Annotated in this window: 96 protein-coding genes (2 of these 96 cut by a window edge); 64 read left to right on the top strand and 32 right to left on the bottom strand. The window is 68.7% G+C overall.

The window, feature by feature from the left end:
• A protein-coding gene (locus ACLKOY_RS09290; RefSeq protein WP_436453371.1) for a hypothetical protein crosses the window boundary here: on the top strand, positions 1–1,044 show its 3' portion. Its footprint begins 180 nt before the window's first position; the window shows 1,044 of its 1,224 coding nt (coding positions 181–1,224); its start codon lies off the left edge, out of view; its stop codon occupies positions 1,042–1,044.
• A gap of 175 nt (positions 1,045–1,219) precedes the next feature.
• On the opposite strand, the gene purQ is transcribed toward ACLKOY_RS09290, so the two are convergent.
• The 3 genes from purQ to ACLKOY_RS09275 form a co-directional block, all read right to left on the bottom strand.
• On the bottom strand, positions 1,220–1,927 hold the full coding sequence (purQ, locus tag ACLKOY_RS09285; RefSeq protein WP_056375443.1) for a phosphoribosylformylglycinamidine synthase subunit PurQ: 708 nt from the start codon (positions 1,925–1,927) through the stop codon (positions 1,220–1,222).
• Positions 1,924–2,172 carry a phosphoribosylformylglycinamidine synthase subunit PurS gene (gene purS, locus ACLKOY_RS09280; protein ID WP_079112131.1) on the bottom strand — a complete coding sequence of 83 codons (249 nt, stop codon included), beginning with the start codon at positions 2,170–2,172 and terminating at the stop codon, positions 1,924–1,926. Before purS ends, purQ begins: the two co-directional genes overlap by 4 nt.
• Before the next feature lie 81 nt (positions 2,173–2,253).
• Complete coding sequence (locus ACLKOY_RS09275; protein ID WP_436453370.1) at positions 2,254–2,784, bottom strand: adenine phosphoribosyltransferase; 531 nt, start codon at positions 2,782–2,784, stop codon at positions 2,254–2,256.
• A gap of 157 nt (positions 2,785–2,941) precedes the next feature.
• Here ACLKOY_RS09275 and ACLKOY_RS09270 point away from each other — a divergent pair, with 157 nt between their 5' ends.
• The 5 genes from ACLKOY_RS09270 to ACLKOY_RS09250 all read left to right on the top strand — a co-directional run bounded on the left by ACLKOY_RS09270 (position 2,942) and on the right by ACLKOY_RS09250 (position 8,873).
• Positions 2,942–4,249, top strand: a complete 1,308-nt coding sequence (locus tag ACLKOY_RS09270; protein ID WP_436453369.1) for an ABC transporter substrate-binding protein — start codon at positions 2,942–2,944, stop codon at positions 4,247–4,249.
• Between the two features lie 160 nt (positions 4,250–4,409).
• Positions 4,410–5,498 carry a carbohydrate ABC transporter permease gene (locus ACLKOY_RS09265; RefSeq protein ID WP_436453368.1) on the top strand — a complete coding sequence of 363 codons (1,089 nt, stop codon included), beginning with the start codon at positions 4,410–4,412 and terminating at the stop codon, positions 5,496–5,498.
• Positions 5,495–6,385 (top strand): carbohydrate ABC transporter permease, encoded by an 891-nt coding sequence (locus ACLKOY_RS09260; RefSeq protein WP_140035942.1) that lies wholly within the window; start codon positions 5,495–5,497, stop codon positions 6,383–6,385. The genes ACLKOY_RS09265 and ACLKOY_RS09260 overlap by 4 nt, the downstream gene beginning before the upstream one ends.
• A 5-nt stretch (positions 6,386–6,390) precedes the next feature.
• Positions 6,391–7,821 carry a GH1 family beta-glucosidase gene (locus ACLKOY_RS09255; protein WP_436453367.1) on the top strand — a complete coding sequence of 477 codons (1,431 nt, stop codon included), beginning with the start codon at positions 6,391–6,393 and terminating at the stop codon, positions 7,819–7,821.
• A 56-nt stretch (positions 7,822–7,877) separates the two neighbouring features.
• Entirely contained in the window at positions 7,878–8,873 is a 996-nt protein-coding gene (locus ACLKOY_RS09250; RefSeq protein WP_436453366.1) for a LacI family DNA-binding transcriptional regulator, read from the top strand.
• Positions 8,874–8,961: 88 nt separating this feature from the next.
• On the opposite strand, the gene ACLKOY_RS09245 is transcribed toward ACLKOY_RS09250, so the two are convergent.
• The gene (locus ACLKOY_RS09245) at positions 8,962–9,777 is read right to left on the bottom strand and encodes a DUF1266 domain-containing protein (protein WP_436453365.1); all 816 of its coding nucleotides are present in this window, start codon (positions 9,775–9,777) and stop codon (positions 8,962–8,964) included.
• A gap of 117 nt (positions 9,778–9,894) precedes the next feature.
• Between ACLKOY_RS09245 and ACLKOY_RS09240 the strand changes: the two genes are divergently transcribed.
• The gene (locus ACLKOY_RS09240; protein ID WP_436453364.1) at positions 9,895–10,560 is read left to right on the top strand and encodes a TetR/AcrR family transcriptional regulator; all 666 of its coding nucleotides are present in this window, start codon (positions 9,895–9,897) and stop codon (positions 10,558–10,560) included.
• A gap of 34 nt (positions 10,561–10,594) precedes the next feature.
• Here ACLKOY_RS09240 and ACLKOY_RS09235 read toward each other — a convergent pair whose 3' ends face one another.
• On the bottom strand, positions 10,595–11,251 hold the full coding sequence (locus ACLKOY_RS09235) for a GntR family transcriptional regulator (RefSeq protein WP_436453363.1): 657 nt from the start codon (positions 11,249–11,251) through the stop codon (positions 10,595–10,597).
• Between the two features lie 174 nt (positions 11,252–11,425).
• On the opposite strand from ACLKOY_RS09235, the gene ACLKOY_RS09230 reads away from it, so the two are divergent.
• From ACLKOY_RS09230 to ACLKOY_RS09210, 5 genes are read left to right on the top strand one after another with little or no spacing between them, the layout of a single operon-like run.
• Positions 11,426–12,703, top strand: coding sequence for an NRAMP family divalent metal transporter (locus tag ACLKOY_RS09230; RefSeq protein WP_436453362.1), 1,278 nt, complete (start codon positions 11,426–11,428; stop codon positions 12,701–12,703).
• A gap of 4 nt (positions 12,704–12,707) precedes the next feature.
• Positions 12,708–13,472 (top strand): LamB/YcsF family protein, encoded by a 765-nt coding sequence (locus tag ACLKOY_RS09225; protein WP_436453361.1) that lies wholly within the window; start codon positions 12,708–12,710, stop codon positions 13,470–13,472.
• A gap of 1 nt (position 13,473) precedes the next feature.
• Positions 13,474–14,274: a putative hydro-lyase gene (locus ACLKOY_RS09220; RefSeq protein WP_436453360.1), complete on the top strand. Its 801-nt coding sequence runs from the start codon at positions 13,474–13,476 to the stop codon at positions 14,272–14,274.
• Positions 14,274–15,875 carry a carboxyltransferase domain-containing protein gene (locus ACLKOY_RS09215; protein WP_436453359.1) on the top strand — a complete coding sequence of 534 codons (1,602 nt, stop codon included), beginning with the start codon at positions 14,274–14,276 and terminating at the stop codon, positions 15,873–15,875. Before ACLKOY_RS09220 ends, ACLKOY_RS09215 begins: the two co-directional genes overlap by 1 nt.
• A complete protein-coding gene (locus tag ACLKOY_RS09210) occupies positions 15,872–17,584 on the top strand; it encodes an acetyl/propionyl/methylcrotonyl-CoA carboxylase subunit alpha (RefSeq protein WP_436453358.1) in 1,713 nt (570 codons plus the stop codon). Before ACLKOY_RS09215 ends, ACLKOY_RS09210 begins: the two co-directional genes overlap by 4 nt.
• Before the next feature lie 87 nt (positions 17,585–17,671).
• Here the strand turns inward: ACLKOY_RS09210 and ACLKOY_RS09205 are convergent, their stop codons facing one another.
• Both ACLKOY_RS09205 and ACLKOY_RS09200 read right to left on the bottom strand, forming a co-directional pair.
• A complete protein-coding gene (locus ACLKOY_RS09205) occupies positions 17,672–19,027 on the bottom strand; it encodes a solute carrier family 23 protein (RefSeq protein ID WP_363572541.1) in 1,356 nt (451 codons plus the stop codon).
• 181 nt (positions 19,028–19,208) lie between these two features.
• A complete protein-coding gene (locus ACLKOY_RS09200; protein WP_436453357.1) occupies positions 19,209–20,087 on the bottom strand; it encodes a phosphoribosylaminoimidazolesuccinocarboxamide synthase in 879 nt (292 codons plus the stop codon).
• Between the two features lie 58 nt (positions 20,088–20,145).
• Here ACLKOY_RS09200 and ACLKOY_RS09195 point away from each other — a divergent pair, with 58 nt between their 5' ends.
• The 6 genes from ACLKOY_RS09195 to ACLKOY_RS09170 all read left to right on the top strand — a co-directional run bounded on the left by ACLKOY_RS09195 (position 20,146) and on the right by ACLKOY_RS09170 (position 25,942).
• Complete coding sequence (locus ACLKOY_RS09195) at positions 20,146–20,694, top strand: GNAT family N-acetyltransferase (RefSeq protein WP_436453356.1); 549 nt, start codon at positions 20,146–20,148, stop codon at positions 20,692–20,694.
• Between the two features lie 79 nt (positions 20,695–20,773).
• Entirely contained in the window at positions 20,774–21,400 is a 627-nt protein-coding gene (locus ACLKOY_RS09190) for a PadR family transcriptional regulator (RefSeq protein WP_436453355.1), read from the top strand.
• Positions 21,397–22,977, top strand: a complete 1,581-nt coding sequence (locus ACLKOY_RS09185; protein ID WP_436453354.1) for a DHA2 family efflux MFS transporter permease subunit — start codon at positions 21,397–21,399, stop codon at positions 22,975–22,977. The genes ACLKOY_RS09190 and ACLKOY_RS09185 overlap by 4 nt, the downstream gene beginning before the upstream one ends.
• 110 nt (positions 22,978–23,087) lie before the next feature.
• Positions 23,088–23,618 (top strand): GNAT family N-acetyltransferase, encoded by a 531-nt coding sequence (locus ACLKOY_RS09180; protein ID WP_436453353.1) that lies wholly within the window; start codon positions 23,088–23,090, stop codon positions 23,616–23,618.
• A gap of 120 nt (positions 23,619–23,738) precedes the next feature.
• Positions 23,739–25,217 (top strand): amino acid ABC transporter substrate-binding protein/permease, encoded by a 1,479-nt coding sequence (locus tag ACLKOY_RS09175; protein ID WP_436453352.1) that lies wholly within the window; start codon positions 23,739–23,741, stop codon positions 25,215–25,217.
• Positions 25,214–25,942, top strand: coding sequence for an amino acid ABC transporter ATP-binding protein (locus ACLKOY_RS09170; RefSeq protein WP_363572527.1), 729 nt, complete (start codon positions 25,214–25,216; stop codon positions 25,940–25,942). Before ACLKOY_RS09175 ends, ACLKOY_RS09170 begins: the two co-directional genes overlap by 4 nt.
• A 64-nt stretch (positions 25,943–26,006) precedes the next feature.
• Here the strand turns inward: ACLKOY_RS09170 and purD are convergent, their stop codons facing one another.
• Positions 26,007–27,284, bottom strand: a complete 1,278-nt coding sequence (gene purD / locus ACLKOY_RS09165) for a phosphoribosylamine--glycine ligase (RefSeq protein WP_436453351.1) — start codon at positions 27,282–27,284, stop codon at positions 26,007–26,009.
• 47 nt (positions 27,285–27,331) lie between these two features.
• A complete protein-coding gene (locus ACLKOY_RS09160; protein ID WP_436453350.1) occupies positions 27,332–28,012 on the bottom strand; it encodes an NUDIX hydrolase in 681 nt (226 codons plus the stop codon).
• 113 nt (positions 28,013–28,125) lie between these two features.
• Here ACLKOY_RS09160 and ACLKOY_RS09155 point away from each other — a divergent pair, with 113 nt between their 5' ends.
• Both ACLKOY_RS09155 and ACLKOY_RS09150 read left to right on the top strand, forming a co-directional pair.
• The gene (locus ACLKOY_RS09155) at positions 28,126–28,497 is read left to right on the top strand and encodes a sterol carrier family protein (RefSeq protein ID WP_436453349.1); all 372 of its coding nucleotides are present in this window, start codon (positions 28,126–28,128) and stop codon (positions 28,495–28,497) included.
• 108 nt (positions 28,498–28,605) lie between these two features.
• Positions 28,606–28,920, top strand: a complete 315-nt coding sequence (locus ACLKOY_RS09150) for a potassium transporter Trk (protein ID WP_140035963.1) — start codon at positions 28,606–28,608, stop codon at positions 28,918–28,920.
• Positions 28,921–28,944: 24 nt separating this feature from the next.
• On the opposite strand, the gene ACLKOY_RS09145 is transcribed toward ACLKOY_RS09150, so the two are convergent.
• Positions 28,945–29,577: a zinc-binding alcohol dehydrogenase gene (locus ACLKOY_RS09145; RefSeq protein WP_436453348.1), complete on the bottom strand. Its 633-nt coding sequence runs from the start codon at positions 29,575–29,577 to the stop codon at positions 28,945–28,947.
• Positions 29,578–29,639: 62 nt separating this feature from the next.
• On the opposite strand from ACLKOY_RS09145, the gene purM reads away from it, so the two are divergent.
• Genes purM through ACLKOY_RS09130 form a run of 3 tightly spaced genes read left to right on the top strand, consistent with a single transcriptional unit; the run spans position 29,640 to position 33,538 of the window.
• Complete coding sequence (gene purM, locus ACLKOY_RS09140; protein WP_436453347.1) at positions 29,640–30,755, top strand: phosphoribosylformylglycinamidine cyclo-ligase; 1,116 nt, start codon at positions 29,640–29,642, stop codon at positions 30,753–30,755.
• A 6-nt stretch (positions 30,756–30,761) separates the two neighbouring features.
• The gene (gene purF, locus ACLKOY_RS09135; RefSeq protein WP_436453346.1) at positions 30,762–32,234 is read left to right on the top strand and encodes an amidophosphoribosyltransferase; all 1,473 of its coding nucleotides are present in this window, start codon (positions 30,762–30,764) and stop codon (positions 32,232–32,234) included.
• Positions 32,207–33,538 carry an MFS transporter gene (locus ACLKOY_RS09130; protein ID WP_436453344.1) on the top strand — a complete coding sequence of 444 codons (1,332 nt, stop codon included), beginning with the start codon at positions 32,207–32,209 and terminating at the stop codon, positions 33,536–33,538. Before purF ends, ACLKOY_RS09130 begins: the two co-directional genes overlap by 28 nt.
• A 49-nt stretch (positions 33,539–33,587) precedes the next feature.
• On the opposite strand, the gene ACLKOY_RS09125 is transcribed toward ACLKOY_RS09130, so the two are convergent.
• Complete coding sequence (locus tag ACLKOY_RS09125; protein WP_436453343.1) at positions 33,588–34,409, bottom strand: MOSC domain-containing protein; 822 nt, start codon at positions 34,407–34,409, stop codon at positions 33,588–33,590.
• 133 nt (positions 34,410–34,542) lie between these two features.
• Positions 34,543–34,731, bottom strand: a complete 189-nt coding sequence (locus ACLKOY_RS09120; protein WP_042537993.1) for a DUF3073 domain-containing protein — start codon at positions 34,729–34,731, stop codon at positions 34,543–34,545.
• A gap of 149 nt (positions 34,732–34,880) precedes the next feature.
• Here ACLKOY_RS09120 and ACLKOY_RS09115 point away from each other — a divergent pair, with 149 nt between their 5' ends.
• Positions 34,881–35,423 carry a universal stress protein gene (locus tag ACLKOY_RS09115; protein WP_436453342.1) on the top strand — a complete coding sequence of 181 codons (543 nt, stop codon included), beginning with the start codon at positions 34,881–34,883 and terminating at the stop codon, positions 35,421–35,423.
• Between the two features lie 161 nt (positions 35,424–35,584).
• Here the strand turns inward: ACLKOY_RS09115 and ACLKOY_RS09110 are convergent, their stop codons facing one another.
• The 3 genes from ACLKOY_RS09110 to ACLKOY_RS09100 all read right to left on the bottom strand — a co-directional run bounded on the left by ACLKOY_RS09110 (position 35,585) and on the right by ACLKOY_RS09100 (position 37,566).
• Positions 35,585–36,211: a PadR family transcriptional regulator gene (locus ACLKOY_RS09110; RefSeq protein ID WP_436453340.1), complete on the bottom strand. Its 627-nt coding sequence runs from the start codon at positions 36,209–36,211 to the stop codon at positions 35,585–35,587.
• Positions 36,208–37,050 carry a DUF4097 family beta strand repeat-containing protein gene (locus tag ACLKOY_RS09105; RefSeq protein ID WP_436453339.1) on the bottom strand — a complete coding sequence of 281 codons (843 nt, stop codon included), beginning with the start codon at positions 37,048–37,050 and terminating at the stop codon, positions 36,208–36,210. Before ACLKOY_RS09105 ends, ACLKOY_RS09110 begins: the two co-directional genes overlap by 4 nt.
• A gap of 192 nt (positions 37,051–37,242) precedes the next feature.
• The gene (locus ACLKOY_RS09100; RefSeq protein ID WP_436453338.1) at positions 37,243–37,566 is read right to left on the bottom strand and encodes a hypothetical protein; all 324 of its coding nucleotides are present in this window, start codon (positions 37,564–37,566) and stop codon (positions 37,243–37,245) included.
• Between the two features lie 96 nt (positions 37,567–37,662).
• Between ACLKOY_RS09100 and ACLKOY_RS09095 the strand changes: the two genes are divergently transcribed.
• The 3 genes from ACLKOY_RS09095 (at position 37,663) to ACLKOY_RS09085 (ending at position 39,910) form a co-directional block, all read left to right on the top strand.
• Complete coding sequence (locus ACLKOY_RS09095; RefSeq protein ID WP_436453337.1) at positions 37,663–38,451, top strand: MerR family transcriptional regulator; 789 nt, start codon at positions 37,663–37,665, stop codon at positions 38,449–38,451.
• A gap of 258 nt (positions 38,452–38,709) precedes the next feature.
• On the top strand, positions 38,710–39,084 hold the full coding sequence (locus ACLKOY_RS09090) for a hypothetical protein (protein WP_436453336.1): 375 nt from the start codon (positions 38,710–38,712) through the stop codon (positions 39,082–39,084).
• Between the two features lie 4 nt (positions 39,085–39,088).
• The gene (locus ACLKOY_RS09085) at positions 39,089–39,910 is read left to right on the top strand and encodes a nitroreductase family protein (protein ID WP_436453335.1); all 822 of its coding nucleotides are present in this window, start codon (positions 39,089–39,091) and stop codon (positions 39,908–39,910) included.
• 3 nt (positions 39,911–39,913) lie between these two features.
• On the opposite strand, the gene ACLKOY_RS09080 is transcribed toward ACLKOY_RS09085, so the two are convergent.
• Complete coding sequence (locus ACLKOY_RS09080; RefSeq protein ID WP_436453334.1) at positions 39,914–41,443, bottom strand: FAD-dependent oxidoreductase; 1,530 nt, start codon at positions 41,441–41,443, stop codon at positions 39,914–39,916.
• Positions 41,444–41,529: 86 nt separating this feature from the next.
• Here ACLKOY_RS09080 and ACLKOY_RS09075 point away from each other — a divergent pair, with 86 nt between their 5' ends.
• From ACLKOY_RS09075 to ACLKOY_RS09035, 9 genes are all read left to right on the top strand, one after another.
• Positions 41,530–41,919 (top strand): fluoride efflux transporter FluC, encoded by a 390-nt coding sequence (locus ACLKOY_RS09075; RefSeq protein ID WP_436453333.1) that lies wholly within the window; start codon positions 41,530–41,532, stop codon positions 41,917–41,919.
• Complete coding sequence (locus ACLKOY_RS09070; protein ID WP_436453332.1) at positions 41,916–42,275, top strand: fluoride efflux transporter FluC; 360 nt, start codon at positions 41,916–41,918, stop codon at positions 42,273–42,275. Before ACLKOY_RS09075 ends, ACLKOY_RS09070 begins: the two co-directional genes overlap by 4 nt.
• A gap of 158 nt (positions 42,276–42,433) precedes the next feature.
• The gene (locus ACLKOY_RS09065; protein ID WP_436453331.1) at positions 42,434–43,705 is read left to right on the top strand and encodes an ABC transporter substrate-binding protein; all 1,272 of its coding nucleotides are present in this window, start codon (positions 42,434–42,436) and stop codon (positions 43,703–43,705) included.
• A gap of 6 nt (positions 43,706–43,711) precedes the next feature.
• Positions 43,712–44,671 (top strand): sugar ABC transporter permease, encoded by a 960-nt coding sequence (locus ACLKOY_RS09060; protein ID WP_363572493.1) that lies wholly within the window; start codon positions 43,712–43,714, stop codon positions 44,669–44,671.
• A complete protein-coding gene (locus tag ACLKOY_RS09055) occupies positions 44,664–45,557 on the top strand; it encodes a carbohydrate ABC transporter permease (protein ID WP_436453330.1) in 894 nt (297 codons plus the stop codon). The genes ACLKOY_RS09060 and ACLKOY_RS09055 overlap by 8 nt, the downstream gene beginning before the upstream one ends.
• Before the next feature lie 4 nt (positions 45,558–45,561).
• Entirely contained in the window at positions 45,562–46,626 is a 1,065-nt protein-coding gene (locus ACLKOY_RS09050; RefSeq protein ID WP_436453329.1) for a LacI family DNA-binding transcriptional regulator, read from the top strand.
• Between the two features lie 43 nt (positions 46,627–46,669).
• Entirely contained in the window at positions 46,670–47,839 is a 1,170-nt protein-coding gene (locus ACLKOY_RS09045) for a Gfo/Idh/MocA family protein (protein WP_436453328.1), read from the top strand.
• A 117-nt stretch (positions 47,840–47,956) separates the two neighbouring features.
• Positions 47,957–48,538, top strand: a complete 582-nt coding sequence (locus ACLKOY_RS09040) for a TetR/AcrR family transcriptional regulator (protein ID WP_436453327.1) — start codon at positions 47,957–47,959, stop codon at positions 48,536–48,538.
• A 21-nt stretch (positions 48,539–48,559) separates the two neighbouring features.
• Positions 48,560–51,781, top strand: a complete 3,222-nt coding sequence (locus ACLKOY_RS09035; protein WP_436453326.1) for an efflux RND transporter permease subunit — start codon at positions 48,560–48,562, stop codon at positions 51,779–51,781.
• Positions 51,782–51,893: 112 nt separating this feature from the next.
• Here ACLKOY_RS09035 and ACLKOY_RS09030 read toward each other — a convergent pair whose 3' ends face one another.
• Entirely contained in the window at positions 51,894–52,790 is an 897-nt protein-coding gene (locus ACLKOY_RS09030) for an aldose 1-epimerase family protein (RefSeq protein ID WP_436453325.1), read from the bottom strand.
• Between the two features lie 293 nt (positions 52,791–53,083).
• Here ACLKOY_RS09030 and ACLKOY_RS09025 point away from each other — a divergent pair, with 293 nt between their 5' ends.
• Positions 53,084–55,369, top strand: a complete 2,286-nt coding sequence (locus ACLKOY_RS09025; protein WP_436453324.1) for a DEAD/DEAH box helicase — start codon at positions 53,084–53,086, stop codon at positions 55,367–55,369.
• Between the two features lie 219 nt (positions 55,370–55,588).
• On the opposite strand, the gene ACLKOY_RS09020 is transcribed toward ACLKOY_RS09025, so the two are convergent.
• Positions 55,589–56,128 carry a YaeQ family protein gene (locus tag ACLKOY_RS09020; protein ID WP_436453323.1) on the bottom strand — a complete coding sequence of 180 codons (540 nt, stop codon included), beginning with the start codon at positions 56,126–56,128 and terminating at the stop codon, positions 55,589–55,591.
• A 108-nt stretch (positions 56,129–56,236) separates the two neighbouring features.
• A complete protein-coding gene (locus ACLKOY_RS09015) occupies positions 56,237–58,330 on the bottom strand; it encodes an intein-containing Rv2578c family radical SAM protein (protein WP_436453322.1) in 2,094 nt (697 codons plus the stop codon).
• Between the two features lie 83 nt (positions 58,331–58,413).
• On the opposite strand from ACLKOY_RS09015, the gene ACLKOY_RS09010 reads away from it, so the two are divergent.
• From ACLKOY_RS09010 to ACLKOY_RS08995, 4 genes are all read left to right on the top strand, one after another.
• Positions 58,414–59,349, top strand: a complete 936-nt coding sequence (locus tag ACLKOY_RS09010; protein ID WP_140035988.1) for a M15 family metallopeptidase — start codon at positions 58,414–58,416, stop codon at positions 59,347–59,349.
• Positions 59,350–59,511: 162 nt separating this feature from the next.
• Positions 59,512–60,675: an acyl-CoA dehydrogenase family protein gene (locus ACLKOY_RS09005; RefSeq protein WP_436453321.1), complete on the top strand. Its 1,164-nt coding sequence runs from the start codon at positions 59,512–59,514 to the stop codon at positions 60,673–60,675.
• A gap of 248 nt (positions 60,676–60,923) precedes the next feature.
• On the top strand, positions 60,924–61,145 hold the full coding sequence (locus ACLKOY_RS09000; RefSeq protein ID WP_140035990.1) for a ribbon-helix-helix domain-containing protein: 222 nt from the start codon (positions 60,924–60,926) through the stop codon (positions 61,143–61,145).
• On the top strand, positions 61,142–61,513 hold the full coding sequence (locus tag ACLKOY_RS08995) for a type II toxin-antitoxin system PemK/MazF family toxin (protein ID WP_436453320.1): 372 nt from the start codon (positions 61,142–61,144) through the stop codon (positions 61,511–61,513). Before ACLKOY_RS09000 ends, ACLKOY_RS08995 begins: the two co-directional genes overlap by 4 nt.
• 160 nt (positions 61,514–61,673) lie before the next feature.
• On the opposite strand, the gene ACLKOY_RS08990 is transcribed toward ACLKOY_RS08995, so the two are convergent.
• From ACLKOY_RS08990 to ACLKOY_RS08970, 5 genes are all read right to left on the bottom strand, one after another.
• Positions 61,674–62,246, bottom strand: a complete 573-nt coding sequence (locus ACLKOY_RS08990) for an ECF transporter S component (RefSeq protein ID WP_436453319.1) — start codon at positions 62,244–62,246, stop codon at positions 61,674–61,676.
• A gap of 116 nt (positions 62,247–62,362) precedes the next feature.
• Complete coding sequence (locus tag ACLKOY_RS08985; protein ID WP_436453318.1) at positions 62,363–63,238, bottom strand: siderophore-interacting protein; 876 nt, start codon at positions 63,236–63,238, stop codon at positions 62,363–62,365.
• 11 nt (positions 63,239–63,249) lie between these two features.
• Positions 63,250–64,068, bottom strand: coding sequence for an energy-coupling factor transporter transmembrane component T (locus tag ACLKOY_RS08980; protein ID WP_436453317.1), 819 nt, complete (start codon positions 64,066–64,068; stop codon positions 63,250–63,252).
• Positions 64,065–65,825, bottom strand: a complete 1,761-nt coding sequence (locus ACLKOY_RS08975) for an ABC transporter ATP-binding protein (RefSeq protein WP_436453316.1) — start codon at positions 65,823–65,825, stop codon at positions 64,065–64,067. Before ACLKOY_RS08975 ends, ACLKOY_RS08980 begins: the two co-directional genes overlap by 4 nt.
• A gap of 82 nt (positions 65,826–65,907) precedes the next feature.
• Entirely contained in the window at positions 65,908–66,450 is a 543-nt protein-coding gene (locus ACLKOY_RS08970; protein WP_436453315.1) for an ECF transporter S component, read from the bottom strand.
• Between the two features lie 166 nt (positions 66,451–66,616).
• Between ACLKOY_RS08970 and ACLKOY_RS08965 the strand changes: the two genes are divergently transcribed.
• Positions 66,617–69,649: a S8 family peptidase gene (locus ACLKOY_RS08965; RefSeq protein WP_436453314.1), complete on the top strand. Its 3,033-nt coding sequence runs from the start codon at positions 66,617–66,619 to the stop codon at positions 69,647–69,649.
• 74 nt (positions 69,650–69,723) lie between these two features.
• Here the strand turns inward: ACLKOY_RS08965 and ACLKOY_RS08960 are convergent, their stop codons facing one another.
• Both ACLKOY_RS08960 and ACLKOY_RS08955 read right to left on the bottom strand, forming a co-directional pair.
• The gene (locus ACLKOY_RS08960; RefSeq protein ID WP_436453313.1) at positions 69,724–70,641 is read right to left on the bottom strand and encodes a pirin family protein; all 918 of its coding nucleotides are present in this window, start codon (positions 70,639–70,641) and stop codon (positions 69,724–69,726) included.
• Positions 70,641–70,958, bottom strand: a complete 318-nt coding sequence (locus tag ACLKOY_RS08955) for a GNAT family N-acetyltransferase (RefSeq protein WP_363572459.1) — start codon at positions 70,956–70,958, stop codon at positions 70,641–70,643. Before ACLKOY_RS08955 ends, ACLKOY_RS08960 begins: the two co-directional genes overlap by 1 nt.
• Positions 70,959–71,049: 91 nt before the next feature.
• Here ACLKOY_RS08955 and recQ point away from each other — a divergent pair, with 91 nt between their 5' ends.
• Positions 71,050–73,110 (top strand): DNA helicase RecQ, encoded by a 2,061-nt coding sequence (gene recQ / locus ACLKOY_RS08950; RefSeq protein ID WP_436453311.1) that lies wholly within the window; start codon positions 71,050–71,052, stop codon positions 73,108–73,110.
• 27 nt (positions 73,111–73,137) lie between these two features.
• Here recQ and ACLKOY_RS08945 read toward each other — a convergent pair whose 3' ends face one another.
• Entirely contained in the window at positions 73,138–74,415 is a 1,278-nt protein-coding gene (locus tag ACLKOY_RS08945; protein ID WP_436453310.1) for a TetR/AcrR family transcriptional regulator, read from the bottom strand.
• 134 nt (positions 74,416–74,549) lie between these two features.
• Between ACLKOY_RS08945 and ACLKOY_RS08940 the strand changes: the two genes are divergently transcribed.
• The 8 genes from ACLKOY_RS08940 (at position 74,550) to ACLKOY_RS08905 (ending at position 91,335) form a co-directional block, all read left to right on the top strand.
• Entirely contained in the window at positions 74,550–75,848 is a 1,299-nt protein-coding gene (locus tag ACLKOY_RS08940) for an MFS transporter (RefSeq protein ID WP_436453309.1), read from the top strand.
• Between the two features lie 2 nt (positions 75,849–75,850).
• The gene (locus tag ACLKOY_RS08935) at positions 75,851–77,611 is read left to right on the top strand and encodes a glycoside hydrolase family 3 protein (protein WP_436453308.1); all 1,761 of its coding nucleotides are present in this window, start codon (positions 75,851–75,853) and stop codon (positions 77,609–77,611) included.
• A 322-nt stretch (positions 77,612–77,933) separates the two neighbouring features.
• The gene (locus ACLKOY_RS08930) at positions 77,934–83,591 is read left to right on the top strand and encodes a choice-of-anchor G family protein (protein WP_436453307.1); all 5,658 of its coding nucleotides are present in this window, start codon (positions 77,934–77,936) and stop codon (positions 83,589–83,591) included.
• A gap of 74 nt (positions 83,592–83,665) precedes the next feature.
• Positions 83,666–84,481, top strand: coding sequence for a DUF5819 family protein (locus tag ACLKOY_RS08925; RefSeq protein WP_436453306.1), 816 nt, complete (start codon positions 83,666–83,668; stop codon positions 84,479–84,481).
• Complete coding sequence (locus tag ACLKOY_RS08920; protein WP_436453305.1) at positions 84,478–85,716, top strand: HTTM domain-containing protein; 1,239 nt, start codon at positions 84,478–84,480, stop codon at positions 85,714–85,716. Before ACLKOY_RS08925 ends, ACLKOY_RS08920 begins: the two co-directional genes overlap by 4 nt.
• A gap of 150 nt (positions 85,717–85,866) precedes the next feature.
• A complete protein-coding gene (locus tag ACLKOY_RS08915) occupies positions 85,867–87,936 on the top strand; it encodes an acyl-CoA dehydrogenase family protein (protein ID WP_363572443.1) in 2,070 nt (689 codons plus the stop codon).
• Between the two features lie 192 nt (positions 87,937–88,128).
• Positions 88,129–89,175: an NAD(P)-dependent alcohol dehydrogenase gene (locus ACLKOY_RS08910; protein WP_436453304.1), complete on the top strand. Its 1,047-nt coding sequence runs from the start codon at positions 88,129–88,131 to the stop codon at positions 89,173–89,175.
• Positions 89,176–89,649: 474 nt separating this feature from the next.
• Positions 89,650–91,335 (top strand): HNH endonuclease signature motif containing protein, encoded by a 1,686-nt coding sequence (locus tag ACLKOY_RS08905; protein WP_436453303.1) that lies wholly within the window; start codon positions 89,650–89,652, stop codon positions 91,333–91,335.
• Positions 91,336–91,434: 99 nt separating this feature from the next.
• Here ACLKOY_RS08905 and ACLKOY_RS08900 read toward each other — a convergent pair whose 3' ends face one another.
• Together ACLKOY_RS08900 and ACLKOY_RS08895 are read right to left on the bottom strand one after the other, a co-directional pair.
• Entirely contained in the window at positions 91,435–92,109 is a 675-nt protein-coding gene (locus ACLKOY_RS08900) for a GntR family transcriptional regulator (RefSeq protein WP_436453302.1), read from the bottom strand.
• Complete coding sequence (locus ACLKOY_RS08895; protein ID WP_436453301.1) at positions 92,109–92,861, bottom strand: GntR family transcriptional regulator; 753 nt, start codon at positions 92,859–92,861, stop codon at positions 92,109–92,111. The genes ACLKOY_RS08900 and ACLKOY_RS08895 overlap by 1 nt, the downstream gene beginning before the upstream one ends.
• Positions 92,862–92,997: 136 nt before the next feature.
• Here ACLKOY_RS08895 and ACLKOY_RS08890 point away from each other — a divergent pair, with 136 nt between their 5' ends.
• The 10 genes from ACLKOY_RS08890 to ACLKOY_RS08845 all read left to right on the top strand — a co-directional run bounded on the left by ACLKOY_RS08890 (position 92,998) and on the right by ACLKOY_RS08845 (position 109,845).
• The gene (locus ACLKOY_RS08890; RefSeq protein WP_436453300.1) at positions 92,998–93,654 is read left to right on the top strand and encodes a GntR family transcriptional regulator; all 657 of its coding nucleotides are present in this window, start codon (positions 92,998–93,000) and stop codon (positions 93,652–93,654) included.
• A 115-nt stretch (positions 93,655–93,769) separates the two neighbouring features.
• On the top strand, positions 93,770–94,336 hold the full coding sequence (locus tag ACLKOY_RS08885; protein WP_436453299.1) for a DNA-3-methyladenine glycosylase I: 567 nt from the start codon (positions 93,770–93,772) through the stop codon (positions 94,334–94,336).
• 133 nt (positions 94,337–94,469) lie between these two features.
• Complete coding sequence (locus ACLKOY_RS08880; protein ID WP_436453298.1) at positions 94,470–95,600, top strand: serine/threonine-protein kinase; 1,131 nt, start codon at positions 94,470–94,472, stop codon at positions 95,598–95,600.
• Positions 95,600–101,560, top strand: coding sequence for an Ig-like domain-containing protein (locus tag ACLKOY_RS08875; RefSeq protein WP_436453297.1), 5,961 nt, complete (start codon positions 95,600–95,602; stop codon positions 101,558–101,560). Before ACLKOY_RS08880 ends, ACLKOY_RS08875 begins: the two co-directional genes overlap by 1 nt.
• Positions 101,561–101,657: 97 nt before the next feature.
• Positions 101,658–102,623 (top strand): AAA family ATPase, encoded by a 966-nt coding sequence (locus ACLKOY_RS08870; RefSeq protein ID WP_042542259.1) that lies wholly within the window; start codon positions 101,658–101,660, stop codon positions 102,621–102,623.
• The gene (locus ACLKOY_RS08865) at positions 102,620–103,990 is read left to right on the top strand and encodes a DUF58 domain-containing protein (RefSeq protein ID WP_436453296.1); all 1,371 of its coding nucleotides are present in this window, start codon (positions 102,620–102,622) and stop codon (positions 103,988–103,990) included. Before ACLKOY_RS08870 ends, ACLKOY_RS08865 begins: the two co-directional genes overlap by 4 nt.
• The gene (locus ACLKOY_RS08860; RefSeq protein WP_436453295.1) at positions 103,987–106,539 is read left to right on the top strand and encodes a transglutaminase domain-containing protein; all 2,553 of its coding nucleotides are present in this window, start codon (positions 103,987–103,989) and stop codon (positions 106,537–106,539) included. The genes ACLKOY_RS08865 and ACLKOY_RS08860 overlap by 4 nt, the downstream gene beginning before the upstream one ends.
• Positions 106,536–108,290, top strand: a complete 1,755-nt coding sequence (locus ACLKOY_RS08855; protein WP_436453294.1) for a DUF5684 domain-containing protein — start codon at positions 106,536–106,538, stop codon at positions 108,288–108,290. Before ACLKOY_RS08860 ends, ACLKOY_RS08855 begins: the two co-directional genes overlap by 4 nt.
• Entirely contained in the window at positions 108,287–109,117 is an 831-nt protein-coding gene (locus tag ACLKOY_RS08850) for a PP2C family protein-serine/threonine phosphatase (protein ID WP_436453293.1), read from the top strand. Before ACLKOY_RS08855 ends, ACLKOY_RS08850 begins: the two co-directional genes overlap by 4 nt.
• Positions 109,114–109,845 carry a hypothetical protein gene (locus ACLKOY_RS08845; RefSeq protein ID WP_436453292.1) on the top strand — a complete coding sequence of 244 codons (732 nt, stop codon included), beginning with the start codon at positions 109,114–109,116 and terminating at the stop codon, positions 109,843–109,845. The genes ACLKOY_RS08850 and ACLKOY_RS08845 overlap by 4 nt, the downstream gene beginning before the upstream one ends.
• Positions 109,846–109,870: 25 nt before the next feature.
• On the opposite strand, the gene ACLKOY_RS08840 is transcribed toward ACLKOY_RS08845, so the two are convergent.
• From ACLKOY_RS08840 to eccD, 3 genes are read right to left on the bottom strand one after another with little or no spacing between them, the layout of a single operon-like run.
• Positions 109,871–111,253: a S8 family serine peptidase gene (locus tag ACLKOY_RS08840; RefSeq protein WP_436453291.1), complete on the bottom strand. Its 1,383-nt coding sequence runs from the start codon at positions 111,251–111,253 to the stop codon at positions 109,871–109,873.
• Complete coding sequence (locus ACLKOY_RS08835) at positions 111,253–112,605, bottom strand: type VII secretion protein EccB (protein WP_436453290.1); 1,353 nt, start codon at positions 112,603–112,605, stop codon at positions 111,253–111,255. Before ACLKOY_RS08835 ends, ACLKOY_RS08840 begins: the two co-directional genes overlap by 1 nt.
• A gap of 3 nt (positions 112,606–112,608) precedes the next feature.
• Complete coding sequence (gene eccD, locus ACLKOY_RS08830; RefSeq protein ID WP_363572407.1) at positions 112,609–113,943, bottom strand: type VII secretion integral membrane protein EccD; 1,335 nt, start codon at positions 113,941–113,943, stop codon at positions 112,609–112,611.
• Positions 113,944–114,286: 343 nt separating this feature from the next.
• On the opposite strand from eccD, the gene ACLKOY_RS08825 reads away from it, so the two are divergent.
• From ACLKOY_RS08825 to ACLKOY_RS08815, 3 genes are all read left to right on the top strand, one after another.
• Positions 114,287–114,601 (top strand): WXG100 family type VII secretion target, encoded by a 315-nt coding sequence (locus tag ACLKOY_RS08825; RefSeq protein ID WP_056309991.1) that lies wholly within the window; start codon positions 114,287–114,289, stop codon positions 114,599–114,601.
• Positions 114,602–114,642: 41 nt separating this feature from the next.
• Complete coding sequence (locus tag ACLKOY_RS08820) at positions 114,643–114,924, top strand: WXG100 family type VII secretion target (RefSeq protein WP_079113895.1); 282 nt, start codon at positions 114,643–114,645, stop codon at positions 114,922–114,924.
• A 126-nt stretch (positions 114,925–115,050) separates the two neighbouring features.
• Positions 115,051–115,343: the 5' portion of a hypothetical protein gene (locus ACLKOY_RS08815; RefSeq protein ID WP_436453289.1), read on the top strand. 145 nt of this gene lie beyond the right edge of the window; the window shows 293 of its 438 coding nt (coding positions 1–293); it begins with the start codon at positions 115,051–115,053; its stop codon lies beyond the right edge, outside the window.

The following is a 115,343-nucleotide window of genomic DNA, read 5'->3' as shown; positions in this document are numbered from 1 at the left end:
CCTCGCAGCTACCAGGGAGGGTTCTTCACCGACCTGCCGACATGGGACTTCACGCCCTCCTTCGTCTACGACGACGCACTCGTGGTGATCGCGTACACGGCCCGCGGGCTGCCGGACGACATCCGTCGCGCGCAGACCGTCGGCGACACCCTGCTCTTCGTGCAGGAGAACGACCCGATCGGCGACGGACGCGTCCGCACGTCGTACGAGCCGCACGGCATCCGGCAGGGACGCGTCGAGATCACCGGCCCCGGCACGTTCACGGGCAACCAGGCATGGACGGGAATGGCGCTGGCGCGTCTCTTCCACGCGACCGGGGAGCAGAAGTACCTCGATGGGGCGTTGCAGATCGCCGAATGGATCCAGACCAACACCGCCGACATGGTGCGGGCGCCCTTCGGCTACACCGGGGGCCAGCTCGAGAACGGCTCGTCGCTGGAATGGAAGTCCACCGAGCACAACAGCGACATCGCCGGCTTCTTCACGCAGCTCGCCCAGCTCACCGGTGACTCCGTGTGGGCCGATCGGGCTGCCGTCGCCGCGACCTTTGTGACGGCGATGCAGAGTGCCGACGGTCACGTCGACACGGGCACGCTGCTGGACGGCTCCACGGTCAACACCCGCCCGATACCGCTCGACGCGCAGACATGGAGCTCGATCGCCACCGGCGACCCGCGCTACGACGTCGCGCTGGACTGGACGCTCGCCAACCTGATCGCCACCGACGGGCAGTACCAGGGGGCATCGATCAGCGACGCCGACGTGTCGAAGGTGTGGTTCGAGGGGTCAGGCCACCTGGCGCTCGCGCTCACCCTGCGCGATGCCGTCGGCGACGCCGACCGGGTGGAGTCGCTGCTGAACAGCATCCGCCTTGCCCAGCGCGATGCGCCCAACGGCGATGGCAAGGGGATCGTCGCGACGTCGACCGATGGCCTCGACTCGGGCTTCGGCGACCTCTACTACGCCAGCCTGCACACCGGTGCGACGGCGTGGTACCTGCTCGCGGCCGCCGGCGACAACCCGTTCAGCCTCCCCGCCGACTGACCGGAGGCGCGGACTTCCGCCGGCTCGGTTGCGTGGTCGATTTCGCGCCCCTCGGCTCGATGCGGGGTCGATATCGCATCCGATTGGGGCGTTTCCGGTGCGGAAGTGACCCCGGCTGCGGGCAGGGGTGCGGAAGTGACCCCGGCTGCGTGCGGGGGTGCGCCGCGGGCGGTGCTTACGCGGCGACGCGGGCGACCGCGGCGACCGCGCTCGTGAAGAAGTCGAGTCCGTCGAGGCCCGAGCGCATGGCGGCCGAGGTGTCGGGGCCGAAGCCGGCCTCGGTGGCGTGCTCGGGGTGCGGCATGAGCCCCACGACGTTGCCCGCCTCGTTGGTGAGTCCGGCGATGTCGCGCAGCGAACCGTTGGGGTTGACGCCCGCATAGCGGAACGCCACGAGGCCCTCGCCCTCGAGACGGTCGAGCGTCTCTTCGTCGGCGATGTAGCCGCCGTCGGCGTTCTTCAGGGGGATCGTGATCTCCTGGCCGGTGCGGAACCGGTTGGTCCAGGCCGTGTCGGAGTTCTCGACGATGAGCTTCTGATCGCGACGCACGAAGTGCTGGTGGTCGTTGCGGATCAGTCCGCCGGGCAGCAGGTGCGCCTCGACGAGCATCTGGAACCCGTTGCAGATGCCGAGGATCGGCATGCCCTTGGCGGCCGCGTCCTTGACCTCGCTCATGATCGGCGACAGCGCGGCGATCGCTCCCGCGCGCAGGTAGTCGCCGTAGCTGAAGCCACCCGGCAGCACGAGGGCGTCGACGCCCTCGAGGTCATGCGACCCGTGCCAGAGGGCGACGGGCTCGGCACCGGCGATGCGGACGGCGCGCTGCGCGTCGCGGTCGTCGAGCGAGCCCGGGAAGGTGATGACGCCGATGCGCGTGGTCACTCGGCGACCTCGATGCCCACGACGTCTTCGATCACGGAGTTGGAGAGCACCTCGTCGGCGATGCGACGGGCCTCGGCGAGGATCTCGTCGGTGACCTCGCCCTCGACGGTGAGCTCGAAGCGCTTGCCGATGCGGACATCGGTGAAGCCCTCGACGCCCAGGCGGGAGAATGCGCCGGAGACTGCCTTCCCCTGCGGGTCGAGCAGTTCGGGCTTGGGCATGACGTCGACGACGATGGTGGGCATGAACGGCTCCGGAAGTCGCGGGCGGACGGGCGCGACCAGTCTACCGGCTCGAGACCCGCTCGATTCGCGTGGTGACGAGGCTCAGGCGTGGAAGACGGTGTGCAGGTCGCCGATGGCCTCGCGGCCGCCCAGGCCGTCGATCTCGAACAGCACCGAGATGCCGACGACGTGGCTGCCGAGGCGCTCCACGAGCTCGCGTCCGGCGGCGAGCGTGCCGCCCGTGGCGAGCACGTCGTCGATCAGCAGCACGCGTGACCCGGCGGGCAGGTCGTCGTGCATCTCGATAGTCGCGGTGCCGTATTCGAGGGCGTAGTCGACGGATGCCGCGGGGCGGGGCAGCTTGCCGGCCTTGCGGATCGGGATGAGTCCCACGCCTGCGGCGATCGCGGCGGCTCCGGCGAGGATGAAGCCTCGCGCCTCGATGCCCGCGACCACGTCGAACTGCCCCGCGAACGGCGCGATGATCGCGTCGGTCGTGGCCTGAAGCGCTTCGGCGTCGGCGAGCAGCGGCGTGATGTCGCGGAAGATGATCCCCGCCTCGGGGTAGTCCGGGATGCTGCGGATCAGTGATTCGGCGCGGACGAGGGAGGGGGAGAGTTCGGTGTCGGGCACCGGTCAAGGGTACGCCAACGCGAGGGCTTGACTTCGTGGGAGCGCTCCCATAGAGTCTCTTTTCAATGCGTGGGAGCGCTCCCACAGGGATCCCCGCGCATCGCCCCGAAGCACCACCAGCACCACCACCGCACGACCCACCACAAAGGAGTGAACTGTGAACACACGTGCCCGCAAGCGGATCCTGACGACAGCAGCCGTCGCATCCGTCTCCGCCCTGGCCCTCGCCGGCTGCGCCTCTTCCGACTCGGGAGACAGCGCCACCGGCGACGAGAAGGTCACGCTGACCGTCACCACGTTCGGCACCTTCGGATACGACGACCTCTACGACGAGTACGAGAAGGCGAACCCGAACGTCACGATCGAGGCGACCAACATCGACACCGGTGGCAACGCCCGCACCGACGCGTTCACGAAGATCGCCGCAGGCTCGGGTCTCAGCGACGTCGTCGCGATCGAAGAGGGCTGGCTCGGCGCCATCATGGACGTCTCAGACACCTTCGTCGACCTGCGTGACTACGGCATCGAAGACCGCAAGGCCGACTGGGTCGACTGGAAGTACGGACAGGCCACGGATGCCGAGGGCCGCGTGATCGGCTACGGCACCGACATCGGCCCGAGCGGCATCTGCTACAACGGCGCAGCCTTCGAGGCGGCCGGACTCCCGAGCGACCGCGAGTCGGTGGCCGAGCTGCTGAACGGCGATTGGGAGAACTACTTCGCGGTCGGCGCCGAGTACACGGCGAAGACCGGCAAGGCCTGGTACGACCACTCCGGCTTCGTCTGGAACGCCATGGTCAACCAGCTCGACGAGGGGTACTACACCTCCGACGGCGAGCTGAACGTCGAGGACAACGCCGAGCTCAAGGAGCGCTTCGAACTGCTCGGCACCGCGACCGAGGGTGGCCAGTCCGCCGCCCAGACCGCGTGGGACTGGAACGGCGGCAAGTCGTTCGTCGACGGCACCTTCGCCACGTTCGTCTGCCCCGGATGGATGCTCGGAGTCGTGCAGGGCCAGGTCGAGGCCGGCGGCGGCGACGCTGCGACCGGCTGGGACTTCGCGGACGTGTTCCCGGGTGGCGCAGCCAACTGGGGTGGCGCCTTCCTGTCGATCCCGGAGAGCTCCGAGCACAAGGAAGCCGCCGCTGAGCTTGCCGACTGGCTGACGCAGCCCGAGCAGCAGGTCAAGCAGTCCGCAGCCGCGGGCAACTTCCCCTCCACCGTCGAGGCGCAGGAGACGCTCTCTGCGGAGGCGACGCCGAACGCGTTCTTCAACGACGCGCCCACCGGCGCCATCCTCGCCGAGCGCGCGAAGGGCGTCGTGGCGCAGTTCAAGGGCGCCGATGACTCGGTGATCCAGGAGAACGTCTTCGGTCCGGCCCTCAGCGGCCTCGACCGCGGCGAGACCGACACCCAGGGCGCCTGGGATGCCGCGGTCAAGCTCCTGAACGAGCTGGTCGACTGACCCGAGACCTCTCCGGTCGTTGAGCGAAAAGGGGCTCACCGTGTTTCGTCTCGGTGCTTCGCTCCTCGCTCAACGACCGGGGGTGGCCTCCGCATCCGGTCGTTGAGCGAAGACGACGAAGTCGCCTGAGACGAACGCGTCACCCGAAGAAGGAACCCTCATGACTCTCACAGTGGAACGCCGCGAGACGGCATCCGAACTGCCGAAGACGGATGCCGCCGGCCGGCGTCCCTGGCGGCACCGCCTCTCGCGGTTCGACCAGAACGCCTCCCCGTACTTCTACATCTCGCCGTTCTTCCTGCTGTTCGGGTTGGTCGGACTCTTCCCGCTGCTCTACACGGTGTGGGTGGCCGTGCACGAGTGGGACCTGCTCAAGGGGCAGGGCGAGTTCATCGGCGCCGGGAACTTCGTCGAGATCCTCGGCGACGCGATGTTCTGGAACTCGATCTTCAACACCCTGAGCATCTTCCTGCTGTCCGCCATTCCGCAGCTCGCGGTGGCTCTGGTGATCGCCTACCTGCTCGACCGCGGCCTCCGCGCCCCGACGTTCTGGCGCATGAGCATCCTCATCCCGTTCGTGGTCACGCCGGTCGCGGTCGCCATCATCTTCTCGAGCATCTTCAACGAGGCCGACGGTCTCGCCAACAACCTGCTCAACCTGATCGGCATCGCCGATCAGGAGTGGAAGCACGACACCGCGCTCTCGCACCTGGCGATCGCCGTGATGGTGAACTTCCGCTGGACCGGCTACAACGCCCTCATCCTGCTCGCCGCGATGCAGGCGGTGCCGCGAGACCTCTACGAGTCTGCCGCCATCGACGGCGCAGGAGCTGCCCGTCGCTTCTTCTCGATCACGATCCCCACGATCCGGCCGACGCTGATCTTCGTGATCATCACCGCCACGATCGGCGGTCTGCAGATCTTCGCCGAGCCGCGTCTGTTCGACGTCTCGACCGCGGGCGGCATCGGCGGCAGCGACCGGCAGTTCCAGACGACCGTGCTGTTCCTCTGGGAGCTCGCCTTCTTCCGTCGAGACCTCGGCGAAGCATCCGCCGTGGCGATCCTGCTGTTCCTGCTCATCGTCGGCATCGGAGTGATCAACTTCCTCATCTCGAGGCGGATCTCGACCGGAGACGCTCCGAAGAACCGCGCCGCACGCCGGCGCGCACGCACCGCCGCGGCCGCGGCTGCGACGGCCGCCGCTGCCGGCACGACGATCGCCACCACGACAGAGGAGAACGCGCGATGACCGCCACCCAGGCGCTGAGCGTCCCCGAGAAGATCCGCCGACGGCGAGGCGCCGTCGGCGGAAACGCCGGAATCGGCAGCCGTCCCGGCTTCCTCACCTACGGCCTGCTCGCCGCATTCATCATCGGCAGCGTGTACCCGCTGTGGTGGTCGGTCGTCGTGGCGAGCGGCACCAACTCGACGCGCGGCGAGACACTGCCGTTGATCCCCGGTGGCAACTTCTTCGCGAACGCTGCCAAGGTCTTCGATGCGATCCCGTTCTGGCTGGCGCTGGGAAACTCCTTCCTCATCTCCGGCATCATCACGATTTCGGTCGTGACGTTCTCGACCCTCGCCGGATACGCGTTCGCCAAGCTGCGCTTCAAGGGCCGCGACGGGCTGATGATCTTCGTGATCGCGACCATGGCGATCCCGACGCAGCTCGGCATCATCCCGCTCTTCATGCTGATGCGCGAGCTCGGCTGGACCGGGTCGATCGGCGCGGTCATCGTGCCGACCCTGGTCACGGCCTTCGGCGTCTTCTTCATGCGTCAGTATCTGGTCGACGTGATCCCCGACGAGCTGATCGAGGCGGCCCGCATGGACGGCGCCAACCAGTTCCGCACGTTCCTCACCGTCGGCCTCCCGGCGGCTCGGCCCGCCATGGCGATCCTCGGCCTGTTCACCTTCATGACCGCGTGGACCGACTACCTGTGGCCGTTGATCGTGCTCTCCCCGCAGAACCCGACTCTGCAGACGGCGCTCAGCCAGCTGCAGTCCGGCTACTACATCGACTACTCGATCGTGCTCGCCGGCGCGGTGCTCGCGACCCTTCCGCTGCTCATCCTGTTCGTCATCGCAGGGCGTCAGCTGGTCAGTGGCATCATGGCGGGCGCGGTGAAAGGATGACCCCTATGACCCGTGCTTTCCCCGAGAACTTCCTGTTCGGCGCCGCGACAGCGGCGTACCAGATCGAGGGGGCCGCTTTCGAAGACGGGCGCACCGCGTCGATCTGGGACGCCTTCAGCCGCGAACCGGGTGCGGTGATCGGCGGCGACAACGGCGACGTGGCGTGCGACCACTATCACCGCTACCCGCAGGACGTCGCGCTCATGAAGGAGCTCGGTCTGCAGACCTACCGCTTCTCGACCTCGTGGTCGCGGGTGCGTCCTGACGGCGGGGCAGTCAACGCGAAGGGCGTCGACTTCTACGAGCGCCTGGTCGACGAGCTGCTCGCGAACGACATCCTGCCGTGGCTGACCCTGTATCACTGGGACATGCCGCAGGCACTGCAGGAGACCGGCGGCTGGACCAACCGCGACACGGTCGGCCGCTTCCTCGAGTACGCGGGCACGATGCACGACGCGCTGGGCGACCGCGTGAACGTATGGACCACTCTGAACGAGCCGTGGTGCTCGTCGTTCCTCTCGTACACCGGCGGCGAGCACGCCCCCGGGCACACGAGCGTCGCCGAGGGGCTGCTCTCGGCACACCACCTGCTGCTCGCCCACGGTGAGACGGTGCGTGAGCTGCGCGGTCGGGATGCGAGCCTCAACCTCGGCATCACCCTGAACCACACGGTCGCCGACCCCGCCGACCCGGCGAAGCCCGCGGATGTGGATGCTGTTCGTCGCGTCGACGGTCAGTTCAACCGCTGGTTCCTCGACCCGATCTACCGCGGCGTGTACCCGGACGACATCATCAGGGACATCAGGGCGGTGGATGCCGACGCCGTGGCCCGGTTCGCGGATGCCGTGCACGACGGCGACCTCGAGACGATCTCGCAGCGCATCGACACGCAGGGCGTGAACTACTATCACGGCGATTTCGTGTCCGGCACGGCGCCGGCGGAGATGCCCGTCAGCGGAGGGCCGGCGACCGGGAGGGCCGCCCGCAGTCCCTATCCGTCGAGCGACGGCATCTACGCCGTCGAGCGTGGTCTGCCGCGCACCGCCCAGAACTGGGAGGTGCAGCCCGAGGGGCTGACCCGCCTGCTGCAGCGCGTGTGGACCGAGTACGCCCAGCCCGCGGGAACCGTGCTCTACATGACCGAGAACGGCGCCGCCTACGATGACGTCGCGGTCGTCGAAGACGGCGAGACGCGCGTGCACGATGCTGATCGCACCGAATTCCTGCGTCTGCATCTCGCAGCCGTGCTCGATGCGGCGGATGCCGGAGTCGATGTGCGCGGCTTCTTCTACTGGTCGATGCTCGACAACTTCGAATGGGCGTGGGGCTACGACAAGCGCTTCGGCATCGTGCGCGTCGACTACGACACTCAGGAGCGGAGTCTGAAGGACTCCGGTCGGGAGTACGCTCGCATCATCGCCGCTCGCGCTCTCTGACGCCGGGCGGCGGCAACTGGGAGCATCCGGCCTCGCCGCCGGACGGAGGGAGAGTCGTGTCATCACGAGCGACCATCGAAGAGGTGGCATCGGCCGCAGGAGTCTCACGGTCGACGGTGTCGCGCGTCGTCAACGGCTCGACGGCGGTGAGTCCTGAAGCCCTCGAGTCGGTGAAGCGCGCGATCGAACAGCTGAGCTACGTTCCCAACCGAGCGGCTCGCTCGCTGGCGTCGAGGCAGACGCACGCGATCGCGCTGATCGTGCCCGAAGACACCACGCGCTTCTTCGGCGACCCGTTCTTCGCGGCGATCGTCGCGGGCATCACGGGCGCGCTCCGCGGCTCGGACTACCTTCTCAACCTGCTCATCGCCAGCGACGACCCCGGCGACAAGATGACGAGCTTCGTGCGCAACGGCGGTGTCGACGGTGCGCTCATCGTGTCGCACCACACCAGCGACGCGTTCATCGACCGGGTCGCCGACGCCGTGCCCGTGGTGTGGGGCGGGCGACCGGTGCGGATCCGCGAGGGCGACTACGTCGTCGACGTCGACAACGTCGCCGGGGCCCGCGCGGCCACCCAGCACCTGATCGAGACCGGGCGCACGCGCATCGCGACGATCTCGGGGCCCATGACGATGGTCTCGTCGGTCGACCGTGTGCAGGGGTTCCGCAGCGCACTGGCTGACGCGGGTCTCTCGCCGTTCGCCGAAGAGGCGGGCGACTACAGCGAGGTCAGCGGAGCGGATGCAGCCCGCCGCATCCTCGCCGAGGGCCGCCCCGACGCGATCTTCGTCGCCAGCGACCTGATGGCCCGCGGTGCGCTCACCGCGCTCCGCTCGGCCGGCATCCGTGTTCCCGAAGACGTCGCGCTCGTCGGGTTCGACGACTCGTCCGTCGCCTTGAGCACAGACCCGCCGCTCACCACGATGCGGCAGCCGATGTACGCGCAGGGCGAGGCGATGGCCGGAGTGCTGCTCTCACGCCTCGCCGGTCGCGACCCTGCGCACACGACGATCCTGCCGACCGAGCTGGTGGTGCGCGCCTCGTCGTAGCCGCGGTTCGGCCCGGCGCGGCAGGGGGACACGGATGCGGACCATACGCCCCTCCAGGTCGGTCCGCATCCGTGGGTCTTCGGGTCGGTCAGGTGATCCGGTACTGGTGACGGCGCCGAGACCGCTGATCGATGACCGCGGGCCACGGCATCGTCGCCCACGGGCCGTTCCGCTTCGCGGTGGATGCACTCGCGAAGACGGTCCACGAATCGCCGTACTTCTCGAACGATTCCTCGTCGAGGTTGCCGTCGCTCCAGTGCATGACGCGTCCGGCGATGTAGCTCAGACCGAAGTCGCTCCACGACACGAACGACGGCCGAGTCTCGACGCTGATCCAGTGGATGATGCGACGCGCCTCGGCGACGTCGGCATATCCGAGCGCCACACCCCAGGTCGCCATCGCCACGGCCTGGCCGAGTGCGTACGCGTCGAGGGTGCGGACGTAGAGGTCGGGCGTCACGACGTCTTTGCCGACTCGCCTGCGCACCTCCTGCTCGATGTGCTCGATGCCGCGGACGAAAGGTCGTGCGTCGCGTCGGTTCCCGCCCTCATCGGCGATCGCGGTGAGCCACTCCTTCGTCGTCGGCACCCGCCCGAGGGCTGTGTGCATGTCGTTGCGCACGGCGAGATGGAGCATCCAGGCATGCCGTCGTCGTCGCACCGTGGTCAGGTGGTCGATCATGCCGAGCCAGTCCGTGCGGTCGTGGATGCCCCACTGCTCGGCGAGCAGTGCCTTCTCCTCGTTTCCGAGGCCGGGGGCCGTCGGGTCGTTCCACGGGCCGGACGGCAGGCTGCTGATCTGCAGCAGGCCCAGGGCGATCTCGTTCGCCTCGGTGTCATCCGCGGAGAACAGCTCGGACGGTGCGAGCCTCTGGGGTCGCATGAACCATCCTGTCGCGCTCATCACACTCCTGAGGGTGAGGCCTGGCGTAGCTCATAGCTTGAACAGCTATTCAGTCGCTAATATATAGCGTCCGGGGGGAGAAATCGAAGTCGTCCGATGCTGGGGAGCGGGACACGAATGGCACGTTCAGACGAACACAACCGGGCGGCGCGTGAACGATCCCGCGAAGCCATCCTGCGGGCAGCGGTCGATCTGTTCGCCGAGCGCGGCGTCTCGGGCGCGAGCATCGCTGAGATCACCCGGCGAGCCGGAGTCGCTCAGGGCCTCGCGAACTATCACTTCGGGAACAAGGAGCGGCTGATCGCCGCAGTGCTCGACCGGTGGTTCGAGACGCTGTTCAGCATCCCCCAAGCCGAAGGCGCGGCCGACGAGCGTCTCGCGGGCATCATCGACGGCGCCCTCACCGCCACGGGCTACGCCCTTCCGGTGCAGCGTGCGGTCTTCGCGATGCAGCAGCAGCCGACCACCCACCGCCTGTATGCGGAGGCCGAAGAGCGGCACGCGGAGGAGGCGAGGGCGTCGGAGGACATCGTTCGCGAGGTCTTCCGCGAACGCGGCGCCGCGGATCCGGCGCTCGAGGAGATCATGCTGCGCAGCACCCTCGAGGGCATCTTCATGAAGTACGCCGTCTACGGCGACACGTATCCTCTCGAGGACGCGCGCCGCTGGGTTCATCGGCTCTACGGGCTGCCCGAGCCGCAGTCGCCGCTTCCCCTGCAGCTCGCTCCTCGCGTCCTCGACGCGAGGCCCAGAGCATCGGGAGCGCTGCGCCCCGAGGAGTGACCGCGTTGCCCACGACCATCGGACACGGGTGGTGTCACCCCAGCTGCATCCGAGCGAACGCACCGAGCACGACGCGCTCCGACTGCACGAGGTAGCGCTCGAGCTCGGCCGCACCCTCCTGCGCACCGCGCGTGAGGAAGGTGTCGAGCACGGCGCGATTCTTGCGCACGAACGGCTCGTGGAGCGATCTAGGGTCATCGATCTTCAGGAACGCCAGTCTCAGCTCGGCCGCGAGGTCGCGATAGGTGCGGGCGAGGCGCGGGCTGTCGGCGAGATCGACCAGGGCGACGTGGAACGCCATGTTCGCGCTGCCCACCGCGCGCCAGGTCTCACTGTCGTCGAGGACCGCATCGTGGGCGGCCGCCTCTGCTGCGAGCACAGCCTGCTGCATCCGCTGCACCGAGGGGTGCTCGGGCTCGGAGTGCAGCAGCGCCGTGCACTCGATGACCCGGCGTGCGCGATAGATGTCGATGACGTCGGCGATCGACGGAGAGGCGACCGAGACGCCCCGGTGCGGCACGTGCTCGAGCAGCCCCTGCTCGGAGAGCGCGCGGAACGCCTCGCGCAGCGTGTTGCGCGCGACGCCGAAGTGCTCGGCGATGGCCGACTCAGACAGTCGTGAACCGGGGGCGAAGGCTCCGTCGATGATCTGCTGACGGAGCGCATCGGCGAGCATGCCCTGCTGGTTCATGCCTTCATCGTAGGCGGCTGGACTGGCCGATTGTTCGAGCAGGGAGCTCCGACAACATGCGAATGCAACCCGGTCGTAGCACAGCCGAAACAAAGTTGTTGAACAATAATGCTCGATCCGTTCTACACTGGGTGTCACTCGACACCCACCAACGACGATGGGAAATCCCCCGCAATGTCAGAGAACACCGCACCCCCGCTGTCCGCAGAAGACGAAGTCCGCCTCGCCGGAGCGAAGAGACGCGCAGGCCGCAGCGCCGTGATCGGCGCGATCTTCCTGATGGCCACCAGCGCCATCGGCCCAGGATTCATCACCCAGACGGCCACGTTCACCGCGACGATGGGGGCCGCCTTCGCATTCGCGATCCTCGTCTCGATCCTCATCGACATCGCCGTGCAGCTGAACGTGTGGCGCATGATCACCTCGTCGGGCAAGCGCGCCGGAGAGCTCGCCAACAGCGCCATCCCGTTCTCGGGACACCTGATCGCCGTGCTCGTCGTGATCGGCGGCCTGGCCTTCAACATCGGCAACATCGCGGGTGGCGGATTGGGCCTCAACGCCCTGCTCGGCATCGATCCCAAGCTCGGCGGCGCACTCACCGCAGCGCTCGCGATCATCATCTTCCTCGTCAAGAAGGCGGGACCGGTGATGGACATCGTGCTGATCGTGCTCGGTGTGGGAATGATCGTGATGACCGTGGTCGTCGCCGTGATCGCCCAGCCGCCGATCGGCGAGGCCCTGCGGCAGACGTTCGTGCCCGACGAGCTCAACTTCGCCACCATCACGACGATCGTCGGTGGAACCGTGGGCGGATACATCACCTACTCGGGCGCCCACCGCTACCTCGACTCCGGTCACACCGGCCCGGAGCAGGCCGGCCCCGTGATGCGCGCCGCGGCGAACGGCATCCTCGTCACCGGCATCATGCGCTACGTGCTGTTCCTCGCGATCCTCGGTGTGGTCGCCTCGGGCGTTTCGCTCGACCTGTCGAGCCAGGCGGCGAACCCCGCAGGGCAGGCCTTCGGCGCCGTGCTCGGCGACGCGGGGCTGCGCATCTTCGGTGCGATCTTCTGGGCCGCTGCGATCAGCTCGGTGATCGGCGCGGCGTACACGTCGGCGACCTTCCTCTCTACCTTCACGAAGAAGCTCAGGGGCGGCTGGCCGCTGCAGCTGGCCACTGTCGCCTTCATCGTCGTGTCGCTGATCGTCTATCTGTCGATCGGCACGGCGCCGGCCGCGATCCTCGTCTTCGTCGGCGGCTTCAACGGGCTCATCCTGCCCATCGGCCTCACGGTGTTCATGTACATCGGCTGGTTCCGTCGTGATCTGCTGGGCTCGAAGAAGTACCCGATGTGGCTGCTCATCGCGGGCACGGTCGTCACACTGCTCACCTGGTACATGGGCATCGTCTCGGTCGGCCCCATCTTCGCCTTCCTCGGAACCGGAGCGTGACCCCATGACATCGATCGACCTGAACTCCGACCTCGGCGAGAACGTCCCCGACCGCATCGTCAGCGATGACGAGAGCATGCTCCGCCTCGTGACGAGCGCGAACGTGGCGTGCGGATTCCACGCGGGCAGCCCCGAGGGCATCCGCGAGACTCTCGCCAACGCGGTGGCCGGAGGCGTCGTGATCGGCGCGCACCCCGGCTACCGCGACTACGAGAACTTCGGTCGCACAAAGGTCGAGATCGACTCGGCCACGCTGCAGGCGCACGTCGAGTACCAGCTCGGAGCCCTGATCGGTCTCGCCGCGGCTGTCGGCGGAAAGGTCGCCTACGTCAAGCCGCACGGAGCGCTGTACAACACGATCGCGCGCGACGAGCGACAGTCGAAGGACGTGGTGGCGGCCATCCGCGCGATCGATCCGAGCCTCGTGCTGCTGGGGCTCGCCGGTGGCGTCGTGCTCGACGTCGCCGAGCGCGCGGGGCTTCAGACTGCGGCAGAGGCGTTCGCCGATCGGGCGTATCAGCCCGACGGTCAGCTCGTCTCGCGCACCGAACCGGGATCTGTGCTGCACGACCCCACCGTCGTCGCGGAGCGCATGGTGCGCCTCGCCGGCGACGGGGTGATCCGCGCGGTCGACGGCACCGACGTGCCGGTCAGTGCGCAGTCGATCTGCGTGCACGGAGACAGCCCCGGATCGGTGGCCATGGCGGCCGAGACCAAGCGGATGCTGCAGGACGCGGGCATCACGATCGCACCGTTCGCGGGCGTCTGACATGACCGTTCACGCGACCGCCGGTCAGCTCGCCGATGCGCGGGCGGCCCGTGCCGCCATCCGCGCAGGACTCTCCGAGCCGACCAGCGGGGTCGCGGTCGGACTCACACAGGCGAACCTCATCTCCGTGCCCGCGGACTGGGCCTTCGAGACCCTGCTCTTCGCACAGCGCAACACGAAGCCGTGCCCGGTGCTCGAGGTCATCGAGCAGGGCGAGGTCGAGTCGCAGCTCGCGCCGGGCAGCGACATCCGCACCGACATCGGTCGGTACCGCATCTGGCGCGACGGTGAGTTGGCCGAAGAGGTCACCGACGCGACGGCAGCCTGGGCGGAGCATCCGGATCTCGTCTCGTTCCTCATCGGATGCAGCTTCACGTTCGAAGCCGGGCTCGTGCAGGGGGGCATCCCGATCCGCCATCAGGAGCTCGGCCGCAATGTGCCGATGTACCGCACCAACGTGCCCTGCGTTCCGGCAGGTCGCCTGAGCGGTGAGATGGTCGTGTCGATGCGCCCGATCGCGGCGGACCGAGTGGCGGATGCAGTGCAGATCTCGGGCCGGACCCCCGCCGTGCACGGTGCTCCGGTGCACATCGGCGATCCGGCATCCCTCGGAGTCGTCGACCTGGCCCGCCCTGACTTCGGAGACGCCCCCGAGATGCGCGACGGAGAAGTGCCGGTGTTCTGGGCGTGCGGCGTCACCCCGCAGGCCGCGATCATGGCCTCGAAACCCCCGTTCGCCATCACGCACGCACCGGGCTACATGTTCATCACCGACGTGCCGGATGCGGAGTACCTCGTCTGATGCGCATCCTCACGGCATCCGATCACGCGCTGCTCGTCGAGGCGGCCGACCTCGACGAGGCGATGCGCCTGAACCTCGCCTGGGACGGAACGCGCGGCGTCGTCGAGCGCATCCCCGGCGCTCGCACCGTGCTCGTGCGCTTCGATCCGCTCGTCATCTCTGCCGCCGATCTCGCAGACGAGCTCGCGGCGACCGAGATCGACACCGCCCACCTGCCGGCCACCGGTGAGGTCACGGTGCCCGTGCGATACGACGGCGAGGATCTCGACGAGGCGGCGTCCCTGCTGGGAGTGTCGGCGTCAGAGCTCGTGAACCGCCACCTCGCCGCCGACTGGAAGGTCGCCTTCTCGGGCTTCGCCCCCGGGTTCGGCTACGTGGTGAGCAGCGATCCGCTGTTCGACGTGCCGCGCCGCTCGTCGCCCCGCACCCGTGTGCCTGCGGGATCGGTGGCGCTCGCCGGAGCGTTCACCGGTGTGTACCCGCGTGAGAGTCCGGGTGGGTGGCAGCTCATCGGGCGCACGGATGCCCTGATGTGGGACATCGATCGCGACCCACCTGCCCTGCTGTCGCCCGGCACGACCGTGCGGTTCGAGAGCGTGCGTGAGCAGGCCGTGATGCCGGCCCTGGTGTCGGAGAACGCAGACGAGGCGGCCGACACCCGGCGCGTCGCCGATCGTCACGCCGCCGCGGGAGCGCCGGCTCCGGGTTCTCCGACAGCTGCAGCGATCGAGATCGTGCGTCCGTCCCTGCAGCTCCTGGTGCAGGATGCCGGTCGCCCCGGCTTCGCGGCGCTCGGGGTCTCGGCGTCAGGGGTCGCCGATCGTCGCGCGATGCGCGACGCGAACCGTGCAGTGGGCAATGCGTCCGACGCCGCCGTGCTCGAGAGCGTCGGGGGTGCGGTGCTGCGCTTCCGTGGCGCCGGGGTCGCCGCTGTCGCGGGTGCGGTCGGCTCTCTCGCACTGATCGATGCCGGTGGCGTGGCGCGTCCGCTCGCCCACGGCGTGCCCTTCGCCACGGTCGAGGGCGATGAGCTCACCCTAGGACACCCCGCCAGTGGGCTGCGCTACGTGATCGCCGTCCGTGGCGGTGTTGCCGCAGAACCCGCGCTCGACAGCCGCGCGAGCGATACCCTCGCCGGTCTCGGGCCGGCGCCGCTCGCCGCGGGCGACGTGCTCGGTGTGGGCGACTCGGCACCGCATCCCGTCGAACCCGAGAGCACACCGCGGCCACTTCCCGCTCCCGGTGATCTCGTCGACCTCGAGATCACTCTCGGGCCGCGTGACGACTGGTTCACGACCGCAGCGCTCGCGAGCCTCACCGGCCAGGAGTGGACGGTGACGCCACGCTCTGATCGGGTCGGCATCAGACTCGAGGGCGCCGTGCCCCTGGAGCGGTCGGTCGGTGGCGAGCTGCCCAGCGAGGGAGCAGTCACCGGCGCGATCCAGGTGCCTCCGGACGGTCAGCCCGTGCTGTTCCTGCCCGATCACCCGCTCACCGGCGGATATCCGATCATCGGTGCCCTCACCGATCGCAGCCTCGACCTCGCCGGCCAGCTGCCGCCCGGTGCGCGAGTTCGTTTCATCGTCAAGGAGACCTCATGACCAAGGTGCTGATCGCGAACCGCGGAGAGATCGCCGTGCGCGTCATCCGCGCCTGCGCCGAAGCCGGATACACGTCGATCGCGGTCTATGCCGACCAGGATGCCGATGCCCTGCACGTGCGACTCGCTGACGAGGCCCTGGGCCTGGGCGGCGACACGGCTGCGACGACCTACCTCTCCATCGATGCGCTGCTCGCTGCGGCGCGGAAGAGCGGCGCGGATGCCGTGCACCCCGGCTACGGATTCCTGTCGGAGAGCGCGGAGTTCGCGCGAGCGGTCGAGGGCGCCGGTCTCATCTGGATCGGACCCTCGCCCGACAGCATCGACGCGCTCGGCGACAAGATGACCGCGCGCCGGATCGCCCAGCGCGTCGGAGCGCCGTTGGCGGCCGGCACCGACCAACCGCTGGCCGGCCCGGCAGAGGCCGTGGCGTTCGCCGAGCAGCACGGGCTTCCGATCGCCATCAAGGCCGCTTTCGGCGGTGGCGGGCGAGGTCTCAAGGTGGTGCGGGAGCTCTCCGAGGTCGCAGAGGCCTTCGACGCCGCAACCCGTGAGGCGATCGCCGCGTTCGGCCGCGGCGAGTGCTTCGTCGAGCGGTTCCTCGAGAGTCCGCGCCACATCGAGGTGCAGGTGCTCGGCGACGGGCTCGGCGGCATCGTGGTGGTCGGTGACCGCGACTGCTCGATGCAGCGACGCAACCAGAAGCTCATCGAGGAGGCGCCGGCGCCGGGGCTGTCGAGCGATCAGCGCACGCGATTCCACGACTCGGCCAGGGCGATCTGTGCCGAGGTGCAGTACCGCGGTGCGGGAACCGTGGAGTTCCTCCTCGCCGCTGACGGCACGATCTCCTTCCTCGAGGTGAACACCCGCCTTCAGGTCGAGCACCCGGTCACCGAGGCGGTCACCGGCACTGATCTGGTGCGCGAGCAGTTCCGCATCGCGTTCGGAGAGGGGATCTCGTTCACCGAGACCCCGACACCGACCGGGCACGCGATCGAGTTCCGCATCAACGCGGAAGACCCCGGTCGCGGTTTCCTGCCGAGTCCCGGTCGCGTCGCGTCACTGCGCATCCCCGGCGGCCCCGGGGTGCGGTGGGACAGCGGGATCGAGGCGGGCGATGTCGTTCAGCCGGCCTTCGACTCGATGATCGCGAAGCTCATCGTGCACGCCGACAGCCGTGATGCGGCACTCGTGCGGGCGAGACGGGCGCTGCGCGAACTCGAGGTCGAGGGCCCGGCGACCGTCATCCCGTTCGATCTCCTCGCGCTCGACGACGAGGCCTTCGCCACCGAGACCTTCGCGGTGCACACGCAGTGGATCGAGAGCACGTTGCTGCCGCGCCTCGAGCCGCAGCTGCGGCCTGCCCCCGCTCCGGACGCCGCACTCCAGCGCTTCCCCGTCGAGATCGACGGACGCCGGGTCGTGCTCGGGCTGCCGGTCGGTCTGCTCGCCGGACTCGGCGGGCTGGCCGATGCCGGAGCAGCGCCGTCGGCATCCGATCCGACCGAACTGCGCTCGCCGGCGCCCGGCACGCTCGTGCGCTGGCTCGCCGACGACGGTGCGAGCGTCGCGGAGGGTGACCCGGTGGCCGTACTCGACGCGATGAAGATGGAGACCACGGTCGCAGCTCACCGCGCCGGCGTCCTGTCGCACAGGGTCGAGCTCTCCGCGATGGTCGCTCCCGACGCGGTGCTCGCCGTCATCGCCTGAGCGCGATTCTCCACCGCACGCGAAGATCCCGGACGCCGCAGCTGCAGCATCCGGGATCTTCTGTTCTGGTTCGCGGGTCGAGCGTGATCAGGCGGGGTCGCCGCCCAGCGGACCCACGGCCTCGAGGGGCCTCGGATCGTCGGCGCCGGTCTTGCGCGCGCGAGCGATCGCGTTGCCCACGTGGTAGATCAGCAGTGCCGCGACCGTGCCGAGCACGATGCCACCGAAGGCGAAGTCGCCGAGCTGCATCGAGAATCCGGCGATGCCGATCACGAGCGACACGGCGGCCGTGTACTGGTTCACCGGACGCGAGAAGTCGACCCTGCTGTCGACCCAGATCTTGATGCCGATGATGCCGATCAGGCCGTACAGCGCGGTCGTCGCACCGCCGAGCACGCCGGCGGGGATCGAGTTGAACACCTCGCCGACCTTGGGCGAGAACGCCAGCAGGATCGCGAAGAGCCCGGCGACCCAGTAGACCGCGGTCGAGTAGACGCGGGTCGCGGCCATGACGCCGATGTTCTCGCCGTAGGTCGTCGTGCCCGATCCGCCGAAGCCGCCGGCGATGGTCGTGGCGACACCGTCGGCGATCAGCGCGCGACCCGTGTGCTTGTTGATGGCGGGGTCTTCGGTCATGGTCGCGACGCCGCGCACGTGGCCGACGTTCTCGGCGACGAGCACCAGCACGACCGGGAGGAACATCGCGATGGTCGACCAGGTGCCGGGGGCGATGAAGTCGGGGAGCTGGAACTCGGGCAGGCCGACCCAGGGTGCATCGGCGATGAGCTCGGCGGGCGTCTTGCCTCCGCGCAGCGCGTTGGGCACATCGAACGAGCCGGTGAACGCGGCGTAGATGAACCCCACCGCGACGCCGAGGAAGATCGAGATGCGTCCGAGGAACCCGCGGAACAGCACCGCGAACAGGATGATCGCGACGAGTGTGATGGTCGCGGTGACGGGGTCGAGCTGGAAGTTGTTCCACGCGGTCGGGGCGAGGTTGAAGCCGATCAGGGCGACGATCGCTCCGGCGACCACCGGAGGCATGAGTGCGTCGACCCAGCGGAGCCCGGCGAACTGCACGACCAGGCCGACGATGGTCAGCAGGATGCCGACGGCGACCACTCCCGCCAGTGCCGAACCGGTGCCACCGGCGGCGACCGCGGCGGTGATCGGCGCGATGAACGCGAACGACGAGCCGAGGTAGCTGGGCAGCTGGTTCTTCGTGATCAGCAGGAAGATCAGCGTGCCGAGGCCGCTGAACAGCAGTGTCGTCGAGACCGGGAAGCCGGTCAGGGTCGGCACGAGGAACGTGGCGCCGAACATCGCGACGACGTGCTGGGCGCCGATCGCGATCGTGGCCGGCCAGTTCAGACGCTCTTCGGGCTTGACGACGGCGCCGGGCTCGACAGTGCGGCCGTTTCCGTGGGTCTTCCACAGGGGCATGCGGGCTCCTCAGGATCGGGGGAGGGGGAGTGCTGGAGCAACACTACCGATCCCTGAGTGTTCCCTGGGTGCCGTGGGGCGCTTCCTCGGGAGGACTTCTGCGCCTCGGGAGGAGAATTCTCGAGGATCTCTCCTCCCCAGGTGCAGTTCTCCTCCCGGTAGCGTGGGGGAGCGTGGCGGGTCAGGCCCCGAGGCGCTCGATCAGCTCGCGGTAGCGGGCGGCGGTGCGCTCGACGATGTCCTCGGGCAGCTCGGGCGGCTCGCCCTGCTTGTCCCAGTTCGAGGCCAGCCAGTCGCGCACGATCTGCTTGTCGAAGCTCGCCATGCGCTCGTTCGGGGTCGAACCGGTGCGCCACGCCTCGGCATCCCAGTAGCGCGACGAGTCGCTCGTGAGCACCTCGTCGGCCAGGCGCAGCACGCCGTCGCCATCCGTGCCGAATTCGAACTTGGTGTCGGCGAGGATCAGGCCCTTCTCCTCCGCGATCGCAGCGGCCCGCGTGTAGAGCGCGAGCGAGACGTCGCGCAGCTCGGCTGCCCGCTCGGCGCCGACGAGCTCGACGACCCGCTCGAAGGTGATGTTCTCATCGTGCTCGCCCATCGGCGCCTTGTACGCCGGGGTGAACAGCGGCTCGGGAAGCCGGTCGCCGTTCTGCAGGCCAGCAGGCAGCGGGATGCCGCACACGGTGCCGCTCTCGGTGTATTCGGCCCAGCCGGATCCGGTGATGTAGCCGCGCACGACGCACTCGACGGGCAGCATCTCGAGCGACTGCGCGAGCATGGCGCGGTCGGAGACGCTCGCGGGGATCTCGCCCTCGGCGAGGTGGTTCGGAACATCGCTGAGCTCGCTGAACCACCAGCGGCTGAGACGCGTGAGCAGCGCGCCCTTCTCGGGGATGCCCGGCGACAGCACGAAGTCGAAGGCACTGACGCGGTCGGAGGCGACCACGAGGATGCGGGTGTCGGCGGCGTCATCCGAGGCATACAGGTCGCGGACCTTGCCCGAGTAGATGTGGCGCCAGCCGGGGATGGTCTGCGCGTTGCTGTCCGAAGGTGTGCTCACCCGCCCATTATCCCGGTTCGCCGCCTCGGGTGTCGGCGGGGGTGTCTAGCGTGGAACCGTGACCGACGACACCCTCACCGACCGACTGCAGCTGTCGCGGGCTGCTCCCTCCGATCTCGATGCCGTCTTCGCGATCCAGAGCGATCCGCGCGTGTGGACGCACTATCCCAGCCTGCGGCACACCGACCGGGCTCAGACCGTCGAGATGATGGAGCGGTGGGATCGCAGCTGGACGGACGCCGGTCTCGGATCATGGGTCGCCCGTCTGCGCGACACCGGCGAGGTCGTCGGCAACGGTGGCTGCACCCTGCTCGGCGGCGAGGTGTGGAACATCGGCTACCGGATCGCCGCGGATCACCACGGGCGAGGTCTGGCGACCGAGCTGGCCCGGGCCGGAGTCGAGAGGGCGCGGGTGATCGCGCCTGAGCGTCCCGTGATCGCCTACCTCGTCGAGCACAACCGCGCCTCCGCTCACGTCGCCGAGAAGCTCGGCCTCGCACTCGTGCATCGGGCGCCGGACGCGGGCAACCCCGACCCCGCTGTGGTGCGGCTCGTGTATGCGGATCGGCCGCTCACGCCGGACCAGCTCGCCGCCGCTCTGAAGTAGGACGGGCGAACTCGGCATCCGTCTTGTCGAGAGGTCTGAAGGAGCGTATAGTCCACGTGGACTATTTGAGGTGGAGCACGTGTCGAAGGAACCTGCGGAGCGACTGACCCCGATGGGGGTGATGATCCTCGCGCTGCTGCGCGAGGGCGACATGCATCCCTACGAGATGATGCGCCTGATGCGCGCTCGCCGCGATGAGCGACTGCTCACCATCACGAACGGGACTCTCTATCACACGGTCGGTCGGCTCCAGCGGGCCGGGCTCATCGATGAGGTGGGCATCGACCGGGAGGGCAATCGCCCCGAGCGCACCACCTACACGCTCACGGATGCCGGAACAGACGCCCTGGTCGACTGGCTGCGGCGGGAGCTCTCGGTGATCGACCGGCCCGCCGAGTTCCGTATCGCGCTCGCTGAGGCGCACAACCTCGAGCGCCCCGACGTCATCGTGTGTCTCCGCTCGCGGCGTGAGGCCCTCGACGAGGGACACGTGATGCACCGCGACGGACTGATCGGTGCTCGACGAACGGGCGCACCCGAGCAGGTGCTCGTCGAGTTCGAGCGCCAGGAGGTGCTGCTCGATGCCGAGCTGCGCTGGCTCGATTCGCTCCTCGAACGTCTCGAGGCCGAGGCGTTCCCCTGGGGGCCCACCGCTTTCGAGAACACCGACCGCTACCTCGCACAGCGAAAGGCTGCACAGCAATGACCGACTCTCCCTCGACCGGACGCCCACCCGCGGCATCCTCGTCCTCCGGTCCGTCGACCGGCACGTTCGCCGCCGGCCACCGCCCGGCCAGCCCGTGGCCCGCGCTGTGGGCGCTGGTCATCGGCTTCTTCATGATCCTCGTCGACACCACGATCGTCTCGGTGGCCAACCCGGCGATCAAGGCGGCGCTCGACCCGACCACCAACAACCTCGACAACGTGGTGTGGGTCACCAGCGCCTACCTGCTCGCCTACGCCGTGCCGCTGCTGATCACCGGACGCCTCGGCGACCGCTTCGGCCCGAAGAACATCTACCTCATCGGCCTCGCGATCTTCACGCTCGCATCGCTCTGGTGCGGGCTGTCGGGTTCGCTCGAGATGCTCATCGCGGCGCGCGCCGTGCAGGGGCTGGGTGCCGCCTTCATGACGCCGCAGACCATGGCCGTCATCACGCGCACCTTCCCGCCCGACCGCCGCGGCGCGGCCATGGGTCTGTGGGGCGCGACCGCCGGTGTCGCCACGCTCGTCGGCCCCCTCGTCGGCGGTCTGCTCGTCGACGGCTTCGGGTGGGAGTGGATCTTCTTCGTGAACATCCCCGTCGGCATCGTCGCGTTCGTGCTCGCCTGGCGTCTCGTGCCCAAGCTGCAGACGAGTCCGCACCGCTTCGACATCCTCGGTGTCATCCTGAGCGCCGTGGCGCTGTTCCTCATCGTCTTCGGTCTGCAGGAGGGTGAGAAGTTCGACTGGGGCGTCATCTGGGGTCCGATCTCGGTGTGGAGCCTCATCATCACCGGCCTCGTCGTGCTCGCCCTGTTCATCGTGCAGCAGGCACGCACGCGCAGCGAGGCCCTCGTGCCGCTCGCACTCTTCCGCGACCGCAACTTCTCGGGAGCGAACGTCGCGATCGCCGCCGTCGGGTTCACGGTGACGAGCATGTCGCTGCCGATGATGTTCTTCCTGCAGACCGCCCGAGGGCTCACGCCGACCCAGGCCGCGCTGCTGCTGATCCCGATGGCGGTGCTGTCGGGCGTGCTCGCGCCGTTCGCCGGCAAGCTGCTCGATCGAGTCGACCCGCGCATCATCCTGATCCCCGGTCTGCTCTGCGTTGTCGTCGCCCTCATCTGGTACTCCGCGCTGATCAACATGGGCACCGAGATCTGGATGTTCCTGCTGCCCTCCGCCCTGATGGGCATCGGCAACGCGGGAATGTGGGGGCCGCTCGCGACCACCGCGACCCGCAAGCTGCCGCCGCGCCAGGCGGGTGCCGGTGCGGGCATCTACAACACGACCCGGACCATCGGATCGGTCATCGGCTCGGCATCCATCGCCACCTTCATGCAGTCGCGTCTCGAGGCGAACCTGCCCGGTCTCGCTGACGCCCCCTCCGGCATCAGCGGCGGCGGTTCGCTGCCGCCCGAGGTCGCGGAGGGCTTCGCGGCGGGCATGTCGCAGGCGATCCTGCTGCCCGCGTGCGTGATGGTCGTGGCTCTCGTCGCATCGCTGTTCCTCGGACGCTACGACAGGGCGGATGCTGCGGCCCCGTCCGCGCCGGCGGAGACCCCCGCTCCCGCGGCGTGACCCGCTCCTGACGACGAGCCGGGTCTTCTGCACCACCGTGTGGATGGCCCGGCCCGCAGGTCTGCGCCGGGAGGTTTGCACCGGGAATGCCGATGTGATGTCATCGGGCGATGACGATCGAGCTCACGAGGCCCACCACCGACCTGTTCGATTCCTGGGCGGCCGCCGTCGCCGAATTCGGCGACGGGCACGTCGACGGATCAGGTCTGCAGGCACCTGTCACCCCGGACCGCGCGACGCTCGATGCTCTCATCGAGAAGTCGGCGCTGCTGGCCGACACCACAGCCGACCTGCCCGAGGATGCCGTGCACAACGACCTGTACTGGATCGTGGACGACGGCGAGGTGGTCGGGTTCCTGTCGTTCCGGCACGAGCTCAACGAGTGGCTCCGTGAGGCGGGCGGACACATCGGGTACTCGGTGCGCGAGTCGCGACGGCGTCAGGGCTACGCCTCAGCGGCGCTGCGTCTCGGGCTCGAGCGGGCACGCGAGATCGGACTCGACCGCGTGCTCGTCACGTGCGACGACGACAACGTCGGCTCTTACCACACGATCGAGGGTGCCGGAGGCGTGCTGCAGGACGTCAGCGACCAGTCGGCGCGCGGCCATGCCATGCTCCGCCGATACTGGATCACCCTCTAGAAGCGAGCGCGCGGACCGCCCTCGGATCATGGCGACACGCCGTCGCCGGTTAGGGTTGATGGTCGACGACCATCCCGGTGGCAGCATCCTGTCGCCCATCCGATCCGAGGAGCACCCGTCGTGATCCCACATCCCTCTCCTGCTTCCGCGCGCCTGCGCGCGTTCGGACGCACCGCCGGGGCGATGGCGCTCACGGCGTTCATCGCGGTCGGCGCGCTGCTCGGCGGCGCGTCCGCGGCCAGCGCGGCCGACGACTCCGAGACCTACGTCATCGGCACCGACACGACGTTCGCGCCGTTCGAGTTCACCTCTCCCGAGGGCGATCTCGTCGGCATCGACATGGACCTGCTCCGCGCGATCGCGAAGGACCAGGGCTTCGAGGTCGAGATCCGTCAGCTCGGGTTCGATGCCGCTGTTCAGGCGCTGCAGGCCAACCAGGTCGACGCCGTCATGGCCGGCATGTCGATCACCGACGAGCGCGAGAAGACGTTCGACTTCAGCGAGCCGTACTTCACCAGCGGCATCCAGCTCGGCGTGCTCGAGTCCAGCGACATCCAGTCGCTCGACGACCTCGACGGCGAGGCCGTCGCGGTCAAGACCGGCACGCAGGGGCAGACGTTCGCCGAGGAGAACCAGGACGAGTTCGGCTTCCGCATCACGCCGTACCAGGACACGACCGACATGGTGGATGCCGTCAAGGCCGGCCAGGCCGTCGGCTACTTCGAGGACTTCCCGGTGCTCGCATACGGGATCCAGCAGGGGTCGGGCTTCCGCCTGATCGGCGAGCCGGAGCTCGGCGGTGAGTACGGATTCGCGGTCAACAAGGGGCAGAACCCCGAACTCGTCGAGATGTTCAACGCGGGTCTCGAGAACCTCCAGGCTTCGGGGGAGTACGACGAGATCGTCGACAGCTACCTCGCGGGTGGCGAGGAGACCACGCAGGCGACCGACATCTTCTCGGTGGCCGTGAAGTACTGGCCTGCTCTGATGGAGGGCCTGTGGCTGACGATCCTCGCGACGCTGGTCGCGATCGTGGCGGCGTTCATCCTCGGTCTCATCTTCGGCTTCGGCCGGGTGTCGGCCTTCGCGCCGTTCCGCTGGGTGGCCACCGCCTACGTCTACGTCTTCCGCGGCACCCCGATCCTGGTGCAGGCGTTCTTCGTGTTCTTCGCGATCCCGCAGCTGTTCCCCGGGCTCACGTTCAACCCGTTCGTCGCCGGCGCGATCACGCTGTCGCTGAACACCGGCGCCTACATGACCGAGATCATCCGCGGCGGCATCCAGGCCGTCGACCCCGGGCAGGCCGAGGCATCGCGTTCGCTCGGACTCGGGCACTGGAAGACGATGCAGAAGGTCGTGCTGCCACAGGCCTTCCGCATCATGATCCCGTCGTTCGTGAACCAGGGAATCATCACCCTCAAGGACACATCGCTCATCAGCGTCATCGGGCTCGCCGAGCTCACGTTCGTGTCGCGTCAGATCATCGCCTCGACGTACCTGTCGGCTCAGGTGCTGACCATCGTCGCCATCATCTACTTCGTCGTGATCACGCTTCTGACGCTGCTCGCGAACCGCCTGGAGAGGAAGTTCAACGCATGAGCAAGATCGAGGTCAGAGACCTGCACAAGTCGTTCGGCGACAACCACGTGCTCAAGGGCATCGACCTGACCGTCGAGGACGGCGAGGTCGTCGCGGTCATCGGTCCGTCAGGGTCGGGAAAGTCCACCCTGCTGCGCTGCCTCAACAAGCTCGAGGAGCCGACCTCGGGTCACGTCATCGTCGACGGCGTCGACCTGACAGACAAGAGCGTCAAGCTCGACGAGGTGCGCCAGCGCATCGGCATGGTGTTCCAGCACTTCAACCTGTTCCCGCACATGACCGTGCTCGAGAACATCACGCTCGCGCCCGTCGAACTCGGCAAGCTGTCGAAGGCCGAGGCGAAGGAGCGCGCCCTGACGCTGCTCGACCGCGTGGGCCTTGCCGAGAAGGCCGATGCCAAGCCGGCATCCCTCTCCGGCGGTCAGAAGCAGCGTGTCGCGATCGCCCGCGCGCTGGCGATGGACCCCGAGATCATGCTCTTCGATGAGGCCACCAGCGCCCTCGATCCCGAGATGGTCGGCGAGGTGCTGCAGGTCATCCGCGACCTCGCGTCCGGTGGCATGACGATGGTGCTTGTGACGCACGAGATGGGCTTCGCGCGCGAGGTCTCTGGACGCACCGTCTTCATGGATGCCGGAGTCGTCGTCGAAGAGGCGCCGCCTGCCGAGCTGTTCGGCGCCCCGAAGAACGAGCGTCTCAAGGACTTCCTCTCGAAGGTGCTCTGAGCGCTCCCCAATGACGAAGGCCCCACCCGATTCCGGGTGGGGCCTTCGCTGGTGTCGGTCGGTGCTACTCCGCGACGCGGGCGGCGATGTCGGTGCGGAAGTGCGAACCGTCGAGCGTGATGCGGCCGATCGCCTCGTAGGCGCGGTCGCGCGCGGTGCGGAAGTCGGATGCCACGGCGACCACGTTCAGCACTCGACCGCCGGTCGCGATCAGCGAGCCGCCGGGTGCGTCGGGGCTCGCGGTCGCGGCGTGCACGAGACGCACACCCTCGACGGCCGCCGCATCGGCGAGGCCCTCGATCGGGCGGCCGGTCTGCGGAGCCTCGGGGTAGCCCTCGCTGGCGAGGACGACCGTGATGGCGACGTCGTCGCTGAAGACCGGCTCCGGCTGGTCTTCGAGAGTGCCGGACGCCGCGGCGAACAGCAGCTCCGACAGCGGAGTCACGAGGCGAGGCAGCACGATCTGCGTCTCGGGGTCGCCGAAGCGGGCGTTGAACTCGATCACGCGCACACCGGCGGGCGTCAGGATGAGGCCCGCGTAGAGGAGGCCGATGAACGGGGTGCCCTCTTCGTCGAGCTGACGGATCACGGGCAGGGCGACATCACGCGTGACCTCTTCGACGAAGGCCTGCTCGCTGCCGAACTGATCGGCGAGCCACGGCAGCGGAGAGTAGGCGCCCATGCCGCCCGTGTTGGGGCCTTCGTCGCCGTCGAGAGCGCGCTTGAAGTCCTGCGCCGGGCTGAGCGCGCGCACGGTGTCGCCGTCGCTCAGGAAGAACAGCGAGACCTCGGGGCCCGAGAGAAACTCTTCGATGAGCACGGGGCCGGAGGGCAGATAGTGCTCGGCGTGCGCGAGCGCCTCGGCGCGATCCGAGGTCACGATGACGCCCTTGCCCGCGGCCAGTCCGTCGGCCTTCACCACGTGGGGGGCACCGAGGTCGTCGAACGCGGCCTCGACCTCGGCGGTGGTGGTGGCGCGCACCGCTCGTCCGGTCGGCACGCCCGCGGCATCCATGATCCGCTTCGCGAACGACTTCGATCCCTCGAGCTGAGCCGCGGCCTTGCCGGGGCCGAACACGGGGATGCCGTGCGCGCGCAGCACATCGGCGACACCCGCGACCAGCGGCGCCTCGGGCCCGACGACCACGAGGTCGACGCCGTGCTCGTTGGCGAACGAGGTCACTGCGGCGCCGTCGAGCATGTCGAGGGTGACCGGCGTCGCGTCCTGCGCGATTCCGGCGTTGCCGGGGGCGACGACGATCTCGTGCTCCGCGGTCTCTGCTCGCAGAGCGAGGATGATCGCGTGCTCACGGGCACCGGAACCGAGGACGAGAATCTTCACCCGTCCAGACTACCGAGGCGGGCGCGTGCGTTTCGGCTGGTTGCGCCTCAGAGTCCGACCGGGCGCTCCGCCGAGGCGTCCCACGACACGGTCCAGCCAGCGGCGTCGAACAGCGCATCGAGCACCATCGCCGTGAAGCCCCACACGATGGTGCCGTCGACATCGAACGCCGGCCCCTTCCAGGTGCGACCCATGCGGTGGATCGTCGAGGTGAACCGGGTCGCCGGGTCGAGCAGCTGCGCCACGGGCACACGGAACACATCGACAGTCTCGGCGTGATCCACGGCCGCGACGCGCGATGGCGAACGCCACCAGCCGAGCACCGGGGTGACCATGTGGTTGCTCGCGGCGAGCGGGATCTCGGAAAGAGTGGCGAGGATCTCGACGCCGGCGGGGTCGAGGCCGGTCTCCTCCTCGGCCTCGCGCAGGGCGGTGGCGACGGCATCCGCATCCGACTCCTCGGCCCGGCCACCCGGGAACGAGACCTGCCCGGGGTGCGACGACAGCGTGGCCGCTCGGCGCTGCAGCAGCACGTCGAGGTCTGCGGCCATGGTCGCGGAGTCGGTCTGAGCCGGAACGCTGTCGAGCTTGCCGAACAGCACGAGCACGGATGCCGCATGAGCGTTGCCGTCGACGGGAGGCAGGGGCCCCGTCCAACCCTCACTGCGCTGCGCCGCGGCGAGCAGCTGGGCTCTCGCGCCGTGCAGAGTGTCGGGATTCTGGGTCATCGCGTCGAGCCTATTCCTGCGCGGGGCGGCGGGGGCGGATTCCTGTGAACGCCATCGACTCGCGAAGCGCACACCCCCCGCAGCAGCGAACCGGCTCGGCGTACCCTGTTGCCATGCCCTCCAGGAAGATCGACATCATCGACGGACGCGCGGCGCTCGATGAAGTCAGGAGAGCGGATGCCGCAGGCGAGAAGCCGCAGCGCACCGATCTCGCGACGGCCGTCCGCTACCTGCTGCAACTGCTCGACGAGAAGGCTCCGGGCAACAGCGTCGAGGTTCGAGTGCCGCCGTTCGGCGCGGTGCAGGTGATCCAGGGCCCGCGGCATACGCGCGGCACTCCGCCGAACGTCGTCGAGATGGACCCCGCTACCTGGATCGCCGTAGCCACGGGCACGGAGCGCTGGTCGGATGCCGCGAGTTCGGGCCGGGTCAGCGCCTCGGGCACGCGCGCGGATCTGTCTGACGTCCTGCCGCTGCGTCCCTGACCGAGACGCGGCCCTGTCCAGACGCCGGGCCGAGGCCGCACCACGGCGACGCCGAGATGCTCTTCAGACCGGCACCCCACCCACAGGCAACGGTGGGAGAATGGATGCATGTCCTCCCACGATTCCTCCCAGACGGTCGAGGCTACCGTCCGCCGCGTGCCGCGCTTCGGCGTGTTCATGGGCATCGGCGTCGTGCTCGGCATCATCGCCGCCGGCATCCTGACGATGATGGGCAGCTTCGAACCCTCTGAAGCGGCAGGCGTCGTGTACCCGCCCGGACAGGTGTTCGGATTCCTGCTGCTGTGGACCGTGCCGATCGGCTTCGCCCTCGCGAGCGTCGTCGCGCTGATCCTCGAGCGACTCGCCCGCCGCCACGATCACGTCGTGACGGTCGAGCACGAGACGATCATCGAGAACGACTGACCCGGTCGCGAGAAGCGGGCCCGGTCAGGCCAGCTCTGCGATGATCGGCCGGATCGCCGCGTCGAACGACACCACGTCGCGCCGCAGCCCGTCGGTCACCGCGACTGTGAGAGCGCCGATCCACCAGATCCCCCGCTGCGAGAACGGCAACACCTGCACGTTGAGCTCGAACGAATGCGCCCGCCGCCCGATCTCGCGCTCGAACTCGGCGATCGCACTCGCATAGGCACGGTACGCCTCGCCGCCGATGTTGCCGTTGCCCGACCGGCTCGCCATCGAGCTGCGGATCGACGCGACGTAGCGGTCGTGCGCGATGCGGGCGAAGTGCATCGCCGACTCCGCATGCGGCGCGATCGCCGCGCCGAGCTGCTCGGCTCCGGTCGCGGGCAGCGCCACGAGCGTGTCGAAGCCCTCGACGAGCTCGAGCGGCACGCCGGAGGGGTGCGCTCGGGGTTCGACCGTCATGTCCCAGTAGTCGCGCCACTGCTTCTCGAGCTCGGGCGTCACCTCGACGGCATCCGGTGCTCTGACGGGCAGATCGCGCAGGCTCGGAAGGTCCTCCGGAGCCCGGATGCCGAGCGATTGGCGCAATGCGAGCGCGACGAGCACCGGAACGCTCGCGTCTTCGCGGATCAACCACTGCGGCTTGTCGGCCATGGCCCCATCGTAGGAGATCGAGGGCGGGGAGAGGAGGGCCCCGCGGGCGGTAGGCTGGAGGGGTGGCTGCCTCCCCCACCAATCCCTATTCCGAAGCCGGCGTCGATACCGCTGCAGGCGATCTCGCCGTCGAGCTGATGAAATCTTCCGTGCGCGCTACGCACGGCCCTGAAGTGCTCGGCGGTGTCGGCGGATTCGCCGGGCTGTTCGATGCGAGCGCGCTGCGCGACTTCCGTCGCCCGCTGCTCGCGACCAGCACAGACGGCGTCGGCACGAAGGTCGCCATCGCGCAGGCCATCGACAAGCACGACACGATCGGCCAAGACCTCGTCGGCATGGTCGTCGACGACATCGTCGTGGTGGGCGCCAAGCCGCTCTTCATGACCGACTACATCGCCTGCGGCAAGGTCTTCCCGCAGCGCATCGCCGACATCGTGCGCGGCATCGCCGAGGCGTGCACCGCCACCGGCACCGCACTCATCGGCGGCGAGACCGCAGAGCACCCCGGGCTGCTCGGCCCGCGCGACTATGACGTGGCAGGAGCCGCGACCGGAGTCGTCGAGGCCGACGGCATCCTCGGGGCCGATCGCGTGCAGGACGGCGACGTCGTGCTCGCCGTCGAGTCCAGCGGACTGCACTCCAACGGCTACTCGCTCGTGCGCCACATCGTCACGAACGCCGGAATCGGCTACGGCGACAACGCCGCCGACTTCGGCAAGACCTGGGGCGAGGCTCTTCTTGAGCCGACGCGCCTCTACACGCTTCCGCTGCTGCGTCTGATCGAGCAGCTCGGCGGGGGAGTGCACTCGCTCAGCCACGTCACCGGCGGCGGCATCGCGGCGAACCTCGCCCGTGTGCTCCCGCAGGGCAGCTGGGCCGAGGTCGACCGCAGCACGTGGTCGCCGAGCCCGGTCTTCCGCGTGCTCAGCGACATCGCGGGATCGACGCTGGAATCGGCCGAGGGCACCTGGAACCTCGGCATCGGATTCCTCGCGATCGTCGCCGCCGACAAGAAGGATGCCGCCATCGCGGCGCTCGCGGCAGACGGTATGCCCGCGTGGCAGGTCGGAACCGTGGGCTTCGGCGCGCGTCCGGCAGGAGATTTCGAACAGGGCGCCAAGGGCGTCGACGGTGGAGCTGTGCGCCTGGTCGGCGCCTATGCGGACGGAGCGAAGTAAGAGTCCATGTGCGGCATCGTCGGAATGGTGGGCTCTGCCCCGGTCAATCAGGACATCTACGACGCACTCCTGCTGCTGCAGCACCGCGGCCAGGATGCGACGGGCATCGCGACCGCTGAGGCGAACGGCGTGATGCACAACGCCAAGGCGCAGGGCATGGTGCGCGAGGCGTTCCGCACCCGTGACATGCGCGGGCTCCTCGGCAACGTCGGACTCGGCCACGTACGTTACGCGACCAAGGGCACCGCGTCGAACGAAGAGGAGATGCAGCCGTTCTATGTGAACGCGCCGTACGGCATCATCCTCATCCACAACGGCAACCTGACGAACACGCGTGAGCTCACGGCCGACATGGCCCAGCGCGACCGCCGTCACCTCAACTCCTCGAGCGACACCGAGCTGCTGCTCAACGTGCTCGCCGGCGAGCTGCAGAACACCACCTCGACGGTCGACCTCGACGCAGACCGGATCTTCGAGGCGGTCGAGCGCACTCATGAGCGCATCGAGGGCGCCTACGCCGTCATCGCGGTCATCGCCGGCTACGGGCTGCTCGCGTTCCGCGACCCGTTCGGCATCCGTCCTCTCATCCTCGGCCGTCGTCCCTCGACCGTCCCCGGCGCAGAGGGCCGGGACGAATGGGTCGTCACGAGCGAGTCGCTGGTGCTCGAGAACGCCGACTACGAGGTGGTCCGCGAGGTCGAACCCGGCGAGGCGATCTTCATCACCAACGAGGGTGAACTGCACAGCAGGCAGTGCGCGAAGGATGCGACGCTCGCGCCGTGCGCGTTCGAGTACGTCTACCTCGCCCGACCCGACTCGGTCATGAACGGCGTCTCGGTCTACGAGTCCCGCCTGCGCATGGGCGACAAGCTGGCCGACACGATCGCCAAGCACGTGCCGATGGACAAGATCGACGTCGTCATGCCGATCCCCGACTCGTCTCGGCCCGCGGCCATGGAGGTCGCCCGCAAGCTGGGCATCGAGTACCGCGAAGGCTTCTACAAGAACCGCTACGTCGGCCGCACCTTCATCATGCCCGGCCAGGCCGTGCGCAAGAAGAGCGTGCGTCAGAAGCTGAACGCGATGTCGACCGAGTTCCAGGGCAAGAACGTGCTGCTGATCGACGACTCGATCGTGCGGGGCACGACGTCGAAGGAGATCATCCAGATGGCCCGGGATGCCGGCGCCACCTCGGTGACGTTCGCGTCCGCAGCGCCGCCCGTGCGGTACCCGCACGTCTACGGCATCAACATGCCGTCGCGTCACGAGCTCATCGCCCACGGGCGCACGATCCCCGAGATCGCCGCCGTGCTGGGCTGCGACCACCTGGTCTACCAGGAGGTCGAAGACCTCAAGTCCGCGATCACCGAGGGCTCCGTGCTGAGCGACCTCGACATGAGCTGCTTCGACGGCCGGTATGTCACCGGCACGGTCTCCGACGAGTACCTCGCGTGGGTGGAGGGGTCGCAGACCTCGTGACCTCGGGTGCGCAGCCGCTCTGGCGGGGTCGCGCCCTCGCACTGATCGGCATCGTGCTGGTCGCCTTCTCGTTGCGCTCGGCCGTGGCATCCCTGTCGCCCGTGCTCGACCACGTCGCCGACGACTTCGCGGTGTCGTCGGTCGTCGTGGGTCTGATCGGCGCAGCGCCGCCGGTGTGCTTCGCCGTGTTCGGCCTGCTCACGCCGCTGTTCGAGCGCCGTTTCGGGCTCGAACGCGTGGCGGTGGTCGCGATCGCGCTGATCGCGACCGGACTTCTGCTGCGCAGCCTCGCCATCGACTCGACATCGCTGCTCGCCGCGACGGCCGTGGTCTTCGCAGGTGTCGGCTCGGGCAACGTGCTGCTGCCGCCGCTGGTCAAGAAGTACTTCCCCGATCGGCTCGGTCTGATGATGACCGTGTACTCGACCACCATGGCCGTCTCGACGTTCGTGCCGCCGCTGGTCGCGGTGCCGCTCGCCGATTCGGCGGGGTGGCGGGTCTCGCTGGGCCTGTGGGGAGTGTTTGCCGCGATCGCCCTGGTGCCGTGGGTGGCGATGCTGGTCACGAGTCGAGCGGATGCCGTCGGCGCCGCCCCTGCCCGCGTCGCCCCCGCCTCGACCGAAGCCGAGCGCGACGGGCACGACGCAGCGTCCATGGCGACCGGCCCGATCGCGACGACGCCCGCGAACCCCCGGGTGTTCGGTCGGCTGTGGCGCCTGCCGATGGCCTGGTCCATCGCCCTCGTGTTCGCGGCATCGTCGACGCTGGCCTACGTCTCGTTCGCGTGGCTGCCCTCGATCATGATCGACGTGGGTGGCGTGACACCGGCGAACGCGGGGCTGCTGCTCTCGCTGTTCGGTCTGATGGGTCTGCCGTGCTCTCTGCTCGTGCCGATCCTCATCGTCCGGTTCCAGGCCACGCGCCCCGTGTTCTTCATCTCGATCGCATCCGGCCTCATCGGACTTCTCGGATTCATCTTCCTCCCGACGGTGGGACTGCCGATCTGGGTCGTGTTCTTCGGTCTCGCACCAGGGCTCTTCCCCCTCGCGCTCGTGCTGCTCAGCATCCGCTCACGCACCCCCGAGAGCGCCGTGGCGCTCAGCGGGTTCGTGCAGAGCATCGGATATGCGGTCGCCGCGGTGTTCCCGCTGCTGATCGGTCTGCTGCACGACGCGACCGACAGCTGGCTGATCCCGCTGTGGGTCCTCGTCGGTGTGCTGGTCGCCGTGATCCCGGCAGGATGGGTCGCGGGTCGCCGCCGCACGATCGAAGAGGACTGGGAGCGCCGGCACGGTCGCTGGTGACTGCGCCTGCGTCGAACGGGGCGGCGTGAGGCTCAGCGCCCGTGCGACCTCAGCGCGCCTGTAGCTCGTCGTCGACGCTGATGGTGCCGCCGACCCACTCGGATGATCCGTCGGCCGCGGCCTTCGGCGGCAGCAGCAGTCGGCCGAGCGTCGGCTCGTCCTGGTCGAACGACTGGGTGAGGGTCTTGAGCACCTTCGCGTCGCGAGCGCCGGTATCGGGGTTGGCGTGTGTGGCCAGGCACCGCACGATGGGCCCGGCTGTGCGGAACACGACTTCGCCGATGCTCAGTTCACCCGTCCAGTCGAGCTCTGACCACGGGGCGACGTCATCGACGACGACGTTCGAGCGGAATCGGCGGTCATCGATGCCGAAGCCGAGAGCGTCGCTCAGTGCATCGACGCTGCCGCGACTGTGCACCGAGACGTAGCCGCGAGCGCGGTCCTGGAATTTCGACGTCACTCCATCGCCCACCAGCACGAGCGGCAGTCGCCCCGGGCGTCCGAGCCGCCGGCCCTCCGCACTCGCGAGCACGAACTCGGTCACGGCATCCGCGAGCTCCACACGACCGTCGTCGTCGAGTCCCGCCTCGACGAGCACTGCTCCGGCGTGCTCGATGCGCACGCGCTGCCGAGCATCGTCGTAGTCGGTGCGCAGCGCCGCGAGCCCGGGGAAGTCCTGCAGCGAGAGGCCCTTCGCCTTCGGCCAGTGGTCGAGCCCGTCGCGGTGCTCCGGGGCGGTCGCATCGGCGAAGCGGAAAGCCAGCACGCGATCGCCCGCGATCCGGCCGTCGGGTTGCACGGTCAACGAATCGACGGATTCGGGAGTGAAGCCCTTGATCGGGTGACGGAAGAGCGAGACGACGCGGGACATGAAGAGATCCTCTCAGGCCCGACGAGGTCAGTCTGTCATCGACAGGGCGCAGGTGACGACGGGCTCCGGTATTCCGGGCACGACGAAACCCCCGTGCATCGCACGGGGGATTCGACGACGAAAGAATCGGCGGTCAGGCCTTTTCGAGTTCGTCCTCGTCTTCGTCCGCATACTCGTCGGCCCACTTGTCGACGTATGCGTCTTCAGCGTCGCTCGGGTGCGCGAGTTCGCGCTCGAGCGCCGAGTAGTTCACCGACGGACTGAACGACTTCAGTTCGCGGGCGATCTTGGTGTGTTTCGCCTTTTGACGGCCACGGCCCATGCCTGAGACCCCCTCACGAGTTAAGCTGCGGACAACCATCTGCCCGAGTCATTCACGACACCGGCTGAGGGCCGGTAAGAGTAGCATTCAGAATAGCACGCGGCCAGACCGCACTGGCCCGTTGGCAGCTGGTGAAGGGAGCGATCGTCATGACCGACAACACCTCGACGCCCAACGACGAGGCCGCACAGAACGCGACACTGCAGAAGGCCGTGATCGTCGGGATGCAGCCAGGGCAACCCGAGCGCGTGATCGAAGAAGCGGCGCGGTTCGCCCGCCTCCTCCGGGTTCCGCTCGTGGTCGCACACGTCGACGTCACGCGCTTCGTCACCTACGAAGACCCCGATGGCTACGTGCACTCGGCGCCCATCGACATCAACCTCAACGCCGGAGCGGCCGAGTTCGAGGCCGTGCAGGCCGAGGCCGCTGCCGCCCTCGACGGAACAGGCCTGACCTGGACGGCGCGTCAGCTCGTGGGCGACCCGGCTCTCGCCATCAAGCAGCTCGCCAACAAGCTCGACGCTCAGCTGATCGTCGTCGGCACACGCAAGCGCGGCATCGGCGAGTCGATCCGGGAGTTCTTCACCGGATCGGTCGCCGCCCGGCTCGCGCATCGTCAGCAGCGGCCGGTGATGGTCGTGCCCCTGCAGGACCCGGTTCCCGACACGCAGCCCGAGATCTGGACCGAATAGGGTTCAGCCGTCACTTTCCGGTACGGGTGGCTGGTCGATGCCCGCCCGGCTGGTCAGATCGACCGGACGGCGCAGCCAACCGGGAGAACGTCAGCCATCCGTACGAGCAAAGCCCCTCTCGTCGAGCGACGGGAGGGGCTTTGCACGTATGGCGGGTGAGGTCAGCGCCCGAGCGATGCCAGCGCCGTGGTGATTCCACGCGCTGCGGCATCCAGGCCGTCCTCCAGTTGCGTGACGACGGATGCCGGCAGCGTGCCACCCTTCGCCACATGGGTGCGGAGGTCGGTGCGCACGCGGGCGCGGAAGGCGTTGATGACGGCATCCGCCCGATGCATCTCCTCGCGGCTGATGATGCGCTCGTCGTCACCTGCGGTGCGCGGGCGCGACTTGGATGCTGCGCGGTCGTCCTTCTCAGCCGTGGCCAGGTCGGCGCGAAGGCTCTTCATGGCCTCCTTGACGCTCTGACGCACCTCGTTGGCGATCAGTCGCACCGAGTCGGTGAGGCCCGCCTCGATGCCGGCGAGGTCGCCTTCACGTGAGGTGAGCTCGGCGCGTCCGGCATCCGTGATCGAGTAGATGGTGGTGCGTCCGTCGACGGTCTTGCTGACCAGGCCCTCTTCTTCGAGCTTCGCGAGCCGCGGGTAGATGGTGCCGGCGCTCGGCGTGTAGGTGCCACCCGTGCGGTCGGTCAGGGCCTGGATGATGCCGTAGCCGTGCTGAGGCGCCTCGGCGAGCAGCGAGAGCAGGTAGAGCCTGAGGTCGCCGTGGGAGAACACTGCGGGACTCATGCTTCCTCCCATTCGGGGTCGTTCTCGATCGAGCTGGGCGTGCGGCGAAGAACGGTGACGCCGCCCGAGACGGAGTTCGCGCGCAGGTCGACGAAGCGACCGGCGAGCTCGCCGGAGGAGCCGGTGTAGTTGTTGATCCCCGAGGATCCGCGCTCGATGCCGTCGATCAGCAGACGTCCGCTCAACGAGCGCACGACGTAGTTCGCGGCGAGCGACTCGTCGAGGCGCACAGTGGTGCCGCCCGAGACCGAGTTGATGTTGATCGCGTTGACGTCGCCGGCGGCGTCGACCAGGGTCGACCCCGAGACGATGTCGACGGTGGCGCGACGGATGGTGCCGGTCACTGCCACGTCACCGGAGACGCTGTTCGCACTGATCGAGCCCGTGAGGCCGCGCACCTGCACGTCGCCCGACACCGAATTGACCGTGAGGTCTCCGATGAGGGTGTCGACGATGAGGTCGCCCGAGACGGTGTTGAGGCGGGCGTCGTTGCGGATGCCCGAGACGAGTGCGCCGGCGCTGACGACGCCGAGGTTGAGGGCGATCGAGCGGGGCACGGCGACGCTGACCTCGGCCTTGGGGCCGCCCGAGCCGAAGTTGCGGAAGACCTCGAGGAAGTTGTCCCAGCCGAGCTGCGGGTGGTCGATCTCGACCTCGCCGTCGTTCGCCTCGATGCGGAGGTCTTTGGTCGTGACACCGTGCACCTCGATGCGGATGCCGGGTTCGTCGTGCGCGATGACATCGACCTGACCGCCGACCAGACCGATCTTCAGTCGGGTGACGTTCTCGATGTCGATGACGCGTTCTTCGCCGGGGGCGATGAGCCACTTCTCGGTCATGTCTGCTTCTCCTGGTTCGAGGGAACACGATATATCGTGTGTGGCAAGAATAACACGATATATCTCGATCTTGTCAAGAGGGGTATCGAGATCAGCGCGAACTTCATGTTGCCGGTTCCCGATGCTTCCTTGCTGACAATCCTGGTAGCCCTGCTGAAGATGTATCCCGGCTGAGCTTGCCTGGGCTGCGGACTAAGGGGCCACCGCCTGGGTGCACAGCCCGTGCGCGACGATCGCAGCGATCACTATCAAGACGATCCCCGTCACAGGGACGAAGGACATCGAACGGTGCCGTGCGAGGAGCAGTGAGATCATTCCCGAGGAGGCGACGATCACGACACACGCCCAGAAGAAGCCGGCAATGGCGGCGTAGAGCAGCGTGCCGTCGCAGGTATGACCACACCCCGGCGCTTCGAGTTGGCGGAGCCAGACAGTGGCCCAGGCCGCCGTTGCGACGGCGAGCTCCAGAACCCATAGAAGGGCGGTACGGAGCGGGTGGGGGGCACTGTCGACCACGAGCCCGATCCTACATTCGGCGCCCGCTTGACCTTGACGCAACGTCAACTTCTACCGTGGAGTAATCGGAGAACGGAACCACGGAAGGAGGAGGCGATGACCGGTCGTGATTGGTCGATCCAGGAGATCGCCCGACTCGCGGGCACCACCAGCAGAACGCTGCGTCACTACGACGACATCGGCCTGCTGCCGCCGTCGCGCATCGCGCACAACGGCTATCGCCACTACGACGAGGCCGCGCTCGTGCGCCTGCAGCGCATCCTGCTGCTGCGTGAGCTCGGACTCGGTCTGCCGCAGATCGCCGAGGTGCTGAGCCCGGTGAATGCGCGGCAGAGCGAGGAGTCCGCTCTCGAGACACACCTCGCGCTGCTGCGCGAGGAGCAGAACCGGCTGGCGCGACAGATCGCCTCGGTCGAGAACACCATCGACGCATTGAAAGGAGGTGAAGAACTCATGGCAGAGAACATGTTCGACGGGTTCGACCACACCCAGTACAAGGAGGAGGTCGAAGAGCGCTGGGGTCGCAAGGCCTACGCCGACAGCGACCGCTGGTGGCGCCGGATGACCGACGCCGAACGAGCCGACTGGCAGCAGCGTGTGTCCGACCTCGGTCGCGACTGGATCGCCGCCGCGGAGAGCGGCATCGACCCGGCATCCGCCGAGGCTCAGGACGTCGCCCGCCGCCACGTCGAGTGGCTCATCGGCATCCCGGGAACCCCCGCCGCTGTGCCGGGCGGTGACGTGAAGGGATACGTCATCGGGCTCGGAGAGATGTACGTCGCCGACCCGCGCTTCGGCGCGAACTATGCGACGTCGGCCGGTGGCACGCAGGGAGCGGAGTTCGTCCGCGACGCGCTCCACATCTACGCGGAGGGCAACCTGTAGGCGGCCGCGCGGCATCCGCATCCGCGCCCGCGCCCGTCAGCCACTGCTGCGGGGTCAATTTCGCATCCGAATCGCTCGATTCAGGTGCGCAATTGACCCCGCACGGCGTGGGGCGTGCGTTTTTGACCCCGCATCGCGCGGGAGCTGCGTCTTGACCCCGCACGAGCCAAGCGACGAGACGAAACCGCCGCTTCGCACAGATCGAGACACCACGGCAAGGCCGAGATCGGATGCCGGGAGTGGGCGTAGGGTCGGGTCATGGGCCACCGCCGCAGACGCACCGATGCCGCGCCGCTCTTCGCCGCCGCGGCCGTCGCCTACACCGCGAACGTCGCCCTCGGTTCGGCCGTCGCCGCCAAGGTGATCGACACCAGCAACTTCCGCTGGCTGCATCACGCGATCTACATCGCCACGTGCGTGGCCGCCGCCACTGCCGTCTCGTCCGCGATCTGGGGCAGGCCGAAGCACGCGAGTCGCCGCGCCGCACTCGCGCTCGCGCCGGCTGCCGCACCGCTCGCCGCCATCCCGTACCTCGGCACGCACAGCCGACGGCATCCGCGCGTCGCGCTCGCCGCAGCACCCTTCATCGTCGCGGGCCTCATCTGCTCGCGCCTCGCCACCGACCGGAAGTGAACGCATGGAACTGCTCGACGCCATCCGCCGCCGCAAGACCACGAACGGGCCGTTCCTGCCCGACCCGGTGTCGGAGGAGCATCAGCGCATCCTGCTCGAGGCGGCCGGTCGGGCACCCTCGCAGCTGAACAGCCAGCCGTGGCGGTTCGTGGTCATCGAGAACCGCGACACGATCGATCAGATCGCGCGCATCTCGGGTGAGAGCATGACCGAGGCCATGTCGAACGGCACGTTCTTCGAGCGTTACAAGCCGTACTTCCGCTTCAGCCAGGCCGAGATGGAGGAGAAGCGCAGCGGGATGCTGTTCGACAAGCTCCCCGCGGCCCTCCGCCCGTTCACGAGCCAGGTGTTCACGAAGCGCGGCCAGAAGCTGATGAACACGTTCGGCGTGCCCAAGAGCCTGGGCGAAGAGAACCACAAGCTGGTCGGCGGCTCTCCGCTGCTGCTCGGCGTGATGCTCGATCGCAGCGAATACCGGCCCGGCCAGCTCTCGTCGTTCTACTCGGTGTTCAGCATGGGTGCCGCGATGGAGAACGTCTGGCTCACCACGGTCGAGCTCGGCATGGGCATCCAGTTCATCTCCTTCCCGATGGAGGTTCCGGGTCGCTGGGACGAGATCGTGAAGCTGCTGCGCGTGCCCGACGACCTCGAGCTCATGGCCGTGTATCGCCTCGGCTACCTGCCGCCCGAGCAGCGCCGCCCCGCGATCGACTGGTCGAGCCACCAGCGCAAGCTCGCCTCGCAGTACGTGTTCCGCGAGAACTGCGATGAGCCTCAGCAGGGCTGGGACGCACCGCCTCCGGGTGCGGGCGCCCCGCCGGCCTGACTCTCAGCCCCCGCTCTTGCGGGGCAGGGGCTTCAGATCCTGCAGCGCCGGGCCCTCGATGCGCGTGCCGTCCGCCTCGAATCGCGACGCGTGCAGTGGGCAGTCCCAGGTGCACTCCTCGTCGTTCCAGGCGAGCACTCCGCCGAGGTGCGGGCAGACGGCCGAGACCGCGCGGGTGACTCCGTCGACCGTCGAGATTCCGACCGGGCGTCCGCTGCGGTTGGCGACCACACCCTCGCCCTCCGCCGGCTTCGGAACCGGCACCGGGTTGCGCTCGGCCTCGACCCATCCGCTCGTGGCGGCCGCAGCGACCTTCGCTCCTTCGGCGGCTCCTCTGGCGAGATCGGCCGGCACCGTCAGCCTCGTGCCGAGCTTGACCATCCATGACGGTCGGTCATGCCAGCTGGCCCCGAGGATCTCGGCGGTCAGGCGGAGTGCAGCGGCCGGCGCGTTCGACAGGCCCCACTTGGCGTATCCGGTCGCGAAGCGGATGCTGCCGAGCCCCCGCGGCATCGCACCCACGAACGGGATCTGATTGTGCGACTCGTAGTCCTGCGCCGACCAGCGGTGCGTCTCTTCGGCATCCGGAAAGTACTCCCTCGTCCAGGCGATCAGATCGTCGACCGCGGCGGCCTCACTGTCGGAGCGCCCGACCGGATGCCCGTTGCCGCCGACGATGAGCTGTGCCGTGCCGCCCGGGCCGTCGGCGGGAGAGACCGGACGGATCGACCGGCTGGGGGAGTCGAGCGAGATGAAGGTCGACTCGGGCACCTCGCCTGATACGCGGAACGAGACGCAGTACGACCGGAAGGCGCGCATCTTGGTGAAGTACAGCCCGCGGTCGAGGATCGGATAGCCGGTCGCGATCACGATGTGCTCGGCGAACATGGGCCCGACCGGGGTCTCGACCCGCGGCTCGGGAAGCACGTGAGTGGCGGTGACCCTGACTCCCGTGTGCAGTGTGCCGCCGGTCGCGAGCAGCTCCTCCGCGAGCGCCTGAGCCATGAGAGCAGGGTCGATGGTCACCTGATCATCGAGGGCTGTGGCGCCGACGACGGGGAACGCCGCCTCATCGAGCTCTGCCCGTGTGAGCATCCTGGTCTGAAGGCCCGCTTCGCTCGCCGCCTCGTGCACCTCGCGCACCGAGTCGAGACCGCTCGGATCCTGCGCATACGAGTGATCTGTCCGTCGCTCGTAGCTGACCCCCGCGTGGTCCGCGAAGCCGACCAGCCAGTCCATGCCCTCACGGTTGGCCTCGACGTACGCCTGCAGAAGGGAGGCGGAGTGGTGCCTGCGGATCTCGGCGAGGCGCTTGCCCTGCAGCAGGGTCAGCTTGCCGGTGTTGCCGCCGGTCGCCAGCTCGGCGACCTCGCCCGCCTCGATCACCGCCACGTCGAGCCCTGCGCGCGTCAGCATGACCGCGGTGGTGAGGCCGGTGAGGCCCGCACCGACGATGATCACGTCGTGCCGTGCGCCGGGGTCGAACGGTGTGCCGATGGGCGGAGTCCGGTCGAGCTTCCACAGTGGCTTCATGGCATCAGTCTTCGCCTCGGCGCCGCTCCGTCACACCCGGTTGACAATCAGCGGATGCGTTGCAACCGCGCGGCTAGAGTTGTCGCGTGACTCTCCGCAGCCTCCTCCTCGTCTTCGCAGGGGGCAGCATCGGCACGGCGGCGCGGCTCGGGGTCGCACTCTGGATCCCCGATGCCGGGGGCTTCCCGGTCGCCACTCTCCTGGTCAACGTGATCGGGGCGCTGCTGATCGGCATCCTCGCCGCGCGACTGCCGCAGACCACGGGTCTGCGGGTGTTCCTCGGCACCGGTGTGCTCGGCGGGTTCACGACGTACAGCGCCTTCATGACGGGCACGGATGCGCTCTGGGCGGATGCTCCGCTGCTCGCGTTCTCGTATGCGGGCGGCAGTCTCGTGCTCGGCCTTGCCGCTGCTGCTCTCGGGTTGCGTCTCGGCCGCCCCCGGACGAGGGCTCGTGTCGAGGGAGTCCGCTCGTGACCCCGCTGCTGTTCCTGGGGGCCGCGCTCGCCGGAGGCGTGGGCGCCGCGCTGAGGTACCTCGTCGATCTCAGCATCGCGAGGGTCGCCGGGCGGCGCTTCCCCTGGGGCATCTTCGCCGTGAATCTCACCGGATCGTTCGCGCTGGGCCTCGTGACCGCGGCGCTGCCCGACCAGGCATTCCTCCTCGGTGCCGGTCTGCTGGGCGGCTACACGACCTTCAGCACCGCCATGCTCGACGCGGTCGCGCTCTGGCGTGACGGCGAGCGCAGGGCATCTGCGTTCAATGCCGTCGGGATGCTGTTGCTCGGTCTGCTCGCGGCCGGCCTCGGGCTGGCCCTCGGCTCGCTGCTCTGAGCGCGCTGCTCTGACCTCGCCACAGCGGGTGCAGATCGATGCTTGCGCCCTTCGCCTCAGTCGAGCTATTCTCCTTGCTAATCGTTTAACTGCTAATCGTTTAACAAGCGAGATCTCGACGCAGTGACGATTCCCTGCACCCGTCAAAGGAGACATCGATGCCCCGCACCTCCCACCGCGCCCTCGGCGCCCTCGCCGCATCCGCGGCAGCCGTCCTCGCGCTCAGCGCCTGCTCGCCCGCTGCCGGAGGCGAGAGCTCGTCGGGCGGCGATGTGACTCTCAGCTATGCCATCTGGGACGAGAACCAGAAGCCGGCGATGGAGGACATCGCGGCGGCGTTCGAGAAGGAGAACCCCAACGTCGCGATCGACATCCAGGTGACTCCCTACAAGGAGTACTTCACCAAGCTGCAGACCGCCGCCACGGGCGGGTCCGCCGCCGACGTGTTCTGGATGAACGGTCCGAACTTCCAGCTCTACGCCTCGAACGGCCAGCTCGCCCCGCTCGACGACGCGGGTGTGGATGCCGCTGATTACCCCCAGGGCCTGATCGACCTCTACACGTTCGACGGCGCACTCTACGGGGCCCCGAAGGACTTCGACACCGTGGCGCTCTGGTACAACAAGGCGCTCTTCGACGCCGCCGGCGTCGAGTACCCGAGTGCAGGCTGGACCTGGGACGACTTCACCGCGGCCGCCGCCGCGCTGACCGACCCGGCGAAGGGCCAGTTCGGCGTCGCCGCGAGCCAGTACGGGCAGGAGAACTTCTACAACTCGATCGCCCAGGCGGGCGGCGAGGTCATCTCCGCCGACGGCACCGAGAGCGGCTACGGCTCACCCGAGGCGCTCGCCGGCATCGAGCTGTGGACCGACCTGATCGAGGCGGGGTCGTCGCCGACCGCGCAGCAGATGACCGACACGAACCCAGAGGACTTCTTCCTGTCGGGCAAGGTCGCGATGTTCCAGAACGGCTCGTGGGCGGCCATCGCCTACGGCGACAACGCCGAGATCGCCGACACGGTCGACGTCGCTCCGCTCCCTGAGGGGCCGGAGGGCAACCAGAGCGTGATCCACGGCGTGGGCAACGTCGCCAACGCGAAGAGCCCGCACGTGGCCGAGGCCAAGGCGTTCGCGGCCTTCGCCAGCGGTGAGCAGGCGGCTGAGATCCAGGCCGAGACCGGCACCGTGATCCCCGCGTTCAACGGCACCCAGCAGGGCTGGGTCGACGCGCTGCCGCAGTACGACCTGCAGGTCTACATCGACGCTCTCGACACCGCGGTGCCCTACCCGGTCTCGAAGAACACGTCCGCGTGGACCAGCATCGAGAGCGAGGTGCTGTCGCAGGTGTGGTCGGGTGCCGTCGCCCCCGAGGCGGGCCTGAAAGACCTCGCCGAGCAGATGCAGGCGGCGCTGGATGCCGAGCAGGAGTAGTCGCTCATGACCGTCACCGCGTCGCCCCCGCGCACGCAGGCAGAGCGGATGCCGGAGGCCACGCGCCCCGGCATCCGCCGACGCCGGCGCAACCCGGGCGCCTCCCCGTGGTGGGCTCTGGTGTTCATCGGACCCACCGCCCTGGGCATCGCCGTGTTCTACCTGTGGCCGACGGTGCGCACGCTCATCATCTCGTTCACCAAGTCGGGGCCGTTCGGCGGCGCCGAGTGGGTCGGGATCGAGAACTACGCCCGCCTGTTCCAGGACCCCGAGCTGATCGGCGCGCTGCGCAACACCGCGCTCTACACGGTCATCGCCCTGATCGGCATCCCGCTGGCCGTCGGCATCGCCGCGCTGCTGAACACCTCGGGCCTCAAGGGACGCAGCGCCTACCGCACGCTGTACTTCATCCCGGTCGTCACGATGCCCGCCGCGATCGCACTGGTGTGGCGCATGATCTACAACGGCGACTACGGAGTGCTCAACGCCGCGCTCGGGTCGGTCGGCATCGAGGGGCGCAGCTGGCTCACCGATCCGAACACCGCCCTCGTGGCCATCGCCGTCGTGGGCATCTGGGCCGGTCTGGGCACCAACATCGTCATCTTCCTCGCCGGGCTCCAGGGCATCCCCGACACGATCATGGAGGCCGCCGACCTCGACGGCGCCGGCCCGGTGCGAAAGTTCTTCTCGATCACGATCCCCCTGCTGTCGCCGTCGATCTTCTTCGTCAGCGTCATCAGCGTGATCGGCGCCCTGCAGGTGTTCGACCTCATCTACATGATGCTCGGGCGCAGCAACCCGGCCATGCCCAACACCCGCACGGTCGTCTACCTGTTCTATGAAGCGGGGTTCCTCGACAACGACCGGGGCTATGCCGCCGCCGTCGCCTTCCTGCTGCTCGTGATCATCCTCGTGCTCACGGTCGTGCAGTTCCGTCTGCAGAAGAAGTGGGTGCACTATGAGTGACGTCTCGCTCGACACGCGCGCCGTCGTCGGCGCCTCGCCCGGCCGCTCGGCGGAGCGAGCGGGCAAGCCCCGCAACCGCGCGATCTGGATCGTGCACGTGGTGCTCCTGGTGGGCGCGATCCTGATGGTCTTCCCGTTCATCTGGCAGCTGTTGACCTCGTTCAAGACGCTGTCCGATTCGGTGCAGGTGCCGCCGAGTCTGCTGCCGCGCGAGTGGGTGTTCACGAACTTCGCCGAGGTCTTCGACTCGATGCCCTTCGCGCAGATGTTCGCCAACTCGGTGCTGCTCACTGTGGGGCGCACGATCGGGCAGGTCGTGCTGTGCACGATGGCCGGCTACGCGTTCGCCCGCATCCCGTTCCCCGGGCGCAATGCGCTGTTCGTCGTCTTCCTGTCGGTGCTGATGGTGCCGTCGCAGCTGTACCTGCTGCCGCAGTACGAGATCATCCAGGCGCTCGGGTGGCTGAACACGCTGCAGGCGCTGATCGTGCCCGGCATCTTCAGTGCGTTCGGCACGTTCCTGATGCGTCAGTTCTTCATGTCGATGCCCGCCGAACTCGAGGAGGCGGCGCGCATCGACGGGGCGAATCCGTGGCAGACCTTCTGGCGGATCATGGTTCCGCTCGCGAAGCCTGGCATCATCGCTCTCGTGGTGTTCACTGTGCTGTGGTCCTGGAACGATCTGCTCTGGCCGTTGATCGTGACGACCGACCCCGCCAAGATGCCGCTGTCGGTCGGGCTCTCGCAGCTCGTCGGCATCCACGGCACCGACTACCCGGTGCTGATGGCAGGAGCGCTGCTCGCGACTCTGCCGATGCTGGTGACCTTCATGATCCTGCAGCGGCAGTTCATCCAGGGCATCGCCTTCAGCGGATCGAAGGGCTGACCCCATGGCAGAGCGCAGGCAGCAGACGACGTCCTCGCGGCGTCCGACCCTTCGGATGGTCGCCGAACGCGCGGGGGTCTCGACGGCCACCGTGTCGTATGTGTTCTCCGGGCGATCGGGTGCGACCTCCGGGTCGGGCGTCGCCGAGGCCACAGCCGCCAGGGTGCTCGCGGCGGCCGACGAGCTCAACTACCGTCCGAACATCGCGGCGCGCACGATCCGCACCGGTCGCAGCGGCATGGTGCAGCTGTCGCTGCACATGCTCAGCGACCCCTGGTCGCTCGCGGTGGCGGATGCCGTGAACACCGAGGCCAACAGGCACGGACTCACGACGCTGATCCTCGCCGACGGCGACTGGCACGCGGCGCTCGACAGGGTCGAGAGCGACGTCGCCTACCTCGACGGCGTGGGGATCGATGAGGATGCCGAGCGCAAGCTCGCCGACCTCGTGCAGCGCGGCCAGCGGCTGGTGGTGTTCTCGGAGCACCTCGAGCCCGCGGGCTTCGACGTGGTTCGGTCGGATGCGATCCCAGGCTGCGAGCTCGCGATGGACCATCTGCTCGAGCGACGTACGGCGATCGGGTGCCTGGCCGCCGAGGGCGCCGTGCGTCTCGCACCGACCCAGGTCACCAGGTACACGCCGTACCTCGAGAAGATGGCCGCCGCGGGTCTCGATGTCGATCCCGACTGGACCGTCACGTACACCGAGGGGCAGGCCAGCGCCTTCGCCGCGGCCGTAAGTCTGCTCTCGCGCGACGACCGGCCCGACGCGATCTACGCGACCACCGACTTCGCGGCCATCGCGGCGATCAACGCGGCGCACATGCTCGGACTCCGGGTGCCGCACGACGTGGCCGTGATCGGCGTCGGCAACACTCCCGACGCGCAGCTCATCGCCCCCACCCTGACCACGGTCGGCCCGACCGACTTCTACGACCGGCAGGCGCGCATCATCATCGACCGCGCGCTCGCCGCCGACGATTCAGTCGGGCAGCTGCACGAGTTCGCCTGGTCGCTGTTCCCCGGCGCGTCGACCGACGTCGACGCGCCCACCTCTCATTCGCGCTGACGCTGCCGTCTGCGCGCACATCTCTACTCTCAGAAGGACCACCGTGGATCTCACCATCGGACTCATCGGCTTCGGCGCGCGCGCCACACTGCGCGAGGAGGTGCACCGCCCCGGTCACGGGTCGCGCATCACCGCGGTCTGCGACCCCTCGGAGCGGGCTCGTGACGACGCCCGGCGCCTGCTTCCGGATGCCCTCGTCACCGACTCGCTCGACGAACTGCTCGCCTCAGGCATCGACGCGGTCATGGTGCTCACGCCCGACGACATGCATGCGGCGCTCAGCATCCGCGCTCTCGAAGCCGGTGTCGCGGTGTTCTGCGAGAAGCCTCTCGCGATCGACCTCTCCGACGCCGACGCGATGCTCGAGACGGCCCGACGCACCGGCAGCCGCCTCTACATCGGCCACAACATGCGCCACATGCCGGTGATCACGCTGATGCGCGAGCTCATCCAGGACGGCCGGATCGGCGACGTCAAGGCCGTGTGGGTGCGCCACTTCGTGGGGCACGGCGGCGACTACTACTTCAAGGACTGGCACGCCGACCGCCGCCGCACGACGGGACTGCTCTTGCAGAAGGGGGCGCACGACATCGACATCATCCACTGGCTCGCGGGCGCCTACACCGAGCAGGTCGCGGCCATGGGCGAGCTCAGCGTCTACGGCGACATCACCGACCGCCGCGATCGCACCGGAGAGCGGATGCCCGACTGGTTCAGCGTCGACAACTGGCCGCCGACGTCGCTCACAGGGCTCAACCCGGTGATCGACGTCGAGGACATCTCGATGGTCAACATGCGCCTCTCCGGCGGCATCCTCGCCTCGTACCAGCAGTGCCACTTCACGCCCGACTACTGGCGCAACTACACGGTGATCGGCACCGAGGGGCGCATCGAGAACATCGGCGACACGGCCGGCAGCGAGGTCAGGCTGTGGAACCGCCGCCACCGCGGAGCCGCCGACGCCGACGAGACGTTCATCGTCCCCGAGGCGGAGGGCGCAGGTCACGACGGAGCGGACGCGCTGCTGGTGGCGGAGTTCCTGCGGTTCGTGCGCGACGGGGGAGTCACGGAGACCTCGCCGGTGGCGGCTCGCGAAGCGGTGGCCGCCGGCATCCTCGCCACCGAGTCGCTGCGCGGCGACGGCTCGGCCATTGAGATCCCCGCGCTGGATGCCGATCTCGTCGCCTACTTCGAGCGCGGTCAGATCGAGTAGACGGCGTGCCGGGCGGCTGTCGTACAGGCAGCTCCCCAAGCGAACCCTCAGGTTCGGGATGCAGAATGTACAAACGTACATGTACGCCCGTACAGGGGTGATCGCGGGGGGTCCGGAATGAGCGATGGCACGCGCCGCCGCCGTGACCCTGAAGCGCGCCGTCTCGAGATCGTCACCGCCGCCGCAGAGCTGATCGTCGAGATCGGCGTCGACGCATTGACGCACCGCAAGGTCGCCGCGAGAGCCGGGGTGCCCCTCGGCTCGACGACCCAGTACTTCGCCACCCTCGACGACCTGCGCGAAGCGGCGATCGGGGCGCTGGCCGCCGAGATCGAAGCGCGCATCGACGCGACCCGGCGAGCCGTGGTCATCGAGGGAGTGACGCCGGAAGGACTCGCTCGCCTGGTGCGACGAGGACTCGACGACGCCCGCGCGGTGCAGGCCGACCGAGCCGTCGTCACCGCCGCCGTGCACGATCCGCGCGTCCGTCAGTTCGCCCGACTGTGGTCGGACGAGATCGTCGGCTTCATCGCCCCCGTTCACGGAGTCGACAGAGCCAGGGCCGCAGCCGTCTTCATCGACGGCGTACTCTGGCACTCTCAGATCCACGACGAGCCGCTCGACGAAGAGCTCATCCGCGACGCCCTCGCCGGGATCCTCACTCCCCAGGCGTCGAACCCCGCCGCAGCATCCGCCTGATCAGCAGAGAGAGAATCCGCCTTGTCGAACCTCGCCGTCCTGAGTCTCAAGAACCGCGCACTGATCGCGTTGATCACGATCGTCGCAGCCGTGTTCGGTGGACTCGCTCTGACGAACCTCAAGCAGGAGCTCATCCCGTCGCTCGAGCTGCCCAACCTGATGGTCATGACGACCTACCCCGGCGCCTCGCCCGAGGTCGTCGAGAACGACGTCTCGACGCCGATCGAGTCGGCGATCCAGGGTGTTCCCGGCCTCGAGGGCACGACGGCCACGAGCACCACGAACGCCTCGATCGTGCAGGCGACCTTCGCCTACGGCACGAATCTCGCGACCGCGGAGCAGAAGATCCAGCAGGCGATCAACCGCATCTCGGGCGAGCTTCCCGAAGACATCAGCCCCCAGGTGCTGGCAGTGTCGATCGACGACTTCCCGGTGATCCAGGTCGCCGTCACGGGGTTCGATGACGCCGAGAACGCGCAGGCGGAACTCACGAGCGTCGCGATCCCGGAGCTCGAGGACGTCGACGGCGTCAACGCCGCGCAGCTGATCGGCGGCGTCGGCCAGCGCATCACGATCACGCCCGACGTCGCGAAGCTCGCGGCAGCCGGTCAGAGCACGCAGGCCATCACCACGGCCCTGCAGCAGAACGGCACACTGTTCCCCGGCGGCGACATCACCGAGAACGGTCAGACGCTCACGGTGCAGACCGGTGCGAAGATCACCTCGGTCGAAGAGCTCGCCGCGCTGCCGCTCGTCGGCACGAACGAGACGATCGGCGACGTCGCCACCGTCGTGCAGGAGACCGATCCGATCTCGTCGATCTCGCGCGTCGACGGCGAAGACGCCCTCTCGATCTCGATCACCAAGCTGCCGGCCGCCAACACCGTCGAGGTGTCGCAGGGGGTCATCGCGGCGCTCGACACCATCGGCGAGGCGTTCCCCGACGCCGAGTTCACCATCATCTTCGACCAGGCGCCGTTCATCCAGCAGTCGATCGAGACCCTGGCGACCGAGGGAATGCTCGGGCTCGTCTTCGCGGTGATCGTCATCCTGGTCTTCCTGCTGTCGATCCGTTCGACGCTGGTGACGGCGATCTCGATCCCGACCAGCGTGCTCATCACCTTCATCGGTCTGCAGGCGTTCGGCTACTCGCTCAACATCCTCACCCTCGGTGCGCTCACGATCGCGATCGGCCGCGTGGTCGATGACTCGATCGTCGTGATCGAGAACATCAAGAGGCACTATGTCGGCGATGCCGACAAGGGCGATGCGATCCGCCTCGCCGTGCGCGAGGTGGCGATGGCGGTGACGTCGTCGACCATCACGACGGTCGCGGTGTTCCTGCCGATCGTGTTCGTCGGCGACATGGTCGGCGAGCTGTTCCGTCCGTTCGCCGTGACCGTCTCGATCGCCATGGTCGCCTCGCTGCTCGTGTCGCTGACCATCGTGCCGGTGCTCGCGTACTGGTTCCTGCGCCCAGGCAAGCCGCTGCTCGACGAGAACGGTGTGCAGATCGACCCTGAGCACCCGGATGCACCGCTGACGCCGCTGCAGCGCGCCTACCGTCCGATCCTCGGCTGGACGCTGAAGCACTCGGGCGTGACCGTGATCCTCGCGGTCGTCGTGCTGGGCGCCACACTCGCGGCGGCTCCGCTGATGAAGATCAACTTTCTCAGCGACTCCGGTCAGAACACGATGACCGTCACTCAGGACCTCGGTCCGACCGCGAGCCTGGAGACGAAGTCGGAGGCGGCGATCGCCGTCGAGGACGCCCTGCTCGACATCGACGGCGTCACCAACGTGCAGGCCTCGATCGGGTCCAGCGGCTCGGCACTGCGCGACGCGTTCTCCGGCGGTGCCGGCGTGACGTATTCGGTGCTCACCGACGGCGACGCCGACCAGGAGCAGCTGCGCGCCGCCGTGCAGGACGCGATCCAAGACCTCACCGACGTCGGCGAGGTGACCGTCGCATCGTCGGCCGGATTCGGCTCGAGCGACATCGAGATCACGGTGTCGGCGTCGAACTCCGACGACCTGCAGGCCGCGACGACCTCCGTGGTCGACGAGCTCGACGGACGAGAGGGCATCGGACAGGTCACCGACAACCTCGCGGCCGCTCTGCCGTACCTCGCCGTGGTCGTCGACCGCGACGCCGCGGCGCAGCGCGGGCTGTCGGAGGTGGCCGTCGGGTCCATCGTCTCGAACACGATGCGCCCGCAGCAGGTCGGAACGGTCGAGATCGACGACACCGCGCTGACCATCTACCTCGCATCGTCCGAGCCGCCCACGACCGCGCAGGCCCTGCGCGAGCTGGCCATCCCGAGCGCGCTCGGCGTCGTGCAGTTGCAGGACATCGCCACGGTCGAGGAGCGCAACGGCCCGACCTCGATCACCACCGAGCAGGGACGCCGCACCGCGACGATCACCGTGCCCCCGGCATCCGACAACCTCGCTGTGGCGACCCAGTCGGTCACCGAGGCGCTCGCCGCGGTCGACCTGCCCGACGGCGCATCGGCTGAGGTCGGCGGTGTCGCCTCGCAGCAGGCCGACTCGTTCTCGCAGCTCGGTCTCGCGATGCTCGCGGCGATCCTGATCGTCTATGTCGTGATGGTCGCGACCTTCAAGTCGCTGCGGCAGCCGCTGCTGCTGCTCGTCTCGGTGCCGTTCGCGGCGACCGGCGCGATCCTGCTGCAGATCATCACGGGCGTGCCGCTCGGCGTCGCATCGCTCATCGGTGTGCTGATGCTCATCGGCATCGTGGTGACCAACGCGATCGTGCTGATCGACCTCGTGAATCAGTATCGCGAGAAGGGTCTGTCGACGATCGATGCCGTACGGGCCGGTGGCGAGAAGCGTCTGCGGCCGATCCTGATGACGGCTCTCGCGACGATCCTCGCGCTGACGCCGATGGCGCTCGGCATCACCGGACACGGCGGGTTCATCTCGCAGCCGCTCGCGATCGTCGTGATCGGCGGACTGCTGTCGTCGACCGTGCTCACACTGATCGTGCTGCCGACGCTGTACAACCTCGTCGAGGGTGCGAAGGAGCGGCGCCGTGCTCGCAAGGCGGGTTCTGGCGACGACGGGTCTGTGCCGGCGGGCGAGGCCGAGCCTTCCGACGGGCCCGCGCCCTCGGACGGGCTGGCCCTCGCGAGTGCCTCGTCTGGCGGAGCGGCTGCTGCGTCCGAGCTGCCGCACGCGAACCAGCTGACGCGACGGGAGCTTCGCGAGCGCGGCGAGTAGCCGCATCCCTCGTTCACAGTTCAGCAGGACTGAGCTCGATGCCCGCACGGGAGCGTTTCCCGGGCGGGCATCGGCGCGTTGATGCTGAGTTGTGACGCGCGCGCGAGCGAGCTCAGGCGAGCGTGATGCCCCATTCGAGCGTCCAGGTTTCTCCGGGATCCAGGCGGCGCAGGCCGATCCCGCTGTTCAGGGCATCGGCGGGTGCGGTCATGGGCTCGAGCGCGACGGCGAGGGACTGCCCCGGATACTTGTCGGTCGTGTAGACCTGCACGAAGTCGAATCCCGCACCCTGCCAGAGGGTGAGCCGGCGCCCGTCCGGTGCGGTGAGCGAGTGCCGCACGAGTCCGTCGGCGTCGCGCTCGAGGTCGGTGAATCCCGTGTCGAGGCTCACTTCGCCGAGGCGCACGCCGTCGCGCAGCGCAGCATCCGCCGGGTGGGTGCCCGTCGGCAGCATCCGCTCGTCGGTGGTGATGGCGGTCTGTGCAGGCACGCGCAGCACAAGTTCGTGGGGATCGACGTCGCCGATCGTGACGAACGGATGCGTCCCGAGTGCAACCGGTGCGGCTGTGGCTGAGCGGTTGGTCAGCGCGTGCGTCACGTCGATCCCATCGGCGCGCAGCACGTAGGTGACGCTCGTCTCGACCAGATACGGGTAGCCCGTCTGGGGGAAGATCGTCGCGCTCAGCGTCGTCCCTGAGGCGGTCTCGGAGAAGTCGTAGGCCGTGAACCGCAGCAGTCCGTGGCTCGCATTCGTGAACTTCGGCTCCGTGATGGCGAGCTGCCGCTCGGTGCCCTCGTCGCTCCAGAGTCCGTCCCTGACCCGATTCGGCCACGGTGCGAGCACCACGCCCGAGCACGAGGGCGTCGGCGAGTCGAGCGGATAAGGAGCGATCAGGTCGACGGAGCCGATGCGGAGCGAGCGGAGCGAGGCGCCGACCTGCGCGATCTGAGCGCTGACGTCGCCGAGCTGGAGGTGCACCTGTGTGCCGGTGGGGGATGCGGAGTTCACTCCGCAATCGTATGGCGACCCGCGTCGGCCATGGGACTGGGGACTCTTTCAGGTGCGACCGCTACACTTGATGCGTCGGCTTCGGACACCCGCGCAGTGCGCGGACGTTTTTGTGTAAGAAGTGTGAGTCCAGGGGCCGATGGTGAGCGTCGCTCGACGCTAATCAACCATCACATGAATGGCCCCGGCCGCTGACAGTCCGGAAACCCCGCGTGGTCGCATCCGACCGCGCGCAGGGTACCGCGCGTGTGCGCGACGCCGTTCTCGTGGCGAGAACTCAGAAGGACATCCCCATGCCCAAGAACAAGAAGCCCCGCGGCGGACGCCCCGCCGCCAACTTCGAGCCGCGTTACGGCGCGAACAAGACGTCGTTCCACGATCGCCACAACGGCGGCCGTGACGGCGCGCGCGACACCCGCGATTCCCGTGATGCTCGCGGCGGACGCGCGGATGCCGGTGACCGGCGCACCCCGGCGGCCGGATTCGACCGTCGCCCCGGCAGCCGCAGCGTCGGCCACCGCGGCTACCGCCCGGCCGAAGAGGGTGGCGCGCCCAAGCAGCGCTGGTCGTCCCAGGAGCGCGCGGGTCGCGATGAGTCGCGCGGCATCCGCAACCGTGCCGAGTCGGGTCGCCGCGAGGCGCCGCACAACCGCGACGACCGTCCGCGCTACAACGACCGCTCCTCCACGGGCTTCGACCGCCCGCGCCGCGATGACCGTGGCGGCCAGCGTCCGACCGGTCCCGGCACGTACCGCGATGAGCGCGGCGGCCAGCGTGACGAGCGTCCTCGCCGTGACGACCGCGGTGCCGGCACGCAGCGCCAGGGCTTCCGAGACAACGATCACCGCGATGGCGGACGCCCGGGTCGTGACGACCGCCGCGACCAGCGTTCCGGTGGCTTCCGCGACGACCGCGGTGGCCAGCGCTTCAACCGCGACGACCGCCCTGCCCGTTCGGGTGACCGCACCGAGCGTCCGCGCTTCGACCGCGCAGCATCCGAGCGCCCGCGCTTCGACCGTGACGACCGTCCTCGTCGTGACGACCGTGGCGCGAGCCCGCGTCGTGATGACCGTGGCGGCGCCGAGCGCTCTGAGCGGTCGTACGACGCCGACCGTGCGCGTCGTGCCTTCGACCGTGACCGCACTCAGCGGTCGATCGAGGGTGGCCGCGACGAGCGTTCGCGTCCCTCGACCGGTGGCGCGTACCGCACCGATCGCCCCCGCCCGCTGACGTCGGACACCCGCGGGCGGCCTTCGCGCAACGAGCGACCCAGCCGCAACGACTGGAACGCCACATCGAGCGCGGCACCCGGCAAGAAGTTCGAGCCGACCGACGACGTCGTGCACGAGCGCCTCGAGGCGAAGTCCGTGGCGGCCGTCGAGGTCGACGGTGTGACCTTCGGCGACCTGGGTCTCGGATCCAACATCGTCGAGACCCTCGTCGGCATGGGAGCGGCGACGCCGTTCCCCATCCAGGCTGCCAGCATCCCGGCAGTGCTCAAGGGTCGCGACGTCCTCGCCCGCGGCCGCACCGGCTCGGGCAAGACCATCGCCTTCGGTGCTCCGCTCGTCGAGCGCGTGCTGCAGTCGCAGGCAGGCAAGCGTCGTGAGTTCGGCCGCAAGCCCCGCGCGATCATCCTCGCTCCGACGCGCGAGCTCGCGCTGCAGATCGACGGCACGATCCAGCCGATCGCCCGCAGCGTCGGCCTCTTCACCACGCAGATCTACGGTGGTGTGCCGCAGGGTCGCCAGGTGGGTGCGCTCAAGAAGGGCGTCGACATCGTCATCGGCACGCCCGGTCGTATCGAGGACCTGATCAACCAGGGCAAGCTCGACCTCTCGGACTGCCGCATCGCGGTGCTCGACGAGGCCGACCACATGTGCGAGCTCGGATTCGTCGAGCCCGTGCAGCGCATCCTGCGTCACACGGCCGACGGCAGTCAGAAGCTCCTCTTCTCGGCCACGCTCGACCGTGAGGTCGCGGCTCTCGTCGACGAGTTCCTCGTCGACCCGGCCGTCTACGAGGTCGCCGGTGAAGACCAGGAGTCGAGCACCATCGAGCACCGCGTGCTCGTGATCGAGCACCGCGACAAGGCCGACATCCTCACCTCGCTCGTCGACCGCGACGGCAAGACCCTCGTCTTCGCCCGCACCCGTGCGTACGCCGACATGCTCGCCGAGCAGTTCGACGACGCCGGCATCCCCGCGGTCTCCCTTCACGGTGACCTCAACCAGGCCAAGCGCACGCGCAACCTCGAGCGCCTGACGTCGGGTCGAGTGAACGTGCTCGTCGCCACCGACGTCGCCGCCCGCGGCATCCACGTCGATGACATCGATCTGGTCGTCCAGGCCGATGCGCCCGACGAGTACAAGACCTACCTGCACCGCTCGGGTCGCACCGGCCGCGCGGGTCGCTCGGGTCGCGTCGTCACGCTGATCACGCGTCAGCGCCAGCGTCGCATGACCGAGCTGCTGCAGCGCGCGGAGATCGACGCGCCGTTCGAGAATGCTCGTCTGAACGACGACCTGATCGAGGAGATCGCCGGTCGCATGCCGACCGCGTCAGACCTCACGGCCTGATCCGTCACCCTCGAAGGCCCCGCCCCCGCATCCACGGGGACGGGGCCTTCGTCGTGTGCGGGTGCTGCGCCTCGGGAAGGAGACTGCGCCTCGGGAGGAAGCCTGCGCCTCGGGAGGAGCATCTCGGGCATTCGGTCCTCCCGAGGCGCAGTCGTCCTCCCGAGAGGTGCTCAAGAGCAGGTGAAGGTGGCAGGCGGATGCCGCGCGGCGGCGCTCCGGTCAGGCCGGCGCGTGCTCGTGGATCGCCGTCGTCAGCGTCGTGCCGTTGAGGTCGAGGTAGAGCACCTGCTCGGTGATGGTGAGGGTCATGGTGTTGCGCCGCTCGATGAGCGGTGCGGCGGAGTCGATGAACCCCGCGTCGAAGCTGAAGACCCGGATGTCCTCTGAGCGGTGGATGCGCTTGTCTGCCCAGGGCGCCATGACCTTCGCCGGGTCGCGGTGCGTGTAGACGACGGTGCGCTCAGCCAGTCGGCTGCCGTAGTGCAGGCGTTCGGCGTCGGGTGCTCCGATCTCGATCCAGGCCGTGATCTGGCCCGTGAGGTCGCGCACGAGGACGGCCGGCTCGTCGGTCTGCGAGATGCCGCCGCCGAACGTGATGCCCTCGGTGAACTCGAGTCCGTACGCGAGCACGCGGGTGAGCATGTACGCATCGGTCTCCGAGGGATGCCGCGCCGCACGCAGCGAGAAGTCGTCGTACACACCGCGATCCATGTCGGCGAGTTGGACTTCGAACGTGTGCATGGTGGAGCCGATAGCCATAACGACCGAGCCTACGCGCTCTGGTCGTCGCGCTCGACCGCTGCGCCGAAAAAAGCCCTGCCCTCAGAAGCCCTGACCTCAGAAGCGCTGACCTCAGAAGCCCTGACCTCAGAACAGCATCGGCTGCGCAGGGGCGGGGGTCGGCGTGAACGCGGGTGCCGGGCGGCCGTGCGGTGCGGACGCCCGGATGCCGCGCACGGGGTAATCGTCTTCGTGCTGGCCGTCTAGACCATGCAGTCTGATCAGCGGTCGTGCCCGCTTGGCGAGCCATTGCCGATAGCCCTTGGGCGCCTCGGCCGAGACGCCCGGATACAGGCCCCGGTACGACGAGACCAGGTCGGGACGGAACTCGCCGAGCCACTGCATGAACCACGGCTTCACTCCGGCGCGCAGGTGGAGTGCGCCGTAGATGACGCGATTCGCACCCGCTTCCTTGATGCGACGCAGGGCCGTGTCGATCGCCTCGACCGAGTCGGTCATGTGGGGCATGATCGGCATCAGGAACACGGTCACCCGGAATCCCGCATCCCGCAGTGCGCGCACCGTGTCGAGTCGTGCCTGGGTCGTCGGGGTACCCGGTTCGATCGCCTTCTGCAGCTCGTCGTCGTACATCGCGATCGACATCTGGATGTCGACGGGCACGCGCTGCGCCGCCTTCACCAGCAGAGGGATGTCGCGCCTGATCAGCGTGCCCTTGGTGAGGATCGACATCGGGGTGCCCGACGCGGCGAGGGCCTCGATGATCCCCGGCATGAGCTTGTACCGGCCCTCAGCGCGCTGATACGGATCGGTGTTCGTCCCCAGAGCGACGGTCTCGTGCTCCCAGCTGCCTTTGCGCAGCTCTCTCTCCAACACTTCGACGACGTTGACCTTCACGACGATCTGCGAGTCGAAGTCCGAGCCCCCATCGAGATCGAGGTACTCGTGCGTACCCCGAGCGAAGCAGTTGTGGCTGATGACGCCGTTGGCGATGAAGTCTCCTGTGCCGGTCGTGATGTCGAGGAGGTCCTGCTTGCCCGGGAGTTGGGCGATGCCGACGACCTTCAGGTCGGCGACGCTCTTCACCGCAGTCCCCTCGATGGAGAGCTTGCGAGTGATCGCCGGCGAACAGATCGCGAAGAATCGTTGGCGGCTCGGAAGCCCGCCGACGACCCTGACCGTTCGCACCCCGTTCGGGCGTGCCCCTTCGACGAGGTGGGGTATATGGAACTCGCGCATGCCACGCTCGATCAGCGTGATGATGTCCGCGTCCTTGTTCGAAATCCGCAGGACGCCACGGGAGCAGCTGCCTTCCGCATCGAAGATCCCGGCAAGGAATCCCGCGAACCAGTCAAGTTCCGGTGCTTCGGGAGTCTTCACCAGGGATTCGATCGTCTCGACGTGACGCCTGGCGGCCGTGTGAATCGCGGACGCAGCACTGCGAGTGTCGCTGGCGACCGCGAAGGGGCGAGTTCTCGTCGGCACCCCCTCCTCGTCGAGGAACCGACGAGTCCTGTCGAGAGCCTCCCGGTCGATGAGCGCGAGACGGAAACTGTGGATCTCGCGTGTTCTGGTCTCGCTCGCGTACGTGCCGTGGAAGATCATGCCGTCGCCGCGAATCATGCCCGAGAGATAGCCGCGGCGATACCCGGTCGAGAGCACATCGACTGACGCCCCGGCGGTTCCGACCCCGAATCCCATGAGCCGATTGTTGGTCGTGAGATGCGGACGTTGCCCGGAATCGGCATCCGACACATGCTTCCAGCCGCGCTCCGTCAGGAAGCGGTGATCTCCACTCGCGACGAGTTCCGTCCCGTCGGCGAGCGTGACTCTGTGTGCACGCTTCCGCGTCGACCATTTCGCCTTGATGATCGTGCGAACGTAGCGTCGATAGCTGCCCTGTCGCTCGGTTCCGATGATCTCATCGCCGATCTCGAGTGAGCTCAGAGGGCGCTGACGCCCGTCCGCGCAGAGGATCAGAGTGTCCGGCGATAGGCAGTACACGCACGCATGAGTGCATCCGCGGTAGGGGTTGATGGTCCACGCGAACGGCATGCGCGATGCGCCGGGAACATGGTTGAGCGCGGACTTCGACAGCACCTCATGGAAGGTCATGCCCGCGAAATCGGGAGTGGTCACCGTGCGGAGCACGCCCGTGCGCTTTTCGAGGCCGGGCAGTGCTGCGGCATCGACGTCGCCGAGTTTCTGTCCTTGCCACCGCATGCCGTCAATTCGAACATACTTACGATAGAACGTCAACCCGAGGTGGGACTTCTGTTCGATCGGACTTAAGGGACAATGGAAGCATGTCCTTCCCGCCGCAGCCTCAGCACGCGGCACAGCGCTCCCCGATCCGCGGACCCGCACTGCCCATCGGTCTCGCGGTCACCACGATCGGCATCCTGCTGTCGATCGCGGGCGCGCCCATCGCCACTTCGGTGCCCGCCGAGATGGCGATGCCGGAGCCGCTGGCGGTGCAGGAGGTGCCGGCGGTCGAGGTCGGCGCGACCACGGCGGCCGACCCGTGCTCAGAGCCGAGCGTGCTCGAGGCGATCGCGGTCGCCGACGATTCGGCGATCATCGCCGGCTTCGGCGGCGGCGAGAGCTTCCGTGCCGCCGTCGTCGCGGGCAATGCGCCCTGCATCGCGCTCGACGACCCCGCCCATGTCTGGGTGGTCGTGAACAAGGCGCGCCCGCTCGTGCCGGTCTCTTTCGCGCCGTCCTCGCTCGCCGACCTCCCAGTGCAGATGACGACTCGCTCCGGGCAGGCCCGGACAGATGTCGCTGCGGCGGTCGGAGAGATGGCCGACGCCGCAGCCGCCGAGGGAGCGGGGCGCATCGGCGCGAACAACGGCTACCGGTCGTACGACCTCCAGGTCGCGACTCACGCCGCGCATGTGCGCAACAGCGGCCAGGCGGGGGCGGATGCCTCGTCGGCGCGCGCCGGACACAGCGAGCACCAGACCGGGCTCGCCCTCGATCTCGTGGCCTGCGACTCGTCGTGCGGAGCCATCGAGGCGTTCGGCGCGACCGTGCAGGGCGAGTGGATCGCGGCGAACGCCTGGGAGTACGGCTTCATCGTCCGCTACGAGCAGGTCGGTTCGGGCATCACCGGGTACAAGCCCGAGCCGTGGCATCTGCGCTACCTCGGCCGAGAGCTCGCGGCCGCGTACCACCAGGGCGGATACCACACGCTGGAGGAGTTCTTCGGGCTCCCCGCCGCTCCCGATTACGCGCACTGACCGCAGAGTGACGGCCTCGAAACGGCCGGATTGCGGCATCCGACAATGGCGGTACCCAGTCCCACGGTTTGTGGGATGCATTCTCACAACGGGCTGTCCTCGTGTCGGTGACCCGGCATAGAATCGCCGGAGCAATGACGCACGAACGTTCGGGAGGACGCCATGGAACGCGACATCTACGAAGAGGATCACGAGGCATTCCGCGACCTCGTCAAGGACTTCGTCAAGCGCCACGTGAACAACGAGGCCATCGAACGCTGGGACGCCGCGGGTGAGATCGACCGGGAGACCATGCTGGCGGCCGGCGAGGCGGGCCTGATCGGTCTGTCCGTGCCCGAGGAGTTCGGCGGCGCCGGCATGCTGCAGGACTACCGATTCCGCACCATCGTGATGGAGGAGGTCATCGCTTCGGGCGCAGGTTCGCTGGCCGGTGCCTTCGGCATCCAGGACGATCTGGCGGTGCCGTACCTCGTGCACATGGGCACGCAGGAGCAGAAGGAGAAGTGGCTGCCCCGCATGGCCACCGGTGAGGTTCTGGGCGCGCTCGCCATGACCGACCCCGGCGCCGGCTCCGACCTGCGCGGCATCAAGACCAACGCCAAGAAGGTCGACGGCGGCTACATCCTCAACGGCGCTAAGACGTTCATCTCCTCCGGCTCGACGGCCGATGTCGTCGTGACCTTCGTCAAGACCGGCGAGGGCAACCGCCCCGACGCGTTCAGCCTGCTGCTCGTCGAGAAGGGCATGGAGGGCTTCGACCAGGGCAAGAAGCTCAGCAAGATGGGCTTCCACGGCTGGGACACGGCCGAGCTCAGCTTCACCGACGTGTTCATCCCCGACGAGAACCTCATCAGCGGCAAGGAGGGTCAGGGCTTCATCCAGCTGATGCTGAATCTGCCGCTCGAGCGTCTGTCGATCGGTGTCGCCGCGGCCGCAGCCGCCCAGGCGGCGCTCGACTGGACCGTCGCATACACGAAGGACCGCGAGGCGTTCGGCGAGCGCATCGCCGACTTCCAGAACACCCGCTTCCGTCTCGCCGACATGGCGGCGACCACCGACGCGATGTGGGCCTACATCGACCGCGCGCTGCTCGCCTACAAGAACAGCACGCTCACCGCCGAGGACGCCGCGAAGGTCAAGTTCTGGGCGACCGAGCGCGAGTGGGAGGTGCTCGACATCGGCGTGCAGCTGCACGGCGGCTACGGCTACATCATGGAGTACCCGATCGCACGGGCCTTCACCGATGCTCGGGTGCACCGCATCTACGGCGGCACGAACGAGATCATGCGCGACCTCGTCGGTCGTCAGATCGTCGGCAAGCGCTGACGCATCGCAGGTTCGCAGGGCCCCGGATGCCGGCCTCCGGGGCCCTTCGCATGCGTGGCGAGTCTGTGCCGAGTGGATCGTCCTCACCGGGCACGGATTCGGACGGCAGGCGCGACGCGCCGGAGCCGGACGCCGAACCGCGGCAGGCCGAACGCCGGGGTCCGAGTCTGTGCTCGGTAGACATCCGGCCGGAGCTGGTGGGCGGTCGAAGAGTGGCAAGATGCCTGCTACTCGAGTAGCATCGAATCATGACAAACGCCAAAGTGAGTCTGAGCCTGAGCGAAGGAGATATCGCCTTCCTCGACCTGGAGACACTGAGCGGTAGGTACGCCTCTCGCTCGGCCGCGGTCCAGGATGCTGTTCGGCTCCTGCGCGAGAGTCGACTCGCCGATGCGTATGCAGAAGCCTTCGCCGACGGGTACGACGACGAGTGGGACGCCGCTGACACCGATGGGCTCGCGTCCGCATGACGGATTCATCCATCCCCCTCTTGCGACGGGGGCAGATCGTCCTCGTGTCCTTCGATCCGGTGATCGGATCCGAAACGAGCAAGACCAGACCGGCGGTGCTCGTGAGCAACAACGCCGCGAACGCTGTGGCCATGCGGTCACCGCGCGCCACCGTGACCGTCGTGCCCGTCACGTCCAACATCGTCAGGCTATGGCCGTTCCAGGTGCTCCTACCCGCTGATGCGACCGGTCTCGCGCAGGATTCGAAGGCGCAGGCGGAGCAGGTGCGCACCATCGCCGTCACCAGGATCGTGCGCCCTATCGGCTGGGTGCCGGCCGAGCTCGTCGCCGCGATCGATGATGCCCTTCGACTGCATCTCTCGCTCTGAGGCTCGAGCGCGTAAGGCTCGAGGTGAGAGAGCGCGACCCGCGCGCGGGCACCGCCTCGGAGCGCAGCCGGCGACGCGCCGTCGCAGGGGCGATCGCTCAGCGTGTCGTCCCCCGACTCCGAAGTTGTGCGCGGGCGCGGGGACGTGGGCGGTCGCGACGTCAGCGCGGCAGGCGTGCTCCGACGCCGGCCCTCCGCAGCCGGTCGGCGATCAGGATGCCGAGGGCGGTGGCTCCGAGGCAGCTGGCGAGGGTGACGGCGAAGAACGTGATCTGCAAGGGGAGCTCGAAGCTGCCGAGGTTGAACGACGCCCACGCGAGCACCGGGTAGACGATGCCGACGATCGCGGCGCCGAGGTAGTGCAGCCAGGTTCCCCAGTGACGCCACAGCACGAAGAGGAACGGCAGTTCGGTGAACGCCGCCCACCACAGGTTGGTGGCCACGCTGCTGAAGCCGTATCCCGAGAACGGCACGATGACGAGCCCTGCCAGCAGGCCCACCAGCAGACCCACGAGGGGGCGGCGCAGCAGGCGCAGGGCGATGACCGAGGGAAGCAGCCACAGACCGGCCAACCCGACGCTGACGAAGGGGAGACCCGGGAAGAGGATCGTCGAGATCCAGTTCGCCGGGGCCAGCAGCGCCCCACCTGCGACGCCCAGTGCGGCACATGTCAGGAGGATAGCCGTCGGGACGCGGAAGCGTCGTGCCCGGGTGGTGCGGGGTCGATTCTGCATCTCGGAGGGCGACTTCCGGTGCGTTTCTGACCCCGCATCGGGCGTCCGGTGCGTTTCTGACCCCGCAGCGGTGCCCTGACCCGTGTTCGGATTCGGCTCCACAGCATCCGCCCCGCTCATGACAGGGGCTCCGCTGCCGCGTCGCGGGCTGCCTTCGACGTGGGCGACGCCGCGCCGATCTTCCAGTATCCGCAGAAGCTGACCGCGTTCTTGTCGACGCCGCGCTCGCCGACGAGATGCTTGCGGGCGCCGGATGCCAGGGACTGCTCGCCGGCCGCATAGGCGTGGAACGGCGCCTCGGGCAGTGTCAGCTCGCGCAATCGGGCGAGGGCGAACGACCCTGGGTCGAACTCATGCGGGCGCACGAGCCAGACGATGTCCACACCCGACGGATGCGGGAAGTCCAGCGCATCCTCCGGGGACGGCACCTCGATGATCGCCGTGCCTGTGGCGTGCGCGGGGAGCGAGGCGCAGATCGAGGCGATCGCGGGCAGCGCCGTCTCGTCGCCGACCAGCACGACGCGATCCGTTCCGCGCTGCGGGTTGAACGTCAGCCCCTCGTCGATGATCAGCACGTGCTCGCCGGGCGTGCAGGTCTCCGCCCATCGCGACGCGGGGCCGGCAGTGCCGTCGGCCGCCGACCCGTGCAGCACGAAGTCGACATCGATCTCGGCACCCGACTCGTCGGTCGCCGGGCGATACTCGCGCACGCTGTAATTGCGCATGACGGGTCGCTCGCCGTCGGGGATGCGCAGGAACTTGAGATACCCGAACATCTTGTTGGCCTTCGCGGGAACGCGGTCGAGGCCGGCGTCGCCGCCGATCGGCAGGAACAGGCGGAACCACTGATCGAAGCCCATCGGACGGAACTTCTCGATCTCGCCTCCCCCGAGAGTGACCCTCATCCAGTGCTCGGAGAGGCGCTCGGTGCGCAGCACGCTGAGATGGATGAGCTCGGCCGACTCGGGCTTGACCAGTTTGCTGTATGCCATGCGGGCGCCTTTCAGGGCAGCTGCCAGGGGAAGAAGAGCACGAAGATCGCGGCGGATGCGGCGATCGAGACGATGATGAAGACGGTGTCGCGCGTGCGGAACGGCACGAGGTGGCGTTCGGTGCGCGTCGTGTGGGCGCCGAAGGCGCGGGAGTCCATGGCGAGAGCGACGCGTTCGGCGTGACGGATCGCTCCGGCGAGCAGCGGCACGATGTAGCCCCACCCGCGGGCGATGCGCGCGAACGGCCCACTGCCGCCGTGATGGCCGCGCACTCGATGCGCGGCCCGGATCACCGAGAGCTCGTGGCCGAAGCGCGGCACGAAGCGGAAGGCGGCGAGCGCCGTGTAGCCGATCCGGTAGGGCACCCGCAGTTGCTGCACGCTGGCGCGCACGAGGTCGGGGCCGGTGGTGGTCAGGCCGCCGATGAGCGCCAGGGCGACGATCGAGCCGAGGCGCAGAGCCGTGGCGAAGCCGATCTCGAGAGCGCCCTGATACAGCGTCCACGAGCCGATCTGCAGCGCGGCACGGGTGTCGTCGACGAGCGATGCATCGACCCAGAGCGAGAACCCGACTCCGATCGCGAGCATGCCGACCGGCAGTGCGACGAACAGCAGCGCGGCTGTGCGCCAGGTCACGCGGGAGCCCGCCACGATCAGCGCGAGAGACAGCACAAGAAAGGCGGCGGGTGTGGCGAGGTCGCGCACGAAGATCAGCAGCACCATGGCCGGGGCGACTCCGACGACCTTCGCCAGCGGATTGAGCGCGTAGAGGAACTGACGAGGAGAGGATGCCGAGACGGCGGCGTACGGGTCGAAAGCGTGCGCGCTCATGCGATCGCCTGCCCCGCGTCGGCCAGCACACGCTGCAGTGCCGGGAGCCGGAGTCCGGCCTCGACGAACGGAGCCTCATCGCGGAAGAGCACGTCGGTGCGATCGGCGGCGTGCACTCGACCGTCCCTGAGGATCACTGTGTGCGACGTGTGCTCGGCGACGAGCTGGAGGTCATGGGTCACGATGACGATCGTCGTCCCCTCAGCGCGCAGGTCACGCAGCAGGGCGAGGAGCTCGGAGGCCCGCGCGCGATCCTGGCCGAAGGTCGGCTCGTCGAGCGCGAGCACCTGCGGGCGGGTGATCAGGGCCGTGCCGACCGAGAGGCGGCGCTTCTCTCCGCCCGACAGCAGGAACGGGTGCACGTCGGCCTTGGCCTCGAGTCCGAAGCGGGAGAGTATGGCGTCGACGCGCTCGCGCGTCTCGGCATCCGACGTGTGCCGCAGTCGAAGCCCGTGTGCCAGCTCATCGAACACCGTGTGCGCGATGAACTGGTGCTCAGGGTTCTGGAACACGAACCCGATGCGGCTCGCGAGCTCTCGCGGCGACGCCGAGCCGGGGTCGATCCCGTCGACCGTCACCTGCCGCTTCGGCGGCGGCACGACTCCGGCGAGTGCCTGCAGCAGGGTGGTCTTGCCCGCGCCGTTGGTGCCGATGATCGCCGTGAGGGTTCCCGGCTCGAGGTCGAGATCGATGCCGTGCAGGATCTCGGTGCGGTGGCGGCGCACGGTGAGACCGCGGGCGCTGATGATCGGGGCGGTCGTCGGTCGCGAGGGTACGTCCGTCTGCACGACGGAAGCACGGATGCCGGGTGAGACAGCGGTGGATGCGGGAGCCGTTGATCCGGGAGCCGAAGACGGAGCCGCGGGCGTCGTGAGCGCGGCAGGGGTAGCGGCCCCACCGAGCGCCGGGGCGAGTGCCGTGGCGAGCTCTGCGGGCGTGAGTGGCAAGTCGTCGAAGTGCGTCCCGGCATCCTGCATCCGCAGTGCCGCCAGAGTCGCCCCGGGGAGCCAGACCCCCATGGCCATGAGTTCGGCGGCGTGCCTGCGGATGATCTCTGCCGCCGGTCCGTCGAACGCCACGCGACCCGCGCGGTCGAGCACGATCGTGCGGGTGACGAAGCCCATCGCCGCGTCGAGGTTGTGCTCGACGAGCAGGATGGCCCGATCGCCGGCTGCGATCACATCGGTCAGTGCGGCGTAGACATCGTCGATGCCCTGCGGGTCGAGGTTCGCAGTCGGCTCGTCGAGCACGATCAGGGGCGACCCCATGGCCAGTGCGCACGCGATCGCGAGGCGCTGCCGCCCGCCGCCCGACAGCCGGTCGGGATTCTCGTCTCGGCGCTCCCAGAGACCGACGCGACCGAGCGCGTCCGCCGTCCTGGCGCGAACCTCGTCGAGCGGGAGCAGCAGGTTCTCGGGGCCGAACGCGACCTCGTCGTAGACGGTGCCGGTGACGATCTGCGCATCCGGGTCTTGGAAGACCATCGCGACGTGGGTGCTCAGCGATGCGGTGTCGGCGTCAGCCGTGCTGACGCCGCCGGCGTGGACCGACCCCGTCATGGTCGCAGGCACGGCATGCGGGATGAGCCCGTTGAGCGCGAGAGTGAGCGTCGACTTGCCCGAGCCCGAGGGACCGAGGAGCAGCACGACCTCGCCGGGATCGATGTCGAAGGTGACTCGCTCGGGAGAGGGGCGCACAGCATCGGCGTGGGTGATCGAGAGGTCACGCACGCTGAGAAGGGGCGCGGATGAGCGCACGGCATAACCCCGGTTTCGGCGATCGGTACCGTTCTAACTTAGCTGAGCCTTACCTGAATCACCACGCGTCGGATGCGGTGGGTCAGCGCCGTGCGACGCCCGCGCGACTCAGCGACGAACCGATCGCGAGCCCGGCTGCCGTCCACGCGATCGGACCGAGCACCGCGATCACCAGATAGGCGATCTGCAGCCACGGCGCGAAGGCTCCGAGGTCGACCGCGAAGAACACCACGACGGCGACGATCACCCCGATCACGCCGGCCGAGATGAAGAAGCGCCAGGGCCCCCACGAGCGGTAGCGGGTGAGCGCGGCGATGCCCTCCTGGATCGCGCCGAACAGCACCGCGGTGCCGATGAAGCGCAGCGTCCAGGCCGGGTTGAACGCGCTCGAGATGAAGGCGGCGATGACGTGCGTGATGAGGGCCACGAACGGTCGGCGCAGCACCTCCTGGGCGATGATGCCCGGCAGGACGTGCGAGCCGAGGACGAGGCCGTAGAGGTACGGAGTGACCACGATGACGACCGGCGTGATGAGGCCGGCGATCCCTCCGAGAATGCCTGTGGCGACGCCGATCGCCGCGCAGACCAGCAGCACGCGGGTCGTCAGGACGGGGGAGGGGGTCACTCCTCCAGCCTACTGTCGACCATTGGCGACTCGGCTGGCCGTTCGGCCAGTAATAATCCCCGACCCTGGTGTGTGGACGGAAGCCGGGCGTAGCTTGAACGGCGGTGCGGTAACGCAGTCGCACCGTGATCATCGGGAGAAGCGCATGGGTCGAACACCCCTCCGGATGGCAGCGGCCACAACCCTGGCAACGCTGTTCATCGCATCGACGGCAACCGCCGGCTACGCGAGCACGGAGGAGGTGAATCACCCCACTCCGGTCGAAGGCACGCCCGGTCACTACATCGTCGTGCTGAAGTCCGATCCACTCGCGAGCTACACCGGCGACGTCAACGGCCTCGAGGCGACGAAGCCCGCCGAGGGCGAGCAGCTCGAGCGGCAGTCGCAGGACTCGCAGCGCTATGTCGAGCATCTCGAGTCCGAGCAGCAGACGATCGCGCAAGAGGTCGGCGTCACCCCTGAGAACACCTACCAGGTGGTGCTCAACGGCTTCAGCGCCGACCTGTCGGGAGAGCAGGTAGACAAGCTCCGGGCATCGAAGGACGTCTACGGCGTCTACCCGGACTTCATCCGGCACCCCGACGCGCAGACCGCGACGGACTTCCTCGGTCTCGGAGACGACAAGAAGGGCCGCGGCGGCGTCTGGCAGCAGACCGGCGGCGTCGACAAGGCGGGCGAGGGCGTGGTCGTGGGTGTCATCGACACCGGCATCGCCCCCGAGCACCCGTCGTTCGCCGGCAAGAAGCTCAAGAAGCAGCCCAAGAACGACAAGCGTCACAAGGGAAGCCAGCCGTACACCGACGGCACCTTCGTCTACTTCGACAAGTCGGACGGCGGACAGTTCCAGGGCACGATGGTCGAGGCCCAGGAGTGGGACAAGGGCGACTACTCGTCGAAGCTCATCGGAGCCCAGTACTTCTACACCGGCGCCGAGGCGGCTGGATTCGACTTCCAGTACGACTACCTGTCGCCGCGTGACGGCGACGGCCACGGCTCGCACACCGCGAGCACGGCGGCCGGCAACTTCGGCGTGAAGGCCTCGATCGAGGACGTCGACTTCGGCAAGGTGTCGGGTGTCGCACCCGGTGCCAAGGTCGCGGCCTACAAGGCCTGCTACGTCGGACCCGACGAGGCGGTCACCACCGACGACATCTGTGCAGGCAGCGACCTGATCGCAGCGATCGACCAGGCCGTCGCCGACGGGGTCGACGTGATCAACTACTCGATCGGCGGCGGCGCGGCATCCACCGTGCTCGCCCCCGAGGACATCGCGTTCTTCAACGCGGCAGCCGCGGGCGTCTTCGTGGCGACCAGCGCCGGCAACGACGGCCCCGACTCGGTCACGGCCGATCACGCGTCGCCGTGGTACACCACGGTGGCCGCCTCGACGATCCCCACGTGGGAGGGCACCGTGCAGTTCGACGGCTTCGCCCAGGCGGGTGCGTCGGTGAGCGTGCCGTTCGGCACGACGGTCACCGGGCCGTCGATCTACGCGGGCGACGCGCCGGCCGCAGGTCAGGCCGCCGCCGATGCCGCACTGTGCCTTCCCGGCACGCTCGATGCGGCGAAGGTCACGGGGCACATCGTGGTCTGCGACCGAGGCGGTAACGCTCGCGCCGAGAAGTCGCAGGTCGTGAAGGATGCCGGCGGCATGGGCGTCGTGCTCGTGAACGTGCCCGGCGCCGCCGACTCGCTCGACAACGACTTCCACGCCGTGCCGACCGTGCACCTCGCCTCGGTGCACCGCGCGGCGGTGCTCGCCTACGTGCAGGGCGGCGTCGACCGTCCGATCACGCTCGTGGGTGAGAACACGACCGGAGTGGTGACGCCTGTGCCGCAGATCGCCGGATTCTCGAGCCGCGGCCCGATGCTGGCAGACGGCAGCGACATCATGAAGCCCGACATCGCCGCCCCCGGAGTCGCGATCCTCGCGGCCACGCAGAATGCTCCTGGCGAGAAGCCGACCTTCGGCATCCTGTCGGGCACGTCGATGGCCTCACCGCAGATCGCCGGTCTCGCAGCGCTCTATCTCAGCGAGCGGCCCAACGCCAAGCCCGCCGAGATCAAGTCCGCGATGATGACCACCGCGTACGACACGGTGAACCCCGACGGCTCTGCCAACAAGGACCCGTTCCAGCAGGGCGCGGGTCAGGTCGACCCGAAGCGCATGCTCAACCCGGGTCTGCTCTATCTCAACGACGTGCCCGACTGGGTGGCGTTCCTCGAGGGCAAGGGCCTGGCAGACTTCCCCGGAGAGCCGATCGACGGCAGCGACCTCAACGTCGCGTCGTTCTCGATCGGGTCGCTCGCGAGCGCGCAGACGGTCACCCGCACGGTCACCGCGACCGAGAAGGGCACGTTCACGGCATCCGTCGATCTGCCCGGCGTGAACGCGACGGTGCAGCCGTCGACGCTGAAGTTCGACAAGCCGGGTCAGACCGCGACCTACACGGTCACGTTCGACAACCAGAGCGCGCCGGTCGAGCAGTGGGCGACCGGATCGCTCACCTGGACGAGCAAGAAGAACACGGTGCGGTCGCCGATCGCGGTGTTCCCGGTCACGGCGGATGCTCCGGCCGAGGTCGAGGGCACGGGAGTCGACGGCTCGACCACGGTCGACATCACTCCCGGCGTCGACGGCGCTCTCGCGCTCGGGGTGTCGGGCCTGACTCCGTTCACGCTGCTGGAGGACCCGGACGGCCGTGTCATCGGACACTCGGGTGACGAGGCATCGGGCGACGCGAACAAGGACGTGTCGTGGATCGTCGACGTGCCGGAGGGCACGACGCTCTCGCGCTTCGACCTCGACTCGTCGGATGACACGGGCAGCGACCTCGACCTCACGGTCTATCGGGTCGTGAGCCCCGACGACCTGCGCTACTACGAGCGCTGGCAGTCGGCGACGGGCTCGGCCGACGAGCAGGTCACGTTGCAGGCTCCGACGGCGGGCACCTACCTGGTGGTCGCGAACGTCTACTCGACCTCGGCTCCGCTGACGTGGGACATGACCTACGCCAACGTGCAGCCCGAGGGCGAGGGGGTGTTCACGGCGACCCCGAACCCGATCGATGCCGTGCGCGGTCAGGCGACGACCTACGAGCTCAGCTGGACCGGTCTCACCGCCGGCACCCGCTATCTCGGACTCGTGCAGTACGGAGAGTCCGCCGTGCGCACGATCGTGACGGTCGACGCGCAGTAGCGGTCACGACGACGCCCCGCGTTCTCCGGAGCGCGGGGCGTCGTCGTGCGACAGCGTCAGATCCTGCGACTGCGTCAGATCCAGCGACCGCGGGGCATCAGCCGCACGTCGGGCAGGGGAGGCGCGGGGATGCGCACGTCGTGTCCCTCGACGACGCCGAAGCGATCGGATGCCGCCTCCCACTCGGTGCGCGCCTCGACGATCTCGTCGTGATCGCGACCGGCGAAGTTCCACCACATGACGATCTCGTCGGCGAACGGTTCGCCGCCGATGAGGAAGAGCAGCGCACCCTGCACGCTCGACACCTCGACGGCATCCCTCGAATCGCCGAGGTAGAGCATGTCGTTGAGTGCGAGGTCGTGCGTCGCCACCACCGCATCGCCTTCGACGAGCAGCAGGGCGTGCTCCCACTCCGGGCGCAGCGGCAGCCGGATGCTCGTGCCGGCGGGCACTGCGATCTCGGCACCGACGATGGGGGTGTGCACGGTGGCCGGCGAGGCGACGCCGGCGAACTCGCCGAGCACGACGGTCGCCGCGGCCGCCGTGCCCTCGTCGGCCTGAAGCTCGATCTGGGGCAGATCGGTGTGGCGCTCGAACCCACCCGGTCCCTGGCGTGCGCCGTCGGGCAGCACGACCCAGAGCTGCAGGGCGTCGAGCGGGATCGGGTCCTCTCCGATCGAGTACTCGGAGTGCGAGATGCCGTTGCCGGCGGTCATCAGGTTGAGCTGTCCACGTCGCAGGTCGGCGTCGCTGCCGAGCGAGTCGCGGTGACGGATCTCGCCGACCAGTGGCCAGGTCACGGTCTGGAGTCCGATGTGCGGGTGCGGCTCGACGCGCATGCGGGTGTCGGCGGGGCCGAACCGGTCGAGGAAGCACCAGGCGCCGATCGTCGGCAGATTGCGATGCGGCAGCACGCGCAGCACATTCATGCCGCGCACCCCGCCGAGGGGGACCTCGCGCGCTTCGAGGACGATGCGGCGCTCGCCGATCATCACGCCTCCGTCGGTGCGGTGCCCGGCCGCTTGGGCCAGCGGATCTCCGCGCCGGCGATCTCGTGCGTCGTCAGGTACTTCGCGATGTACGGGCACAGCGGCACGATCGCGTCGCCGGATGCGGCGGCATCCGTGAGCGCCTTCTCGGCGAGGATGCCGGCGAGACCCTGCCCCTGGAACGCGGGGTCGATCTCGGTGTGGATGAAGCGGATCGCGCCGGGGCGCAGCTCGAACTCGGCGTAGCCGGCGAGCGTGTCATCCGAGCGGATCTCGTAGCGGGATTCTGCGTCGTCGCGGGTGACGGTGATGTCGGTCATCGGAATCTCCTTCGGGCGTCTGCGTCAAACCTACGCCCGCTGAGTTGTGGAGGGGCGGGCCGAGGTCGGCGGGGGTCGTTACGCTGGAGGGATGCCGCAGACTCCCCGTGACCCGTACGAGGATCTGCCGTACGCAGATGAGCCCTGGGACGGCGAGTGGGAACCCTCCGAGCCGCCCGAGCCCATGGACTGGGAGCCTCAGGGCGCCGGGTTCGAGCCTCCGCTGGACTGGGGGCCCGGCCCCGTGACGCCCGTGACGACGAAGGCCGGGCGGTCCGCGTCTCGCCCGACGGCGTCTTCCGCGGCATCCGCCCCCGCGGCGCGGCGCGCCACGCCCAGCCGGTATCCGTCTGCGGCCGAGGCGCTGCACACGGTGTTCGGCTACGACGAGTTCCGCGGCGACCAGGCGGCGATCGTCGATCAGGTCATCGGCGGCGGCGACGCGGTCGTGCTCATGCCGACCGGTGGCGGAAAGAGTGTCACCTATCAGGTGCCCGCTCTCGTGCGCGAGGGCACGGGGCTCGTGATCAGCCCGCTCATCGCGCTCATGCACGATCAGGTCGACGCGCTTCGGGCGAACGGCGTCAACGCCGCCTATCTCAACTCCACGCAGGCGATCGACGAGCGGCGCGAGGTCGAGCGGGCGTATGTCGCCGGTGAGCTCGACCTCATCTACGTCGCCCCCGAGCGGTTGTCGTCGCCGCAGACGACGGCACTGCTGCAGCGCGGCACCCTCAGCGTGATCGCGATCGACGAGGCGCACTGCGTGTCGCAATGGGGCCATGACTTCCGCCCCGACTACCTCGCGCTCGGCGACCTGGGCGAGCGGTTCCCCGGTGTTCCGCGCATGGCGCTGACGGCCACCGCCACCCGCGCGACGCACAAAGAGCTCACCGAGCGGCTGCGGCTCGACACGGCCAAGCACTATGTCGCCAGCTTCGATCGGCCCAATATCCAGTACCGGATCGTGCCCAAGGTCGATCCGCGCAAGCAGCTGGTCTCGTTCATCCGCGCGCAGCCCGAAGGGTCGGTGGGCATCGTCTATGCGCTGAGCCGCAAGTCGGTCGAGCAGACGGCGACCTATCTCGCGGCGCAGGGGTTCGACGCCCTGCCGTACCACGCGGGTCTGCCCGCCGACGTGCGCGCGAAGAACCAGTCGCGGTTCCTGCGCGAAGACGGTGTGGTGATGGTCGCGACGATCGCGTTCGGCATGGGCATCGACAAGCCCGACGTGCGTTTCGTCGCCCACATCGACCTGCCGAAGTCCGTCGAGGGGTACTACCAGGAGACCGGTCGCGCGGGCCGTGACGGCGAGCCGTCGATCGCCTGGATGGCCTACGGCCTGGGCGACGTGGTGCAGCAGCGCCGCATGATCGATCAGAGCCCCGGTGATCGCACGTTCAAGATGCGCCTCGGGCAGCACCTCGACGCGATGCTCGCTCTGTGCGAGACGGTCGAATGCCGTCGCCAGAACCTGCTCGGCTACTTCGGCCAGGAATCACAGCCCTGCGGCAACTGCGACACCTGTCTCGAGAACCCCGAGACGTTCGACGGCCTGGTTCCCGCGCAGAAGCTGCTCTCGACGATCGTGCGGCTCAAGCGCGAGCGCAATCAGTCGTTCGGCGCCGGGCATCTGATCGACATCCTGCGCGGGGCCTCGACCGAGCGCATCCGTCAGCAGGGCCACGAGAAGCTCGCGACCTACGGCATCGGCGCCGATCTGTCGGATCAGGACTGGCGCAGCGTCGTCCGCCAGCTGCTCGCGCGAGGCATCATCGTCGCACAGGGCGACTACGGCACGCTCGCCCCCGGCGAGCAGTCGGTCGGTGTGCTGAAGGGCGAGACCCCCGTTCCGCTGCGCAAAGACACGATCGGCCGACCCGCGTCCAGTCCACGGGCGCGCAAGGCGAGTGCGGCGGATGCTCTCGACGCCGGCGACCGTCCGCTGTTCGAGGCGCTGCGTGCGTGGCGCGCCGAGACCGCGCGCGAGCAGGGGGTTCCCGCCTACATCGTCTTCGGCGATGCCACGCTGCGCGCGCTCGCCGAGCACCGGCCGGCCTCGCTGGCCGACCTCGACGGCATCACCGGCATCGGCGCCAAGAAGCGCGACGCCTATGGTGAGGGCGTGCTCGCGGTGATCGCCGCGGCCTGACCCGCGGCGCATCGCCCGACTCGTCGCTCAGCGCAGGGGAAGCACATCATCGAGGTGTGCCGTCAGGTGCGCGGCGATGTCGACCGCGTCGCGGTCGTACAGCCATTGGTACTGCAGGCCGTCCCATAGTGCGACGAGCCAGATCGCCTCATGCTCGGGGTCGCGGTGCTCAGGCAGGTCCCCATCGATCCTGGCGAGTCGGAACAGCTCCGTGAAGTAGTCGACCGCCTGAGAGAACCTGGCGGTGAAGTACTCGTGTGCAGGATGCGCGGCAGGCACCGCCTCGCACGACAGCACGGCGTACACCTCGATCAGTCCCGGTTCGTCGAGCGCGCTCACGCGGGCACCGTGGGGGATGCTCCGCAGCGCGTCGGACGCCCGATCGACGCGCACCGCCTGGCTGCGCATCCGGATGGCGCTGTCGCGCTCGGCGAGCACAGAGCTCAGCAGCAGCTCCTTCGACGGGTAGTGGTGCAGCAGCGTGGACTTCGACACGCCCACCGCCTGAGCGATGTCGCGCAGGCTCGTGTCGCCGTAGCCGTCGCGGGCGAAGAGTCTGGTGGCGTCGGCGAGGATCTGCGCACGGCGGCGGCGTCCGACTTCGTATCCCTCGGTGTCGTCGTCGGTCGCATCGGCACCGAAGACCGGGGGCAGAGGGCCGGCGGGCGTCGGCGATGCGAGTGGCTGGTCAGGATCCCGCCACCGGTGCGGCAGCGCCCACAGCGACTCGCGCTCCTCGAGCATCTGCACGACGTCGACGCGGTCGGGAAGATACTGCGAGATCAGCTGGAGTCCGTCCCAGCCGGCCATGTGCCTTGTGGTCTCGGCTGACACATCCCGACTGGCATCGATGGTGCCGTGCAGCGCCGCGTCCTCGAGCACCTCCGAGCTCAGTGCACGAAGGCGGGCGTATCGCTGCCGCATCCGCTCGTGTGCCGGGTGGCCCGGGGCGGATGCCTCACCCGTGAGTGCCGCGAAGAGCTCGAGATAGCCGGGGGTGTGCGCGTTGCGCCGGGCGACGTCGGCGAAGATCAGCTCACCCGAGTCCGAAGCGGCCCCGAGCAGATCGAACGCTCTCTCGTTCTCGTCTTCGAATCCGGCGACGACTTCGGCGAGCAGGTCGTCCTTCGAGGCGAAGTGGCCGAGGAGTCCGGGGTGGCTCACGGATGCCGCGGAGGCGATGTCGCGCAGGGACGTCGAGCGGTAGCCGTTCGAGACGAACAGCTCGCGGGCGGCATCCACGATCCGCTGACGCGTGGCCGCAGCGCGCGCCTGACGAGAACCCGTCGTCATCGCTGTCGTCATCGCTCCCCCTTCCCCCTCATTCTCTCTCATTACCAGTCGGTAGACATTCACTTACCAAACGGTCGAGATTCGTGTATCGTCATCCTCACGTCAGGTCGCAGATGACCGACGAACCTTGCCCGAAAGGATCCCCCGTGACAGAGCTGTCATCGGCCGCCACCGCGGCTGCCGTCGGTACCACCGGCTTCAAAGTCCCAGGCACCACACCGCTGAAGACGCCCCGTGGCTACACCCCCGGACTCGCCGCCGTGAACTTCGGCGTCTACCTGGCGCTTCTCACCCCCGTGATGGTGTCGATGGCGTTCAAGATCCAGCGCCTCGATCCGGTGAACACCGAGGGCAGCCTCGGACTCGTCATGGGTGTCGGTGCTGCCTTCGCGCTCATCGCGAACCCGCTGGTCGGGCGTCTCTCCGACCGCACGACGTCGAAGTGGGGCATGCGTCGCCCCTGGATCCTGGGTGGAGCGATCGTCGGTCTCGGCGGATTCGCGATCATCGGAGCCGCGACCTCGGTGCTCGTCGTGCTGCTGGCCTGGTGCCTCGTGCAGGCGTCGATGAACGCGGTGCTCGCCGCAGCCAATGCCACGCTGCCCGATCAGGTGCCGGTCTCGAGCCGGGGCAAGGTCTCGGGCGTCATCGGCATCACGACGCCCATCGGCATCCTCGCCGGCAGCTTCATCGTGAACTTCCTGCCCGGCGACTTCGAGCGGTTCTTCGTGCCCGGTGCGATCGCGCTGATCCTGGTCGTCGTGTTCGTGCTCACGCTCAAGGACCGTCGCCTCACCGAGAAGCCGGCGACGCGATTCACGGTCGGCACGTTCTTCGGCTCGTTCGTCTTCAATCCCCGCAAGCACCCGGACTTCGGATGGACGTGGCTGACCAAGTTCTTCGTGATGTTCGGCTACGCGGGCATCGCCACCTTCCTTCCCCTGTACCTCGTCAACAAGTTCGAGCTCGATGAGCAGGGGGCGGTCGGCACGATCCTCATCGCGAACCTCGCGTCGATGGCTGCCATGGCCATCTCGGCTCCGCTCGGAGGGTTCCTGTCGGACAAGATCGGCAAGCGCCGGCCGTTCGTCGCGATCGCCGGAGTGATCATGGTCATCGGTCTCGTGATCCTGGCCCTGGCGCCCTCGATCCCGGTCGTGATCGTCGCGCAGGCCATCATCGGGCTGGGTGCGGGCTCGTTCCTGTCGGTCGACCTCGCTCTCGCCACCGAGGTGCTGCCCAACCCCGACGACGTGGCCAAGGACCTCGGCGTGCTGAACATCGCCAACGCGCTGCCGCAGTCGATCGCTCCCGCCATCGCGCCGAGCATCGTCGCGCTCGGCGCGGCGACCCCGCTCGGCGGGTATACCACCTGGTACCTGTTCGGGGCGCTCGTCGCGCTCGCCGGTGCCGTTCTCGTCTACCGCATCAAGGGAGTCAAGTGACCATGACCGACACAGATGTGATCACCGCGCGACCATGGCTCGACACGAGCCTGACGATCGACGAGCGAGTGCAGCTCCTGCTCGACGAGATGACCATCGTCGAGAAGGCCGGGCTCTTCTTCCACACCATGATCGCGATCGGCGACCTCGACGAGGCGAATCCGATCTTCGGCACTCCGAGCGCGCGGGAGTTCGTCGAGGTCAAGAACATGACGCACTTCAATCTGCTGGGCGCCGCGCCCACCGGACGCGAGATCGCGGCGTGGCAGAACGAGCTGCAGCGGCTCGCCGCCTCGACTCGGCTCGGCATCCCGGTCACCCTGTCGACCGACCCGAGGCACTCGTTCATCGAGAATCCCGGTGCGTCGATCCTCGCGGGGCCGTTCTCGCAGTGGCCCGAGACCCTCGGTCTCGCGGCCACTCGCGATCCCGAGCTGGTGGAGCGTTTCGCTGATATCGCTCGGCAGGAATATACGGCGGTCGGCTTGCGCGTGGCCCTGCATCCGCAGGTCGATCTCGCCACCGAACCGCGGTGGGCGCGGCAGACCGCGACCTTCGGGGAGGATGCCGAACTCACGGGCATTCTCGGAGCGGCATATATCCGCGGGTTCCAGGGGGAGTCCTTCGGTCCGGGATCCGTCTCGACCATGACGAAGCACTTCCCCGGAGGCGGGCCGCAGCTCGACGGGGAGGATCCGCACTTCCCCTACGGCCGTGAGCAGGTCTACCCGGGTGGCGAGTTCGAGCTGCACCTCAAGCCGTTCGAAGACGCCCTCGCCGCGGGCACCCGACAGATGATGCCGTACTACGGCATGCCCGTCGGCACCGAGCACGAGGAGGTCGGCTTCGGCTTCAACAGGTCGGTCATCACCGGGCTGCTGCGTGAGCGCTTCGGGTTCGACGGCCTCGTCTGCACCGACTGGGGTCTGATCAACGACGCGGAGATCTTCGGGCAGCCGTTCCCCGCGCGCGCCTGGGGTGTCGAAGACCTGACTCCGCGCGAGCGCATGCTCAAAGTGCTGGATGCCGGCGTCGACCAGTTCGGAGGCGAGGACTGCCCAGAGCTGCTGCTGGAGCTCATCGCCGACGGCTCCGTCTCGGAAGACAGGCTCGACATCTCAGCCCGACGGATCCTGCGCGAGAAGTTCGAGCTCGGGCTCTTCGAGACCCCGTTCGTCGACGAGGATGCGGCTGACGAGATCGTCGGACGCGCTGAGTTCCGTGCCGCGGGAGAGGCAGCCCAACGAGCCTCCGTCACGGTGCTGACGAACGACGGCGCGCTGCCGTTCGGCGCCGGGCTCAGGCTCTACGTCGAGGGGATCGACCCCGAGGTCGCATCGGCCTACGGCGTGGTCGTCGCGACGCCGGCCGAGGCGGATCTCGCGATCATCCGCCTGCAGGCGCCCTTCGAGCAGCGAGACACCACCTTCGAGAACTTCTTCCACGCGGGCTCGCTCGAGTTCTCCGATGAGGTGCTCGACCACCTGCGTGCGATCGCACGGGCCGTTCCGACCGTGGTCGACGTGCTTGCGGATCGTCCGCCGATCCTCCAGCCGATCACGGATGCCGCAGCCGCCGTCACCGTCAACTGGGGCGCGTCGGGAGCCGCACTGCTCGACGTGCTGAGCGGCGTCGCGAGTGCGCAGGGACGGCTGCCGTTCGACCTGCCGAGGTCGATGGCGGCTGTTGTCGCTTCGCGTCCGGACGTGCCCTTCGACACGGCCGATCCGCTCTTCCGATTCGGTCACGGCCTCACGCTGTAGATCCTCGCCCGACCCTCTGAGACCGCCCCGCAGGCATCGACCTGCGGGGCGGTCTTCGTCGTTCGTGGGGGCCTGCGGCGGCGCGCTGCCGAGGTGCCTTTTCGTCCGCAGGATCATGTCCCCAGAGATCAACCTGCCGAGCGGTTGCGACCGGGTGCGACGAAATGTCTCGGAACATGACTCTGCATTCATGAAGTCTGGACGTTCGCTGGACTTAACATTCAAAATCCCGCAATACTGTCTGAACATGCGCTCGGTCGACACCTGTCGACGCCTGGGGAGGGCCTTGTGACGCGGAACATCTGCATCACGGGAGAGGCGAATGAGAATCATCGAGGGGAAGACTCTGCGGCGACGCAGAGCAATCGGGGGAGGCATCGCCGGCGTCACCGTCGGAGCGGTCGTCCTCGCGGGTGCGTTGGTGCCGACAGCGGCTAACGCACTCGACGACGCGAATCCGAACGATCCGTCGGTAGCGCAGGGGCAGATCATCCAGTTGCCCGCCGATCTGCTCGGCGGACTGGACATCGCGGCGCTCGGTCACACGATCACCAGCAACCCCGCCGCGGCGGGTCCGGAGCTCGGCGGTCTCGACCTGGCTCTGCTGGAGGCGCTCAGCATCGACGTCGGCACGGCCAACCTGCCACTGCTGACCGACGGCACGACGCCCGGTCTGCTGCAGCTCGGCGATCTGGGAGGCGCGCAGAGCTTCAGCTCCTCACCGACCCAGACCCAGTCGATCGCATCCTCGGGCGCGATCACCTCCGGCGGGGCCATCGATGCCGGCGCGATCGACGGAAGCGTCGACCCGGCATCCCTCGAGTTGACCGACCTGCTCGGCCAGCTGGGCCTGAGCGGCGTCACCGACGGGATCATCGATGAGGCATCCTTCGGCATCGGGGCACTGGCATCACGAGTGACGTCGGACGCGAACACGGAGACCTCCGAATACCGCATCGCCGGCTTGAACGTCGACCTGCACAGCCAGCTCCTCGACGACCTCGCCGACACGCTCGGAACGACGGTTCAGGGCTCGCTGACCCCCGTCAGCGACCTGGTCGGCCCCGGCGGCGCGCTCACCGGCCTCCTGGGCACGGTCACGTCGACCCTCGAGGCTCTCAGCCTGTCGGCCCTCGGCATCCCCGTGATCTCGGTGGACGCCACCGATTCTGACGTCTCGATCGCGGGCCTCGACACCGTCGGCGCGACCGTCGCTGCCGAGGTGCTGGACGAGCCGCTCGAGAACACGACGGGCTCTGTGCTCGTCGACCTCGAGACCGGGACGATCTCAGCGAACCTCGCTCAGATCCTCGTCGAGACCGGTGTGGGAGCCGATCTGAACAGCCTTCCGGCGAACACGCCCGTGCTGTCGGCCGCGACCATCTCGGCGATCCAGCAGGGCGTCACGTCTGCGCTCACGGGAACGCACCCGAACAGCCTCAACGGAAAGCTGTCGTCGATTCTCACGACGACTCTCGATGCGCTGCAGGTGACCCTGCAGGTCGATGTCGACCTCAACGCGGCGATCCTCGGAACCGTCGCGAGCGGCGGAGTCACCGTGCAGGGGACGCTCGCGCAGTTCGCCGGCACCGACCCCACCGACCCCACGGTGACGAGCGACCTGGCGCTGGCCGGTCTGGACCTCGGCGACATCCTCACTCCGGTGCTCGGAGCGGTGACGGGCGCGATCGCGACCACCACGGGACCGCTCGTCGACGCCGCACTGACCAGCGTCGTCCCCGGCCTCCAGACCACGCTGGCCGGTATCACCGGTCCGCTGCTCCTGGCGCTCGACCCCGTATTGCAGGGCGTGCTGTCGGGGGTGGCGACGATCACGATCAACGAGCAGTCCGAGCCGGGAGACATCCCCCGTGACAGCTTCACCGTGCGTGCGCTGGCGATCGATCTGCTTCCCGCCGTGGGCGGAGGCGTCGAACTCGACTTCGCATCGTCGACCGTGAAGTCGGCGCTTGCGGCAGTCGCCGCGATCGACGCGGCCGACACGGTTCAGGCAGGCACGAGCCTTCCTGTCACCGGCTCGGGCTGGCCGGCGAACACCGACGTGTCGGTGCAGGTCACGAGCGCAGGGGGTGCACCGGTCAATGACCCGGTGACCGTGACGACCGATGCGTCGGGCAACTTCACCGGGGGCGTCTTCATCCCCGCGTCGACAGCGCCGGGCACCGGATACATCGTGACGGCCACCGACGGCACCAGCACCGCGACGGACACGACCGAGATCACGGCCGCTGCCGCGGTCGACGCCGCACCGGCAGTGCAGGACGGCACCGACCTCGGCATCTCCGGAACGAACTGGCCCGCGAGCACCGAGATCTCGGTGCAGCTGACCGCACCCGGTGGCGGCGCGAACATCGGAGGCCCCGAGCTCGTGACCACCGATCCGTCGGGAGCATTCACGCTCGACTACCCGGTACCGGCGGGCACCCCTGCCGGAACCGGCTACACGGTCACGGCGACGGTCGGAACGCAGACGGCAACCGACACGACCGAGGTGACGAACGCTCCGGTCGCGTCGATCGATGCGGCCCCGGTCGTCCAGGCAGGCACCGACCTCGCGGTCTCCGGAACGACCTGGCCGCCGAACACCGAGGTCACCGTTCAGCTGACGGCGCCCGGTGGAGGTGCGGATGTCGGTGGCCCTGAGACGGTAACGACGAACGCAGACGGCGGGTTCACGCTCGCGTATCCCGTGCCAGCCTCGGCTGTGCCGGGAACGGCCTACACGGTCACGGCGACTGCTGGTGCGGTCACCGCGATCGACACCACCGAGGTGACGGCCGCTGCGGTGGTCGACGCCGCTGACACGGTGCAGGCAGGCACGAGCCTTCCGCTCACCGGTGCGAACTGGCCGGCGAACACCGAGGTCACCGTGCAGCTCACCGATCCGGACGGCGTCGACGTCGGCGGTCCTGAGACGGTCACGACCGACGGAGACGGCGGGTTCACGCTGAACTACCCGGTTTCCGCCTCGGCCACGCCCGGCACGGGCTACACGGTCACCGCGACCGTGGGCGAACAGACGGCGACCGACACGACCGCGGTGACCGCTGCTGCAGCCGTCGATGCCGCGGCAACGGTGCAGGCAGGCACGAGCCTTCCCATCACCGGCACCGGCTGGCCTGCCAGCACCGAGGTATCCGTGGTGCTGACGGCACCCGGTGGCGGCACGACCGTCGGCGCTCCCGCGACGGTCACGACCGATGCGTCCGGAGGGTTCACGCTCGACTACCCGGTTCCCGCTTCGACGGCTCCGGGCGCTGGCTACACGGCCACCGCCAGCGTCGGCACCCAGTCGGCGACCGACACGACCGCGGTGACAGCCGCGGCGACCGTCGACGCGGCTGCGACCGTCGAGGCGGGCACTGACCTCGCCGTCACCGGTGCGAACTGGCCGGCGGACACCGAGGTCACTGTGCAGCTGACGGCCCCGGGCGGCGCGCTCATCGGCACACCCCAGACCGTGACGACCGGCGCTCTCGGTGCCTTCGCGATCGACTATCCGGTGCCCGCGGGAACCCCCGCAGGCACGGGATACACGGTCACGGCGAGCGAGGGCGACCAGACGGCGACCGACACGACCGAGGTGACGGCGGCTCCTGTCGTCGTCGACGCGGCCGCATCGGTTCCGGCCGGCACCAACCTCGCTGTCACCGGCTCCGGCTGGCCCGTGAACTCCACGGTGTCGCTGCAGCTCACCGCCCCCGGTGGTGGAGACGTCGGAGGCCCCGTGACCGCGACCACCGACGAGTTCGGTGCGTTCACCGAGAACTATCCGGTCCCGGCTGACGCCGAACCCGCGGCGGGCTACCTGCTCACCGCGACATCCGGTGCGTTCAGCGCCACGGACACCACCGAGGTGACCGCCGGCGACCCGGGCGACGTCAACACCAACGCGGCCGCGTCGGCATCGGCGTCGGCTGATGCCACCGCAGACGGCGACCCGTCGGCTCAGGCAGCGGCTGAAGCCGCAGCTCTCGCCGACGCGACGTCAGCGGCATCGGCGGCGGCGACATCGGACGCCACCTCGGCGGCTGACGCGGCGGCGACGCCGGATGCGTCGTCGACGGCGACCACCGATGTCACGTCGACAGCCAACGCCTCTGCGGCTGTGGCCGCGCAGGCGGCGGCTCAGGCCGACGCGTCGGATGACGTGAACGCGGATGCATCGACGGCGGCGGAGTCGAACTCCGCGGCCTCGTCCGAGTCGGCGGCGACGACGGACTCGTCGACCGATGCCTCTTCTGAGGCAGCGGCGAACACGAACGCGGCGGCTTCGGCATCCGCTTCGGCGAACGCCGACGCCTCGACCGATGCGATCGCAGAAGCCTCCGCACAGGCTGCGGCCTTCGCGGATGCCACGGCGGAGGGGTCGGCTGCGGCTGACCCGGCTGCCGAGGCTGCGGCGGAGACGGCGGCGACGGCGACGTCGTCGGCGACCGCAACGGCTGACGCGACCTCGGAGGCGAACGCCGGAGCGGCGATCGCTGCTCAGGCTGCGGCGCTGGCCGACGCGACGACGGACACTGCGGCTGAGGCCTCGGCGACGTCCGACGCCTCGACGAGTGCGGCATCGAACGCGAGTGCGGCGGCGATCGCCGATGCATCGACCGATGCCTCCTCCGACGCGGTCGCCACAGCTGACGCGTCTGCGGCGGCAGATCCGACGGCTGAGGCCGACACCAACGCCTCGGCATCCGCTGCGGCATCTGCTCAGGCGGATGACGACAGCAACGCGGCGGCCCAGGCGGCGGCGGTTGCTGCGGCACTGGCTGATGCGACGAGCTCTGCTTCGGCGGCGGCTGACGTGACGGCTGATGCGGCGGCTTCGGCGGCAGCGACGGACGACGCATCCACGGATGCTTCGACCACGGCCACCACAGATGTGAATGCGTCTGCGGCTGCGGCTGCTCAGGCGGCGGCGCAGAACGACGCGACCTCGACGAGTGCGGCTGACGCCTCGGCTTCGGCCGATGCCGACCCGAACGCGTCGGCGGCCGCGGCTGCCAACGCCACCTCGTCGGCCACGGCCTCCGCATCGGCTGCTGCTGATGCCTCCGCCACGGCTGATGCCTCGGCGGCGGCTGATCCCACGGCTGAGGCCGACACCAACGCCTCGGCATCCGCTGCGGCATCCGCTCAGGCGGATGACGACAGCAACGCTGCGGCCCAGGCGGCGGCAGTTGCTGCGGCACTGGCTGACGCGACGAGCTCCGCTTCGGCGGCGGCTGACGTGACGGCTGATGCGGCGGCTTCGGCGGCAGCGACGGACGACGCATCCACGGATGCTTCGACCACGGCCACCACCGATGCCAACGCCAGTGCGGCTGCGGCTGCTGCGGCTCAGGCCACGGCGCAGAACGACGCGACCTCGACGAGTGCGGCTGACGCCTCGGCGTCGGCCGATGCCGACCCGAACGCGTCGGCGGCCGCGGCGGCAAACGCCACCTCGTCGGCCACGGCCTCCGCATCGGCGGCTGCTGATGCCTCCGCCACGGCCGCTGCTGAGGCATCCGCCTCGGCGACGGCTGAGGCCTCGGCGTCGGCGGATGCTGATGCAGATCCGACCGGCAACATCGCCATCACGCTCGAGAACCCGGTTCTGGAGCGTGGCGAGAAGCAGACGGCGGTCGGCACCGGGTTCAAGCCCGGCGAGTCCGTCACCGGAGTGATGACCTCCGCGCCGATCGCACTGGGGACCAAGGTCGCCGATGCGCAGGGCACGGTCACCTTCACCTGGACCATCCCGTCGAGCACCGACCTCGGAACCCACGCGGTGACCCTGACCGGAGCGACCTCCGGCAGCGTCTCGGCCTCGTTCCAGGTCGTGGCCACGGGCCTCGCCACCACCGGTGGGGAGATCCAGGGCGGGTGGATCGCGCTGGCGGGTCTGCTGCTGATGCTCGGGCTCGGGATGACGAGGATCGCGCGTTCCAGACGGCCGATCGTCCAGACGGAGTAACGCAGTGCAGGAACGCTGAGAGGTCGGGGCCGTCGCTGCGGCGGCCCCGACCTTCAGCGGTGAGAAGGATGTGGATGAGCACGATGACTGAGACCTCACCGGAAGTGCAGGATGCGGCGACTGCCGCGACCGACCCGCGACCGCGCCCGACCTGGTGGGTGAAGCTCATCGCGTTCGCCGCCTGTCTGCTGACCCTGTGGCATGTGGGTGCGTCGTTCCTCTGGATCGCGCCGTACTCGGCACTGCGGGAGATCCCCACACAGGAGGTCCTCGCCGGATACATGCTGCCGATGTTCGGTCAGTCGTGGAGCGTCTTCGCCCCCGAGCCGATCAACGGCGACTATCACTTCAACGTCCGCGCCGTCATAGAGAAGGACGGCCAGGAGATCGAGACCGGGTGGGTGAGCGCCACCGACGTCGAGCTCTCGATGATCCGCTACAACCTGTTCCCGCCTCGCGCCGGCATCCAGTCGAGCGAGGTCGCGAGCGGTCAGATGAACGCGTTCAACAAGCTGAACGACGATCAGAAGGCCGTCGTGGGACTCGACTTCACCGAAGAGGGCTGGGAGGAGTGGATGGTGCGCTCCTTCGACGAACTCGAGGGCGAGAAGCCGTCGACCGAGGCGTACATGGCCGAGGAGCACCTCTCCACCGCCTATGCCACTCAGGTGGCCTATGCGATCTGGGGAGCCGATGCGGTCGTCCAGGTCCAGTATCGCGTGAGCCGTCAGAACGTCGTCCCCTATGCCGACCGCAACGATCCGAGCGCACAGCGCCCCGATCCCACGTTCTCGACGACCGGGTGGCGACTGCCTATAGAAGAGGAAGGGCAGAGTCGCGAGAACTTCGCCGACACCTTCCGTGCCCAGTTCGAGAGGATCCAGCCGTGAGCGCGCCGACCAGGACCGCGCCCAAGGCAGACGCGAAGAAGAAGGATGTCGGGTCACAGACCTCTCGATCGACGGTGACCGCGCCCGCGCCGGCATCCGCACCTCCCGCTCCTGCTCCGTCGGTGTCGCCTGCCACTGCTCCGTCGCCGGGGTCGCAGCCGACCCCGCAGCCGCCCCGCTCGTTCTTGACGCGTCTGCTGAGCTTCGCCTCGTCGATGATCGGCGGCCTGTGGTCGATGGTCCTCTCGGCGATCGACCGGATCTCGGCGTTCGTGGGGGACTGGCTCTTCAACGGCAAGAAGGCCCTCTACGGCCTGGCGGTCACCCGCATCCTCTTCGGCATCACGGCGATCGGCCTGCTCGCATCGAACTTCAGCACTCGTCTCTATACGTTCGGCTCGGGCTCGGCGTGGAACGGCGAGCTCGCCGAACCCGTCAGCGAGTTCCCGAAGATCTGGATCTTCAGCGCGTTCCATGCGGCGACGGGCAACGACGTCCTCTACACCGCTCTGTATCTGCTGCTCGGTGTGCTGGCCGTGCTGTTCGTGCTGGGGTGGCGCTTCCGGATCGTCCTTCCCGTGTTCTTCTGCCTGTGGGTGGGGTTCATCGAAGCCAACGACATGGTGGGCGACCAGGGAGACAACATGTTCCGCATCGCCCTGCTGCTGCTGTTCTTCGCCGACCCCGCAGCCCGCTGGTCGCTCGACGCCAAGCGTCGTGCGAAGAACGGAGAGTGGTTCGCTCCGGCAAGCCAGCCGGCTCTTCTGGGCACCGTCTTCCACAATCTGGCCCTCGTGGCGCTCACCGCCCAGGTCTGCTTCGTCTATGCCTCCGGTGCTCTGTACAAGGCAGGCGGTGCGCCCTGGGAGGAGGGCTACGCGGTCTACAACCCGCTGCAGACCGCTCGATTCGGCACGTGGCCGGTGCTGAGCGACCTCGTCACGACGTGGGGGCCGATGGTGGTCGCCGCGACCTGGGGGTCGATCATCCTGCAGGTGGCGTTCCCGCTCATGCTGCTCACGCGGCCGACGCGTCTCATCGGTCTCGTCGGCATCCTCTCCTTCCACATCGGCATCGGCGTGCTGATGGGGCTGCCCTGGTTCTCGCTCACGATGATCGCGATCGACTCGATCTTCATCCGCGATCGGACCTGGGCGCGTCTGAGCTCCGGAACGAAACGGCGTTGGGAGCAGGCGCAGACGGCTCCGCCCCCGCCCGCAGGGGTGAAGGACTGAAGCTGCGGTCTCGACCGGACTGTCGTCTGACGACAATCCGCCGGGGAGTTGCCCCCGCAGGTAGTTGGAGGAAGCGTACACAGCAGTTCACTCCTGGTTGTGGCAGACCTACCATGGGAGTGCCCCCACTTCCCTCTGAGAGGAACGCTCATGGTCGACGCCGCCGTCCGTCCGAAGACGACTCGCCCCCACGCCGATAACGCCGACGCGAACCTGCGGTTCGATGTCGCCCGGGTCACCGACCTGCTGATGGGCACCTGGGCAGACACCCGCCGTGAGGCGCGCGAGCTGATCAAGGACTCGGCGTTCTGGCGTGACGACGAGCTCGGCAAAGACGAGCACCGCGAGCGCGTGCTCAGCCAGCTGCACCTGCTCGTCGAGAACAAGGCCGTGCACCGTGCGTTCCCGAAGTCGCTGGGCGGCGAAGAGAACAACGGCGGGAACATCGCCGGCTTCGAGGAGCTCGTCGTCGCCGACCCGAGCCTGCAGATCAAGTCGGGCGTGCAGTGGGGCCTGTTCGGTTCCGCGATTCTCCAGCTCGGCACGACGGAGCACCACGAGAAGTGGCTGCCCGGTGTCATGGACCTCTCGATCCCCGGCGCTTTCGCGATGACCGAGATCGGGCACGGTTCCGACGTCGCCGCTGTCGGGACGACCGCGACGTACGACCCGAGCACCGAGGAGTTCGTGATCAACACGCCGTTCCGCGGCGCGACCAAGGAGTACCTCGGCAACGCCGCCCTGCACGGAGTCGCCGCGACGGTGTTCGCGCAGCTGATCACCAACGGTGTCAACCACGGCGTGCACTGCTTCTACGTGCCGCTGCGCGGCGAAGACGGCGTCGACCTGCCGGGCATCGGACGCGAGGACGACGGACTCAAGGGCGGCCTGAACGGCATCGACAACGGCCGTCTGAGCTTCGACCACATCCGCATCCCCCGCACGAACCTGCTCAACAAGTACGGCGACGTCGCTGCCGACGGCACGTACTCGAGCGCGATCGACAGCCCCGGCCGTCGCTTCTTCACGATGCTCGGCACACTGGTGCAGGGCCGCGTCTCGCTCGATGGTGCGGCTTCGTGGGCCTCGGCTCTCGGTCTGAAGATCGCGATCACCTATGCCACGCAGCGCCGTCAGTTCGACGGGGCCGACGGGCAGGAGGTCGTGCTGATGGACTACGGCAAGCACCAGCGCCGCCTGCTGCCTCGCCTGGCCACGACCTATGCGCAGATCTTCGCGCACGACGAGTTCCTGCAGAAGTTCGACGGAGTGTTCTCGGGTCGCACCGACACCCCTGACGACCGCGAAGATCTCGAGACGCTCGCCGCGGCCCTCAAGCCGCTGTCGACCTGGCACGCGCTCGACACGCTGCAGGAGGCGCGTGAGGCCTGCGGCGGCGCCGGCTTCATGTTCGAGAACCGCCTCGTGGGCCTCCGGGCCGACCTCGACATCTATGTCACGTTCGAGGGCGACAACAACGTGTTGCTCCAGCTCGTCGGCAAGCGGCTGCTGACCGACTACGCCCAGCAGTTCACGGGCAAGGATGCCGCGGCTCTCGCCAAGTTCGCCGTCGGGATGACTGCAGGCAAGCTCTTCCACGGCGCAGGCCTGCGTCAGTTCGGCCAGTCGGTCGTCGACCTCGGTCAGGTCTCGCGCTCGGTCGAGAACGGCCTGCGCGAGGAGCAGCAGCATCTGCTGCTCGCCGAGCGCGTGCAGCAGATGGTCGCCGACATCGCCGGTCGTCTGCGCCCCGCGGGCAAAGACAAGGTGCTCGGCGCGAAGCTGTTCAACGAGAACCAGGCCGAGCTGATCGAGGCGGCTCGCGCGCATGCTGAGCTGCTGCAGTGGGAGGCGTTCACGGATGCCGTCCATCGCGTCGAGGACGCCGACACGAAGAAGGTGCTCACCTGGCTGCGTGACCTCTTCGGACTGCAGCTCATCGAGAAGCACCTCGCATGGCACCTCATCAACGGGCGTCTCTCGACGCAGCGCGCCGCCGCGGTCTCTCGCTACATCGACCGCCTGTGCGCCCGGCTCCGCCCGTACGCCCTCGACCTCGTCGACGCCTTCGGATACGAGCCCGAGCACGTCCGCGCGCCGATCGCCTCCGGTGCTGAGCGGACGCGCCAGGACGAGGCCCGCGAGTACTACGCGGCGCTCGCAGCATCCGGCGAGGCACCTGTGCTGGAGAAGACGCTGAAGAAGAACGCGAAGCGCTGACGCAGCGTCGCAGAGCATCTGACTCAGGCCGGGATCGTGTGATCCCTGCCTGTATCGTGTGATCCCGGCCTGTGTCGTGTGGTCTGGGTCTGTGTCGGGTGATCTGGGTCTGTGTCGTGTGCGGTCAGGCGCCACAGAGAGGGCGCGAGTAGTGTCGACCTGGCCCATCCGCACCGAATCGAGGAGTCCGAGATGACCCGTGTCAACGCCTACGCCGCACCCAGCGAAGCCGCGCCGCTCGAGAAGACCGTCATCGAGCGTCGAGAGCTCGGCCCGAACGACATCCTGATCGACATCGCCTTCGCCGGCATCTGCCACTCCGACATCCATACCGTGCGCGGTGACTGGGGGCCGCAGAGCTACCCGCTCGCGCCGGGCCATGAGATCGCCGGCATCGTGGCCGCGGTCGGGGCCGACGTCACGAAGCACTCCGTGGGCGACCGCGTGGGCGTCGGATGCCTCGTGAACTCGTGCGGAGAATGCCGCAACTGCCAGCGCGGCGACGAGCAGTTCTGCTCGAACGGCGCGATCTTCACCTACGGCAGCACCGATCGCGACGGCACCATCACGCAGGGCGGATACTCCGAGCAGGTCGTCGTGACCGAGTCCTTCGCCGTACGCATCCCCGATGCGCTCGCGCTCGACGTCGCAGCACCTCTTCTCTGCGCAGGGATCACCACCTACTCCCCGCTGCGGCACTGGAACGTCGGCCCCGGCACGCGAGTGGCGGTCGTCGGGCTCGGCGGACTCGGACACATGGGCGTGCAGATCGCCCACGCGCTCGGCGCCGAAGTGACCGTGCTGTCGCAGACTCTCAGCAAGAAGGACGACGGCCTGCGCCTCGGAGCAGACCACTACTACGCGACGAGCGATCCCGAGACGTTCCGCTCGCTGCGCGGATCGTTCGACGTCATCCTCAACACGGTCAGTGCCGTGGTCGATCTGCGTTCGTACCTCGGCCTGCTCGACGTGGGTGGGTCGATGGTCTGCGTCGGGGCACCCGCAGAGCCACTCTCGGTCAATGTCTCGTCGTTGATCGGCGGGCGCCGCTCGCTCGCCGGGTCGAACATCGGCGGCATCCAGGAGACTCAGGAGATGCTCGACTTCTGCGCCGAGCACGGCATCGCCTCCGAGATCGAGGTGATCAGCGCGGCGCAGATCAACGAGGCCTACGAGCGCGTGCTCGCGTCTGATGTGCGCTACCGCTTCGTGATCGACGCCGCGACCTTCGCGGACTGAGAGTCGAGAGAGAGGAGCTCCCGGGGTACACCCTGGGAGCTCCTTCTGTTGTTCGGGTTCTCTGTTGTTCGGGCTCGCTTTCGTTGAGATTGACGTCGCTGGGGATTGTCCGGTTTCCCTCCCCGCCTCGTCCGCTTTCTCTCACCTCTCCTCGTCCGTCTCTTCCGGTTCCCTTTCGTTGTTCTCTCTTCCTCTTCCTTCTTCTCCCTTCTTCGTTTTCTTCTTCTGCTGCTTTGCCTCTTCCCCTCGCGTCTTCGTCTCTCGTCGTCGTCTCCTCTCTGCTGACGTCCTTACTCTGTCCTCTGCTCCCGCTTCTCCTTCCGGCGCTCGTCATCACTTCTTCGCGTTGTCTGTTCGTGCCGGATGTGCGACGAGTCTGCGCTGTATCGGGAGATTGGAATATGGCGTTGATCTGGCATAAAAGCGGACTCTTTTGGGGCGTGAATGTCGGTGGTCCCGGGTTGACTAGGGGGTATGAACAGCACTGCGGAGCTCCTGGATCGGGTCATCGCTGACCTGGATGCGGTGCTGTCCGATGATGCGCTGGCGGGGTTGAGCGATGCGGAGCGGGTCGTGGTGTTGCAGGGTGCGGGGGCGGCGTTCCGGCGGGTCGAGGCGGTCATCGTCGAGACGGTTGCGACGGCTGACATGGGCGACTTTCCGCATTCGGCGGGGTGTCGGGGTCTGAATGAGTTGTTGCAGCGGACGCTGTTGGTGGATGTGCGGGGTGCGAGCCGGGTCGACAGGGTGGTCGATCTGGTGCGGCGGCCGTTGAGTCTGGCGGGGGAGAGGATGCCGGCGCGGTGGTCGGAGATGCGGCTGGCGTTGCTGGACGGGGTGGTCGGTGTCGCGGGGTTTCTGGCGGCGACGGGTCCGATCGAGCGGGTGTGGGATCGGCTCACGGTCGAGCAGCGGTTGGCGGCGGATGTCGCATTGGCAGGATGCGCGCGCGGTCACGGGCTCGACATGGGGCCCGATGAGGACCCGGATGTCGACAGGGTCCCGGATGCGGCCGGTCCGTCACCGACGGTGCAGGACTTGAAGAGCCTGGCGGAGGATCTCGCGTCGATGTTCGATCCGGATGGTGAGGAGCCGAAGGACGAGGACGCGCGGCGTCGTCGCGGGATCACGATCGGCAGATTGAAAGACGGCATGCATGCGATCCGCGGGTACCTGACCCCCGAGGCCGCCGCCCAGCTGCAGCTGATCATGGATGCGATGCTCAATCCCAAAGGCGACGGGCCGCCCATGCCGGGGGTGTTCTTCGCCCCGAGCGCCGATGTCGACGCTGACGCGGATTCTCCTGATACCGACTTTTCGGATTCGGATTCGGATTCGGATTCGGGTGCGGGTGCGGGTGCGGGTGCGGGTGCGGGTGCGGGTGCTGGTGCCGACGTGGACGTGGACATGGCGGATGATCCGGATGGGACTGATCCGTTCAACTCCGATCCGCGGTGTGTGCTCGATGACCGCACCGCGGCGCAGAAGCGCCACGACGCCCTGGCCGCAGCTCTCGGGATCGCCGCCCGGCACAAGGACATGCCCACCCTTGGTGGAGCATCACCGGTCGTCGTCGTGACTGTCGACGCGAAAGACCTCGCGAACTACGCGGCGGGTGCCACCGGTGCCGCCTTCGGAGCCGCTGAGGCCGGATCGAGTGGAGTGAGCGGCAATGGTGGGTGGGCGACGATCCCCGGATCCGGCGCTCACGTGCCGGTCTCGGTGGCGGCGCAGGTCGCGTGCTCGGGTGCGATTCAGCGGGTGCTCATGGATGAGGGCCGCATCATCGGGATCACGACCACGGATCGGGTGTTCACGGTGCATCAGCGGCGGGCGATCATCGCCCGCGACAAGGAGTGCCTGATCCCGGGGTGCCATGTGCCGGCGTCGTGGTGTGAGATCCACCACGTCACCGAACACGCACGGGGTGGCCCGACGCATACGGATAACGGTGTGCCGTTGTGCTGGTGGCATCACCGGTCCCTCGGCACGTCGGGGTGGGAGATCCGCATGAACGAGGGTCTTCCCCAGGTGCGGGGACCGGCATGGTGGGACCCCGCACAGCGCTGGCGCACACCACGACTCAGCCTCCCCGACCCCAGAGGCCGTTCGGGCTCCCCGACCCCAGAGGCCGTTCGGGGCGCACCGATGCGAATCTGACCAAGCTGCGACACGTCGCGCGGGTGTGAACAACCGACACGTCGCGCGGGTGTGAACAACCGGCACACTGCCGCGCGTGCCCGCAAGAACAGCAGAGGTTCAGTCCGTCGGATCCGGCTCGCGGTAGAACTCGAGGAAGTTGCTGCGCGTGGCCGCATGCAGCTCATGGATGAGGTCTCCGGCTCGCTCACCATCGCGTGCCTCAGCCGCTGCGGTGATCCCGCGGATGAATTCGAGCGCCTGCTGAGGTGTGACGAGGTTCTCACGTGGCGTGAGGAATCGCACGAGCTGCAACGACAGGGTCTCTGCCTTCGCGCGCAGCACCGAGTTCGTGGCGGCGCGCACGACCACGAGGAAGTAGCTGCGAATCGCCCGGCCCAGGGCTGCGGCATCATCCGCGTTCACCGCGTCTTCGACGTGAGCCAGTTCCCGACGAAGGTCGGCGACATGCTCGTCGGTGAGGTCGGCAGTGGTGGTGCGGGCAAGATGCTCGTGGATCACGCCGATCACGAAAAGGCTCTCGTTGATCGCCGCCACATTGATGGGCGCCACCCGCGTGTGGCGATGCGGCACGAGCTCGACGACGTCCTCCTCGGCGAGCCGATTGAGAGCCTCGCGGATCGGCGTTCTCGATGACCCGAGCCAGGTCATGAGCTCCTCATCGTGAAGCACCTCGCCCGGCTCCAGTGTGCCGTCGAGGATCGCGCCGAGAATCGTGTCGTAGACCTCGTCACGCAACAGTCTCCGCGGCTGGGGTGCGTTCTTCGTCGGCATCAGGCGACCTCGCCCTCGAGTCCGGCAGTGCCCTCGAGTCCGGTAGTGCCCTCGAGTCCGGCAGGAGCAGCAGCAGGAACCTCAGCCGGGTTCGATTCCGCTCCATCGCGTGCCAACACGCTCGCGACTCCCGCAGTGAAGTACGCCCGCGCGGCCTTCGCGGCGGCATCCGCGTCTCCGGATGCCGAGGCGGCAGCGAGAGAATCGAGTGCTGCCGAGGTGTCAGTCGCATCGAGAGCGCCCGGTCGAGCAGTGATCATCCGCGTGACGTGAGGCACGGACTTCTCACGGATGCGCTGGATCAGCGTGTTGCGATAGCGATCGACGAACACACTCATCAGGGCATCCACGATGCGTGCCCGCTCGAGCGCGTTCGAGGTGCGGCTCACCGTCGCGTGCAGTTCGCCGATGCGTGTCTGGTCGGCGTCCGTGAGAAGGGGAACGGCCTCGCGCACCGTCGCGGAGTACACGACCCCGAGCATCTCCATCTCCTCGGCGAACCTCGTCGAATCGAGAGGTGCGATGCGGGTGCCGCGCTGGGGGAGCACCTCGATCAGGCCCATGCCGGCCAGGCGATTCACCGCCTCCCTGATCGGCGTGCGCGAGGCGCCCAGCCAGGTCTCGAGCTGCTTGTCGGAGATCGGCTCTCCTGCTGCCAGGTCGCCCGTGACGATGGCATCCAGAAGCGCGTCGAAGATCTGATCGCGCAGCAGCTTCCGAGGCATCCGCGCCGGCGTCGTGGGCACAGGCATGGCTCAATGCTATCCGGAATCTTGGGCACCTGATATTTCATTGGATCAGACTCAAATATCAGGTGATTTGTGTTTGCCACTTGCATATGTCATCCTCTAATCATCCAATATGTTAGTTGATGAGAGTGATAAGACCATGTCCACGGGCTCCCTCGAGGAACAACTGAGGCCGCAGCTGCTCAGCGGTCTCGCGTATGAGCGACTGCTCGCCGAGATCGTGAGCGGACGTCTGCCTCCGGGGCAGCGGCTGCGGCTCGATCTGCTCGCTCACGCGTGGTCTGTCTCCCGCACCCCGGTGCGCGAGGCGCTGCAGCGACTCGTCGACATGCGATTCGTGCAGGTGTCGCCGAGTGCGGGGACTCGCGTCGCGGAATGGTCGACGGACGACATGATCGAGCGTGCCCATGTCGTCGGTCGTCTGATCGTCGAGAAGACCTGCGCCGGTCCGCCACTGCGGGTGCACCTGCAGGATCCGCTGCTCTCCGACGACGCCTGCGAACTGCTCGGCTACCTCGAGCTCGCCGAACATCTCATCTCCCGCGAGCTCGGCCGCCTCGGCACGCGCATCGTGCGCGATCACATCGATCCCCTCCGGCTGTTCGTCGATCCGCAGACCGCCATCCGACACGGCGTGGACTTCGCAGCGGATCGCGCCTCACGACGCAACCTGCTCTCGGCGGCTCTCGACGCCATCGGGCGACAGGAACCCGTCGCAGCCCGCGAAGCGCTCGACGCCTTCTCGGGGTCATTCATCGACGCGCTCGGATCCGGAACCGCGCAGACCGCCGCCTAGCCGCCACCGGCACCACACCTGCACCACATCTGCACCCGCACCACACCTGCACCTGCATCCGCACCACGCCTGCACCACCGGCACCGATGTCCGTGGCGACGGCTAGCGTGGGCACATGACGTCACTGATCGCCGGCCCCGACCGACGCGAGCGATGCGGCTGGGTCGGCGACGACGCAGAGTACCGCCGGTATCACGACGAAGAGTGGGGCACGCCCCTGCACGGCGACAGGGCGCTGTTCGAGAAGATGGCGCTCGAGGGGTTTCAAGCGGGTCTCTCGTGGATCACCATCCTCCGCAAGCGTCCCCGCTTTCGCGAGGTGTTCGCCGGATTCGCGCCCGATCTGGTCGCCGAGTTCGACGAATCAGATGTGGAGCGGCTCATGGCGGATGCGGGGATCATCCGCAACCGGGCGAAGATCGAGGCCACGATCGGCAACGCCCGGATCGTGCGCTCGATGGCCGAGGGCGAGCTCGACGAGCTGATGTGGTCGTTCGCGCCCGAGTGCGGCATCCGACCCGCGTCTTTTGCAGACGTCCCGGCGGTGACACCGGAGTCGACGGCGATGAGCAAGGAGCTGCGTCGTCGAGGCTTCAGATTCGTCGGCCCGACCACCATGTACGCCCTGATGCAGTCGGCGGGCATGGTCGACGATCACGTGGTGGGATGCTGGCGAGCCTGAGCCGAGAGGTCGGCGAAGCGCGCCTTCGAGATCATCCATGCCCTCGATATACTCGGTGATCGGGGGGATCGTCCAGCGCAGCGCGCAGGGCGAATGCAGAGCGCGGTCTCCCATCCGACCGTGAGGAGCATGGGTGGCCACGCGCATGGCATCGACACCGCCGACGCTGGCGGGGTACAGCTATGTGCGCCCGCTGGGCTCCGGTGGGTTCGCCGACGTCTTCCTGTACGAACAGGACATGCCGCGACGCGTCGCCGCTGTGAAGGTGCTGCTGGCGGATGCGGTGAACCGCGAGGTGCTGCGCACCTTCAACGTCGAGGCTGACATCTCCGCGAGGCTCAGCGCACACCCCTCGATCGTGACGATCTACCAGGCGTCGATCTCTGCCGACGGTCGCCCGTACTTCGCCATGGAGTACTGCCCCGACACCATGAGCGCCCGCTACAAGAAGGCGCCGTTGGCGCTCGCCGATGTGCTCGACACCGGTGTGCGCATCGCCGGTGCGCTCGAGACGGTGCACAGGGCAGGGCTTCTGCATCGCGACATCAAGCCGTCGAACGTGCTCATCAACTCCCTCGGGGCTCCCGTGCTCGCCGACTTCGGCATCGCGGCCGCCGTGATCGACGAGGGCGACGGCGAGACGATCGCGATGTCGGTGCCGTGGAGCTCGCCCGAAGTGCTGCAGGAGCGCGTCTCGGGGTCGGTTCCGAGCGAGATCTGGAGTCTCGGCGCCACCCTGTACACGCTGCTCGCCGGACGAAGCCCGTTCGAAAGGGCAGACCGCGGCTCCAACTCACGCGACCAGCTCACCGATCGGATCATCAAGGCGCGTTACACCGCCGTGCCCGTCGACGGCATCCCTCCGATCATCGACGACATCTTCGCGACCGCGATGCATCGCGATTCGGCCAAGCGGTTCGCGAGCATGGCCGACTTCGCCGAACGGCTCCGCTGGGCGCAGTACGAGCTGGGCCTGCACCCGACGGCGTTCGAGGCGGCATCCGCTGAGTGGGCCGCCGCGGCTCCCGTCAGCTTCTCGGACTCCTCCGCCCGCGGCCCGGTGATCACGACGGTCGCACCGGACTCGCGCCGCGCAGAGCGTGCCGCACGACAGCAGGCGATGCCGCGCGACCGCGACGAACTGCCCGCCGCGCGTGCGAAGACCCGCTCGCCGCTCGTCGCCGGTGTGATCGGCGCGCTGATCGGAGCCGCAGCGCTCGCCGCAGTCGGCATCGTCGCCCTCCACCTCACCGGAGTTCTGTGATGGCGATCGGCGATCGCGCCCGCGCGGAGGCGAACCCCCGATCGCGGGGGCGCCTGATCACGGCGATCTCCGGCATCGCCGCTCTGGCCGTGGTGCTCACGCTCGCCATCACGGCGCAGGGCTACCAGTCGCAGGAGGTGCCCCGTCTCGAGTCGTCGGTCTGGGTCATGCGCGACAGCGGTCAGTACGCACGCGTGAACACCGAGCTCGCCGAGATCGACACGGTGCGCAACGTCGACGACCCGGAAGCGGTCTGGCAGAGCGGCTCCGCGGCGGTGATCTATGCGCAGGGCAACAGACAGCGCTGGGATGTCGACCCTGCAAGCCCCGCCGATCTGCTCTCCGACTCGTCGGAGGAGGGCACGCCGATCGCGTCCGAGCCGACACCGGCCGGCACGCGTGAGATCCTCTCCGCCGGGGCGTACGTGGCCTATCGCACCGACACGGGTCAGGTGTCGGTGACCACGCTCGACGCCGGCGCGGCCACCGCTCTCGTAGACCCGTTCGCGGGCGTCGAGGTCGAGGAGGGCGAGGATCCTCCGACGTACACAGCGGATGCGATCGGGCTCTCGCCCGAGGGACTGCTGGTGCTCTACTCCTCGGACGAGGGTGCGATCCGGCGGTTCGACATCGACGAGCACCGGTTCCTCGGCGATCCCGAGTCCGTCTCCGCAGCTCCGGATGCCGCAGAGGGCCTGTCCGTCACCGTCGTGGGAGACCGCTGGGCCATGCTCCAGACGGGCACCGGCGAGCTGTGGCTGCAGGGGCGCGACGAACCGATCGAGCTCGATGTCGCCGAAGACGCGCGCCTTCAGGAGGGCGCCGACTCCGGTGAAGCGGTGTCGATCGCCGACTCCGACGGCCTCGTGTCGGTCGACCTCGCCTCGGGCGAATCCGAGCGCGTCGCGGAGGCGTCCGGCGTCCCGGCCACGCCGGTGGTCGTCGAGGGCGAGATCTACGCGGCCTGGCTCGACACCGGTGCGGGAACCCTGTGGGCGGATGGCGAGACCGTTCCGCTGCGTGTTCCGGACGAGGCACTGGACTCCTCGACGATCGAACCGGTGTTCCAGGAGAACGGCGATCGCGCGGTGCTGAGCGAGATCGGCACCGGTCTCATCTGGACGGCCCCTGACGGCGTGCTGATCCCGCTCGAGCAGTGGGCGATCGAAGACGACACCGAGCAGCAGGAGGGCACGATCATCGTCGAGGACGTGGCCGAGCAGATGCCGCCCGTCGCCGTCGACGATGCGTTCGGCGTGCGCGCGGGCGAGCAGGTGATCCTGCCGGTGCTGCTCAACGACCACGATCCGAACAAGAAGGACGTGCTGTCGATCGACCCCGAGTCGGTCTCGGGCGGACTCGGCGACCCCTCGTTCGGCGATCTGACTCTCGTCGCCAACGGGCAGTCGCTCGTCGTCGCCGTCAAGGCGGGGTCGGGGCAGGCCAGCTTCACATACGCGGTCACCGACGGCGCCGCCGTGTCATCACCGGCGACCGTGACGCTGAACGTCGTCGATCAGGAGACCAACTCCGCACCCGTGTGGTGCGGAGTCGACGCCTGCCAGCAGGAGTGGCCGACACCGCAGCTCCTTCCCGGCGGCAGCACCGTCGTCTCGGCCTTGTCGGGCTGGGTCGACCCCGAGGGCGACCCGTTCGTGCTCAGCGATGCCTACGAGACCGACTCCTCGTCTCCCGTCATGGTCGTGCCGATGGCAGACGGGCGGGTGGCCATCCGCCACACCGACCCCAATGCCGCCGACGCGGTGATCTCGGTCACCGTTGTCGTCGAGGACGTGCACGGGGCGACCGCCGAGAAGACCCTCGATGTCCAGGTCACCGGCAGCCCCGCCCTGGTCGCCTCGCCTGTGGCGCTGACGGCCCGTGTCGGAGAACTGCAATCGGTGCGCATCTCCGACCACCTGTCGGGCGGATCCGGCTCGTACCGTCTGGTCGACGCCGTGCAGACCGCGGCGACGGCTCAGGGGCTCGAGGTCAACCCGAACGCAGCATCGGGCACCGTCGAGATGACGGTGGCCGAACCCGGTCAGTATGTCGTGACCTACACCGCTCAGGACGTCTCGACCCAGGCCGAGCAGTCGGCCGTCATCCGCATCACAGCGGTCGACGGATCCGCAGGCCTCGCGATGGCGCCGCTCACCGCGTTCGTGCGCGAGGGTGAGGACACGACTGTCGACGTGCTCCGTGCCGTGCAGAACACCAGCGGGCGCGTGCTGATGCTGGCGGATGCCGTGAGCTCCACGCCGCAGCTCGGCGTGCGCGTGGTCGGCAACGAGAGCATCCGCGTGAACGGCACGACGGAGGACGGCGAGCCCGGGGTGATCGGCAAGGCCACCGTGACCGTCGCCGACGGAACCGGAGCCGCGGTGCAGGGCACGGTCACGGTCTTCCTCACTCCGCCGTCGACCGTCACCCGCCCGATCGTGTTCCCCGATGCGATCACCGTCCGCGCGGGTTCGCTCACGCGCATCAACGTCGCGGCGAACGATGTCGCCCCGCGTGGCGAACCCCTGGTCGTGCTCCCCGAGGTGACCGGGTCGGGCGAGTCCGGCGAGCTCGTCTTCGCCGACCGCAACGCGCTGCGCTACCTCGCGCCCACGACGCCGGGCACCTACCGCCTCACCTACTCGGTGTCGCTCGAGCGCAATCCGGCTCTCTCCGACAACGGCGTCGTGACGGTCACGGTCGTTCCTCCGGGGACGAACCGCGCGCCGACGCCGTCGACACTGACGGGTCGGGTCCTCAGCGGTCAGACGGTGTCGCTGCCCGTGCCGGCGACCGGCATGGACAGCGACGGCGATCGAGTGACCCTCGCGGGCATCGACCAGCCTCAGAAGGGCTCCGGCACGGCGACGATCTCCGCCGACGGCGATGCGATCGTCTACCGCGCGCCCGCCGCCGGCGTCGACGGCGGCCAGGTGACCTTCCGCTACACGGTGCGCGACCCTCAGGGCGAGCAGGGCACAGGCGTGGTGCGTGTCGGTGTGCTCGATGCCGACATCGACGATGCGGCTCCCGTGACCTTCAGCGACTACGTGCGCGTCGAGGCGGGCTCGACCACCCCGATCGTCCTCGACCCTCGTCTGAACGACCTCGACCCGGCGCAGAGCGATCTCGAGATCACCGAACTCGTGCCCAACGCGCCTCCGGTCAAGGGCAACCCGCTGTACGACCGCCTGAACGCGCTGATCGACTCCGACACGTCGCTCGAAGACGGCCGCATCGTGCTCCGCGCAGGAGACACCGCCGGTACGAACTCGTACTTCTACACTGTCAGGTCCACGCGCACGTCGAGCACGTCGCAGGGGCTCATCGTGGTCACCGTGACCGACGGCGCCGTCGCCGACCAGCCGAGCGTCGCCGACACCGTGCTCACCGCGCGCGACCGGGAAGACCTCCCGGAGCGCGGCATCGATGTCGTGACCGACCGTGTGAGCTGGCCGTCGGGTGATGTCTCCTCGCTCACGCTGAGCCTGTGGGGCGACCAGCCCGGATTCACTGTGCAGGGCGACCGCATCGTGGGTGCCGCGCCGGAAGACGGTGCGCTGGTGCCGTTCCAGCTCAAGGGCAAGGGGTCGGGAGGCCGAGACGTGGTCGCCTACGGGTTCCTGCGCATTCCCGCCTTCGATGACATGCAGGTGCAGCTGAAGCCCGGCGCGACTCCCGTCGTGGTCGACGAAGACGCGTCGGTCTCGTTCGACGCGGCCGACTACGTCGACCTGATCTCCTCGGATGCCGTCGAGGTGGGGTCCGGGCAGTTCAGTGCGCAGCGCGCGGCCGCGTCGTGCTCCGCGGAGGGGTCGGGCGGCGTGACCTACCAAGCCGGCCGGGAAGCTCCATGGTCGGACACCTGTCTCGTTCAGGTGCGGCTGCAGGGTCAGGAGCGCTGGTCGTTCATCGACGTGCCGATCAGCATCCGTCCTGCGGAGCCCCAGCTGCTGCTGTCATCGATCTCGCACACGATCGCTCCGGGAACCACCGAGACGGTCGACATGTACTCGAACATGGCCGCCTGGGAGGGCGGCCGCGAGGGCGATGCCGGATCGCTCGAGTATCGGATCGTGTATTCGGGGTCGGCCTTCATCGTCACGCGCACCGGCTCTCAGCTGACCATCGAAGCGCGAGCGGATGCCAGGCCGGGCAACACCGAGAACGTCAGCGTCACGGTGCCGCAGTACGGTGAGCCGTCGGCATCCGTCCGCCTGGTCGTCGGCGCCGCTCCGCCCGATGCGCCGCGGGGCGCGACCTTCACGACGCAGTGCATCGTCACGAACCCGAGCTGCACGATCGATGTCGTCGACGTGGCGGGGGAGTACGACCCCTTCGCGGGCAAGCCGGGATCCGGCCTCCGACTGATGTCGCTCGGCGCGGGTTCGCGGTGCGATGTCGCGTCGGTCTCGACCTCGGGAAGCACGTCGATCACTGCGACCTGGCCCGGCGGAGGGCAGGCGCCGGGCGGCCAGTGCATCATCCCGTTCGTCGTGTCGGATGCGCAGGGGCGCACCGGCACCGGAACCCTCACCCTCGACCTGCAGGGCTTCCCGCAGGCGCCCGCCAGCGTCACGACCGTCGGATTCACCCGCTCGACCGTGGTGCTCGACGTGCCGCTCGGCGAGGCAGGGCGCGCGCATCCCGGCGTCACCGGCGTGACGATCCTGCAGGACGGATCGCCGGCGAACGCGTCGTGCGGCCCATCGGGAGGCGTCTACCGCTGCACGGTGAACGGGCTCGTCAACGGGGCGCCGCACGTCTTCACCGCAGCGGCCGTCAACGCGGTCGGAACCTCAGCGGCCACGTCACCGCACACCAGCTGGGCGTATGCCGCCCCAGAGGTGTCGGACGCGACCGCCACGCCCGTCTATCGCCCCGACGGCACCGAACGCGGACGCGGCATCGTCGAGCTCGCCGTCGCCGCGTCGGACGACTCGCTCGCCTTCCGCATCGAGGAGACCGGCCAGGTCATCAACCGCACCGGTGCGACGACGACGGCCGAGATCGCGTTGTCTCCGGGCCCGCAGAACATCACGATCGTCCCGATCAGCCAGTTCCAACCGCCGACGGGCGACGGCGGCAATGAGGGCGGCGCCTTCCGCGCGTCGGTCACGGCCGCGGGAACCGTCTACTTCGACCCCTCGGGCACTCAGGCGAAAGCGACCTCGAACACGTCGATCGACGTCTGGGGAGTTGCGGCGCAGCCCAACGGCAGCGCCCTCGGAGTCGACGTCGTCTATCTCGCGTGGCGCTCCGGCGATGCGAGCTGCAGCGCCGATGGCAACGGGCGGCTGCGGGTTTCGGGCGCGGAGGCGCAGTCGTCGTCCCCCTCGCTCACCGATCTCGCCGAGTACTCGACCTACAACGTGAAGGCCTGCGCCTCGAACGGCTTCGGCGTGGCCGAGTCGAACACCGCACAGGTCTTCACGTTCACCTCCGTCGAAGGCCCGAAGGGCAACACGAGCTACACGGTGGCGACCAGGCCGACGATGGAGGGCAGCCGCTATGTGTACGGCCTGGAATCGGGTCCCCAGATCAGCGCGAGAGACGGCTTCGCTCCGCAGTACTACCTGTACGGATCGTGGCGGGCGGGCTTCGAATTGAGCGCCGATGCGTCACCGCTGCCGGTCAGTGCGCGCTCCTGCCACACGGTATTGCCCCAGTTCTGCTCCGACTCGGTCGAGATCACCGCCAGAACCGCTCCGACGACGGTGGCTGTGCAGTTCCAGCAGTGCGTGCCCGCGAACCCGGATGACGTGTTCGTCGTCTCCCGCGCCGCCCGCGGTTCGTACGACCACACCTTCGTTCCGAGGATCGTCGATGGCGAATCAATGGTCGACGTGAAGATCAGCTGGACTGGCGCCTTCGAACGGCTCGAGTCGATCACGCACCGCGCGCCGCTGTGCACGCAGCCGCCTGACCCCGAACCGACCGACGACCCCGAGGGATGAGCGCTCAGATGACGACTCCCTACGCCCCACCGCCCTGCACCGCGCAGGCGCCCGAGACGAATACGGTTGCCCTATGCCTGCTCCCTCCGTTGCTCCCGTGACCATCGCTCCCGAACAGGCCTCCTGGTTCGCGGAAACGTTCTCGATCCTCGCCGCCAACGTCGAACAGGCCATCCTCGGCAAGCGGCACGTGATCGAACTGGCGCTCGCCGCGGCCGTCAGCGGCGGTCATGTGCTGCTCGAGGACTTCCCCGGCACCGGCAAGACGGCCCTCGCCCGAGCCATCGCCCAGACCGTCACGGGCACGAGCACGCGCATCCAGTTCACCCCCGACCTGCTTCCGGGTGATGTGACGGGCATCACGGTCTACGACCAGAAAGAGGGGGCGTTCGAGTTCCACGCCGGCCCCGTCTTCGCGAACATCGTGCTCGCAGACGAGATCAACCGTGCGAGCCCGAAGACGCAGTCGGCGCTGCTGGAGGTCATGGAGGAGGGCACGGTCACGGTCGACGGCGTCACGCGTCCGGTTCCGTCGCCCTTCCTCGTCATGGCGACGCAGAACCCCATCGAACAGGGCGGCACCTACCGGCTGCCCGAGGCGCAGCTCGACCGCTTCATGATCAAGACGTCGATCGGCTACCCCGACGAGGCGGCGACCATGCGCATCCTTCAGGGTGCTGCGCAGCCGAAGCACGTGCTCGACGGCATCGTCGGCACCGACACGATCCTCACGATGGCCGAGATGACCCGCGGTGTGTATGTGAACCCGCTGGTCTCCGACTACATCATGCGCATCGTCGATGCGACGCGTCGCGCCTCCGAGGTGCGTCTCGGCGCGAGCGTGCGAGGCGCGATCGCGCTCTCCCGCCTCGTGATGACGTGGGCGGCGAAGAACGGCCGCACGTTCGCCACCCCCGACGACGTCCGAGAGCTCGCAGTCGTGGCCCTCGCCCACCGCCTCGTGCTCGAGCCTGAGGCCGAGTTCGACGGCGTCACCGCGGTCGCCGTGGTGGGGCAGATCCTGCTCGACGTCGAGCCGCCGCGCGAGAACGGCACTGCGTGAGCTTCAGCACCGAGTCCCGTCTGACGCGCACGACGGCGGGCACCAGCACGTCGACGCGCACGTCGACGGTCACGCGCTACGACCGCACGCGCCGAGGACCCGTCCGCGGCGCCGTCTTCGGTGTCCGTCGTGCGGCCCGAACCACGCGTCGCGCGACCCGCACGGCGGTCGCGTGGGTGCGGGAGACGGTCACGTCGGCCGGGATGCTGGTCGTCGTGGCTCTCGTGCTCTGCATCGCCGCGGGGCTGCTCTTCGGATGGGTCGAGGCGTGGGCGGTGGCGGCGATCGCGCTGGTGCTGCTGATCGCGTGCGTCCCCTTCATCCTCGGTGCCCACGACTACCGCATCGAGCTGACGCTCGACCGTGACCGCGTGGTCGCCGGTGCAGAGATCGGTGCCACGCTCGACGTGCGCAACAACGGCGAGCGTCTGTCGCTGCCGGGCATCGTCGACGTTCCCGTGGGGGAGGGACTCGTCGAAGCACACGTTCCGCTGCTGCGCCCCGCCGCCCACCACCGCGAACAGCTCACGATCGCCGCGCACCGTCGCGGTGTCATCGACGTCGGACCCATGACCATCACCCGCGGCGACCCGATCGGCATCCTCCGTCGGGAGCTGCGGTGGCCCGACGTCCAGCGCATCCACGTGCACCCGATCACGGTTCGTCTGCCCAGCACGAGCGCGGGCCTGATCCGCGACCTCGAGGGCACGCCGAGCTCGACGCTGGTCGACGCCGACCTGTCTTTCCACGCTGTGCGCGAGTACGTCGTGGGTGACTCGCAGCGGCACGTGCACTGGAAGTCGACAGCGAAGACCGGAAAGCTCATGGTGCGTCAGTACGAGGAGTCGCGTCATGCCCGCATCGCGATCATCCTCGACCTCGACGCCGAGTCGTACGAGAGCGACGACGAGTTCGAGAACACGGTCAGCGCCGCTGCATCACTCGCTCTGCAGGGGGTGCGTGACGGCCGCGAAGTGCTCTTCTCGGTGAGCAACGAGATCCCCGAGCACAGCCGCGCCGAGGTGCTGTCGATCCGCACCCTTCCCACCGTGACGCCCAAGGCGCTGCTCGACGCGACATCGACCATCGATCCGGCCGACCGCGTGATGCGCCTCGAGGCCGTCGCGGCGCTCACCGCGCAGTCCTACCCCGATCTGTCGATCGGGTTCCTGCTGACGGGCTCGCGCATGCCGCTCGAGCGGCTGCGCCATGCCGCCGTCAAGCTGCCTGCGGCGGTCGAGGCGGTCGCGGTGCGCAGCGAGCTGGGCGAGCAGCCCACGATGCGCACGGCACGTGAGCTCGCCGTGATGACTCTGGGCGCGCTGGGCGATCTTCCGCAGATGCTCGCTCGTGGGGCGCTGCGATGAGCGCCGCGGGCCCCCGGCGCGGTGTCGCGAGGTCGCGACGCTCGTTCCCGCTCTCAGCCGTGACGCTCTGGGCGCTCGGATATGTGCTGGTCGGCGTCGGCCTCGCGACCGCGGCTGCGTGGCCGGTGTACGAGTCCCCCCGAGCTCTGGCGGTCGGCCTGATCGGCGGACTTCTCGGCATGGCCGTCGCCGTGCTGACGCGGGTGCTCCGGTGTGGCATGCTGATCGGATCTCTCGCGGCGGCCGGCACCTACCTGGTCGTCTCGGTTCCGCTCGCGATTCCGTCGGCGCTCTCGTCGATCCCTGCGTTCCTCGGCGGACTCCGCGACGCAGTGCTGGGGGTCGTGCTCGGATGGAAGCAGATGCTGACGCTGAACCCGCCGCTCGGCGAGTACCAGGCGGTGCTGATCCCGTTCCTCGTCGTGATGCTGTTCGGCACGTTCATCGCGACTCTCCTCGTGCTCGAGGGCGGCCGTCGGGCCACGATCGCGGTTCCCGTCGTGACGGCGATGAGCGTCTTCGGCATCGCCTTCGGGGTGAGCGGCACGACGGCTCCCGTCTCGGTGCTGGGCGTGGCGCTTCCGGCTCCGCGGGAATGGCTGATCGGCGTCGCGCTCTTCGTGACCGCTCTCGTCTGGCTGGTCGGCCGCTCGCGACTGCAGCGTGCGCAGGCGCTGCGCACCGTCGCCGCGGCGAACATCTCGCGTCGGGCGACCCCGGTGTGGCTGACCATCCGTCGTCATCTGCTGTCGGCAGGGCTCGCCGTCGTCGCCCTGGTCGCCGGATTCGCCGTCGCACCCGCGGCGGCCGGGTGGAGTGATCGCTCGGTGCTGCGCGACGAGGTCGAGCCCATGATCGTCGTGCAGCAGCAGGCCAGCCCGCTCAGCGCCTACCGCTCGTGGTTCGCCGGCGGCAGTCTCGATGACACCGTCGTGCAGATGGAGGGCGACCCGGGTGCCCTCGAGCGACTCCGACTCGTCACCCTCGACTCGTATGACGGCGAGGACTTCCATATCGCGCCCGACGACCGCTTCAGCAGGTTGCCGCGCACAGCGATGCCGGGCGCCGGTCGTGTCTCGCTCGGGATCACGATCGGAGACGCGTACCGCGGCATCTGGGTGCCGTCGCCTGCGGGTCTCGCCGAGGCGCCCGACTTCTCCGGCTCGCGCGCCGATGCGCTCGCCGACGGGTTCCATGTGAACTCCGGCGGCGATACCGCGATCACCGTGGCGGAGGCGCCCGGCGGCGGAGAGGGGCTCGTCCCGGGCGACCGCTACACCGTGCTCGTCGACGCGCCAGGTGCCCCCGGCGAGGTCTCCGCGTTGCAGGGCGGCGCCTCGAACCTCGACACCGACCTGTACCCGGCGCTCACCGAGTGGGCCGAGATGCAGGAGCAACCCCGCACGGGAGCCGGATACCTCGAGATCATCGATCGCCTGCGTTCGCGCGGCTACCTCAGCCACGCGCTGATCGACGACGACGCGGCAGCAGGATGGATCGCGTCGCTGAAGGAGTCCGAGGGATATGCGTTCGCGCCGAGCTATGCGGGGCACTCCGCCGCCCGTATCGAGGAGCTGTTCACCGACATGGTCGAGCAGGAGCAAAGGGCCGGGTCCGATGCCGCACCCGAACTGCTGGTGTCCGCCGTCGGCGACGACGAGCAGTTCTCCGTGGCGGCTGCGCTGCTCGCCGAGCACTGGGGACTCGAGTCCCGAGTCGTGATCGGCGCGCGGCTCGCGGCGGCAGAAGAGGTTCCCGGCATTCCGGCCTGCACCGAGACCTGCACGGGCGCGAACATGAGCGCCTGGGTCGAGGTCAGGGGTTCTGGCGGCGAGTGGATGCCGGTCGACACCACGCCGCAGTATGCGATGCTGCCGAGCTCCATCACCGAGGGCGAGCAGCTGCCGGAGCATCCGACGGTGCCGGAGCAGCCGCGCTCCGAGGCGCTCGACCCGCCTCAGGCGCAGAGCGACTCGAACAACGACGCGCCCCCGCTCGAGGCGCCGCAGTCAGAGATCCTCGCGTTCCTTCTGCCGATCCTCCGAGCGGTGGGGCTCGGCCTGCTCGCTCTCGCTTTGCTCGCTCTGCCGTTCCTGGTGCTGCTCTTCGCCAAGAGGCAGCGCGCCAGAACTCGCCGCACGGCCGAAGACCCTGAGGTGCGTCTGGCCGGGGCCTGGGAGGAGCTGGTCGACGTGTACGCCGATCACGACGTGTCGATGGATGCCGAGGGCACCCGAACCCAGCGGGCTCTGTCGACCGACCGCGAGGCTGCTGACCGCCTGGCGGTGCTCGTCGATCGCGCGGTCTTCGCCGAGCATCCTCCGACGAACGACGATGCGAGCGCCGCCTGGGCGATCGTGGATGCCGAGCGGGCCGATCTGGCAGCATCCGGCAAGTGGTGGCACCGCATCGCCAGGCGCGTGCGGCCGACGTCGTTCATCGGACGGATGCGGGCTGCGGGCGGTCGGGGCTACACAGGTGCCAGGCCCGCTCTCGCTACGCTCGGTGTGACAGGGTCGTTCGGCGACCGGAAGAAGGGGAACCCATGATCGCGCCCGTGGATAGCGGCTTTGCCATGATGCTCGCCATCGTCGGCGGTGTCGGCCTGCTCGTCGGCCTCGCCGTCTATGTCTGGTACGCCTTGGCGCTGTCGCGTCTGTTCCCGCGCATCGACGGAGAAGGCTGGAAGGGCTGGGTTCCGGTTCTCAACGAAGCCGAGATCCTGGCGCGAGGAGGGGTGCCCGCGTGGTCGGTGGTCTTCTACTTCATCCCGATCGTGCAGCTGTACGGCATCTACCTCAAGGTCGTCGCGACCCACCGCATCAATCGCAGGTTCGGTCGCGGCGCCGGCATGACGGTCCTCGCCATCCTGCTGCCCCCGGTCTGGGCGACCGTCCTCGCCTGGGGTGCCCCGCCGTACCCCGAGGGTGAACGACTGGCCGCGCTGCAGCCGGGTCTTCGCCGCACCGCGCAGCCCGCCGCCGCACCGGCCAGGGATGCGTCGGGGTACACGATCCCGTCGCTCGCTCCGCACGCCCCGAATCAGCCGGATGCCCCCGCGCTCGTGTTCCCCGACTACGCTGCGCCGACCCGTGCGAACGCGCAGTCGCCGGCGGATGCGGGCACGGGTGCGACCGGCGCTCCCTCGGGTTCCGACAGCGGTGCCCCGTCTGCATGGGGAGCGCCGCCGCAGAAGCCGCAGCCCCCGGTCGGGCCCCCGCCTGTTCCCGGGGCGACGCCCGCCGCAGGAGCGCCTCCGGTTCCGGGGGCCCCGCCCGTTCCCGTCGCCGGGCAGCCTCCGGCTCCCGGTGCTCCCGCTGCATCGTTCGCTCCGCCACAGCCTCCTGCTCCTGCTCCTGGCTTCACACCGCAGCCGCCTGCCCCGCAGCCGCCTGCCCCGCAGCCGCCTGCCCCGGTAGCCGCCCCCGCCCCTGCCCCTGCTGCGGCGTCTGCGCCTCCGGTCGATGCGCACCCGACGACCGGAATCATGTCGGCGATGGGCGGCGACCCCGTGGCTCCTGTCACGCCGCAGGATCCTGCGCGTCAAGAACCCACCGTTCACGACATCGCGGTGCAGCCGCCTGCGCCTCCCGTGCCCGTATCCACGCCTGCCTCTCCGTTCGAGACGCCGGCAGAGCCTGCGCCTTCCGCGCCGACCGCAGGAGAACCGCAGCGCGCGGTGCGGTCCGCGCCGCCGTCGTTCCGCGACGGCGGGCTCTCGGCCGAGCAGCCGCAGATGCCGGTGATCCGTCCGGTCCCGTCGGCGTCCGGTGATGTCCCGGCGGCGCCAGACGTCCCGTCTGCCGCCGACCTGAGGGTGGCCGAGACGCCGCCCGCACCTGCCGCAGAGCCCTTCGCGACGCCCGTGGGCGGCCTCGCGGCGGATGTCGACAAGACAGTCGTCACCCCGCGTCCGACGGACGACGTCGTCGACGACCTCGACGCCACGGTCGTCGTCGCCCGCAGGCGCGGCGTGCGTCGCTCGCTGGTGCTCGACGACGGGCGCACGTTCTCGCTGTCGGGCGCGAGTGTCGTGATCGGACGCAACCCGATCGGCGAGCCGGGCGAGCAGCGGCTCGCGATCTCCGACACCACCCGCACCCTGTCGAAGACGCACGCCCGCCTCGTCGTGCATGACGACGAGTGGCGCCTCACCGACCTGCACGCCACGAACGGCGTCGTCGTGGTCGAGGAGAACGGCACCGAGACGCTGCTCGATCCGGGCGAGAGCGTCACCGGCAACGGCCGCTTCATCCTCGGTGAAGTGGGGATGCACGTGATCGCGGAGCGCGACTCGTGACCGTCTCGTCGGTCGTGCTGAGCGTCGCGTCCTTGACCGACACCGGGCTCAAGCGCACCGCGAACGAGGACTCCGTGCTCGTGGCGTCTCCTGTCTTCCTCGTCGCAGACGGCATGGGCGGGCACGAGGCCGGCGACCGCGCGAGCGCTGCGGTCGTCGACGCATTCGAGCAGCTTCGCGGGCTGACGGTCGAGGTCGCCGACATCGGCGACGCCCTGAGCCGAGCCTCGGCGGTCGTCGACGACATCTCCGCCGACCACAAGCGCGGGGCCGGCAGTACGGTGACCGGTGTCGCACTCGTCGATCACGAAGGTGCACCGCACTGGCTCGTCTTCAACGTCGGCGACTCCCGCGTCTACCGACACCACGGCAACGAGCTCACTCAGCTGACGATCGATCATTCGCTGGGGCAGGAGCTGGTGGATGCCGGTGAGCTCCGCGCAGAGGATCTCTCGACGTTCTCGCAGCGCAACGTCATCACCAGGGCGATCGGGGCGCCCGACAGCACTGCCGACAGCTGGCTGCTGCCGGTGGTCGACGGTGAGCGGCTTCTGCTCTGCTCCGACGGACTCAGCGGCGAGGTGAGCGACGAAGCGATCCGAGCCACGCTGACCATGAACGGCCGGCCTGAGTCGGCCGCTGCGGCTCTCGTGAGCCGCGCGCTCAAGGCGGGTGGTCGCGACAACGTGTCGGTCGTCGTGATCGATGTGATCTCGGGAGGCGCGCGCACGCGTCCGGACGACAGCGAGGCCGGACGCGAGGCCGCATCCACCTCTCTCACCGACTCGAGCCTCGAGGGCACCACGATCCCGGTTCGCGTCAGATGACCGACGACGAACCCGAGGTCGAAGAGACCGTCATGCTGACCCGTCGCGATCGGCGCCGGGGTGGGGCGGTCGTCGATCCGCCGCCAGCGCCGGCCGAAGCGCAGACGGCGGCTGTCGCGGACGGCGCAGCGGATGCTGTCGATTCCGCCGTGGTTGACGATTCCGCCGTGGTCGACGATTCCGAGGTGCCTGGCGATGTCGATGAGGCGACCGTCGTCGTCGACCGCCGTCCGGTCCCGCTCGAGGAACCAGCCGATGCTCTCGACGAGGCGACTGTCGTCGTCGACCGGAGCTCTTCGGGGTCCGATGCGCCGGCAGATGCTCTCGACGGAGAGCAGGAGCAGGAGCGCCTCGATGAGGCGACCGTGCTCGTCTCCCGTACGCCGCGGCGTGTGCGACGGAAACGATCGGAACGCCCAGACGACCAGGGCGATGCCTCGCGCGACCCCGCCCCTGCGATCGAACCCGGTGCTGCACCCCGCTCGTTCGAGGCGCCGACCGACGCTCCGGCGCCGGAGATCTACCGACCGCGTCCAGCGCCCCTCGGCCCTTCCGCGCCGCCCGTGGTGATCGGCGCCGCGGCGCCCACGCGCGCGGTGGATCCGGATCTCCCCTCCGTCGCGAAGCAGGGCCTGCGATGGAGCATGGCCACCCTCCTCGCGTTCGCAGCCGCCTGCGTCGTCTCCGTCGCCGGACTGGTGGCGCTGGGCTTCGTCGTCTTCACCTGACACCCGCACCGGGGCCTCGAGTGCGTCAGCCGAACCGCTCATCGTCGACGTCGGGTCCGGGGCTGTTGAGCAGCCCGCCGTCGCGTTCGACCTCGGCCGGATCCACAGCCGGCTGCTCTCTGCGGCGACGCAGCACGATGAGGATGCCGAGCACACCGAGCAGGGTCGCCCCGCCGATGGTCGTGAACAGCGCGGCCTCCCGCGTGAGCAGGAAAGGCGAGGCCCCGTGGTCGGGGTCGACGTCCGCGGCGGGAGGGCGGGCCGCGCTCTCGGTGGTGTCGAAGTAGGGGCTCACCGGCCCTCGGGTCGTCTCGTCCGGGAGCAGCTCGATGGCGGCGAACGGCTGGATGAACCCCCAACCGTTGACGTCGTCGCGCTTGTCGGCGTCGTCGCGCAGGGCCGTGGCGGTGAGTCGGTACGCCCATCCGGCAGGCGGGTCCTCGGGGTGCGCTTCGGCCACCAGCGCCGCGGCGGCGCTCGCGTATCCGGTCGCGAAGCTCGAAGCGGGGGCGTCGGCGGCGAAGATGCAGTCTCCACCGCCGAGCGCCGCACTCAGCACGTTCATGCCGGGTGCCGTCACGCCGACCTGGGGGCCGTGGATCGATGCATCGTTCGCGCGGCCGCTGGCGTCGGCGGCACTGACGCCGAGCACCTGCTCGTACGCCGCCGGGTAGCGAGCGCCGTCCTCCGCATCCGGGTCCGACGCTCTGTTGCCGCCGCTCGCCACGACCAGGGCGCCGACGGCTGAGGCGTGCTCCACCGCCGCGCGGAGATCGGGGGAGTCGGTCGTCTGCGATATCGAGACGTTGATGATGTCAGCGCCGTTGTCGGCAGCCCAGTGGATGCCGTCTGCGATGCGCTGCGACGTCGGTCCGAAGCCCTTGTCCTTGTCCTGTTGTTCGGTGCCGCGGAAGACCCGCACGGAGAGCAATCGTGCGTCGGGGGCGAGCCCGACGACCCCGGATTCGGCGACCGGCTGCGCGGCGATCTGGCCGGCGATCGCGGTGCCGTGGCCGGTGGTGTCGGTCAGGCCGTCGGCGCGTTCGCCGTCACCGACGAGGTCGACACCGCCGATCACGACTCCGGCGAGATGAGGGTTTCCCGCATCGATGCCCGAGTCGACGATGGCGACGACGACCCCTTTGCCCGTGGCGACGCGGTTGGCCTCCTCCGCACCGAGCAGAGCGAGGGCCGGCGGTGCCTCCGGACTGTACACCACAGTGCCAGGAGTGCAGGCCTCGCCCGCGGTGGCTGCCGGCACGGCCGAGCCGCGCGTCGCGAGCGATTGCGTGGCGGAAGCGGTCAGTGTGGCGGGCGACGCTGCCGATGCCGGTGCAGTCGACAGGATGGCGCCGAGCGCGATCGCGCCCACCAGGAGTGTCGGAAGGGCGGCTCTGCGTCGCCGCATCACTTCGTCCCTGAGCCGGGCGACTCTCTGGCCGCATCGGAGGTCAGCGCAGGGCCGGCCGCGAAGAACTCGATCCACGCGTCGGACACACGCCCGACGTCATCGGGGGAGTAGCCGAGCTGAGCGATGGGGCCGGTGGCCGCATCCTCTGCGCTCTGCTCCGCGGCGGCGCCGGGGATCGCGAACGCGGTACCTGATTCGTCGATGAGCACGGCCAGGCCGACCGAGTCGTCGGATGCTCCACTCACTTCGACGAGGGCACCGCCGCCGACCGAGACGTCGACACCGGAGCGCTCTTCCGGCAACTCGGTCGTGGTCGCTCCGAGCACGGTGCGAGCATCGTCGGTGACCATCGCGCACGGCGTCTCACCCGCTGCGAGCGTCGTCAGCGGCAGGGTCGGCCAGTCCTCACCGCCGACATACGGAAGCGTCTCCACGTCGGCGATCTCCGCGGGGGACACTTCCTGCTCGGCGCCGGCGTCCTGCCCGCTGCCGAGCAGGTAGAGCTGGTAGGCGAGTGGACTGAGGCGAGCGATCTCACCCGTCGCGAGCGCCACATAGCGCTCTTCCGCCGGGCTGCCCTGCGTGTGGATGATCGTCCCCGCCGTCAGGTCGGTGCCGGGAACCGAGGCTCCCATCGCGTTGAGACTGATCGGCTCGAGATCGTCGCCCGACTCGAAGAGATTGAGCCAGCGCCCGTCGACCTCGAGGATGTCGCTGGTGCCGAGTCCGACGGCGCGGAGCACGGCGTTGGCGTCGTCCGCCGGAACGGCGTAACGGAGACCGTCCGCGATCACGAACAGCTCGTCACCGCGCTGGACGACGGCGCCGGTCCCGGTCGAGATGTCGGCGATCGGTTTGCTCGACAGCGATACCGACGCGCCCGCGGTGTCGTCGATGCAGGCCGTCCACGAGGAGTTGATCAGGGCGCTCGGGGCCGGCAGGTCGTCCGGTGCGCCGAGGATGCCGATCGAGGGCCCGACCGGGATGCCGTCGAGTGCGGCCTGATCCGTGCGCACGACCTTGAACTCACCGGCGGGGATCAGCAGTCGCGCACTGGCCGTGTTGATCACCGGATAGAGGGTTCCTTCGACCGAGACGTAGCGGGCTCCGGTGTCGGTGGCGACGATCAGGCGGTTGTTCTGCCAGTCGCCGGGGAGTCCCGGCTGCATGATTCCCCAGAACACCCCGACGAGGATGACGCCGATCGTGAGCGCGACTCCGGCGACGACCGCGCGCAGCGGCTTCGCAGGGTCGAGCTCCTTGCCCCCCGGGGCTCCACCCGTGAACGCCGAGAGCAGCCGTCGCCTGCTGAAGCCCTGGGCCTCGATCAGATCCTTCTTGGTCGCCATGGGTCAGACGAGCCCGGCCGTGGTGACGCCGAGCGGCAGCAGCAGCGCGAGGGCGATGACCTCGACCGTGTCGCCGAGCCGCGTGAGCCGCAGACGTGCCTTCGGCGTCAGCAGCGTGAGACCGACCAGGATCACGGTGGCGACGACGAGGATGAGGAGCATCCAGGTGCGGACGTCGGGAAGGGCCAGAGCTACGGTGACACCGGTGGCGGCGAGCCCGATCGCGCCGATCGCCATGAGCACGAGCACACCCAGGCGGGCGTAGATCTGTCGCGACTGGAACATCATCCCGACGAATGCGAGCACGCACAGCAGCGCGCCCCAGACGCCGCTTGCGGCGACCAGCGGCGTCGCGGTCAGGGCCGCGAGGCCGAGCGCGGCTCGGAGTGCGATCAGGGTGCGCGTGCCTGCCGCGGCGCGACGCTTGACCTCGTCGGCGTCGATCGGCTCCGGCGCCGCGAACATGTCGGCATCGCTCTGCGGCGAGATGACCCGGATGCGGGTGGAGCTGAGCGCGAGCCAGGGGATGCCGTTCGCGAGCAGTGCGGTGGTGGCGAGCATGATCGCGTACGGAGCGAGTGCGTCGCCGAAGATCGCGGCGGTGGTCGCGGTGATGCCGATGGAGGCGCCGAGCGCGATGGGCACGAGGTGGATCTCGGGCTTCTCCTGCGTCACGGCGAGGCCGACGCCGCCGACGATGACGAGGCCCAGACCCATGGCGGCGAGCGGCCAGCCCCAGATGCTCTGCACCGGAACGGCGAGGAAGCCCGCGAGTCCGCCGTAGGCCGCGGCGGTGAGACCGAGTGCGTGTCCGGCCTCCGGCTGATGGAGACGCATGAGCACGGCAGCCGCGACGCTGAGCACGATGGCCCCCGATGCGGCGATGATCGCCGGCACGAGGGAGGTGGGCGGAGTCGCGACCAGCAGGAGCGCGCAGAGGGCGAGGAAGGTGAGACTGACGAAGAGGGCGGTGCGCGAGCTGTCTGCCGGCGTCCAGGAGCCGTGCTGCTCGGCCGTGGCGTCGATCACCGCTTCGACGACGTCGTCGTAGACACGCGGCTCCTGCATCAGTCCGCCGCGGACGAGCGTCAGCAGCTCGCCGTCGTGCACGCCCTGCGCCGCTGCTCCACGTGCGGGGTCGAGGGGTGTGCCGTCGGCTCGCTGCAGCGAGTAGCCGCCATGCGTGAGCGTCGGGTCGAGCACACCGAGGCTCCGGGCGAACCCGGGGATGATCTCGACGAGCGGGATCTGCGACGGCACGCCGACATCGAGCCGGCGGTCGTCGCTGACGACGGAAAGCCGCAGCACGGTGCCTGCCGTTGCGCTGCTCTGAGTCATGGAACGATGCCCCCTCCATGGTGTGCAGCCGAGCGGGAGGAGACCCGTGGCTGCGCATTCCGCCTTTCACCCTAGTTGAGGCGTGCGGCAACGCGTAGCCGCGGGGAAAGACGTTTTCTTCATCGACCGCACGATCTCCGTGCGGATGCCGGTCGGGTCGGCTCCGCGATTTCTCCATCGAACGCACGAATGCCGTGCGGATACTGCTCGTGTCCTGGCGTATCCGGACGATCTGATCTAGCCTTTCACCTGAAACGAATCGTGGGGGGTTGTTTCGAAGTCGTCCCAATACAGGGATGCGCTCCCCCGCACGTGTGTCCGTGAGGACCGGAGGGAGTGAGTTATGGCTGATGTCATCTCCGCAGAAGAAGGGGCTCTGCGCCGCGGAGCCCAGGCGGTGCGGGAGACCAAGTCCGGGATCGACCAGCAGACCAAGAAGGTCCGCAGCGAGATCGAGCAGCTGCGCGGCTTCTGGACGGGTGCGGCCGCCGCATCGTTCTCGACGCTGATGTCCCGCTGGGACGAGCAGGCTCGTCAGCTCAACGAGGTCCTCGTGACGCTCGAGGATGCCCTCGCCGGCACCGAGCGCGACCAGGCCGCAACCGAAGAAGCTCACCAGCAGACCATCTCGGGCCTCGGCTCGATGATGGGTTCCTGAGCGAAGACCACAGAGATTTCAAGGAGAACATGATGCAGTCGATGTCAGTTCGCCCGGAGCAGGTCAACGCTCTGGCAGCGCAGATCCGCAGCGGGTCGCAGGGTATCCGTTCAGAGCTCGACCGTCTCGAGTCCGAGGTCGGCAAGCTGCGTGCGGCGTGGGATGGTTCCGCGCAGCAGGCCTACGACCAGGCTCAGGCCAAGTGGAACCGCTCGCTGAGTGAGATGCAGCAGCTTCTCACCCAGATCGCGGGCAAGACCGAGGAGATCTCGGGCCAGTACGTCCAGACCGACAAGTCGGCCGCCGGACGCTTCGGAGCCTGATCCCGTGGCGCGGGCCCGACGCAGAGATGCGCCGGGTCCGCGCCGTCTGCTGTGCTGTTCGGCGACTGAGCCGGAGGGCGCAGCAGATGTCACGGAAATCGCCGTTGTCAACAGGGAGGGACGTCGATGGTCATCGCATTCGACTTCGAGCAGATCTTCGCTGAGCTCAAGCGCATCTCGCGCGAGCTCGAGCATTTTCCGGCGGCTGAGGAGGTCGCGATCGTCGAGGGCGGTGTGTCGGAGACGACCAGCACCTTCCGGGGCGACCTGCGCACCGCGGCGCTGACGATGGGCTCGGCCACGACGAAGACGATCGAGGCGTTGAATCAGGCGCAGAACACGATCCGTGCGGCCGTCATGCAGATGGCGGAGCAGGATGCGGCCCTCGCCGATGAGAGCAAGATGATCATCCAGCTGCT

The sequence above is a fragment of the Microbacterium sp. K2 genome, from assembly GCF_051365005.1.
Taxonomy (GTDB): domain Bacteria; phylum Actinomycetota; class Actinomycetes; order Actinomycetales; family Microbacteriaceae; genus Microbacterium; species Microbacterium foliorum_B.
The sequence above is the reverse complement of the archived record's forward strand: the minus strand, read 5'-3'. Positions and strand labels throughout refer to the sequence as shown.

Excerpts from the sequence above, each read along its gene's own strand:
- purS (WP_079112131.1), bottom strand. The coding sequence starts at position 2,172 with ATGCCCACCATCGTCGTCGACGTCATGCCCAAGCCCGAACTGCTCGAC.
- ACLKOY_RS09265 (WP_436453368.1), top strand. The coding sequence starts at position 4,410 with ATGACTCTCACAGTGGAACGCCGCGAGACGGCATCCGAACTGCCGAAG.
- ACLKOY_RS09260 (WP_140035942.1), top strand. The coding sequence starts at position 5,495 with ATGACCGCCACCCAGGCGCTGAGCGTCCCCGAGAAGATCCGCCGACGG.
- ACLKOY_RS09255 (WP_436453367.1), top strand. The coding sequence starts at position 6,391 with ATGACCCGTGCTTTCCCCGAGAACTTCCTGTTCGGCGCCGCGACAGCG.
- ACLKOY_RS09245 (WP_436453365.1), bottom strand. The coding sequence starts at position 9,777 with ATGAGCGCGACAGGATGGTTCATGCGACCCCAGAGGCTCGCACCGTCC.
- ACLKOY_RS09240 (WP_436453364.1), top strand. The coding sequence starts at position 9,895 with ATGGCACGTTCAGACGAACACAACCGGGCGGCGCGTGAACGATCCCGC.
- ACLKOY_RS09235 (WP_436453363.1), bottom strand. The coding sequence starts at position 11,251 with ATGAACCAGCAGGGCATGCTCGCCGATGCGCTCCGTCAGCAGATCATC.
- ACLKOY_RS09230 (WP_436453362.1), top strand. The coding sequence starts at position 11,426 with ATGTCAGAGAACACCGCACCCCCGCTGTCCGCAGAAGACGAAGTCCGC.
- ACLKOY_RS09225 (WP_436453361.1), top strand. The coding sequence starts at position 12,708 with ATGACATCGATCGACCTGAACTCCGACCTCGGCGAGAACGTCCCCGAC.
- ACLKOY_RS09220 (WP_436453360.1), top strand. The coding sequence starts at position 13,474 with ATGACCGTTCACGCGACCGCCGGTCAGCTCGCCGATGCGCGGGCGGCC.
- ACLKOY_RS09215 (WP_436453359.1), top strand. The coding sequence starts at position 14,274 with ATGCGCATCCTCACGGCATCCGATCACGCGCTGCTCGTCGAGGCGGCC.
- ACLKOY_RS09210 (WP_436453358.1), top strand. The coding sequence starts at position 15,872 with ATGACCAAGGTGCTGATCGCGAACCGCGGAGAGATCGCCGTGCGCGTC.
- ACLKOY_RS09205 (WP_363572541.1), bottom strand. The coding sequence starts at position 19,027 with ATGCCCCTGTGGAAGACCCACGGAAACGGCCGCACTGTCGAGCCCGGC.
- ACLKOY_RS09185 (WP_436453354.1), top strand. The coding sequence starts at position 21,397 with ATGACCGACTCTCCCTCGACCGGACGCCCACCCGCGGCATCCTCGTCC.
- ACLKOY_RS09180 (WP_436453353.1), top strand. The coding sequence starts at position 23,088 with ATGACGATCGAGCTCACGAGGCCCACCACCGACCTGTTCGATTCCTGG.
- ACLKOY_RS09170 (WP_363572527.1), top strand. The coding sequence starts at position 25,214 with ATGAGCAAGATCGAGGTCAGAGACCTGCACAAGTCGTTCGGCGACAAC.
- ACLKOY_RS09160 (WP_436453350.1), bottom strand. The coding sequence starts at position 28,012 with ATGACCCAGAATCCCGACACTCTGCACGGCGCGAGAGCCCAGCTGCTC.
- ACLKOY_RS09155 (WP_436453349.1), top strand. The coding sequence starts at position 28,126 with ATGCCCTCCAGGAAGATCGACATCATCGACGGACGCGCGGCGCTCGAT.
- ACLKOY_RS09150 (WP_140035963.1), top strand. The coding sequence starts at position 28,606 with ATGTCCTCCCACGATTCCTCCCAGACGGTCGAGGCTACCGTCCGCCGC.
- ACLKOY_RS09145 (WP_436453348.1), bottom strand. The coding sequence starts at position 29,577 with ATGGCCGACAAGCCGCAGTGGTTGATCCGCGAAGACGCGAGCGTTCCG.
- purF (WP_436453346.1), top strand. The coding sequence starts at position 30,762 with ATGTGCGGCATCGTCGGAATGGTGGGCTCTGCCCCGGTCAATCAGGAC.
- ACLKOY_RS09125 (WP_436453343.1), bottom strand. The coding sequence starts at position 34,409 with ATGTCCCGCGTCGTCTCGCTCTTCCGTCACCCGATCAAGGGCTTCACT.
- ACLKOY_RS09120 (WP_042537993.1), bottom strand. The coding sequence starts at position 34,731 with ATGGGCCGTGGCCGTCAAAAGGCGAAACACACCAAGATCGCCCGCGAA.
- ACLKOY_RS09115 (WP_436453342.1), top strand. The coding sequence starts at position 34,881 with ATGACCGACAACACCTCGACGCCCAACGACGAGGCCGCACAGAACGCG.
- ACLKOY_RS09110 (WP_436453340.1), bottom strand. The coding sequence starts at position 36,211 with ATGAGTCCCGCAGTGTTCTCCCACGGCGACCTCAGGCTCTACCTGCTC.
- ACLKOY_RS09105 (WP_436453339.1), bottom strand. The coding sequence starts at position 37,050 with ATGACCGAGAAGTGGCTCATCGCCCCCGGCGAAGAACGCGTCATCGAC.
- ACLKOY_RS09095 (WP_436453337.1), top strand. The coding sequence starts at position 37,663 with ATGACCGGTCGTGATTGGTCGATCCAGGAGATCGCCCGACTCGCGGGC.
- ACLKOY_RS09090 (WP_436453336.1), top strand. The coding sequence starts at position 38,710 with ATGGGCCACCGCCGCAGACGCACCGATGCCGCGCCGCTCTTCGCCGCC.
- ACLKOY_RS09085 (WP_436453335.1), top strand. The coding sequence starts at position 39,089 with ATGGAACTGCTCGACGCCATCCGCCGCCGCAAGACCACGAACGGGCCG.
- ACLKOY_RS09080 (WP_436453334.1), bottom strand. The coding sequence starts at position 41,443 with ATGAAGCCACTGTGGAAGCTCGACCGGACTCCGCCCATCGGCACACCG.
- ACLKOY_RS09065 (WP_436453331.1), top strand. The coding sequence starts at position 42,434 with ATGCCCCGCACCTCCCACCGCGCCCTCGGCGCCCTCGCCGCATCCGCG.
- ACLKOY_RS09060 (WP_363572493.1), top strand. The coding sequence starts at position 43,712 with ATGACCGTCACCGCGTCGCCCCCGCGCACGCAGGCAGAGCGGATGCCG.
- ACLKOY_RS09055 (WP_436453330.1), top strand. The coding sequence starts at position 44,664 with ATGAGTGACGTCTCGCTCGACACGCGCGCCGTCGTCGGCGCCTCGCCC.
- ACLKOY_RS09050 (WP_436453329.1), top strand. The coding sequence starts at position 45,562 with ATGGCAGAGCGCAGGCAGCAGACGACGTCCTCGCGGCGTCCGACCCTT.
- ACLKOY_RS09040 (WP_436453327.1), top strand. The coding sequence starts at position 47,957 with ATGAGCGATGGCACGCGCCGCCGCCGTGACCCTGAAGCGCGCCGTCTC.
- ACLKOY_RS09025 (WP_436453324.1), top strand. The coding sequence starts at position 53,084 with ATGCCCAAGAACAAGAAGCCCCGCGGCGGACGCCCCGCCGCCAACTTC.
- ACLKOY_RS09020 (WP_436453323.1), bottom strand. The coding sequence starts at position 56,128 with ATGGCTATCGGCTCCACCATGCACACGTTCGAAGTCCAACTCGCCGAC.
- ACLKOY_RS09015 (WP_436453322.1), bottom strand. The coding sequence starts at position 58,330 with ATGCGGTGGCAAGGACAGAAACTCGGCGACGTCGATGCCGCAGCACTG.
- ACLKOY_RS09010 (WP_140035988.1), top strand. The coding sequence starts at position 58,414 with ATGTCCTTCCCGCCGCAGCCTCAGCACGCGGCACAGCGCTCCCCGATC.
- ACLKOY_RS09005 (WP_436453321.1), top strand. The coding sequence starts at position 59,512 with ATGGAACGCGACATCTACGAAGAGGATCACGAGGCATTCCGCGACCTC.
- ACLKOY_RS09000 (WP_140035990.1), top strand. The coding sequence starts at position 60,924 with ATGACAAACGCCAAAGTGAGTCTGAGCCTGAGCGAAGGAGATATCGCC.
- ACLKOY_RS08995 (WP_436453320.1), top strand. The coding sequence starts at position 61,142 with ATGACGGATTCATCCATCCCCCTCTTGCGACGGGGGCAGATCGTCCTC.
- ACLKOY_RS08990 (WP_436453319.1), bottom strand. The coding sequence starts at position 62,246 with ATGCAGAATCGACCCCGCACCACCCGGGCACGACGCTTCCGCGTCCCG.
- ACLKOY_RS08985 (WP_436453318.1), bottom strand. The coding sequence starts at position 63,238 with ATGGCATACAGCAAACTGGTCAAGCCCGAGTCGGCCGAGCTCATCCAT.
- ACLKOY_RS08980 (WP_436453317.1), bottom strand. The coding sequence starts at position 64,068 with ATGAGCGCGCACGCTTTCGACCCGTACGCCGCCGTCTCGGCATCCTCT.
- ACLKOY_RS08965 (WP_436453314.1), top strand. The coding sequence starts at position 66,617 with ATGGCAGCGGCCACAACCCTGGCAACGCTGTTCATCGCATCGACGGCA.
- ACLKOY_RS08960 (WP_436453313.1), bottom strand. The coding sequence starts at position 70,641 with ATGATCGGCGAGCGCCGCATCGTCCTCGAAGCGCGCGAGGTCCCCCTC.
- ACLKOY_RS08955 (WP_363572459.1), bottom strand. The coding sequence starts at position 70,958 with ATGACCGACATCACCGTCACCCGCGACGACGCAGAATCCCGCTACGAG.
- recQ (WP_436453311.1), top strand. The coding sequence starts at position 71,050 with ATGCCGCAGACTCCCCGTGACCCGTACGAGGATCTGCCGTACGCAGAT.
- ACLKOY_RS08945 (WP_436453310.1), bottom strand. The coding sequence starts at position 74,415 with ATGACGACAGCGATGACGACGGGTTCTCGTCAGGCGCGCGCTGCGGCC.
- ACLKOY_RS08935 (WP_436453308.1), top strand. The coding sequence starts at position 75,851 with ATGACCGACACAGATGTGATCACCGCGCGACCATGGCTCGACACGAGC.
- ACLKOY_RS08930 (WP_436453307.1), top strand. The coding sequence starts at position 77,934 with ATGAGAATCATCGAGGGGAAGACTCTGCGGCGACGCAGAGCAATCGGG.
- ACLKOY_RS08925 (WP_436453306.1), top strand. The coding sequence starts at position 83,666 with ATGAGCACGATGACTGAGACCTCACCGGAAGTGCAGGATGCGGCGACT.
- ACLKOY_RS08915 (WP_363572443.1), top strand. The coding sequence starts at position 85,867 with ATGGTCGACGCCGCCGTCCGTCCGAAGACGACTCGCCCCCACGCCGAT.
- ACLKOY_RS08910 (WP_436453304.1), top strand. The coding sequence starts at position 88,129 with ATGACCCGTGTCAACGCCTACGCCGCACCCAGCGAAGCCGCGCCGCTC.
- ACLKOY_RS08905 (WP_436453303.1), top strand. The coding sequence starts at position 89,650 with ATGAACAGCACTGCGGAGCTCCTGGATCGGGTCATCGCTGACCTGGAT.
- ACLKOY_RS08900 (WP_436453302.1), bottom strand. The coding sequence starts at position 92,109 with ATGCCGACGAAGAACGCACCCCAGCCGCGGAGACTGTTGCGTGACGAG.
- ACLKOY_RS08895 (WP_436453301.1), bottom strand. The coding sequence starts at position 92,861 with ATGCCTGTGCCCACGACGCCGGCGCGGATGCCTCGGAAGCTGCTGCGC.
- ACLKOY_RS08890 (WP_436453300.1), top strand. The coding sequence starts at position 92,998 with ATGTCCACGGGCTCCCTCGAGGAACAACTGAGGCCGCAGCTGCTCAGC.
- ACLKOY_RS08885 (WP_436453299.1), top strand. The coding sequence starts at position 93,770 with ATGACGTCACTGATCGCCGGCCCCGACCGACGCGAGCGATGCGGCTGG.
- ACLKOY_RS08875 (WP_436453297.1), top strand. The coding sequence starts at position 95,600 with ATGGCGATCGGCGATCGCGCCCGCGCGGAGGCGAACCCCCGATCGCGG.
- ACLKOY_RS08860 (WP_436453295.1), top strand. The coding sequence starts at position 103,987 with ATGAGCGCCGCGGGCCCCCGGCGCGGTGTCGCGAGGTCGCGACGCTCG.
- ACLKOY_RS08855 (WP_436453294.1), top strand. The coding sequence starts at position 106,536 with ATGATCGCGCCCGTGGATAGCGGCTTTGCCATGATGCTCGCCATCGTC.
- ACLKOY_RS08845 (WP_436453292.1), top strand. The coding sequence starts at position 109,114 with ATGACCGACGACGAACCCGAGGTCGAAGAGACCGTCATGCTGACCCGT.
- ACLKOY_RS08840 (WP_436453291.1), bottom strand. The coding sequence starts at position 111,253 with ATGCGGCGACGCAGAGCCGCCCTTCCGACACTCCTGGTGGGCGCGATC.
- ACLKOY_RS08835 (WP_436453290.1), bottom strand. The coding sequence starts at position 112,605 with ATGGCGACCAAGAAGGATCTGATCGAGGCCCAGGGCTTCAGCAGGCGA.
- eccD (WP_363572407.1), bottom strand. The coding sequence starts at position 113,943 with ATGACTCAGAGCAGCGCAACGGCAGGCACCGTGCTGCGGCTTTCCGTC.
- ACLKOY_RS08825 (WP_056309991.1), top strand. The coding sequence starts at position 114,287 with ATGGCTGATGTCATCTCCGCAGAAGAAGGGGCTCTGCGCCGCGGAGCC.
- ACLKOY_RS08820 (WP_079113895.1), top strand. The coding sequence starts at position 114,643 with ATGTCAGTTCGCCCGGAGCAGGTCAACGCTCTGGCAGCGCAGATCCGC.